This window comes from Halobaculum sp. D14, from assembly GCF_051195135.1.
Taxonomy (GTDB): domain Archaea; phylum Halobacteriota; class Halobacteria; order Halobacteriales; family Haloferacaceae; genus JBNTKA01.
Genome location: NZ_JBNTKA010000002.1, coordinates 441,673 through 550,576 on the forward strand (window position 1 = coordinate 441,673; position 108,904 = coordinate 550,576).

The window sequence follows — 108,904 nt, forward strand, 5'->3', positions numbered from 1 at the left end:
GCGCTCGAGACGGACTACTCGTTCCTCGGCCGCGCGCTCCGCCGCCGCAACGCCGACGCGTTCGTCCACGTCGGCGACCGCTTCGACGACGACATGCGCTATCTCACCCGGTTCGGCGGCCCGGACCGGCCGTACGCGTTCGTCTACTGCAACGGCACCGCGACGCTGTGCGCGCCGACGCTGTTCGACGACCAGGCGCGCCGCGAGTTCCCCGGCGACGACGTCCGCGTCGCGAACCAGGGCGACGCCGCGGGTCGGCGCGCCGCCGCCGTCCTCGACGACGCCGGGGCGTCCGGCACGGTTCTCGTGCCGCAGCACGTCCCGCACGACGCCGCCGTCTACCTGGAGAACGCCGGCTTCGAGGTGGCGTCGACCGCCGCCGTCGCCGACGCCCGCGCCGTCAAGACCGACGCGGAACTCGACCGGATTCGCCGGGTGCAGCGCGCCGCCGCCCGCGGCGTCGCCCGCGTCGAGGCGGTGCTGTACGACGCCGCCGTCGACGGCGACGAACTCGTCTGGCAGGGCGGGCCGCTGTCGACTGAGCGCATCCGCCGGCAGGTGAACGAAGTGCTCGCCGCCCACGGCGTCAGCGACACCGGGAACACGGTCGTCGGCGCCGGCGCGTCCGCCGCCGACCTCCACTTCACCGGCGTCGACGCGGTCCGCCCCGGCGAAACCGTGCTGGTGGACGTCTCGCCGCGCGGCCCGGACGGCTACTACGGCGACATGACGCGGACGTTCGCCGTCGACCCGGACGGCGGCTGGGAGCGCCGGGCGTACGTCGCCGTCGAGGCCGCGCGGGAGGCGGCGCTCGCCGAACTGGAAGCCGGCGTCGCGGCGTCGACGGTCCACGAGGAGGCGTCCGCGGAACTGGCCGCGTACGGCTTCCGCGTCGACGACGACGCCGTCGGCTTCACTCACTCCACCGGCCACGGCGTCGGCGTCTCGCTGCACGAGGCGCCGGCGCTCTCCGGCGACGACGAACTGGAATCCGGCACGGTCGTCACCGTCGAACCGGGCGTGTACGACCCCGACGAGGGCGGCGTCCGGCTCGAAGACCTCGTCGTCGTCACCGACGACGGCTACGAACTGCTCGGCGAGTACCCGTTCGGGCTGGTGCCGCGCAGCCGCGGCGACTGACCCGTCCCGGCGCTCTGGGACTCTCTCAGTTCGCGTCGTCGCCGGCCGCTTCGTCGACCGACTCCGCGGTGGAATCGCCGGTCGAGTCGCCGGCCGAGTCGTCGGGGGACTCGCCGTCCGGCTCCACCACCACGGAGTCGACCGCTTTCTCCGCGGCCTTCGCCGGCACGTCCGAGGGCGTCGTGAGCCGCTGGGGCAGCACCACCATCAGCACCGCGACGACGACGAACGCGCCCCCGACGACGGCGTCGCCGCCGACGGCGCGCTCGATTCCGTAGCCCGCGACCGGGAGCGCGAAAATCAACGACCCCGCGAGCCCGAGCTGCTCCATGATGCCGAGAGACACGACCGACGGTAGGCGGTCCGCGGAGAAAAGCGCTGTCGATACCGGCGACGCGGCCGCGGACGCCACTGCTACTCGGAGCCGGCGCGCGCGTGAGCGGCGGCGTCGTCGCCGGACGGCTGGTCGGGGAGCGCGGCGGCGGCGTCGTCGCCGGAGAGCCCGGTGGTGATGAGCAGCCGGAGGCCGCGCCGGACCGACACGTCGAGTTCGCGGACGTCGTCGTCCCGGACGAGCGCGAGCGCGCCGCCGGTCGGGTTCGGGCTGTTCGGGAAGAACACGCTGTAGAGCTCCTCGCCGGTCGCGTCGCGGGCGTACCGCGGCGCGCGGTCCGTCACGAACCCGATTCGGTAGCGGCCCGGCTGGGGGTACTCGACGAGCGCGACGCGGTCGTAGCCGGCTTCCGGCGACGCCAGCGACTCGCTGACCTGCCGGACGCCGAAGTAGACGGCGCGGACGACCGGCAGCAGTTTGACGCCGCGCTCGACGCCGCCGAACAGCCGCCGGCCGGCCTCGTGGGAGGCGACGAAGCCGACGGCGGTGAGTCCGACCGCGAGCAGCGCGACGGCGAGCACCTGCGCCGCCGGCTCGCTGCCGACGAGTTCGGCGAGCCCGGAGCCGCGGACGACCGGCGCGAGCAGCGCCGTGAGCCTGTCGACCGCGAAATCCAGGATGAACAGCGTGACCGCGAGCGGTGCGACGAGCAGCAGCCCCGCGAGAAAGCTCGACCGAATCCGTCCGATGACGTCCATGGCCCCGATGCGACCCCCGTGTGTAAAGGTGACACGGAGTCTCGTACCCGGAACGCTTTCCACTTCTGGGCCGGTACCGCCGGTATGTTCACGGGCATCGTCGAAGCCGCCGGCGAAGTCACCGCACGCGAAGCGACAGCGGACGGCCTCAGGCTCCGCGTCCGCGCCGACGGGCTCGACGACCTCCACGAAGGCCAGTCAATCTCGGTCAGCGGCGTCTGTCTCACCGTCGAGGAGTTCGGCCACGGCGACCCGGGCATCGGCGCCGACGGCGACGACCGCGACTGGTTCGAAGTGTTCCTCGCCGCCGAGACGGTCGCGAAGACCTACCTCGACGACCTCCGCGCCGGCGACGCGGTCAACGTCGAGCGCGCGATGCCCGCCGACGGCCGCTTCGACGGCCACCTCGTCCAGGGCCACGTCGACACGACGACCGAACTCACGGCGGTCGAACAGGTCGGCGAGGACTGGCGGTACACCTTCGCCATCCCCGACGGATTCGAGCGGTACGTCGTCGACAAGGGGTCGGTGACGCTCGACGGCATCTCGCTGACGGTCGCCGAGACGCGCGGCGACGAGTTCGACGTCGCCATCATCCCGACGACCCGCGACCGCACGAACCTCTCCGAGAAGGCCGCCGGTGACCCGGTCCACCTCGAAGTCGACGTCGTCGCCAAGTACGTCGAACGCATGCTCGACGACGCCGACGCGACCCCCGAACCGCGCCGGGTCGACTCGGAGTAGCCCCGCCCGGGCACGGCTCCGCCCGTTCGCGAATCGGTCTGTCCGCGAATCGGTCTGTCCGCGAATCGGTCTGTCCGCCGCTCGGCGAGGCGGCGACTCGAAACGAGGGACACGGCGCTCGGGAGAATCGAAGAGCGCCAGGACAGGGATTTGAACCCTGGATCCCGAAAGGGAACACGCTTTCCAGGCGTGCGCCTTACCACTCGGCCATCCTGGCTCGTATCCCGTGAATACCCCGTTGCGCTGTTTAAGTCCTTCCTTTCGTCGTGCGGTTTCGCGGACGGCCACAAGAACCACGGGCGCCGTGGCCGACGGTCCGACGATGTCGACGCTCACCGACGAGGACACCGGGAAGATTCTGGTGGACAGCGAAGGCGAGGAAATCGGCGTCGTCACCGACGTCGAGTCCGGCGCGGCGTACGTCGAACCGGAGCCGTCGATTCCGACGGCCGTCGAGGCGGCGTTCGGCTACTCCGAGCACGACGACGACGATTTAACCGTCCCGGGCGACGCCGTCGACACCGTCACGGACGAAGAGGTCAGGCTCGCCGGCGACGTCTGAGACGCGACGGGACGCTGCCGCCGGTCGAGCCGCGCCCGCGACCGCAACCGCGACTCGGCAGCGCGGGCGTCAGCGACGACGCTCGAAGCCGTAGCCGACCGCGGCGGTCACCGCGCCGACGCCGACCGCGACCGCGAGCGTTCCGGCGAATCCGACGGGGAGCGTGACGCCGAGCAGGACGGCGCCCTGCGCGAGCACGAGGAACGTGAGCGCACCGAGGACGCCCCACAGCGCCGCGAGCCGCGTCGCGCTGGGCGGCACCGCTACTCCAGCGCGACGACCGCCTCGATTTCGACGCCGACGCCCTTCGGCAGCGCGCCGGCCTGCACCGCCGACCGCGCCGGCGGCTCCTCGTCGAAGTAGTCGGCGTACGTCTCGTTCATCTCCTCGAAGTCGTCGATGTCCGCGAGGAACACCGTCGTCTTCAGGACGTCAGTGACGGACGCGCCCTCCTCGTTCAGGATCGCGACGACGTTATCGAGCGCCTGCGCGGTCTGGGTCGCGATGTCGGCGTCGTCGAGCAGTTCGCCGTCCGGCGTCAGCGGAATCTGGCCGGCCGTGAACATGACGTCGCCGTTCGTCGTCGCCTGACTGTACGCGCCGACCGCCGCCGGCGCCTCGTCGGTGGAAACCACGCGCTTCATGGCTGCTCCTCCGACCGCACACGCCTTAAATCGCCGGCACCTACGCCGACCCGTGTCACGACGTCGCCGCCGCCGTCGCCGCTGGATTCGTCGCCGCCGTCGGCTGCCCGGCGTCGCCGCCGCGGTCGTCGTCGCCGTCGCCGCCGGACTCGCCGCTGTCGTCGTCGGCTGGCTGCGCCGCGCCCGCCGCGCCGCCGCGGACGTCCCGCTGTCGCCGCTCAGCGCCGCCGGCCGCGTCGGCCCGGACTGGCCCGAACGCACCGGCGTCGCCACGGGGACCGAGCCGCCCGGCGAGATGGACGACTTCTCGGCGTTCGCCCGCCCCGGCTTCGACCCGGAGCGCGTCCCCGCCGAGGTCCGCGACTTCTACGAGCGGACCGCCGCCTACCGCATGACCTACCGGGTCCGCTGGCACGCGCCGTTCCGCCTCGGCGCCGCCGCCGTCGCGCCGCTCACCGGCGCGCTCGAACAGCTGAACCTCCCCGGCCGGTCGGGGCGCGGCGGCCGACTCCACAGCCGGTTCGTCGGCGTCAGCGACGACGCCGACCCGCGGGACGACGCCCGGGCGTGGGTCCGCACCGACGACGACGGCGACGCCGTGTTCGTCGCGGTGTACGCCAGCCACCGCCGCGGCGACGAGCGCTTCGTCAACATCGCGGTGCCGCTCCCCGGCGGGAACCTCTCGACGGTGCTGCGGATGGAGCACCTCGACGGCGACGATTCCGGTGTCGAGTCCCGCGACGACCCCGGCGGCGAGTCCGGCGGCGTGCTGCTGCACACCCGCGCCGCCGGCGACCCGGGGCTGTACCTCGTCACGCCGCTCGGGGCCGTCGCGCTGCCGATGAACCAGGAGTTCCGAGTTCGGCCTGACCGGAGCGGAGCCGAGTCGGGTATCGTCGCGACCCAGGAGATGTGGCTGTGCGGCAGGCAGTTCCTGACCGTCGAGTACCGCGCCGAGCGGACGGGGGAAGCGGCGCGGGGCTACGACAGCACGTCGACCTCGTAGCCGTACTCCTCGAGGGCGGCGACGATTTCGGCGGCGTGTTCGTCGTCGTGGGTTTCGAGGTCGATTTCGACCTCGGCGGCGTTGACCGCGATGTCGCGGCTGGTGCGGTCGTGCCGGATGGCGTAGATGTTCGCCTGCGACTCCGAGATGACCTCGACGAGCTGTTCGAGCGCCCCGGGCCGGTCTTTCAGTTCGGTCCGAATCTTCAGGTACCGCCCCATCTGGACGAGCCCCCGCATCACTACCGTCGTCAGCGTGTTCATGTCGACGTTCCCGCCGGACAGCACCGGGACGATGACCTCGCCGTCGTCGTAGTCGAACGCGCCGGTCAGCGTCGCCGCGAGCGGGACGGCGCCGGCGCCCTCCACCAGCGTCTTCGAGCGCTCCAGCAGCTTCGTGAGCGCCACCGCGATTTCCTCGTCGGACACCGTGACGACTTCGTCGACGCGTTCGCGAATCACCTCGAACGGCGTCTCGCCGACGCCGCGGACCGCGATGCCGTCCGCGATGGTGTCGACGCTCTCCAGCTCCATCGGCGCGCCCTTCTCCAGCGACTCGGCGGCCGAGGAGGCGCCTTCGGACTGCACGCCGACGACGCGAACGTCGTCGCCGAGTTCGCCGGTGACCGCCGTGGCGACCCCGGAGATGAGGCCGCCGCCGCCGATGGGGACGACGACGATGTCGACGTCGGGGCACTGCTCGGCGATTTCGAGGCCGATGGTCCCCTGGCCGGCCATAACGGCTTCGTCGTCGAAGGCGTGGACGTACGTGCGGTCCTCAACCGTCTCGATTTCGTGGGCGCGGGCCTGCGCCTCGTCGTAGTCGACGCCGTGCAGGACGACCTCGGCGCCGTACCGGCGCGTCGCCGCGACCTTGGAGAACGGCGCGTACTTCGGCATCACGATCTTGGCGTCGGCGCCGACGCGGCTCGCGGCGAGCGCGACGCCCTGCGCGTGGTTCCCGGCGGAGGCGGTGACGACGCCGCGGTCGCGGTCGGCCTGCGACATCGTCGCGATGCGGTTGGTGGCGCCGCGGATCTTGAACGAGCCGGTGCGCTGGAAATTCTCCTCTTTCAGGTGGACCTCGGCGCCGGTCATCGACGAGAACGAGTGCGAGTAGTCGAGCGGCGTGCGGCGAGCCACGTCGGCGACGCGGTCGCGGGCGGCGAGGACGTCCTCCAGCGAGAGCATACTGGAGGTACCGACGGCTCTCCGTTTAGTGGTTTGGAAGGGGAAAGAGGGGGAATGCACGCGTGTGACGTGCATCCGTATTCAGCACCTCCGGCTACATAAAGGTGTGTTACGCACGGTGAAAGTGAAATCGGGCGACTGCGCCGGGGTAAACCGGCCGTCAGACGCGTGTCGGCCGGTCGTCTCGCGCCCGTTCACTCCTCGTGAATCACCCTGACGTCAGCCCGGTCGACGTACCGCCGCACCCGCTGTTCGAACGGGCCGGCGCCGGGCCACGACGCGGCGGCGCCGAGGCGGTCCGGGTCGCCGACGTACACCGCCGCCTCACCGGCCTCGTCGCCGCCGTGGTTCCGGTCTCCGACCTCGTTGCTGTCGCCGTCCCCGTCGTTCTGTCCGCCGCCTTCGTCGCCGTTCGGTCCGCGGGCACCGTCCACGACCGGGACGGAGACGCGGACGTACAGGCCGTCGTCGACGCGCTCGTACCGGTTGAGCGCGGCCACCTCGTCGGTTCTGAGGAGCCGCCCCGCGACCGCGTCGTCGACGCCGACCGAATCCGCCCGAGCGCCCTCCGCACCGCTCCGGCCCGCACCGCCGCCGGCGACGTCGGCTCGGTTGTCGTCCGCCGTCGCGCCGGTCGGCGGGGCGAGCGTCGGGTACTCGCCGTCGACGACGCGAAGCCCGCGCAGCGTCGCCGGCCCGACGAACACGAACGAGTCCAGCAGTTCGGCGACCCGGTCCGGCGCCGTCAGCGTCCCGTACACGAACACGTCCACGTGCGGAAGTCGCACGGGCGGTTCTTGGAGATTTCGGCGCCGACGGACCGTGTCGCCCGGCGGCCCGTCGTTGCCGCCGCGGTCACGTCGACGCGGCGCCCCGTCTCCGTCCCCGAGCGAGGCCGGCGAGGACGACCAGAAGCGGGCCGAACACGCCGAACAGAACGGCCGGGACCGCGACCGCCAACTGGAGCGCCGAGTGGCCCGCGACGACCGGAGCGAACGTCGAGGCGAAGGCGTCGGCCCCGGCTCCGAACACGACGTAGCCGGCGGCAATCGCCCCGTCGACGGCGTACGCCTCGACGACGACGGCCGGGAACGAGAGGCCGACCAGCCCGGCAGCCACCGCGACCGCGACGGGCGTCACGAGCGAGAGCGTCCAGTGGACGCCCCCGGCGAACTCCGTGACCGCTCCCAGCACGGAGAGGTACGCGAAGCTCACGACCACGGGCAGCGCGACGTGTCGCCCGAGCGCGAACGGCAGCGACCGGCGTCCGTCGCGCCGACTGAACAGTTCGTCGACCCACCAGAACGGGTCCCGAGGAACGTCTCGTGACATTCGTCGCGTCGGTCTGCCTCGTACTCGCTGATAAACGTTGCTTCGGGAGCGCGGGTCGCGGTGGATCGCGGTCGACGCCGACGGACGTTCGGGGTGCGGCATCCGGTTTCGGCAGCGTCATTACGGAGACTGCGGCAACCGACGGCATGGACACGGACCGGTTGGTCGGCGTCTGGCGCCGCGTGCTGTCGCTCGCGTGGCCCGTGATGGCCGAGCAGACGTTCCGGACCGCGATGCGGACGACGGACGTCATCGTCACGGCGCAGTTCTCGCCGGCGGCCGTCGTCGCCATCGGCCTCGCGGACCTGTACGCCCGCTTCCCGCTCCGCATCGGCCTCGGTCTCGGCGGCGGCGCCATCGCGCTCTCCAGTCAGGACACCGGCGCCGGCGCGGACGCGAACCGCGACGAGGCCGTCACGCAGGCCGTCGTGATGGGCGCGCTCGCCGGCGTCCCGTTCGTGCTCGTCGGCCTGCTGTTCGGCGAGCGGGTCATCGCGCTGCTCGGCGCCGACCCGGCCACGGCGCGCTCATCGCCGGACGCAGCCTCCAGGGCACCGGCGACACCCGGACGCCGATGTACGTCAACGTCGTCGCGAACGCGCTCAACATCACCGGCTCCGTCGCGCTCGGCCTCGGCGTCCCGCTGCTCGGCGTGCCGCGGCTCGGCGTCGTCGGCGTCGGCCTCGCCACCGCCGCCGCGAACGTCTTCACGGCGTCGCTGCTGCTCGTCGCGATGGCGACGTCGTGGTCGCAGGCGTCGCTGGTGGCGCCGCGCGACACCGTCATCGCCCGGCAGCTCGTCCGCGTGTCGACGCCGCGAGTGGTCGAAGGGTTCGGCGCCGCAATCGCGGAGTTCCCGTTCAACGCGCTGCTGCTCGCCGTCGGGACGCCCGTGAACGCCGGCTTCCAGATCGGCCGCCGCATGTACCAGCAGGTGACCGGGCCGCTCTCGCGCGGCTACCACGTCGCCGCGTCGGTCGTCGTCGGCCAGCGCCTCGGCGACGGCGACGCCGCCGGCGCCCGCTACGAGGGGGCCGCCGTGACGGCGCTCGGCGTCCTCACCGTCGGCGCAATCGGCGCGGGCCTCGTCGTCGCCGCGCCCGCGTTCGTCTCGGTGTTCACCGAGCAGTCCGCCGCGGTGCCGTACGCCGTCGGGTTCGCCCGGGTGTACGGCGCGACCGCCGTGTTCCTCGTCGGCTACTCGGTGCTGTCCGGAGCGCTCCAGGGCGCCAGCGAGACGCGAATCCCGCTGGTCGCGCGGCTCACCGGGACGTTCGGCTTCCTCGTCGGCTTCAGCTACCTCGCCGTCGAACTGCTCGGCTGGGGCGTCACCGGCGCGTACGCCGGCGTCGCCCTCCAGTACGTCTGGATGACGCTCCTCGTCGCCGCCGGCTTCCGCTACACCGACTGGGCGTCGCGCGCCGCCGGCATGATGGCCGAACGCGGCAGTGGCGGCGCGGCGGAGTGAAAAAACCGAAACTCGAAAATCGAGGGGTCGTCGTCAGCGGCGGCGCAGCGCTTCGCGGGCGACGAGGCCGACGACGACGCCGGCGCCGAACGCGCGGACCGCGTCGCGGCGGCGGCGCGCGGCGTACTCCTCGGGGAAGTTCTCCGCGAGGAGGTCGAACAGCCGGTCGCCGACGTCGCTGCGGAGCGCGTCGCCGCGTTCGCCGGCTTCGGCGCGGGCGCGGAGGCCGCCGGAGCGGACTCGGTCGGCGTACGCGCGGCGCTGCTCGGGAGTGATTGTCAGGTCCATACCGACGAGAGGCGCCGCGAGGAGATAACCGTTGCCGGCGCCGTGACAGCACTGGTGACGCCACGTCGAGGACGGAGTCGGTGCGTCGGCGCCGCGGTCGCTTCCCTTACCGGTCTTCGATGGGGACCCAGTCGGCGTCCTCGTCGCCGACGTAGCGGGCGCGCGGCCGGATGAGGCGGTTGTCGTCGTACTGCTCCAGGACGTGCGCGGTCCAGCCGCCGACCCGGCTGATAGCGAAGATAGGCGTGTAGATGTCGATGGGGATGCCCATCTGGTAGTACGTCGACGCGGAGTAGAAGTCGACGTTGGGCGCGAGGCCCTTCTCGGATTTCATGTACTCCTCGATGGCGGTCGACATCTCGTACCACTTGGTGTCGCCGGCGGCCTCGCCGAGCGCCTCCGAGCGCTCGCTCAGGATTTTCGCGCGCGGGTCCTTGACGTTGTAGACGCGGTGGCCGAAGCCGGCGACTCGGCGGCCGTCGTCGAGCGCCTGCTTCACCCACTCGACCGGTTCGCTGTCGGACTCGTCGATCTCCTGGAGCATCCGCATCACGTTCGCGTTCGCGCCGCCGTGCAGGCTCCCCGAGAGCGTACCGACGGCGGACGTGACCGCCGAGTGCAGGTCGGCGAGCGTCGACGACGTCACCATCGCGGAGAACGTCGAGGCGTTCAGGCCGTGGTCGGCGTGCAGCACGAGCGCCTGGTCGAACACGTCGGCGAGCACGTCGTCGGGCTCCTCGCCGTTGAGCATGTAGAGGAAGTTCGCGGCGTGGCCGAGGTCGGTCCGCGGCTCGACCGGGTCGTCGCCGTGGCGGATGCGGCTGAACGCGGCGAGCGCCGTCGGCATCTTCGCGGTGACGCGGCGCGCCTTCCGGACGTTCGCCTCGCGGTCCGTCGGGTCGGCGTCGGCGTCCGGGTCGTTCGCCGACAGCGCGGACGTCGCGGTGCGCAGCGCCGCCATCGGCTCCTCGTCCGCCTCGGCGAGCCGGCGCACCGTGGCGAGCGTGTCGTCGGCGAGTTCGCGGTCCTCGGCCATCGCGGAGGCGAACTCGTCGAGTTCGGACTCCGTCGGCAGTTCGCCGTGCCACAGCAGATACAGCGTCTCCTCGTAGGAGGCGTGCTCGGCGAGGTCCTCGATGGAGTAGCCACGGTAGACGAGTTTCCCCTCGTCACCGTCGATGAAGCTCAGACCGGACTCCGCGACGAGGACGCCCTCCAGCCCTCGTTTGAGTTCGTCGGACATACTCCGACTGTTCGAGGGGTGGCCGAAAAGCGTTGTCGTTCGTGAGGGTCTCTGCCGGTCGAGCGCGCTGAGTACGGCGTCTGTCGGGGTGAGAATTCGTCAACCGTTGAACTCCGGGTCGAAACGAAGTGAACTCGCCGCGGCGGCCGTCACGGACTGTCGCGTCCGGCGACGGCGTCGTCGCCGCGAATCGCACCGCAGGTGGGCTGTGTCACGTCGGGCGTCGCGGCGCGTCGACGGGGTCCGTCCGACGGCGAAGCCGCTCACGGCTCGGCGGCTCCGCGGTTCGACGGTTCGACCGCGAGAGCCGCGGCTTCGCGTCTGTGGCGTTCCCGGCGTCGACGAGTCTCGGTAGTGTTCCCGGCGTCGACGAGCGTCGGCGCGTCACTCGGACGGAAAACGAGTCGTTAGGCGTCGGCGGCCGCGGAGCCGGCCGGCGACTGCGACTGCGTCCGTTCGGCGGCCTCGAGCAGCTCCTGGTAGCGGTTCCGGATGGTGACCTCGCTCATGTCGGTCACCTCGGAGACCTCGCCCTGCGTGAGCTTCTGGTTCGTCAGGATGCCGGCCGCGTAGATGGCGGCGGCCGCCAGGCCGACCGGCGACTTGCCCGAGTGGACGTTCGCCTCCTTCGCCGTCTCGAGCAGTTCGCGGGCGCGGCGCTCGGTCTCGTCGGAGACGTCCAGCTGGGAGGCGTACCGCGGGAGGTACTCCAGCGGGTCCGCCGGCTGGACTTCGAGGCTGAGCTCGCGGACGATGTAGCGGTACGCCCGCTTGAACGTCTCCTCGTCGACGCGGGAGACGCGCGCCATCTCGTCGATGCTGCGCGGAACGTTCGACATCCGCGCGGCCGCGTGGAGGCTCGCCGTCGCGACGCCCTCGATGCTGCGGCCCGGGAGCATGTCCTTGTTCAGCGCCTGCCGGTAGATGACGGAGGCGGTCTCGCGGACGTTCTCCGGGAGGCCGAGCGCCGACGACATCCGCTCGAGTTCGCCGAGCGCCTGCTTCAGGTTCCGGTCCTGGTGGTCGCGGGTCCGCATCCGCTCGTTCCAGGTGCGGAGCCGCTGCATCTTGCGGCGCTGGCTGCCCGACAGCTGGTTGCCGTAGGCGTCCTTGTTCTGCCAGCCGATGTTCGTCGACAGCCCCTTGTCGTGCATCATGTTCGTCGTCGGCGCGCCGACGCGGCTCTTGCTGTCCTTCTCGGAGGCGTCGAACGCCCGCCACTCGGGGCCGTGGTCGATGCCGTCGGAGTCGACGACGAGCCCGCAGTCCGCACAGACGGTTTCGGCGTGCTCGTCGTCGTTGACGAGCGCCCCGCCGCACTCGGGACACGTCTGCTGTTCGTCGGCCTGCTGTTCGTCGGTCCGCTCCGTTTCGTCGCTCTGTTTCCGCTCGGTTCGCCGCTCGTCCGTCTCGAAGTGTGTCGCGTGACTCATTGGAGGATATGGGTGCCGTCCGGGTCGGTGCCCACCACGCCCGGAACCGGCTTCACTCATAGTTAGGGCAGGTGATCATATAAATCTGTCGCTGTCTTTAAATACCTCGGCCGCACAGACCGGTAGATACTTATCCGAGAACGAGTGGGTCGTTCACACACCGCACTTCACCCCGCCGCTCGTACACTCCGGAGAATCGCCGCAGCCAGTTCAGTCGGCGGAAACCGTGCAGCCGCCGCTGTACTCGACGTCCCGAATCGAGTCGATGGGGTCGTCGCCGCACACCGGACAGTCCGCGTTCCGCCGGTACGGCACCGTCTCGAACGTCATGTCCATCGCGTCGTAAAAGAGCAGGCGGCCGTCGAGGACGTCGCCGGCGCCGAGCAGCAGTTTCACCGCCTCGGTCGCCTGGATGCAGCCGACGGTGCCGGGCAGCACGCCGAGCACGCCCGTCGTCGCGCAGTCCGGGACCTCGCCCGGTTCGGGCGCCTCCGGGAACAGACAGCGGTAGCACGGCCCGCCCGGGACGAGCGTCGTCGCCTGCCCCTCGAACTTGTAGATGGCGCCGTGCGCCACCGGGACGCCGGCGAGCCGGGTGGCGTCGTTCAGCAGGTACCGCGTCCGGAAGTTGTCCGAGGCGTCGACGACGACGTCGTAGTCGGCGACCAGCGACTCGGCGTTCTCCGGGCCGACGCGCTCGTGAATCTCCGCGACGTCGACGTCCGGGTTCAGGTCGCGGACGTAGTTCGCGGCCGACGACGCCTTCGGCTCGCCGACGTCGCTGTCCGCGTGGACGACCTGCCGCTGGAGGTTCGACCGCTCGACCACGTCGTCGTCGGCGATGCCGAGTCTGCCGACGCCCGCCGCCGCGAGATACTGCACCGCCGGCGCGCCGAGGCCGCCGGCGCCGACCACAAGCACCGACCCGTCGAGCAGCGCCTGCTGGCCCGCCGGCCCCACCTCGTCGAGGATGATGTGCCGCGAGTAGCGGTCCAACTGGGTGGAGTCGAGCGCGAGTCCGCTCATACAGACCGATTCCGCGTGCGTGGGCATAAGCGCACGGACGGAGACCACCACCTACCGAGTTCCGTCCGGGAACGCCACCGTGGACGGTGTCGCCACCAGGACTAAGCCCCGCTGCGGAAACTCGGCTGTATGGACCTCCGCCGCAAACTGTCCCTGTCCGGGCTGGTCGCCGCGTCCGCGGCGTACGTCTTCACGGCTGTCGCGTTCACGGGCTCGTTACACTTCGGTCGGTTGGCTGCCTTCACCGCAGTGTTCCTCGTCGTCTTCCTCGGCTTCGAGCGGTTCGTCGGCTGGGCGGAGACGCTGGAGTAGCGATCCGCGGCGACGCCGGAATCGCGGAGCGGCGAAGCCGGCCGACTCCCAAGGTGCCTTGGGCGTTCAGGGCGTCCGTTCGAGCGTGCCGACGAACCGACGCTACCACCTCGCGAAGCGGCCGGACGGACTGCCCGACGACGACACCTTCGACCTCCGCGAAACCGAGGTCCCGGAGCCGGGGCCCGGCGAGGCGCTGGTGCGCCTGCTCTACCTCTCGGTCGACCCGTACATGCGCGACCGGATGCGCGCCGGCGAGTCGTACGCGGAGCCGTGGGACGTCGGCGGACCGCTGTACGGCGGCGCCGTCGGCGAAGTCGTCGAGTCGAACGGCGCCGGCTTCGACGCCGGCGACACCGTCGTCGCGGAGTTCCCGTGGGCGGAGTACGCGACGAAGCGCGGCGCCGACCTGACGCCGGTCGACACCGGCGCGCTCCCCGTGTCGACGGCGCTCGGCGTGCTCGGGATGCCGGGCCGCACCGCCTACTTCGGCGTCCGCGACGTCATCGAGCCGAGCGGCGACGACACGATGGTCGTCTCCGGCGCGGCGGGCGCCGTCGGCTCCGTCGCCGGCCAGCTCGGCGAACTCCAGGGCGCGGACGTCATCGGCGTCGCCGGCAGCGACGAGAAGGTCGACTGGCTCACCGACGACCTCGGATTCACCGCCGGCATCAACTACCAGGAGGAGGACGTCGCCGACCGGCTCGCCGAACTCGCCGACGGCGTCGACGCCTACTACGACAACGTCGGCGGCCCCGTCACCGACGCCGTGTTCCCGCAGCTCAACGTCGACGCCAGCGTCGGCATCTGCGGCCAGATCGCGCTGTACAACGACGAGTCCGTGCCGACCGGGCCGCGCAAACTCCCCGGGCTGGTGCAGACCCGCGCCCGCGTCGAGGGCTTCCTCGTCGGCGACTTCGCCCCGCGGTTCGAGCAGGCCACCGCCCACCTCGGCGAACTCGTCGCCGGCGGCGACCTCCAGTACCGCGAAACCGTCACCGAGGGGCTGGAGAACGCCCCAGACGCCTTCCGCGGACTGTTCGCGGGCGAGAACGTCGGAAAACAGCTCGTCGAAATCGCGGCGCCCGCCGAGGAGTAACGCCGTCGACTCGGCGGGCCGCCGCCGACGCGCTGCCGGCGACGCGCTGCCGCCGCCGACGCGCTGCCGGCGACGCGCTGCCGCCGACACGCCGCCGGCTGACGGAGCCGCGCGGTGGCTACGTGAACCGGACGCCGAGGTCGTCGAGGTCGTCGTTGTGCATCGCGACGGTGACGAGCAGCGGCGTCACGGATTCGACCTCGGCGGCGTTGTCGAGGCTGCCGGCGTCGAGCGCGCGCAGCCCCTCGATCTCTTCTGCGAGCCGGCGGACCGTGGCTTTCGCGTCCGCGTCGTCGGCGAGCAGCAGCGTGTCGACGCCGAGGGCCGCGTCGAGGTCGGCGAGCCGGCCCGCGGCGAGGTTGTGGAACGCGCCGACGACCGGGACGCGCTCCGGGACGGACTCGCGGACGAGCGCCGTGACGCTGCCGGCGCTCGGCGGGTGGTAGTGGAAGCCGTCGTCGCCGCGTTTCATGCCGGCCGCCGGCGTCACCACGACGTCGTCTTCCTCCAGCACGTCGGCGACGGCGTCGACCGTGTCCGCGACGTGGTACGGCGGGACGGCGAGCACGACGATTTCGGCGCGGTCCGCCGCCATCCTGTTCTCGAAGCCCTTGACGTCGGCGTCGCCGCCGCGGTCGGCGACCGTCTCCGCGTACGACTCCGCGGCGTCGCGCGCCTTCGCCGGGTCGCGCGACCCGACGAGCAGTTCGTGGTTCGTGTCTCGGCCCCACCGGAGCACCAGCCCCTCGCCGATGTCGCCCGTGCCGCCGAGCACTGCGATTCGCATGACTGTCTCTCCGGGTGAGCGCGGCGTAAGGCTTGCGTGACCGGCGGCGCCTGCCGGTCACGACCCCGGCTCGCGGGTACAGCGCGCGGTGACGCCGCCGTCGGCGGTGGCGTCGTCGCCGCCGGCCGCGGTGGCGGCGGTGGCGTCGCTGCGTCGTCGGCGTCAGCCGCGGCGGTAGACGAGCCAGTAGGCGAGAATCGGCGCGACTACCAGCATCGGGCCGACGGCGAGCAGCTGCGTCACGGCGTCCGGCGGCGCGAACCGGGCGCCGACGAGCAGCGCCAGCACGTCGAGCAGCGCGACGAACGTCACGAACCGCAGCAGGCGACCGTACCGCGACCGCGACTGCGACGCGCCGGGCGACGACTCGGAGGGTTCGGGCGCCTCGGGCGACCGCGACTCGTCCGTCACGGCCGCTCCAGCAGGTCGGGGAGGTCGTTCACGTCGTCGACGACGGCGCTCGCGCCGGCCGCGGCGTACTTGTCGCGGCCCTCGCGTCCGCGGAGGCCGCCGGTGAGGACGCCGACGCCGTAGTAGATGCGCTCGGGGTCGGCGGCGTCGGCGTTCACCGCGGTCCGGACGTCGTCGAGGGTGTCGCCGGCGAACGCGACCCGTTCGGCGCCGACGCGCTCGGCGAGCGTCGTCAGCGCCCGCGGGTGCGGCTTCCCCTCGTCCCAGTCGTCCATCGTGAACCGGCGGTCGTCGGGGACGTCGAGGCCGACGCGGTCGAGCGCGATGTCGGCCTCCGCGGCCGGTCGGCCGGTGAGCACGCACACCGGGAAGCGCTCCGTCAGGTCGTCGAGCGCCGCCGGGTCGGCAAGCACCGGCTCGTCGTTGATGAAGCCGGGCGCGTCGAACGGCGGGTCGCCGCCTTCGAGTTCGCGGTAGCGGTCGGCGCCGAGGTACAGCGCCTGAAACACGTCGCGGAGGCGGTTCGGCTGCCACTCCGATTCGACTTCGTTGGCCGCGTCGTCGCCGAGGGCGTCGCGGATGGCGGCGCGGGCGCCGGCCAGCCCGGTTCCGTTCGCGGCGACCGCGTCCGTGAACTCGTCGACGTCGGCGTCGAGGCCGCGGCGCCGGGCGAGCACGTACAGCGCGACGGCGTCGGTGAGCTCCCAGTCGTTGTTGAAGCCGCCGGCGTCCTTGAACGGCTGGAGCGCGTCCCGCGGCACCGTCTCCCCGTACACCCGGTCGACGGACTCGACGACGGCGCGACGATACGACTCCGCGACGTCGACGAGCACGCCGTCGACGTCCAGCACGACCGCGTCCACTCGCATACCGGGACAGGGGCGCCGCCGGGCTATGGGCGTTCCGACTCGTCAGCGCCCCCGGCGGCGCGGCCGTCCGGGTCGCGGGCGACGTGGACGGTGTCGCCGGGGACCGTCACGGGCGTCGCCGGCACCGCCGCCGGGTCGCCGCCGAGCGTCGTGAACAGGCAGGCGGCGTCGACCGCGCGGGCGACGGCGAGCAGCGGCCGGTGGAGCTCCGGCGGACAGTTCAGCGCGTAGACGGCGTCGACCCGGTAGACGTCGCCGGGGTCGTCCCGCGCCGCCGCGTCGACGACGTCGTCGACGACGAACCGGACCGAGTCGGGGACGTCCCGCGGCGCAACGTCGGTCGCGCGCGCGTCGACGCCGCGGTCCGCGAGCGCGGCCGCGACGCCCGGCCGGCGGCCGACGCCGACCTCACAGACCGACCGGTAGCGCGCCAGGAACTCCACGACGGCAGGGCGACTCGCGTCGGACACGGGCGGGAAACTTATTGCGGCCCCTCCCATAAGTCGTCTCATGCTCGTCGACATCGTGCCTGTCGGGGACGTCTCCGCCCGAGTGAAGCGGGAGGCGTCTGCGGCACTCCGCTCCGTGTACGACTGCGAGGTGACCGTACACGACGAGCAGAGCATCCCCGACGGCGCGTACGACCGGAGCCGAAACCAATACCGCGCCGAGCAGTTCATCGAACTGGTCTCGCGGGAGGGCACCGGCGAGAAGAACATCGGCATCACGCCGCAGGACCTCTACTACCGCCGCCGGAACTACGTGTTCGGCCTCGCGTACCTCAACGGCAACGGCTCCGTCATCTCCACGTACCGCCTGCAGACCTCCTCCGACGGCGGCGTCTCCACGAAGCCGTCCACCGAAGTGTTCTCCGACCGCGTCCGCAAGGAAATCGTCCACGAAATCGGCCACACCCTCGGACTCGAACACTGCGACAACAACAAGTGCGTCATGAGCTTCTCCCCGACGGTCCGCGAAGTCGACGTCAAAGAGGAGCACCTCTGTGGCACCTGCTCCCGCGAGTTCCGCTGACCCGCCGACAGCCCCGACGCTCCCCGCCGCAGTCCGCCTTTCCGGCTCCTCTCCCCGCTCGTTCCGCGGCACCGTCTGACGGTTCGTTTCTCCGGGTTCGTCGGCCGCGGGAACCGGCGAGTACCTATTTATCGCGCGAGCCGAGACGTACTGTCGATGTCAAGCGACACGGTCATCGACCTACTGCGGACGGCGTACGCCGACGAGATGGAGACGGTGATGAACTACCAGACGAACGCCATCATCCTCGACGGCGTCCGCGCCGAGGAGATCAAAGAGAGCCTTCAGGCCGACATTCAAGAGGAGCTCGGGCACGCCGAGCAGCTCGGACAGCGGCTCAAACAGCTCGACGCGCGGCCGCCGAGCTCCGCGGAGTTCACCGCGACCCAGGACTCGCTTCAGCCGCCGGCCGACTCCACCGACGTCCTCTCGGTCATCGAAGGCGTCCTCGACGCCGAAGAGGACGCGATTTCGACGTACCGCGCCATCATCGACGCCGCCGAAGAAGCCGACGACCCCGTCACCGAAGACCTCGCCGTCACCATCCTCAGCGACGAAGAGGCCCACCGAACCGAGTTCAAGGGCTTCAAGAAGGAGTACCGGAGCGACTGACGCCGCCGCTCTGAGACTGCGGCCGACGGCGGCGTCGACGCCGCGGGACCGTTCTCGAAGAACTGCTCGCCGTCCGTCTCGGGATTCTCGGAGCGGTGGCGCCGGCAGCCCGACGGTACCGGGCGCGGTGAATCATGACGGGGCAGCGAGACGAGGCGAAGCAGGTCCGAGGAGTGAGACGCGGCGAGTCGGGCTACGCGGAGTAGTAGTACTCGCCTTCGCGTTTCTGCTGGCGGTCGAGCTGCGAGCCGGGCTTGTTGATGCGCGGCCGGCCGGTGCGCTCGTCGCGGCGGAACGTGATGTCGAGGTCCGCGAGGAACTCGTTCATGCCGTCGCGCATCGGCTGGGGCGGCGACGCGTGCCCGTGGACTGCGGGCTCGCCGTCGAACACCATCAGCCGGTCGGCGAGCAGGTCGATCATGTAGATGTCGTGGTCGATGACCATGACGGTCGCGTCGTGGTTCTCGGCGTACCGCCGAATCGCGGTCGTCGCCTGGACGCGCTGTTCGACGTCCAGGTGCGCGGACGGCTCGTCGAGCAGGTACAGGTCGGCGTCCTTCGACAGGCACGCCGCGATGGCGACGCGCTGGCGTTCGCCGCCGGAGAGGTCGGTGAGGTTCTGCTCCATGATGGGGTTGAGCTGGAGCGGCCGCGCGACCTCGGTGTCCCAGTACGACGACCCGAACTCGTCGGTGATAGAGGAGAGGAACGCGTCGACCCGAATCGGCTGGTCGATCTCGATGTACTGCGGCTTGTACGCGATGTCGAGGTCGACGTCGAGTTCGCCCTCGTCCGGTTCGAGCTGCCCGGCGAACAGCTTCGCCATCGTCGACTTCCCGATGCCGTTCGGGCCGACGATGCCGAGCACCTCCGACTCGTAGACGGTGCCGCCGTCGACGTCGAGGCTGAACTCGCCGTCGCCGTACGACTTGTGGATGTCCGGGTACTCGAACAGCGTCTGGCCTTTCACGGACTCCCGCGGCGCGTGCTCCTCGAACGTGATGGCGTTCGGCCGAATCCGCATGTTCTCGTTGTCGAGGTAGCCTTTCAGGTACTCGTTGATGCCGTTCCGGACCGACTTCGGGTCCGTGACGACGCCGTACGCGCCGGGTTCGCCGTACGTGACGTGGAGCGTGTCCGCGAGCAGGTCGAGGATGGCGAGGTCGTGTTCGACCACCATCATCGACCGGTCGCCGTCCTCCGCGAGTTCGCGGATGAGCCGCGCCGCGGTCATGCGCTGACCGATGTCGAGGTACGGCGTGATTTCGTCGAGGAAGTAGAAGTCGACGTCGCGGGCGAGCGTCGCGGCGAGCGCGACGCGCTGGAGTTCGCCGCCGGAGATGGAGTCGATGTCCTGGTCCATCACCGGACCGATGTTCAGCCGTTCGACGAGCGAGTCGAGCGCGCCGCGCTCGTCCGTCCGCTCCAGCAGGTCGCGGGTGTTGCCGTCGAACTGCTTCGGAATCTGGTCGACGTACTGCGGCTTCCGCGCGACCTCGACGTCGCCGTCGATGACGCGCTCGATGTAGTTCTGCAGTTCGGTGCCGCGGAACCGGTCGAGGACGGCGTCCCAGTCTGGCTCGTCGTCGTGCCGGCCGAGGTTCGGGGTCAGCTCCCCGGAGAGCATCTTGACGGCCGTGGACTTCCCGATGCCGTTCGGCCCGAGGATGCCGGTCACCTGCCCGGTCTCCGGCACCGGCAGGCCGTACAGCGCGAACGCGTTCTCGCCGTAGCGGTGGACCGGTTCGTCCTCCAGTTCGGACGGCAGATTGATGATTTCGATGGCGTCGAACGGACACTTCTCGACGCAGATGCCGCAGGACTCGCCGAGGCAGATGTCCTCGGAGATGCGAATCTGGTCGGGGGCGCCGTCGTACGGTTCGTCGTCGCCGTAGAAGTCGCCGCGTTCGACGATGCAGTCCTTCCCGGTGCGGTTCGGCGGGCAGAAGTTCGCACACTCGTAGTTACACCGGTCGGGCTGACACCTGTCGAGGTCGACGACCGCGATGCTGTCGTCCGCCATGGTTACGCGTTGAGCGAGGAGGACAGCAGCACTGCGTACGAGATGAACCAGAGCGCGAACGTCATGAAGGCGACGTAGAGGTTGTCCTTCATGCCGAACTCTTCGACGTCGACGCCGATGAGCTTCAGGACGGGGAGCTCGACGAGCAGCGCCCCGGCGAGCACCCCGAGGTTGAGCCGGTTCGCCGCGGCGTCCGCGCCGATGCCGAACACGGTCGCGGAGACGAGCGCCGCGGCGATCCCGGCGAGGCACGCGACGGTGGTCACCGTCACCCCGCGCGCGTGGTCCGAGAGCCCCGAAGCGGTTTCCGTAGCCATACGAACCGGTCCGAGAGCCGCGGACAAAAGGGGTTCGCTTGGGTGCTCCCCCGCGGAGCGCGTCCGGGGTGGGAAATCCGTCAAGCTTTAAGCCGTTCACCCTGTTTCGTTTCGTAACGATGGCCGAAACCGACGAGGAGAGCCTCGACGAGCTGCCCCCCAGCGCCAAACTCGTGTTCAAGGTGCTGGAGTACAACGGCCCGCTGACCCAGAAGGGCATCGTCGAGGAGTCGATGCTCTCCGCTCGGACAGTGCGGTACGCCCTCGAACGGCTGGAGAACATCGGAATCGTCGACGAAGACGTCTACTTCGCCGACGCCCGGCAGAACCTCTACCAGCTGAACGGCGCCCAACAGCAACAGCAGGCCGAGGCCGACGGCGGCAGCGGCTCCGCGCCGACCGGGAACTCGAAGAGTTCCGACGACGGCACCGGCGCCTGCTGCGCGGAGTAACGGCGGCGCACTTCACTTCTCTCGGCTCTCCTCACACCGAGCGGCGGCGCTCACCGGAGCGATTTCCGCGAGCGATTTCCGCTGGGGAACGGTGCTGTCCGCCGCGGCCGTGGGCCGCGTGGTGGTCGGCTTACGCCGGGACGACGGTGATCGACTGCTTCCGGTCGATGGCGTCTTCGAGCTCCTCGGCGATGGCGGAGCCGCGGGACACCTGGATGTCGCCGCCGCGGCCGACCGTCGCCGTGAACAGGTACTCGCCGTCGGCGCGCACCTCGACGGTCTCGCCGACGTGTTCGTCCATCCGGATGACGACGTGCCGGTTCGTGATTTCGGGCTGCACCGTCGTGCCCTGCGGCTTCGGCGTCGCCGCCGGCTCGCCGCCGGCGGAGCCGCCCGCCCCGCTCGCGCCGCCTCCGCCGCCCGCGCCGCCGTCGAAGCCTGACGGCTTCTCGGCGTGGGTGCGGACGTCGATGTCGATGCCGAGCCGGTTTTCGATGTCGGTGATGCGGCCGCCGCCCTTCCCGATGACGTAGCTGATGTCGTCCTCTTCGACGTAGACGACGGCGTCGTTCTGGCCCTGCAGTTCGACGTCGACGTGGCCGCGGGCGACCGACTGGATTTCGCGCTCGATCTCCTTTTTCGCGAGGCGGCCGACGCCCGACTCGGACGCCTCCGTCTCGTCGCCGAGCGGCACCGTGACGACCTGGTTGTTGAAGGTGTAGATTTCGAACTCCGGCGTCCCGGTCTCGAAGTCGACGACCTGGATGACTGGCCGGGAGAGGTCCTCCGCGGTCAGCCCCTCCGGCACCTTCACCTGCGTCGTCACGTCGTACACCGTGTCGACTTCGCCGGCCTCGATGAACACGACGGTGTCGACGACCTGCGGGATCATGCCGAGTTCGACGCGGCCGACGAGCCGCTGGAGCGCGTCGATGGCGCGGGTGGCGTGGGTGACGCCGACCATGCCGACGCCGGCGAGCCGCATGTCCGCGAACACCTCGAAGTCGTGGGTCTTCCGCACCTCGTCGTACACCGTGTAGTCGGGGCGGACGAGCAGCAGCGAGTCGGCGGTGTTCGCCATGTCGCCGCCGAGCGCCGTGTACTGCGTGATGTCGTCGGAGACCTGGAGGTCGCGCGGCTTCTCCATCGTCTTGACGGCGTAGTCGTTCTCGTTGAGGAACTCGGCGACGGCCTGCGCGAACGTCGACTTCCCGGCGCCGGGCGCCCCCGAGATGAGGACGCCGCGCTGGCGTTCGAGGAAGCGCTCGCGGAGCTCGTCGGCGAAGTCGTAGTCGTCGAGCGTCGTCTTGACGACCGGCCGGACCGCCGTGATTTCGATGGCGTCCGCGAACGGCGGCCGCGCCACGGCGATGCGGTAGTTCCGGTACTGGACGATGGTCATCCCGGGCTCGGACAGCTCGATGAACCCTTGCGAGGACGACCGCGCGGTCGCCTCGATGCCGTCGGCCCACTCCGCCATCTGCGCCTCGTCGGACACCTCGTCGGCGATGGCTTCGTACCGCATCTCGCCGATGTCGCCGCGTTTCGCCTTCGGGCGCGTCCCGGTTTTCAGGTGGACGGACATCGTGTCCTCGGTGAAGAACTCCTCGATGGCGAGCCCCTCGTCGGTGTCGCCGCGGGCGACCGGTTCGACGTACTCGACGGCGAGCCCCTTCGCTTTCGACGTCTCAGCCTGCACGAAGTCGGAGGTGAGAAGCGTCGCGTCGCGCTCGGCGGCGAGGTCGCGGATGAGCGCGTCGATGTCGCCCTCGCCGGCGCCCTCCTGCTCTGCGACGCTCGGCCGTCGGCCGACGAACTCGGCCGTGACGACCCCTTCGGCGTCGTACTCCGCGATTCGCTGCAGTTCTGCGAGGCCGTCCCAGCCGGTGTCTCTGCCCGCGTTCGCCTGTGCTTCCAGTTCGCTCACGACCGCCTCCGGGACGTACACCGTCGCGTCCTCGTAGGTACCCGCTTCGATCCGGTCGGAGACGCGGCCGTCGATGACCGCGCTCGTGTCCGGTACGACGTTCATACACCCAGTCGGGGGCGGAGCCGTTTAAGGGTACTTCCGTCCGGCCGCGAAAACCGTGAGACGAAACCGGGCTCGGCGGCCGCGGCAGTCACGTCGGCCGCGTCGACTGCGTCAGCCGCGCGGGCCGCACCGGCCGCGCCGGCTGTCGACACTCCGCGGGCGTCGACGCGGTCGGTGTCGCCGCCGACAGCCGAAGTTAAGCCGCCGGCGGCCCGCCGTTCACGCATGACAGACGCTGCGGACGACGCTGCCGACGCTGCCGACGTCGAGGACGCGGACGCCGACGCGGACCGGCGGGACGAGGTGACGGCGCTCACCCGTCGCCTCGTGGAGACGCCGAGCCACGAAGACGAGGCCGCCGCCGGCGACGAAATCGAGTCGTGGCTCCGCGAGCACACCGACGCCGACGTGACCCGCGACCGCCACGGCAACGTCGTCGCGCGGCGCGGCGACCCGGACGCGCAGTCGGTGGCGCTCGTCGGGCACCACGACGTCGTCCCGCCGGGCGACCCGCAGGTCACCGACGACGGCGAGTACGTCGTCGAGGAGCGCGACGGCCGGCTGTACGGCCGCGGCACCGCGGACATGAAAGGCGCCGTCGCCGCGTCGATGCTGGCGTTCCGCGACGCCGACCTTCCGGGCGGCGCCGGCGACCCGGCGGTCGAACTGGTGTTCGCGTCGTTCGTCGGCGAGGAGGTCGGCGGCGTCGGCGCCCGCGGCGCCATCGAGGACAGCTTCGCGCCCGAGTTCGCGGTCGTCGGCGAGGGGTCGACGAACTACTCGGCGGACGGCGTCACCGACGTCGTCGTCGCCCACAAGGGGCGGCGGGCGTCGACGCTCGTCGCTTCCGGGGCGAACGCGCACGCCAGCGAGCCGGAGAACGGCGTCAACGCCGTGTACCGCGCCTGCGACGCCGTCGACGTCGTCCGCGACCTCGCGTTCCCGGCGACGGACGTGTTCGGCGAGTCGCTGCGCGGCAGCGTCGCGGTCACCGAAATCGACGGCGGATCGGCGTGGAACGTCGTCCCCGACGAGTGCGAGGTGACGGTGGACGAGCGCACCGTTCCCGGCGAGCGCGCGGACCTCGGCCGCGTCGAGGACGTCGACGGCGTGGAGTGGCGCGTCGACCAGGACCTGCCGCCGATGGCGTGCGACGACGACGAGTTCGCGGAGGCGGTGCTCGCCGCGGCCCGCGACGCTCAGGCCGGCGACCCGGCGCACGTCGTGAAGCCGCACGCCACCGACGCCGGCTGGCTCGCGGACGCCGGGACGACCTGCGTCGTCTGCGGCGCCTCCGAGCCCGGCGAGGCACACACCGACACCGAGAGCGTCAGCATCGACGTGCTGGCGCGCTGTTACCGCATCTACCGCGGGGTCGCCGAGACCGCCACGGCGTTCCTCGACTGAGCCGCCCAGCGGTCAGCGCCGTAGCCGCCGCGTCGGCGTCGCTTCGAAGTGCTTAACAGCGCGCCGCCGGTACGGTCGACAACTCGCTGGTACGTGGGCCGCCAGTGGGCACCCGGTTCGTCCGGGACGAAATGTGGCCGGCCGGGGTTCCCGGCGCGGCTGAATCGCAAGCGCCCGCGGAGACAACCAATGGCACGAAGCTTCTACTCCCACATCAAGGAGGCTTGGCGGAACCCGGACGACGGGAAGCTCGCCGAGCTGCAGTGGCAGCGAAAACAGGAGTGGCGCGACGAGGGCGCCATCGTCCGCATCGACCGGCCGACGCGGCTGGACAAGGCGCGCGAACTCGGCTACAAGGCCAAGCAGGGCGTCGTTATGACGCGCGTGTCCGTCCGGAAGGGCGGGGCGCGCAAGCAGCGCTTCAAGGCCGGTCGCCGGTCGAAGCGCCAGGGCGTGAACCGGCTCGGCCGCCGGAAGTCCATCCAGCGCATCGGCGAGGAGCGCGTCTCGCGGAAGTACCCGAACCTCCGCGTGCTCGCCTCCTACCCGGTCGGGCAGGACGGCTCGCAGAAGTGGTTCGAAGTGGTGCTCATCGACCCCGAGCACCCCGCGATTCAGAGCGACGACGAGCTGAACTGGATCTGCGACGACAGCCAGAAGGGCCGCGCGTTCCGCGGCCTCACGAACGCCGGCTCGGACAACCGCGGCCTCAACAACCGCGGTAAGGGCGCCGAGAAGACGCGGCCGTCCGTGTCCGCCGGCGACCGCGGCGGCAAGTAGCCGCGCGGGAGCCGCCTTCGCGACCCCGTTTCTTTCGTTTTTTCACGCCGCCGGTCAGCGCCGGCTGTCTCCGGGTTCGACTCGCAGTGTCTCGTTTCGCCCCGCAGCGGTCCGGTTCGGTCCGCAGCAGCTTGGCTCGTCGGAACGCCTCACCCTCCCCAGCCGGTTCGCGCAGCGCTCGCGTCGCTCCCGCCGCGCTCACCCCTCGCGCGAGGCCGGCGCGGACGGAGCCGCGCCGGCGCGCGCCACCGACGTCGTCGAAGCTGACGCCAACAGCCGAACCGGTCAGTAGTCGCCGAGCCGGGACTGGCCGTCGCCGCCGTCGCCGGCGGGACCGACGCCGGCGAGCGCGGCGGCCTGCCGGATGGTCTCCTGGAACGTCTCCTCCTGGCTGCGGTCGTACAGCGTCGCCGCCGGGTGGACGCAGACCAGGAGCCGGTGGGTCGTGTCGCCGACGCGGGCGTCGAAGACGTCGCCGGCTTCGGAGGTGACGGCGACCGACCGGTCGAGCAGGTGCTCTGACGGGACTTTGCCGAGCGTCACCACCAGCTCCGGGTCGAGCCGGCGGAGCTCCTCGGCGAGGTAGCCGCGGCAGTTCGATAGCTCCTCGGTCGTCGGGTCGCGGTTCTCCGGCGGCCGGCACCGGACGCAGTTCGTGATGCGGACGTCGCGGCGGGCGAGGCCGGCGTCGCGGAGCGCGTCGTCGAGGACGGTGCCGGAGCGGCCGACGAACGGCTCCCCCTGTTCGTCCTCGTTCGCGCCCGGGGCTTCGCCGACGAACACGAGGTCGGCGTCGACCGGGCCGGTGCCGTTGACGATGCGGCTCCGCGAGTCGACGAGCGCCGGGCAGCGCTTGCAGTCGGCGACGCAGAGCTCCGCGTCGAGCGAATCGCTCATACCGGGGACGCGTCCCGGGGGGAGTTACCGCTTTCCGTCCCGGGCCGCCCGGCGGGTCGCCGTCGCCGCGGCTCAGCCGAGCAGGTCCCGGCCGCCGCGGGCGGCGAGTCGCGCGACGCGGAGCGGTTCGGGTCGGCGCTGCCCGGCCGGCGTCAGTTCGGCGACGACCCGCCGCGCCTCGTCGTCGCCGCAGCCGACGGCCCGCACCCACAGCGCGGCCGAGCCCTCGTCGCCGCCGTCGACGTCGTCATCGACGCTGACCCGGACGCGGGGCGGAAGCGCCTCGTACACCCCGAGCCGGCGGCGGAGCGCGTCGCCGGAGAAGTGCTCGCGGAGCGCGGGCGCGAGGCCGGCGCTCGCCTCGAACGACACCGACAGCACCGGCCGGTCGACGGCCTCGTGGACGGCGGCGAGGTCGACGACGTTGAACCACGCCGGCGCGACGCCGGCGACGAGCACGAACTGGACGTCTTCGCGGCCCAGCCGCTCGAAGCAGTCGACGACTGCGGCGGTGGCGTCGGTGCCGCCGACGGTGCAGCGAGAAAACGAGAGTCCGTCGAGCACGCGGTCGGCCCGGACGAGCGCGCCCGCGACCGCGGCGTCAGCGCCGGAGCCGTCGGCGTCCGCGGAGTCGGCGGTTTCGGCGGATTCGTCGGCGCCGCTCGGTGCGGAGACGGAGACACCGAGCGTCCGTGCGCCGGGTTTCACGTCAGCGCAGGGTCAGCGGTCGTCCGCGCCCTTGATGTCCTCTAGCTTGTCCAGGAGTTCGTCGTTCGACGCTCCGATTTCGAACTCGACGTCGCCGTCGTGTTCGGCTTCGCCGGCGTTCAGCGTGTCGCCGTCCTCCAGGTCCGAGTCGAGTTCTTGGTTCTCCTGCTCGGATTCATCGTAACTCCCAAAGCCCATACACGAGATACTTACCGGTTCCCACTGAAAAACCTGGGGGTGAATTTCGCCGGAACCTCCGCCGAATCAGCCGTAGACCCGGACCGCGTCCGGTGCCCCGCCGGAATCGGCGGCGCCCGCGCGGCCACCGGAGACTGCCGTCTGGGGCGGCTTTTTCCGCCCGCGGCCCGACCCGCCGCACATGGACTTCGTTACGGTCACAGCGGCCGCTGAGGAGTTCACCTGCAACGCCTACTTCGTGGACGGCGACAGCCCCGCGCTGGTCGACGCCGGCGCGATGCCGGGCGTCGAGGATGTCGTGGCGGAGCACACGTCGTCGCTCGACCGGGTCGCGCTCACCCATCAGCACCACGACCACGTCGACGAACTCGGCGCGGTGCTCGACGCCTTCGACGACCCGGAGCTCGCCGCATACGCCGAACACGCCCGCCGCGACCGCGCGCTGTCGGACGGCGACGAGGTCGTCCTCGGCGACGAGACCTTCGAGGTCGTGTACACGCCGGGCCACGCGACGGACCACGTCGCGTTCGTCGGCGACACCGTGCTGTTCTCGGGCGACGTCGTCGTCTACAACGACGGCGCGTTCGACGACGGCTCGTTCGGCCGCACCGACATGCCTGGGCAGAGCCGCGAACGGCTCACCGAGAGCCTCCGGACCCTGCTCGACCGACTCCCCGAGTCGGTGACGTCGATGTACGCCGGCCACGGCGACCCGTTCCACGCCACCGACGACGAGTCCGTCCACGACGTCGTCGAGCGCGCGCTCGAACGCGCCGAGCGGCGGGAACCGAAATACCCGGAGGAGTAGCCGGCGGCGTCGAGCGCGAATGCTCGCCGTGATGCAGAACGGACTGAGTTCGCGGCGCGCGAGACGGCGCCGCCGCTCTCCGGTCGTCGTCGACTGAAAAAGCGGGAGGCGTTATGCCGTCCGCGGTTCTTTCGCTTTCGGCCGGAGGTTCCCGTAGCCGCACTTCCGGCAGCGGTCGGCTCGCTGCGGGTTGCGGGCGTTACACCGCATGCAGATGAGCTTTTCCAGGTTGCGGCGTTCGGCCGCGTCGAAGCTTGCCATGTGTGGATACAGCGGACGGCCCCGTGTTAACGGTTGCGAGTCGCCGTCCCGGTTCCGCGACCGACGGTTCACCCGGAGGTGACGGTTCTACGGCCCGCAGAATCCGTGGTGTCGCGGCGGCCGTCAGTTCAGGCGCTGGCCTGCGCGAGCGCGTCCTCGATGTCGTCGCGCTGAGTCACGCCGACGAACCGCTCGACGACGCCGTCGTCGTTCTCGACGATGAGCGTCGGGAGCGAGCGGACGGAGTACTGGTTCGCGACGTCCTGGTTCTCCTCGACGTCGACCTTCTCGAAGCTGACGTCCGGGTAGTCGGCTTCGAGCTCCTCGAGGATCGGGTCCTGGGTCTTACACGGGCCGCACCAGTCCGCGTAGAAGTCTTTGAGTCGGACGGTCATTCCGACCGCGAATAGCCGCGGCCCGCGCATAAGGGTTACTCACTCGGCGCTCTCCGCCGCCGCTGCCCGGAGCGAAAGGCTTAGGCGGCCGACTCACGACGACACGGACATGAGCAGCGGCCAGAACAGCGGCGGGCTGATGTCCAGCGCGGGACTCGTCCGCTACTTCGACGCCGAGGACCGGAACGCCATCCGTATCGACCCGAAGACCGTCGTCACCGCCGGCGTCCTGTTCGGAATCCTCGTTCTCATCCTGAACTTCGCCATCTAACTCGGCCGGCGTGCCGGCTCGCAGTTCTCGCGGAACGACAGCTTTTCACGACAGCGACGCCCAAACCGGACCATGAAAGCCGGCGTTATCGCCGTGCAGGGCGACGTCTCCGAGCACGCCGACGCGATTCGACGCGCCGCGGCGAGCCACGGCGTCGACGCCGACGTCGTCGAGATACGCGACTCCGGCGTCGTCCCGGACTGCGACGCGCTGCTGCTGCCGGGCGGCGAGTCGACCACCATCTCGCGGCTGCTCCACGAGGAGGGGATCGACGAGGAAATCGTCGCGCACGTCCGTGACGGGAATCCGGTGCTTGCGACCTGCGCCGGGCTCATCGTCGCCTCCCGCGACGCGAAAGACGACCGCGTCAGAACGCTCGACCTCGTCGACGTCACCGTCGACCGGAACGCGTTCGGGCGGCAGGCGGACAGCTTCGAGGCGCCGCTCGACGTCGACGGGCTGGACGAGCCGTTCCCGGCGGTGTTCATCCGCGCGCCCGTCATCGACGACGTCGGCGCCGACGTCGACGTGCTCGCGACCTGGGACGACGACCCGGTCGCGGTGCGGCAGGGCCCGGTTGTCGCGACGTCGTTCCACCCGGAGCTCACCGACGACGACCGGATTCACGACCTCGCGTTCTTCCGGCAGGAGTACGCCGACGCGGACGCTGACACCGACGCCAACGTCGACGGCGTCGACGGGGAGGTGTCGGCGTGACCGACGACGACGCCGCCGCGACCGACCCGGAGCGGCTCGTCCCGGACGACGCCGTCCTCGACGAGCTGTTCGCGACCATCGAACAGCGGAAAGCCGACCTCCCGGACGACTCGTACACCGCGTCGCTGTTCACCCACGAGAAGGGCGAGGACGCCGCGCTCGAGAAGCTCGGCGAAGAGGCGACGGAGACGATTCTCGCCGCGAAGAACGGCGACTCAGACGCGCTCGCCGCGGAGTCCGCCGACCTCGTCTATCACCTGCTGGTCGTCCTCGCGATGAACGACATCGACGTCGCGGACCTCCGGGCGGAGCTGCGGTCGCGGTTCTGACCGACGGGCCGACGCCGGTGTACCCCGTTCGGAGCAGCCGGTAGTGCCGGAATGGACGCCTACTTACCGGGCCGCGGCCTACGGTGCAGTATGACAGAGGCGGACGTCGTCGTCGTGGACTACGGGCTCGGGAACCTCCGCAGCGTCACGCGCGGGCTCGAGCGCGCAGGCGCGAACACGACCATCACCGACGACCCGTCGGCGTTCGCGGCCGCCGACGGCGTCGTGCTCCCGGGCGTCGGGGCGTTTCGCGAAGGGATGGAGAACGCCGGCCCGTACCGCGACGCGCTCGTCGAACACGCCGAGGCGGGGCGGCCGCTGTTCGGCATCTGTCTCGGCATGCAGATGCTTCTCACGTCCAGCGAGGAGGCGACGCGCGCCGGTCAGGGCGACGTCGACGGCCTGGACCTCATCCCGGGGACGAACGTCCGGTTCACCGACGCGCCGAAGGTGCCGCACATGGGCTGGAACGAACTCGACGTCGAACGCGAGCACCCCCTCGTCGACGGCGTCGACGGCGAGTACGCCTACTTCGTCCACTCGTACTACGCGGTCCCGGACGACGACGACGCGGTGGTCGCGTCCACCGAGTACGGGGAACGGTTCCCGGCTATCGTCGCCAACGACGACGGGAACGTGTTCGGAACGCAGTTCCACCCCGAGAAGTCCGGCGAGACCGGGCTCCGAATCCTCCAGAACTTCGTCGACTACTGCGCCGACCGCTGAACGACCTGTTACACCCGAGGGCTTAACCGCGCCGGCGTCGCACCGCGGAGCATGCAGGCCGTCACACTCGGGCCCGCCGGAACGTATTCGCACCGCGCAGCCACGGCTGTCGCCGACGACGTTCAGTTCCGCGAGTCAGTCACGGCCATCGTCGACGCCGTCGCGGACGGCTCGTTCGCCCGCGGCGTCGTCCCGGTCGAAAACAGCATCGAGGGGAGCGTCACCGAGAGCCTCGACGCGCTGACGGACACGGACGTCGCGGTCGTCCGGGAGCTCGTGACGCCGATTCGGCACGCGCTGCTCGCGCAGTCACAGGACTTCTCCGTGGTCGCGTCGCACTCGCAGGCGCTGGCGCAGTGCCGCGAGTTCCTCGAACGGGAGTACCCGGACCTGCAGCGCGAGGCGGTCGCCTCGACGGCGCGCGGCGTCGAACGCGCCCGCGAGGACCCGTCGGTCGCCGGAATCGGCCACCCGGCGAACGCGGAACCGGTCACCGCGGGCGACGGCGAGCCCGCCGGAGCGGACGTGACGCTGCAAGTAATCGCCGAGGACATCCAGGCGCAGTCGTCGAACGCGACGCGGTTCCTCGTCGTCGCGCCGGTCGACGAGCGGTCCGAAAGCGGCGGGAAGACGTCGCTCGTCGTCTACCCGAGCGCGAACTACCCGGGGCTGCTGCTGGAGATTCTGGAGGCGTTCGCCGACCGCGACATCAACCTCACCCGGATCGAGTCGCGGCCGAGCGGCAACCGCCTCGGCGACTACCTGTTCCACCTCGACATCGAAGCGGGGCTGTTCGAAGACCGGACGAAGGCGGCCGTCGACGAGGTCGAACGGCTCGCCGACGACGGCTGGGTGAAGGTACTCGGGTCGTACGACACCGAACACGTCGTGAACTGAGGGCGAACAGGCGGCACGCCGAACGGCAGAATCTACCCCGTTCTTTCCGCTCCGCGGCGGCTGTGCCGCACAGCCGCTGACCGCCGCGGCCGACTCGTCACATGCGCCGTCTGGCCGCGGCTCCCTATTTGAACGTTCGCCGCGGAGAAACAGTCGTCTGCCCGGCGACAAGATTCATGCTGTTCGACGACGGACGTCCGGATATGCCGCGGAAGAACCCGTTCGAGGACCTCGACGAGATGTTCGACCGGATGAACAGTGAACTGCAGGAACTGGGTCGACAGTTCGACGGCGAGTTCGGCGCCGGCGTCGACGTCGACGTCGCGGAAACGGACGACGACGTCGTCGTCACCGCGGACCTCCCCGGGTTCGACGCCGACGACATCGAGGTGAGCGTCGCCGACCGCGAACTCAGTCTCTCGGCGGAACACGAACAGCGCCGCGAGGAAGAGCGCGACGAGGAGACGCACTACCACCTCCGGGAACGGTCGACACAGAGCGTCACGCGCCGCCTCCGGCTTCCCGCCGAGGTGAACGAGACGGAGGCGACCGCGGAGTTCGAAAACGGCGTGCTGACGGTCACGCTCCCGAAAGTCAGCGACGGCGCCGGCGGAACCAGCATCGACGTCGAGTAGCGACGTCCCGGACAGCGAACCGCCATTTATCAGAAAGTCGGTTATTTAGTATGCGCGGTAGTGCTTCTGAAATACCATCGAGCGTGCTATCGGCTACCAACTGTTCATCTATATTTAATATCTGAGGGCGCCTCTGTGGGTCTCGGTGATACTGATGACTCACATTACTCCCTTCGACGACGTGAACCGGATGCTCGACCGCATGTCCCGGCAGTTCGACGACATGGGCTGGGGCGACGGCTTCGAGTCGATGCGCCGCGGGCACGTCGACGTGGACGTCGCCGACTACGACGACGAACTCGTCGTCGTCGCGGACCTCCCCGGGTTCGACAAGTCCGACGTCGACCTGACGGTCCGCGAGGACGTCCTCACCATCCGGGCGGACCGGACGCTCGACCGCAGCAGCGGCACGTCCGAGGGGGACGACAGCGATGCGTACGTGCGCCGCGAGCGCCGCAGCGAGTCGCTCCGACGCAGCATCCGCCTCCCGGCGCCCATCGACGAGGACGCGACGACCGCGACGTACACGAACGGCGTGCTGACCGTCACGCTCCCCAAACGCGACGTCGACGGGGACGCCCACCACATCGACGTCAACTGAGACGGCCGCGACCGGCCCGGCGCGCGTGAGAACGCTCGTCTCGTCTCTCGCCTCGTCTCCGGTACCGTATCAGTGCACGGTGCGGTGCCGGTGAATCCGTATCGCTCGGCCGACCTGACGTGACCGCACGCTCTCGCTTCCGTCCCCCTCATTCCTCCGTCTCCTCCAACTCTCGTCTATTCCTGGCGGAGTGCGCTCCGACCCAGTCGGCGACCCCCGGCTAAATCGGTGCCTCGTGACCTACTCGGACGACACGATTGCGTCGACGACGCGGTCGACCGCCGCTCGCCACCCGTCGGGGAGCGCACCGCCGCGTTTCGGCGGGTCGACGTCGAGCGTCACGGCGTCGTACGTCACGGCCGGGAACGTCCGTGCGACGCGGTCTCCGACGAACGTCGCGTTCCGCCGCTTCGTGCTCACGCCGCCCCGCTGAAGGTCGTAGTACCGCGTGAACACCTGGACGATTCGGACATCGTCGCCGCCCCCGAGGTCGCCGTCGGCGAGGTTCCGGAACAGTTTCACCGTGTTGTTCGCCGGGTCGGCGCGCCGCCACTCCAGTTCGACGAGCACCAGCGACGAGTCCCCGCCTTCGTCCTCGTGCCCGTCTCCACCTCGATTCTCGTCTCCGTGGACGCCGGCGACGTCGACCGGGGTTCCGCCGACGTCGTACTCGGTCCGCCAGTCGACGGCGGGCCGCGCGTCTGCGAGTCGCTCGCGGATCCGCGTCTGCACGCGCACCGCGGCGTGGCCCATGAGCTGCGGCTCGCGGCCGACCCCGAAAAACGCGTCGCTCCCGGCGGTCGCGCCGCCGCCCGAACCGCGTGAGCGTCCGCGGCGGACGCGGCCGGCTTACTCCTCGATGTCGATGGCCGGCCGCCCCGGCTCCGCTTTTCGCGCGACGTCGTCGTCGGCGTTCTCGGCGCGGAGCACCCGGACCGGCGCGTCGAACTCGCGTTCGACCAGCCACGCGGCCTCCTCCAGCGCCTCGTGTTCGCGTTCGGGCGGCAGCGCCGGCTGCAGCGCCTCACGTTCCGCCTGCAGGTCCTGGCCGTAGGAGGCGGCGTCGTCGCCCTGTTCGCGGATTTCCGGCTCCTGCATCAGCTCGGAGATGAGGTTGTCGGCGTCGCTCTCCATCGCGAGCTCCAGCGCGCGGTGCTTCCACTCGGGCGCGACGACGACGTCGATGCGTTCGGGGTCGTCGATGCCGGCGACGTCGATGATCTGCCGGACGTCCTCGCGGGTGTTCTCGACGAGGCGGCGCCGCTCGTCCGCCCCGGAGACGTCGGTCTGCGGTTCGGGCCACGCCGCGTCGACGACGAGGCCGTCGCCGCCGAGTTCGTCGTACAGCTCCTCGGAGAGATGCGGCGTCACCGGCGCCAGCAGCTTCACGGCCGTCTCCAGGCCGCGCTGCATCGTTTCGGCGTGGACGCCGTCGGCTCCGTCCGCCTCGCCGCCGGCGTACTCGCGGTAGTTCCGGAGCGTGTTCACCAGCCCCTGCGCCTCCCGCAGCGCCGTGTTGAACGTCAGGTCGTCGTAGTGCGACGTGGCGACGTCGACCGCGGCGTCCGTCTCGCTGCTGACGTAGTCGGCGACCGCGTCGGCGTCGCCGTCGGCCGCGTCCGGGTCGAACGACTCCACGGTCTCTTTCAGCCGCGCGAGGAACCGGTTCGTCGACCGGACGCCCTCCTCGGACCAGTCGAACGCCCGCTCCGGCTGGGCGGCCTCCATGATGAACAGCCGCGCCGTGTCCGCGCCGTACTCCTCGACGATGCGCTGGGGGGAGACGACGTTCCCTTTCGACTTCGACATCTTCTCGCCCTCCAACTGCACCATCCCCTGCGCGAGCAGGTTCGTGAACGGCTCGCGGTGCTCGAGCATGTCCATGTCGGCGACGACCTTCGTGATGAACCGGCTGTACAGCAGGTGCATCACGGCGTGTTCGATGCCGCCGACGTACTGGTCGACCGGCATCCAGTCGTTCGCGCGCTCGACGTCGAACGGCGCGTCCGCCAGGTCCGGCGAGACGTACCGCAGGAAGTACCACGACGAGTCGACGAACGTGTCCATCGTGTCCGTGTCGCGGACCGCGTCGCCGCCGCAGTCCGGGCACGTCGTCTGCTTCCACTCCTCGGCGGCGTCCAGCGGGTTCCCGGTCGTGTTGATGAACTCCGGCAGCTCCACCGGCAGGTCCTCGTCGGGCACCATCACGGGGCCGCAGTCGTCACAGTGCACCACCGGAATCGGGGTGCCCCAGTAGCGCTGCCGCGAGATGCCCCAGTCGCGGAGCCGGTACTGCGTGTGGAACTCGGCGGAGTCGATGTCGGCGGTCAGCGCTTCGCGGGCCGCCGCGGAGTCGAGGCCGTCGTACTCGCCGCTGTTGACGAGGACGCCGTCCTCCGTGTACGCCGCATCGCTCACGTCCGGCGCCTCGGGTTCCTCGTCGCCGTCGGACGGTTCCGGCGCGACGACCGGCCGGATGTCGACGCCCATCTTCTCGGCGAAGTCGTGGTCGCGGGTGTCGTGTGCGGGGACGCCCATCAGCGCGCCCGTCCCGACGTCCGACAGCACGAAGTCCGCGACGAACACCGGGACCTCCTCGCCGGTCGCCGGGTTCGTCGCGGTCAGCCCCGTCTCGACGCCGTTCGGCTCGTCGCCGTCCGGATCCGCTTCCTCCTCGACGAACTCCCGCACCGCGTCGTCCTCGTCGGCGAGCTCCTGCGAGATGGGGTGGTCCGGCGCCAGCGCGAAGAACGTCGCGCCGTAGATGGTGTCGAGCCGCGTCGTGAACGCCGTCACCGACCCGTAGCTCCGCTGCTCCTCGCTCGCCCCCGAGGCGTCGGCCGCGTGGACCTCGAAGTCGACGTGCGACCCCTCCTGCCGGCCGATCCAGTTGCGCTGCATCTGCCGGACGCTGTCGGGCCAGCCGTCCAGGTCGTCGATGTCGTCGAGCAGCTCGTCGGCGTACTCCGTGATCTTCAGGAACCACTGCTCCAGTTCGCGCTCCTCGACGGGCGTGTCACACCGCCAGCACAGCTCGTCGTCGCCTTCGACCTGTTCGTCCGCCAGCACCGTCTCGCAGGAGGGACACCAGTTCACGTCGGCGGACTCGCGCTCCACCAGCCCCTCGTCGTGGAAGCGGCTGAACAGCCACTGGTTCCACCGGTAGTACTCCGGGGTGCAGGTGGTGACTTCGCGGTCCCAGTCGTAGCCGAACCCCATCGACTCCATCTGCCCGCGCATCGTGTCGATGCAGTCGAGCGTCCAGTCGCGCGGGTTCGTGTCGCGCTCCTTCGCGGCGTTCTCGGCGGGCAGGCCGAACGCGTCCCACCCCATCGGGTGGAGCACGTCGTCGCCGGCCATCCGGCGGAACCGGGCGTACGCGTCGGTGATGGTGTAGTTCCGGACGTGGCCCATGTGGAGCTGGCCGGACGGGTACGGGTACATCCCAAGGACGTACGTCGGGTCCGACACGTCGTCCGGCGTGCGGTACGCGTCCGCGTCGTCCCACGCGGCCTGCCAGCGTCGCTCGACCGCCGCGTGGTCGTATCCCTCCTCGGACATTCTCTTGTGGACACGTCGTCCGCTTCGGCCCATATCCCTTTCCATCCGACTGAGCCGCCGCGTGCGGCGAGCGGCCCGGCCGGCTCAGTCGTGGAGGCCCAGCAGGTCGAACTCGTAGCCGTTGCCGCGCTCGTCGGCGTGCTCGTAGACGACGTGGGCCGCGGCGACGTCCTGAATCGCGAGGCCGGTCGAGTCGAACACGGTGATGCCGTCGTCGCTGGTGCGGCCGACGCGGTCGCCGACCACGATTTCGCCGATGGCGCCGTGGATGTCGTCGTCGGTCAGGACGCCCTCGGCGTACGGGACGTTGATTTCGCCGCTGTGGGTGGTCTGCTCGTGGTCGTCGATGACGATTTTCGCGTCGAGCAGCACGTCGTTCGCGAGTTCGTGTTTCCCGGCGGCGTCGGCGCCCATCGCGTTGATGTGGGTGTGGTCGCCGACCATGTCGCGGAGCACGACCGGGTCTTCGACTGGCGTCACCGTCGACAGGACGTCACAGCCCGCTGCCTCCGCGACGCTCCCGGCGCGGACGTCGAAGCGGTCTTCGAACGCCTCGATGAAGTCGGCGACGCGCTCCTCGTCGAGGTCGGAGACGACGACCTGTTCGATGTCGCGGACGGTCGCGATGGCTTCCAGTTGCGTGTACGACTGGACGCCGGCGCCGACGATGCCGAGCGTGGAGGCGTCCTCGACGGCGAGGTGGTCGGTGGCGACGGCGGCGGCGGCGCCCGTCCGCTTCATCGTCAGTTCCGTCCCGTCGAGGATGGCGAGCGGGAACGCGTTCTCCGGCTCCGAGTAGATCATCGTCCCCATGACGGTCGGCAGGTCGAAGTCGCGCTTGTTGTCCGTGTGGACGTTCACCCACTTCACGCCCGCGGCGTCCCAGTCGCCGGCGTCGAGGTACGCCGGCATCGACCGGAAGTCGCCGTTGTACTGCGGCAGGTCGATGTAGCTCTTCGGCGGCATCTGGGCGTCGCCGCGTTCGTACGCCGCGAACGCCGCCTCGACGGCCGGCACGAGCTCGGACATCTCGGCGTTCTCGTGGACGTCCCCGCTGTTGAGCAGCAGCGTCTTCATGCTCGCAATTCTTGCGCGACGCGGTTAGAACCCTCCGATAGCGGGCCGGCCCGGACGCCGACTCCACGCCACCCGTCTCTCCCGGCACCCCCGGCTCGCCCCGATTAAGTCGGCTTAACGTCGCTTATCGCGGCCGAAAGCCGCCGAAATCCCGGTTCCACGTCTCCACCCCTCTTTGCCGCCGCGGTCCGACGGGGGGATGCAATGACGCCAACCAAGCTCGTCGTAGTCGCCCTCGCGGCGCTGCTCGTCAGCACAGGCGCGGCCGCCGCGCTGCCGGGGAACGCCCCGGCGGACGCCGGCCAGCACGGAACCGACGCCGACGGCGCGGCCGCACAGGGCCCGCCGAGCGACCTTCCCGGCCCCGTCCCCGACTTCGTCGGCGACATCCACGACGCCATCCGGTCGTTCCTCGACGGCGACCTCCCGTCGCTCGGTGACGCCGTCTCAGGCCTCGCGGGCGGCGACGCGAACGGTGACGCGAGCGGCGACGGTGCCGACGGATCCGCCGAGAGCGGGTCCGGCGACGCCGCGGGCAACGCGACCGCCTGAACCGCCCGGAACGCCGGTCCGATTCGGCTCGGGTGACGCCGGCCAGTGACTCGCAACCACCGGCGCCGCAGACGCCTCGTTTTCGCCGGCTTCGCAGACAGGAGCGACTGCTCGGAGAATCGGTGTTCGGCGTCGGTCGGCTGCGAGAAAAATCGGGTCGAGTCGCGGTCGGACGACGGTGCAGCGACGGAGCGGGAGTCCGGTGAGGTGGGCTGTGGCAGACGTGGTTACATCGCGCCGCCCATGCCACCCATACCGCCCATGCCGCCCATGCCGCCGCCGGGGGCGCCGCCTTCCTCGTCGTCGCCGGCCGTCGACAGATCGCCGGCGGAGATGATGTCGTCGATTTTGAGGACGAGGTTCGCGGCCTCGGTGGCGCTCGCGAGCGCCTGCTCTTTGGAGTGAGCCGGCTCGACGACGCCCGCCTCGAAGGTGTCCTCGACGTCGCCGCTGAACACGTTCAGGCCGGCGTTCGTCCGGCCGCTCTCGTGTGCGGCGCGCAGGTCGACGAGCGTGTCGATGGCGTCGAGCCCGGCGTTCTCGGCGAGCGTCCGGGGGACGACTTCCAGCGCGTCGGCGAACGCCTCGACGGCGAGCTGTTCGCGGCCGGTGACGGAGTCGGCGTAGCTGCGGAGCCGCGAGGCGAGTTCGACCTCGATGGCGCCGCCGCCGGGGACGACGCGGCCGTCCGAGACCGTGGTGGCGACGACGTCGAGCGCGTCGGTGACGCCGCGTTCGAGTTCGTCGACGACGTGCTCGGTGGAGCCGCGGAGCAGCAGCGTCACGCCGTGAGCCTCGTCGCCGCCTTCGACGTAGAACAGGTCGTCCTCGGAGTCACGGGAGACGGAGCCGTGTGCGAGGTCGGCGGCGGTCGCGGAGTCGAGGTCCGAGACGATGGAGCCGCCGAGGATGTTCTGGAGGAACTGGAGGTCGGACTTCTTGACGCGGCGGGCCGCCAGGATGCCTTCCTTCGCGAGGAAGTGCTGGGCCATGTCGTCGATGCCCTTCTGACAGAACACGACGTTCGCGCCGGTGTCTTTGATCTGCTGGACCTTCTGTTTCAGCTGCTCTTCCTCCTGGTCGAGGAACTGCTGGAGCTGGTCCGGCGAGTCGATGCTGACCTGCGCGTCGGCGTCCGTCTCCTCGACCTCGATGGGGTCGTTCAGCAGCAGGACGTTCGCGTCCTCGACGCTGGACGGCATGTCGTCGTGCAGCGGGTCCTTGTCGATGACGGCGCCCTGCAGCAGTTCGGACTCGCCGGCGGAGCGCCCGGTCTGCGTCTCGATTTTGACGTTCTCGAGGTCGACGACCGTGGAGCCGTCGTCGGCGTCGACGCTGACCTGCTTCACCGCGCGGTAGATGAGGTCGGCGAGGACGTCCTTTTCGAGTTCGGCGCCCTTCCCGGTCATGGAGGTCTCGGCGACCTTCTTCACGCGGGCTTCGTCGTTGGGGTCGACGCGCTCTGCGATGTCGTCGACCTCGGCGCGAGCCTCCTCGGAGGCCAGCCGGAAGCCCTTGATGACGGCCGACGGATGGATATCCTGTTCGAGGAGGTCCTCGGCGTTCTTCAGGAGTTCGCCGGCGATCGCGACGGCGGTCGTGGTGCCGTCGCCGGCCTCGTCCTCCTGGGTTTCCGCGACCTCGATGATCATCTCGGCCGTCGGGTTGTCGATGTCCATCGTCGTCAGGATGGTGACGCCGTCGTTCGTGATGGTGACGTCGCCCATCGTGTCGACGAGCATCTTGTCCATCCCTTTCGGTCCGAGCGTCGACCGGACCGCGTCAGCGACGGCGCGCGCGGCCGAGATGTTGTACTCCTGTGCGTCCTTGTCCTTTACGCGCTGGGCGTCTTCCCCCATGATGACCATGGGCTGGCCCTGCATCCGTCGTTGACTCATGCTCAACCGGGAGTGTGGTTGTGATTCTACATAAAGCCTCGGGTACCGGGCGCAGCGCCGACCGGCCGACCCGGACCCGGATACACCGGAAATAGCGGCGACAGCCTCCGCTCCCCGTGTTAACTGCTACCACACGGACGGCGGCTCTCACACCGACACGCTGCCCGCAGCTACGCTTTAAGTAGCCGCGTTCGTCGCTCGCCCCGCCCGAACCGTCTCTGTCGCCGCCTCGCGGCCACGGGCAGCGTCGCTCGCCGGCATCCGGTCAGCCACGGTTCGCTGGCGTCCGGTCGGCCACGAGACGGCCATCGCTCGTCGACGCAGCGTCACCGCGAAAAAGGGTTCGTCGGTCGTCGACGCCGGCGTTACTCGTCCAGCGTCGACGGCTCCGTCAGCAGCTCCGACTCCGCGTCCGCGGGCGGATACTCGGGCTCGTCCGACTCGTCGGCGTTCAGCTCTCGGCGTGCGAGGTGGTGTTCGAGCTGTTCCCGCTTCTTCGCGCCCTGCCGTTCGCGCCCGCGCTTCGTGTCTGGCATTGACAACCGTGACAACGCTACCCACGATTATGAACCTTTCCACGCCGTGCGACTCCGTCGAGGACCGGTCCCGGCGCGCCCGCGTCACACCGGCGTGCCGGCGCCTGCCCCGGGTTGTCAGCAGGCGCCCCGGCCGGACGGGCCCGTTAAGTGGCTCGACGCCGTGCGTACCCGTAATGACCGAACGGCCGTTCTGCGTCGAAGTCGGATGTGTCGAGCGACGGGGTGGCGCGTAGATGCCGAAGGAGTTCATCGAGGTACGCGGCGCCGAAGAGCACAACCTGAAGGACCTCGACGTCGACGTCCCGCGCGAGGAGTTCACCGTCGTCACCGGGCTGTCCGGCTCGGGGAAGTCGTCGCTGGCGTTCGAAACCATCTACGCGGAGGGGCAGCGCCGCTACATCGAGTCGCTGTCCGCGTACGCGCGGAACTTCCTCGGACAGATGGACAAGCCGCAGGTCGAGTCCGTCGAGGGGCTCTCCCCGGCCATCTCCATCGACCAGAAGAACGCCGCCAACAACCCCCGGTCGACGGTCGGCACCGTCACCGAACTGCACGACTACCTCCGCCTGCTGTACGCCCGCGTCGGCCACCCGCACTGCCCCGAGTGCGGCCGCGAAGTCGGCGAGCAGTCCGCCCAGCAGATGGTGCGCCGCGTCTTCGACCTTCCCGAAGGCACGAAGGCGATGATCGCCGCGCCGGTCGTCCGCGACCAGAAGGGCGCCTTCGAGGAGCTGTTCGAGCAGCTCCGCGCCGACGGCTACGGCCGCGTCGAAGTCGACGGCGAACAGCACGACCTCACCGCCGGCGTCCCCGACCTCGACGAGAACTACGACCACACCGTCGACGTCATCGTCGACCGCGTCGTCGTCCGCGAGGCGGACCGGTCGCGCATCACCGACTCCGTCGAGACCGCGCTCGACGAGGCCGACGGCGTCCTGAAACTCATCGTCCCAGACCCGCCCGAGGACGCCGACATCGGCACCGAGACGCGCTCCACCGGCGACCTCGCCGGCGCCGGCGACGACCGGCTCGTCGTGGAGTTCAGCGAGGAGCTCGCCTGCACGCACTGCGGCATCGACTTCTCCGAAATCGAGACGCGGAGCTTCTCGTTCAACTCCCCGCACGGCGCCTGCCCGGAGTGTGAAGGCATCGGGTCGACGAAGGAGGTCGACGAGGACCTCGTCGTCGTCGACGAGTCGAAGCCCATCAAGTCGGTGTTCGAGCCGTGGAGCTACAACCGGTCGTACTACCGGACCCGCCTCGACAACGTCGCCGAGCACTTCGGCGTCGACGTCGACACGCCGTTCGCGGAGCTCGAAGCGGACGTCCAGCGGCAGTTTCTCTACGGCACCGACGAGGACGTCGTGTTCGAACAGCAGACGAAAAACGGCGTCCGGCGCAAGACGCAGCCGTTCGAGGGCGTCATCCCGAACCTCGAACGCCGCCACGTCGAGACGGACTCCGACCGCACGCGCGAACACATCGAGGAGTACATGGCGGTCACGACCTGCCCGGCGTGCGACGGGACGCGGCTGAAGCCGCAGAGCCGCTCCGTGCTCGTCGACGGCACCGCCATCACCGACGTGAACCGGATGAGCATCGGCGACGCCCTCGACCACTTCGAGGGGCTGGAGTCGACGCTCACCGACCGCGAACGCACCATCGCCGAGGAGATCCTGAAGGAGATTCGCGCGCGACTCGGCTTCATGGAGGAGGTCGGGCTGGAGTACCTGACGCTCGACCGCGAAGCCTCGACGCTGTCGGGCGGCGAGAGCCAGCGAATCAGGCTCGCCACCCAGGTCGGCTCCGGCCTCGTCGGCGTCCTGTACGTGCTCGACGAGCCGTCCATCGGGCTGCACCAGCGCGACAACGACCGGCTGTTGAACACGCTCGAAGGGCTCCGCGACCTCGGGAACACGCTCATCGTCGTCGAGCACGACGAGGCGACGATGCGCCGCGCCGACAACATCATCGACATGGGGCCCGGCCCCGGCAAGCGCGGCGGCGAAGTGGTCGCGCAGGGCGACTTCGACGACATCGTCGCCAGCGACGACTCCGTCACCGGCGACTACCTCGCCGGCCGCAAACGGGTGCCGGTGCCGGACGAGCGCCGCGACCCCGACGGGAAACTCACCGTCCGCGGCGCCCGCCAGCACAACCTCAAAGACCTCGATGTGGACGTACCGCTCGGCACCTTCACCGCCATCACCGGCGTCTCCGGCTCCGGCAAGTCGACGCTGATGCACGACGTCCTCTACAAGGGGCTGGCGCGCCGCATGAACGACAACACCGAAGTCGACCCCGGCGACCACGACGACATCGAGGGCGTCGACGGCATCGAGGGCGTCCGGCTCATCGACCAGTCGCCCATCGGCCGGACGCCGCGGTCGAACCCGGCCACGTACACCAACGTCTTCGACCACGTCCGCGAACTGTTCGCGGAGACCAAACTGGCGAAACAGCGCGGCTACGAGAAGGGCCGGTTCTCGTTCAACGTCAAGGGCGGCCGCTGTGAGGAGTGCGGCGGCCAGGGCACCGTGAAAATCGAGATGAACTTCCTCTCGGACGTCCACGTCCCCTGCGAGGAGTGCGGCGGCGCCCGCTACAACGACGAGACGCTCGACGTCACCTACAAGGGCAAAACCATCGCGGACGTGCTCGACATGAGCGTCGAGGAGGCGTACGACTTCTTCGAGAGCCACTCCGGGCTGCGCCGACGGCTCGGCCTGCTGAAGGACGTCGGCCTCGACTACATGCAGCTCGGCCAGCCGTCCACGACGCTGTCCGGCGGCGAAGCCCAGCGCGTGAAGCTCGCCGAGGAACTCGGCAAGAAGGACGGCGGCGACACGCTGTACCTGCTCGACGAGCCGACGACCGGCCTCCACAAGGAGGACGAACGGAAGCTCATCGAGGTGCTCCACCGGCTCACCGACAAGGGGAACACCGTCGTCGTCATCGAACACGAACTCGACCTCGTGAAGAACGCCGACCGCGTCGTCGACCTCGGCCCGGAAGGCGGCGAGAACGGCGGCGAACTCGTCGCCGCAGGCACCCCCGAGGAGGTCGCCCGCGTCGACGACTCCTACACCGGGACCTACCTCCGCGACCACCTCCCGAAGGTCGACCTCGACGGGCCGCGCAGCGACCGGCGACTCCCCGCACGCGACTCCGGCGGCGACGAAGACGGCGCTGACGACCCCGAAGACGAAGCGGAGCCGGCACCGGCGTCCGACGACTGACCACTGGAAGCCGACGCCGACGAACGAAGCGGAGCCGGCGAACGTTTACATACGAATCCGCGGCCAGACGCGCCGATGACGTAGCGAGTCACCGGCCGAGGTGAAGCGGCTGTGCGGCACGGTCTCGGCCGCCGGTTCGGGTGTCGCCTGTTCGCCAATCACTGAACCACGAGACATATCTTCGCTCGCGTCCATCGTCCGGCAATGTACGACTTCGTCGTCGTCGGCGTCGGACCGGCCGGGGCTCGGTTCGCGCGCCGCGCCGCCGAGGCGCGGTACGACGTGCTCGCACTCGAGAAAGGCGAGGTCGGGACGCCGCTCGCGTGTTCCGGGCACGTCTCCACCGACGTCTGGGACTACGTGCCGGCCGACGCGAAAGAGCGGCTGCTGCAGAACCGCGTGTACGGCGCTGACTTCCACGTCGGCGGCCCCGACACCGACGGCTACCGGTTCTACAAGCGCGAGGAGGTGTCGAACGTCATCGACCGCGTCGAGCTCGACCGGACGCTCGCCGGCGCCGCGGTCGACGCCGGCGCCGACGTCCGCGAGGGTCACACCGTCACGGGCGTCGAAGAGCGCGCCGGCCACGTTCGCGTCACGGCCACCGTCGCCGGCGAGGAACGCGAGTTCGAGGGCCGGATGGTCGTCGGCGCGGACGGCCCGGTGTCGCGGGTCCGCCGCCAGCTCGACCTCCCGGAGCCGGACGAGAAACTGCACGGCGTGTTGGCGTTCGACGACACCGCCGACCACGGCGACCACGTCGACGTCCACATGACGGCGCCGCGGTTCTTCGCGTGGCGCATCCCGCGCGGTGACGCCGGCGTCGAGTACGGCCTCGCGGCGCCGCCCGGCCACGAGGTCCGCGACCTGTTCGACCGGCTCACCGACGCCTACGACGTCGACACCGACCGGTTCTGCTCCGGCGCGATTCCCATCGGGCCGCCGGCGGCGACGACCGCGACCCGCGGCTTCCTGCTCGGCGACGCCGCGGCGCAGACGAAGCCGTTCACCGGCGGCGGCATCCTCTACGGGATGCGCGCCGCGGACGTGGCCGCGGACGTCGTCGACCCCGAGGACCCGACGACGCTGCCGGCGTACGAGTCGGCGTGGCGCGACGAACTGGAACGCGAAATCCGGTTCGGCCACTGGATTCGACGCGCCTACTCGCTCCCCGAGCCGGTGCAGCGCGCCGGACTGTGGGCGCTCTCCGGCGAAATCGGGGTCCACATGGACGAGCCGAGCTCGTTCTTCTCCCGCGACCACCTGAAGAAACTGTTCTCGTAGCGCCTGGCAGCGCTCGGCCGGACGGCCAGCGGCGTGGCCGACACGCTGTTACTCGGGGTACGTCGGGAGCCGCGCGGAGCGCGCACTGCCGTCGACGAACGGGAGTTCGACGCGCTCGGCCGGGACGTCGTCGCCGTCGACGCGGACCGCGAGGTCGTCGCCGTCACAGCCGAAGTCGACGTACGCCAGCGCGACGGCTCCGTCGACCGTCGACGAGTCCACCGCGCGCGTCACGTCTCCGACAGCGGCGTCGCCGTCGAACACGGCCGCGCCGGCGTCGGGGCGCTCCTCCGGTCGAAGCCCGACGAGCCGCTGGCTCGGCCGTCCCTGGTTTTCGACCTTCGAGACGACTTCCTGCCCGACGAAACAGCCCTTCTCGAAGTCGACGGCGTTGCGGACGCCGGCGACGTTCGGGAGCCGGCCGCGGAGTTCGGTGTCGAACAGCGGCGTCCCGGCCTCCGCGGTGAGCGTCTCCCAGGTGTCGTAGCCGAACGGCGCGGCGTTCAGCCCGCGGGTGAGCAGGGTGTCGAAGACGCGTTCGGCTTCGTCGGCGGCGCAGATGACCTCGTACCCCTCCTCGCCGGTCGGCGCGTCGCTCGCGACGACGGTGACGCCGACGTCGTTCATGCGGCCGCGGACGAACGACAGCGCCGGCTCCGGCGACCCGGCGCCGTTCAGCACCGACGCGATCTTCTCGGTCGACGTCGGGCCGTGGACGCCGAACACGCCGAAGTCGGCGGATGCGTCGCGGAGTTCGACGTCGTCGATGAACACCTTCTCGGACCAGTCTTCGACGAGCGGCTCGACGCGGCTCGGCGGCGTGAACAGCAGCAGGCGCTCGCCGGCGTTGTAGACGTACATGTCGGTGTCGATGCCGCCCTGCGGGTCGAGCAGCAGCGCGTACGTCCCTTCGCCGTCGTCGGCCGGGACGCTGTTCGTCACCGCGTCGTCGACGAAGTCGACGCGGTCGGCGCCCTCGACGGCGACGACGCCGTACCCCATCTCGATGACGCCGACGCCGTTCCGGACCGCACGCGCGGCGCTGCCCGGGCGGCCGTAGTGCGAGACGACTTCTCGGCCGCCACGGTCCTCGAAGACGGCGCCGTGGTCCTCGTGCAGCCCAGCGACGAGACTCATACGTACTGATACGTTGCTGCCGGCAAAAGCGGTGCGTTCTCCGGCGGTCAGAGCCGCGGACTGCCGGTCGGGGGTCGGCTTACAGCCCGAGCCGCTCCCGGATGGCGTCGAGCAGCGACGGCTCTTCGTCCGGCGCCTCGCCGGGGGCCGGCACGACCCGGTCCGCCGGATAGATTCGGAGGCCGCCGTTGTCGGATTCGACGGTGATGAGCTGCTCCGACTTCAGCGTCGACAGCGCCGCCTCGATGTCGTCGATGCTGGCGTCGACGTGCGACCTAAGTTCGAGCACGGTGATTCCGTCCTCCGCTCTGCCGACGAGCGCGTCGAGGACCGCCACCTCGACGTCGTCCCTGTCGCGGAACTCCGCCCGCGCCTTCATACGTCGTCCGTTGGTCGGCGGCGGCTTACGTGTACCGGCGACCGACCGGGCGGAGCCGGCTTCGCCCGTCCGTCGAGCGTCAGACACGAACGAACCCTTTTAGGCGAGAAGGCGGTTTGAACGACCAATGGGTCTCAGGTGCCTGCTCGGTCACAACTTCACGGAGCCGCAGACCGAGCGTGAACGGGAGGAACGAGGGGACGAGGTCATCATCACCATCACGGAGGTGAAAGAGTGCAAGCGCTGCGGGGAGACGCGCGTCGTCTCCGAGAACAAGGAGGTGACGGCCGTCGAGGACCTCATCGACGGGCCGGCCGACCCGGCTTCGGACCGGCCCGCCGAGTCGACGACCGCGGAGTCGACGTCCGCGGAGTCGACGTCGCAGTCGGTGGACGCGGAGCCGGCGACCGGCGGTGACACGCCGTCGCCGAGCGCGTCGTCCCGGCCGACGGGAACCGGCGTCGGGGGCGACGCGGCCGGCGACGACGCGGAGTTCATCGACGCTGACGCCGGAGCCGGAACGCCGGACGACGGCTCGCCTCGACCGGTAGAAGGCTCGGCGGGCGACGACTCGGCCGCCGCCGGCGACGAGGACGCCGAAGCTGCCGCCGACCGGGACGACTCGGTCATCACCGACGCCGAGAGCGGCGACGAGTTCGACCACCCGGAAGTCGACGACGAGGCCGACGTCGACACCGACGTCGACGACGACGCCGAAATCCTCGACGGGGAGTCCGGCGCCGCGGACGCGGCGGCCGGCGGCGACCCCGACGCGGGTGCGGCGCCGGGGGAGCGACAGCACGGCGAGTGGCCGGACGCCGACGCGAACCGGAAGCAGGCCGCTGCGGAGGAGAGCGAGTCCGGGCCGCGCGCGTGGCCGGACGCGGACGCGACCCACCCCGCGGAGGCGGCAGAGGAGACCGACCAGCCCTCCGCGGGCGAATCGGCCGACGTGGAGTTCCTTGACGACGGCTCCGACGACGAGGACGACGCGGCGACGGAGGCGCGCTCGGGCGTCGTCTCGGGCGCGGACCACCCGGCGGACGGCGCCGAGGGCGTCGACGGCGAGGACGCGGAGTTCATCGACGCGGACGACGACTCGGCAGCCTGGCCGCAGCAGCGCGGCGAGGACGAAGGGTTCGACGCCGAGGTCAGCGACGGCAAGCCCGACGAGGGCGTTTCGGTCGACGGGAACCTGACGCCGCAGGTGGACTCGGACGTCGTCGACGACGAGGACGCGGAGTTCATCGAGGCCGGGCCGAGCGACGACGCGGCGACGGGCGCCGGCGCCACGGAGCCTGCGAGCTCTCAGCCCACTTCCGGCCCGTCCGGCTCGTCCGGCGCGGGAAGCGGGACGCAGCCGTCCGACTCGGGGCCGGCCGACGCTCCGAGCGACCCCGGCGCCGCGGGCGGAGCGACCGACCGAACCGACACCGACCCGGTTCGGAACGGCGCGTCCGCGTCGTCTTCGGCGTCGTCCGCCACGTCGGGGCCGCCGAACGTCGAACTGTCCACCACCGCCGGCGAACCGGACGTCGAGTACGTCTGCCCGGAGTGCGGCAAGACCGAGCCGGTCGGCGCCTCGTCGATGCGCGCCGGCGACATCTGCCCCGACTGCAAGCGCGGCTACATCCAGGAGCGCGAACTGTAGCGCGCCGACGCGAAACCGGGGTTCGCGGACTCGCGGTGCGGCACCACTCCGTCGCCGACGGCGACGGTCCTGTTCTCGGAGTCACTCGGTCGGTCGTTGGGTCCGTCCGGTCGTTTAGTCGTTCGGTCGCTCAGTCGCTTCGTTTGGCTCATCTGAGCGCGTCGACGGAATCGAGCGACGCGGACGAGGCGCAGACCCCCGCGGTTAAGTCGTCGCCGCCGGAACCGTGAGGCGATGACGGAGTTTCGGGTGGCGCTCGCCGGCGACGACGGGACGGTTCGCGCGGCGATCGAATCCGCCGGCGGCGCAGTCGTCGGCGACGCCGCTTCGGCGGACGCGCTGGTGACGTTCGGCGAGGAGGCGCTGGTGGAGGCGGCGCTGGCCGAGCCCGACGCGCCGGTGTTACCGGTGGTTGCCGGCGACGGCGCGCACTCGGTGTCGAAACTCGGCGTCGACTCGGCGCTCGCCGCGCTCGCCGCCGGCGAGGCGTGGACCGTCGACCACCCCGTCCTCGGCGTCGCCGTCGACGGCGACCGGTTCCGGGCCGTACTCGACGTGACCCTGCTCACTGCGGAGCCGGCGCGCATCTCCGAGTACGCCGTGGAGACGCGCGAGGAGCCGCTCGCGCAGTTCCGGTCGGACGGCGTCGTGGTGGCGACGCCGGCCGGGTCGAGCGGCTACGCGCGCGCCGCCGGCGGCCCCGTGTTGACGCCGGGAACCGGGCTGTCGGTGGTACCTATCGCGCCGTTCACGACGAAAACCGAGACGTGGGTGGTCGACGAGCCGCCGACGCTCACCGTCGAGCGCGACGAGGCCGCGGTGCAGCTGCTCGTCGACGACGACGCGGAACGCCGCGTTCCGGCGGGCGTCCCGGTCGAACTCCGCGTCGACGACGCCGTCGAACTCCTCCGGGTGCCCCGGCACCGGGAGGGGTAGCAGTCGCCCGCACGTCGCTCGGGATTGGAAACCTTCTAATGAGTCGTCGTCCGAGTACCCTGTATGCAACCGCTTCCGCTGGAGTTCCTCGTCCCGCTCGGGGCGCTGGAGTCCGTCGCGGACCTCATCCCGTTCGTCATCTTCGCGCTCGTGTTGGCGAACTTCGCGACGCGGTTCCTCGCACAGCGTAGCTACGAGCGGCTGGCCGCCGAAGGCGACGGAGACGACGCCATGTCGCGGTACCTGCCGCACGAGGCGACGAACGTCCTGCTGGTGCTGTCGTCGTTCGCGTACATGGTCGTCCACCCGCACGGCGGCATGGTGCTGTCGGTGCTCGTCGTCGGCCTGTTCATCTCGGACGTCTTCGAGTACGAGTCCCGCTGCGTCGAGGCGCGGAACGACCTCGAACTCGAAAAGCCGAAGGGCTCCATCGCCGCGTCCGCGCTGGTGTTCCTGTACGCCGGCTTCCAGGCGCTGTTCTTCGTCGTGCAGCCGCTCTGGAGCGCCGTCGTCTAACCGCGTCGTCTCCCCGGCTCCGCGGGCCGCGCTCGCCCGCCGACTTCGACGGTTCGTCGCACGAACCGGCAACGGCGCCGTGAACCGCCGGCTTTTCGACGGCGCCGCACCTCCGTGCCGCCATGACAGACTCGGCGCTCGTCGTCGGCGGCACCCGGTTCATCGGCCGCCACGTCGTCGACGACCTCCGCGAGAACGGCTACGACGTCTCCATTTTCAACCGCGGGAACCACGACAACCCGTTCGCCGACGCCGACGACGTGACCCACGTCGAAGGCGACCGCACCGACGACACCGACCTGCGGGCCGCGAAACTGGCGGTCGAACCGGACGTCGTCGTGGACTGCGTCGCGTACAAGCCGGGCGACGTCGAGGCCGCGGTCGACGTGTTCGCCGACGTCGAGGGCTACGTCTACATCTCCTCGGGGTCGGCGTACGGCGCCGAGGAAATCCCGAAGCGCGAGGGCGAAACGGCGCTGTGCGAGTGCACCCCCGAGCAGGCCACCGACGACTCCGGCGCGACGTACGGCCCGCGGAAAGCCGAAGGCGACCGGGTCGTCGCCGCGGCCGCCGAAGACGGCGTGAACGCCACGTCGGTCCGCCCCTGCATCGTCTACGGGCCGCACGACTACACCGAACGGCTCGACTACTGGATCGACCGGGTCCTGAACCACGACCGCGTCGTCGTCCCCGGTGACGGCCAGAACCTCTGGCACCGCGCGTACGTCGAAGACGTCGCCGCCGCGCTCCGCATCGTCGCCGAGCGCGGCGAGCCGGGCGAGGCGTACAACGTCGGCGATCGGACGCTGCTCACGCTCGAAGACACCGTCGACCGCATCGCCGACGTCGCCGACACGGACTGCGAGGTCGTCCACGCCTCCGACCGCGAACTCTCCGCCGCCGGCCTCGCCGCGGACGACTTCGTGCTCTACCGCGACTACCCGCACGTCCTCGACACCGACAAGCTCGCCGCGCTCGGCTGGGACTCCACGCCGCTCGACGACGCCATGCGGCGAACCGTCGACGAGCACCGAGCCTCGGACCGCGACGGCAGCGAACACGACCCCGGCCGCGACGCCGAAGAGCGCGTCCTCGGCGTGCTCGACACCGTCTGAACCGAACCTCGGGGCGGCACGGCGGGACCTCCGCGGCGGCGCGGCGGCGCGGCTCCGTCCGCGCCGGACGCGCGAGGGGCGAACGAGGAGCGAAGCGACGAGTGAGTCGGCTGGGGAGGGCGAGGCTGCGACTCCGCGCCCGACCGCCGCGTTCGCAGCCGCGGCTGCCGTCGCCGTCACAGCCACAGCCGCAGCCGCAACTGTTACAGCAGTAATAGCGACCGCCTCAGCAACGACTGTCGCAGTAGCAACTGCCTCAGCAGCAACTGCCACAGCTGCACGCCACAGCTGCAGCCGCCGGTCACGAACTCGTGGCGGCGGCAGTAGCGGCGAACAGCAGCGGCCGACTCACCGGGGACCACTGGGGCGGCGGCCTACACCGGGTCGAGGTCGTCCGGGTCGCAGTCCATCTCGGCGACCTCCGCCTCCAGCCACTCGCGGAACCACCGGACGCGCTTCAGCCGCTCGTGCGCGATGGACTCGGCGGTGTCCGACTCGATGCGGGCCGCGTGGTCCTTCCCGCGCTCCAGGACGCGCTGGACCATCTGCGCCGCGTCCATGTGCGTCCGCGCCTCGTACCCCATCCGGAGCAGCATCAGCGCCGTGCCGTTCGCGCCGATCTTGTCCAGCAGGTCCGCCTCGATGAGACACTGCGCCTCCAGCGACAGGTCCGTCAGCGACCCCTGATACGAGTGGTCCTCGACGACGCCGCACACCTCCTCGACGAACGACTCCGGGTAGTCGCCGTGCGTCGTCAGGTACTTCCGGGCGACGCGCGCGCCCTCCTCGGCGTGGACGTCCTGGTCGGCCTCCAGTTTCGCGACGTCGTGGAACACGGCGCCGACCCGGACGACGTCCGCGTCCGCGCCCTCCTTCGCCGCGATGCGGTCCGCGAGCCGAACGACGTTCAGGATGTGGTTGAAGCGGTACTCCGCCGAGTGCCACGGGTACCACCGCATCCGCCCGCCGTCCTCCTCGGACTCCACCGACGCCGCGAGGTACTCGCGGACGAAGTGTTTCATGTCCTCGAACGACTCGTCGTCCACCCGAGACCCCTTTATTTCGACGCCCACGGCCTCCACCTCCGTTGGCCGGCTCGAACAGGAGAGACGTAAGTTCTCATTACGGTACACGAGGCGGTTTTCGTTCTTAGTCGTTACGACAGCACAACTGGGCGTCCGTCGAGCGGCCGCCACGCACCGGAAATCACCCCGGAAACCGCCCGCGAACTGCTCGACTCCGGCGGCAACCGTCGCCGCCCGCGGCAGCGCTACTCGCTCAGGAGTTCGCTGACCGCGTCGCGGTCCGGCGACGTCATCGCGCCCTCCGCCGTGCAGGCGAGCGCGCCGGCGGCGACGGCCCGCTCGACGGCCCGCTCGTAGCCGGTCCCGGCGCCGAGCTCGGCGGCGAAGTAGCCCGCGAAGGCGTCGCCGGCGCCGGTGGTGTCGACGACGTCGACCGTCGGCGACGGGACGTGGAACGACGTACCGGGGAGCTCGACGGAGACGCCGTCCGCCCCCTCGGTTTTCACGACCGCGCCGTCGAAGTCGGCGAGCGCGTCCGCGAGCGCCGCGAACTCGGACTCGTTCGGCGTCACCGCGTCGACCGCGGGGTGGCTGACCAGCGGCGCGGCGCCCGCTGCCGGCGCCGGGTCGACGACGACGCACCGCTCGCCGCCGGCGGCGTCCAGCGCGTCCAGCAGCGCGACGGCGGCGTCCACGGGCACCTCGTTCTGGAGCAGCACCGCGTCCGCCGCGGCGACGCGGTCGACGTGGCTCGCGACATACGACTCGTCGAGGTCGTCGTTCGCGCCGGCGACGATGGCGATACGGTTCTCGCCGTCCGGCTCCACCCAGATGTAGGCCGCGCCGGTGACGTCGCCGCGCGTCTGGACGGCCGAGGCGTCGACGCCCTCGCCACGGAGCGTCTCGCGGACGCCGAACGCCGACGCGTCGGCGCCGACCGCGCCGAACATCGCGGTCTCCGCGCCGGCGTGCGCCGCGGCGACCACCTGATTCGCCCCCTTCCCGCCGAGCCGCGTCGTCTCCGCGTCGAAATCCGCCGGCGGCGACTCGACCGGCGTCGTCTCGCCGCGCTCCGGGAACCAGTCGTGTTCGTCGGCGAGCCGCTCGGCCTCCTCGCGGGAGACGCGCCGCATCCGGTCGACGTTGATGCTGCCGAAGACGGCGACGCTGGCGTCGCGCGAACCCGGCGAGGCGGCGCCGTCGCGGGTCATTCTTCGAGGTGGCGTTCGGCGGCGGCGCGCAGGTCGTCGCCGAGCGGCGTCGGGTCCCCGGCTTCGTCCAGCGCCACCTGCGTGGACTCGCCGGTCGCGACGCGCTCGCCGTCGACGCTGAGTTCGTACCGCAGCGACAGGCTAGTGGTGCCGACGTCGGTGACGTCGACGGCGACCGTCACCGGGTCGAGCCGCTGAACCGGCCGTTCGAAGTCGAGCGACAGCGACGCGAGCGCCGCGTTCGACGTCTCGATGCGCTCGCCGACCTCCTCGCGGAAGAAGTCGACGCGGGCGTGTTCGAGGTACGACGCGTAGACCGCGTTGTTGACGTGGCCCATCGGGTCGAGGTCGCGGTACCGGGTCTGCACGGTCGTCTCGAAGGTCATACCGGCCCATCGAAGGCCTCCGGCTTGTCGGTACTGCTTCCGGCACCACCCGGGCCGTCCCCTGCCTCGCGCCGCCTCCCTCACCTCGCGCCACCTCCGCCGCCTCCCGCCCCACGCCGACCAGCCTGGCGCGCTGTGCGCCGCGGCGGGAAGACGGCGCGAACCGGAGTTTTGAAGCGCGCGGCGTCCCGACCGTGACGTATGAGCCTGGAGATGACCCACGAGTGCCCGGAGTGCGGCGAGGAACAGGGGTTCTGGCGCGTCGCCGCGATGACGATGCACCTCGGCGAGAAGACCAAGTGGCGCTGCAACGAGTGCGACTACGGCTTCGTCCGCATCAACGAAGGCGCCGACATCGACTCCTCCCGCGCCGACCTCTGACGCCGGCCGCACCGCTCCGGCGACGCGTTTCTTCCGCCACCGACGACTGCTTTTCACTCACCGACGACTGCTTCTCACTCACTGACGACTGGCTCTCACGTCACGCGGTCGACCGCCAGCCGACCGGCGACCATCACCGCCACCGCGTACGCGACGTAGCCGGCCCACCACCACCGCGGCAGCGCCGCTGGCTGCCACGCGTACACGAGCACGACCAGCGGCGCGAACACGAGCGCCGCCACGGCGGCCAACGCGGCGAACCGGAGCCGTACCGCCTCGGCGTCGACGGCCATCGCTGCGTCTCCGTCCACGCACCCCACTCGGACGGGCTCGCCCGTGAGTATTCGGGTCGGAAGCCCGGTGAAGCCAAGCTACTTTGCCGGCCTGGCCGTACACGCCGGTATGGCAATCACGCTGTACGCGCTGGACGGCTGCCCGTGGTGCGAGAAGGTGCACGACGCGCTCGCGGACAACGACGTCGCGTACGACACCGTCTGGGTGGACGCGCTCCACTCCGACCGGAACGAGGTGAAGCGGGTGAGCGGACAGCGCGGCGTCCCGGTGCTGGTCGACGACGACCGCGGCGTCACGATGAACGAGTCCGCGAACATCCTCGAATACGTCGAGCGGACGCTCGCCTGAGATGACCGTTTACACCGGCCGCGGCGACGAAGGCCAGACGGACCTCCGCGACATGACGCGCGTCCCGAAGACGTCGCCGCGCATCGAAGCGTACGGAACCGTCGACGAGGCGAACGCGCTCATCGGCGCCATCCGGCCGTCCGGCTACGACGACGTGGACGACCGGCTCCGGGAGATACAGAACCACCTGCACGTGCTCCAGGCGGACTTCGCGAACCCGGAGCCGTCCGACGACGACCCGGTCGTCCGCCCGGAGCACACCGAGGCGCTCGAAGACTGGATCGACGAGATGGACGAGGAGCTCGACCCGCTCACGAACTTCGTCCTCCCGTCCGGCAGCGAGGCGGGCGCGAAACTCCACCACGCCCGCGCCGTCGTGCGGCGCGCGGAGCGACGCGCCGTCGCGCTCGCCGACCAGGAGGACGTGAACGGCGACGCCGTCGCGTACCTGAATCGGCTGTCGGACGCGCTGTTCACGGCCGGCCGCCTCGTCAACAAGCGCGACGGCGTCCCCGAGGACGAACCAACGTACTGACGCCACCGAACCGGTCACAAGGACTTTATCTGTCCTTCGCGTACCGACAGGTATGTCGAAGCACTTCGAGGACGCACGGTACTACCTCGGCCGAGCCGCAGACCACGCCAAGGAGGGCGTCAAAGAGGAGGTCCAGCCCATCGAAGAGCGCGTCCGCGAACTCGTCGGGAAGGAGAAGGAGCCGGAGCCCGACCGGCTCGAGAAGCTCCAGGCCGACCTGAAAGAGCTGTCAGAGCGCGCCGAAGGCGAGACGAAAGCGGCCGTTCAGGACGCCCGCGACCGCATCAAGGAGTACCGCGCGAAGAGGTAAGCCTTAAGCCCGGCACCCGGTTACGACGCACTGCCGGGTTGGTGGTCTAGTCCGGTTATGACGGCTCCTTCACACGGAGCAGGTCGGCGGTTCGAATCCGCCCCAACCCACTCTCCGATTCTCACATCGCCGAGCGGCGCACATGGGGCGCGGAGTATCGTCGAAAACAGCGCGTCGTCGGAAGCGCCGTCGGAGTTTTCGCGACGGTCGGTTGGGAGTCCGCGCTCCGGTTTCTTCTCGGCGTCGCGGGCGTTGTGAGTTCCGCGTTCTGCGGGCAAATTTCCGGCTTCGACCGCCGCGCAGCCTTGCGGTTATCGGCGCTGAAACTTTGACCCGGTGCGTTATGGTGGGCGCCGCGAACCGCCGGGTATGGAACGGCGCGAGGACTTTTCGAACGGGAGTGACGACCGAAACCGAACCGACGGCGGCGTCGAGGCTGCGAGCGGCAGCGCGCGAGGCGACGGGACGACGGACGACGCCGCGCAGGACGGCGTCATCACGGCCGACGTGCGGCGCGCGGTCGACGGGAGCGAACTGACCGACGCCATCGGCATCGACGAGTCGGAGATCGCGTGGCGGAAGAGCTTCGTCGGCTTCGACGACGCCGACGAGCGCCGGCTCGCCGACCTCTCGGACGTGTTCGACGACGTCGCGGACGAACTCGTCGACGACTTCTACGACACCATCGCGGCGCACGACGACGCGCAGTCGTTCATCGACGACGGCAGCGACAAGTCCGTCGCGGCGCTCGAACGGACGCAGGCGGAGTACCTCCGCGGGCTCGGCCGCGGCGACTACGGCCAGCAGTACTTCGACGGCCGGGCGCGCATCGGCAAGATTCACGACATGCTGGACCTCGGGCCGAAGTACTACATCGGCGCCTACGAGGTGTACTACCGCGGCCTGTTCGACGCGTTCGTCTCGGAGGCCACCGACGAGTTCGACCTCGACGCCGACGGCGACGGCGCGGCGGCGCTGGAGTCGGTGCGCGACCGGATGCTGTCGACGCTCCGGCTGTTGCTGCTCGACCAGGGCGTCGCGATGGACACGTACATCCAGTCGTACGCCGACCGGCTCGAAGCGGAGACGGAGCGCCGACGACGGCTCGCGGCCGAGGTTTCGACGGACGTCCAGCACCCGCTCTCGGAACTGGAGGACGCGGCCGACGAGGCGGCCGGCGCGGCGGAGGACATCACCGAGGCGGCCGACGAGCAGGCGACCCGGATGCACGAGGTGGAGTCGGAGGTGTCGTCGCTGTCGGCGAGCGTCGAGGAGGTGGCGGCGACCGCAGAGCAGGTCGCGGCGACCTCGGAGAACGCCGGCGACCTCGCTGACGACGGCGTCGACGCCGCCGGCGACGCGCTGTCGACGATGGACGACATCGAGTCCGCGACCGGCGAGGTCGCCGCGGACGTCCGCGGCCTGCGCGAACAGGTCGACGAGATCGACGAGGTCGTCACGGTCATCGACGAAATCGCGGACCAGACGAACCTGCTCGCGCTGAACGCGAACATCGAGGCGGCGCGGGCCGGCGAGGCGGGCGACGGCTTCGCGGTGGTCGCCGAGGAGGTGAAGCGGCTCGCCGAGGAGTCACAGGAGCGCGCCGCCGAAATCGAGGGGCTGGTGACGTCGATTCAGTCGCAGACCGGCGAGACCGTCGAGAGCCTGAACCGCACCGAACAGCGCATCGACGAGGGCGTGAGCCGCGTGGAGGCGGCGATGGAGAACCTCGACGACATCGCCGACGCGGTCCAGGAGTCCGTCGACGGGATTCAGGAGGTCGCCCGCGCCACCGAGTCGCAGGCCGGGTCGACCGAGGAGGTCGCGTCGCTCGTCGAGCAGGCGACCGAGGAGGCCGAGGCGGTCCGCGAGAGCGTCGCCGACATCGCCGCCGCCACCGAGCGGCAGACCGACCAGCTCGGCCAGGTGAACGAAACAGTCCGGCGGCTGACAGACTGACGCGTCTCGCCGGAGGAGCCAGCCAAAACCGTTGTGGCCGAGCCCCCGGAAAACCGGGCGTACGGTCAACTGAGGGCATTACAGGCGGAAGATATCACGCGTAGACGCGGCTCGGTGGCCGTTCGTCGGGCGGCTCGGCGTCCGGCTCGACGGAACCAACCTTCAAGACGCGGGGGGCTGTATCTCCACGACAGCGTTATGGATATCTCAAACATCGCCGTGCCGGAGTTCGTCGAGGTCGACGCGGATGAACGACTCGGGAAGGTCCGGTCGCTGTTCGACCGCGAGAACCCGAAGGGGATCATCGTGATGGAGGACGGCGAGTACGGCGGCGTCATCGGCGAGCGCGAACTCATCCGGTCGCGCGTCGAAGACGACACGAAGGCGGCGGCGCTGATGAAGCCGGCGCCGGAGGTGTCGCGGACGGAGGACGTCCGGGAGGTCGCGCGGGTCCTCGTCGAGGGCGGCGTGAAGGTCGCGCCGGTGTACGAGGGCGACCAGCTGTACGGCATCGTCACCGTCGACGCCATCCTCGAAGCGGTGCTCGACAGCCTCGACGCGCTCACGGTCGACGACATCTACACGGACGGCGTGGTTTCTATCGAGGAAGACGCCGGCGCGGGGCAGGCCATCAACCGCCTGCGCGAACACGGCATCTCCCGGCTCCCGGTGCTGAACGACGCCGGGAAGCTCGTCGGGATTCTGACGACGCACGACATCGTCGACTTCGTCGTCCGCGAGAGCGACCGGCAGGGCCGCGGCGACCGCCGCGGCGACATCGACCGGATGCTCGACCTCCCGGTGTACGACATGATGTCGAGCCCGGTCTACACGGCGACGCCGGACGAGTCCGTCGAGGACGCCGTCGCGCAGATGCTCGAACAGGACGTCAACGGCCTGGTCGTGACGCCCGCTGACGACGACAGCCACGCCGCCGGCGTCATCACGAAGACGGACGTGCTCCGCGCGCTCACCTACACCGAAGAGGAGTCGATGGACGTCCAGATTACGAACGTCGAACTGCTCGACACCATCTCCCGGCAGGACATCATGGAGTCCATCACGAAGGTCGCCGACAAGTACCAGGAGATGCAGGTGCTGCACGCGCACGTCCGGCTCCACGAGCACAAAGAGAAGCTCCGCGGCACCCCGCTCATCCAGTGTCAGATTCGGCTCCGGACGACCCACGGCCAGGTCGCCGGCTCCGGCGAGGGCTACGGCGCCGAACACGCCTTCCACGTCGCGCTCGACAAGCTCGAACGCAACGTCCTCGAAGTGAAAGGCGTCACCGCCGACGAGCGCTACCGCGGCCAGCTGCTCCGCAAACTCGGCGAACTGTAATCCGCGACGGCGTCGTCCCCGGTCTCCGTTTTTCTTCAGCCGCCGTCCGTCCGCGCCGGTTCTCCGTCGCCCGCGGCGGCCGCCGGTTCGGTCGCCGCCCGTTCGACGCGCCGAACGTCCTCCGCCGTCGGGTCCGGCGCCGGCAGCCGAAGCGGGTCGTCGCCGGCGCGGCCGACGACGACCTCGGTCGTCCGCGACCGCAGGTACAGCGCCAGCAGCGCCGCAGCGACGAGCAGACAGGCCGCGCCGGCGACGCGGAGCGCGTCGTCGAGCAGCGCCAGCAGGCCGACGACGCCGGACGCCGCGGACGCGAGCCCGCCGACGCCGGTGCTGGACGCGCCGGACGCCGCAGTCGACGTCGACGCCATCGAGTCGAGCGACACGACGGAGCCGAAGCCGACGAGAATCAGCCCGCAGAGCAGCGCGTACGTCGCCGGCCGGAGCAGCCAGCCGCGGCCGGCCGCCGACAGCGACACGTCCGTGACGTTCGCGCGGTGGAGCGCGCGGAGGTTCGGCGCGTCGTCGCCGCCGGGCGTGTACGCGAGCAGCCGGTGGCTCGTCGCGACGAGCGTCCCGCCGTCGAGCAGCAGCGACGCGCGCCGCGTCTCCCCGCCGTACAGCAGCGCGTCGACCGGGTCGTGGGCGGCGTCGCCGTCGGCCGAGTCGCCGCCGGCCGCGCCGGGAACGTCGGAGAACGGGTCGTCGGTCCGCGGACCGCCGGTGTCGACGCCGGCGCCGGCGTCGCCGCTAGCGCCCGTTCCGGTGTCGCTGAAAAAGCCGCCCGTTCCGTCGGCGTCGCGGTCCGTCGGTTCCGAGTCCGGCGCCGCCGATTTCGGCGGCGTCGACTCCCGGGGCGTCGCGGCTGGGGCGTCGCCGTCGGCGAACTGGTCGCCGCCGGCCGGGTCGCCGTCGTCACCCCGGGTCATCGGCTCAGTTCCCGGCGAGGCGCTCGGCGATGCGGTGGGCGCCTTCGGCGGCGGCGAGGTCCGGGTCGTCCGGCGTCGCGACCTCGACGTCGCGGTCGAGCTCCGCGCTGAGCCGGCGCTCGAACTCGTCGGCGAGCCCCGGGATGCAGGCCATGCCGCCGGTGAGCGCGATGCGGTGTTCGAGCGCGAGCTGGTACGGCTTCATGTAGTCGTTCGCGAGCTCCGGCAGGAACTCGTTCGCGACCTGGTCGACCGCGGCGTCGACGTACCAGTCGAGCGCGTCCATCACGGAGTCCTCGATGGTGAACTCGTGGCTGCCGCCGCCCGGCTGCTGGATGACGTCCGTGAACGGCTCGAACGCGTCGAAGTCGCCGTGCTGCTCTTTGTACTCGCGGGCCGTCGTGAGGTCGACGTGGACGCGGCCCTGCGTCTCCTCTTCGACGTTCGCGACGATGCGGCGGTCGACGTCGTTGCCGGTGACCGAGCCGGTCGAGAACGGGACGAGCTGGTCGCCGCGGCGGTACGCGCACGCCTCGAGGTTCGTCGAGCCCATGTTGACGGAGATGAACACCTCGTCGATGGCCTCGACGCCGTCGCCGAGCGCCGGGATGGCGCCGCAGAGCGACTCGGGGTACGACCGCATCTCGGCGGCGCCGATGCTGGACGACTCGATGACGTCCGTGAGGTTCTCCAGCCCGTCGTCGTTCTCCATCGTCGGGATGGCGTAGACGACGGCGGAGTCGTCGGGCACCGAGTTCGCCTCGATGAGTTCGGTGAAGAACCGGTCGGCGAGCTCGGCGCGGTCGTCGTCCTCGGGGAGGCCGGACCGCAGCATGTACTCGACGCGGTCGGGGTACTCCGCGGCGGCCTGCTCGCCGAACAGCGCCTTCTCGTCGCCGGTGATGGCGTCCTCGTAGGTGGCGAGGCAGGTGAGCGTCCGGACGGTCTCGACGTCGCCGTCGCGTTCGCCGGGGTAGCGCAGCACGGTCCGCGTGGAGCCGAGCTTCACGCCGACCGGAGTCGGTTCGTTCGCTTCGAAGTCGTCGCCTGAGTTAGATTCAGCTGCCATGGTTATCGGAGCGCGGCGAGGCGGGCGACGAACAGGAGGCTCGTCCGGTGGTGTCCGGCGCCGAGTCGTCCGTCGTCGGAGTCGTCGAACGCTTCGAGGTGCGCCGCGAGGGCGTCCTCGGCGTCGGCGCCGAGCCATTCGACTCGCCGGTACAGCGCGAGCGCGTCGCGGGCGCGTTCGCGCCCGCCGACGCCGACGAGGTAGTGCAGCCAGTCCAGCGCGAGCCGGGTCGCCGCCACGGAGTCCGGGAGACTCCGCAGGTACGGCCGATCCGCGCCGTCGGCTGCCGCCTGGAGGACGAACGCGTCCTCCACTTGCGCCGCCCGCACGCGCGCTTCCGCGCCGCCGAGGAAGTCGTGCGGGGTCGCCCACCGCTCGCCCTCCTCGGTCCCGTGCGTCGGCGCCGCCGCTCCCGCCAGCGCCCGCAACTCCTCCGGGTCGTAATCGCTCGGTTTGAGCATCGTGTTCGTCCGCACTCCCTGTGCCGCTGCTCTCCGGTATCCGTATCCAACATAAATCCCTTCGTGCCCGAGTATCACCGGTGAAAACCGCGGTGGCGACGGTGGCGGCGGCGACGATGGCGGCGACGACGGTGACGACGGCGACGCGTGTCGGTGACGCCCGGTCGGCAAGCCGGGTCAGCGACGCGGGTCAGCGTCTGCGGTTCGCTGCCGGTCAGTAGCCGCGGGGTCGTACCGGTCAGTCGTCGCGCAGCGTGAACGTCACGCGCTCCCTGTCGCTTCCCTGCGTGGTGCGGCCGGTGACGTCGACGCGGCCGAGTTCGGCGGTCGACGCGACGTGGGTGCCGGCGCAGGCGGTCCGGTCGAACGGGTCGGACTCGTCGCCGATTTCGACGATGCGGAGCTCCGTGATGGACTCGGGGAGCAGGTCGATTCGGGTGCGCTCGGTGTCGAGTTCCGCCTCGGCGGCGTCGCGGTCCATCGTGTAGTGCCGCACCGCCAGCGCGTCGTCGACGAGGTCGTTCATGCGGGCCTCGACGTCGTCGAGGTCGTCGGCCGAGAACTTCGGGTACTCGGCGTCCAGCCGGGCGCGGTCGTCGTACAGCTGGTTGCCGACGGTCGGCGCGTCGAACTCGTCGAGCAGCACCGCCGAGAGCAGGTGCTGGGCGGTGTGGTACCGCATGTGGGCGCGCCGCCGCTCCCAGTCCAGTTCCGCCTCGACGACGTCGCCCTCGGCGGGTACGTCGCCGTCGACGGTGTGGTATATCGTGTCCTTCTTCTGGACGTCCGTGACGGTCGCCTCGCCGCCGTCGAACCGGAGCGTCCCGGTGTCGTTCGGCTGGCCGCCGCCTGCCGGGTAGAAGTGGGTGCGGTCGAGGACGACGCGGTCGTCGAGGACGCGCTCGACGGTCGCCTCGAACGACGCGACGGAGCTGTCTGCGAGGTACAGCTGTTCGGTCATACGCGACGGAAGCCGGCCGCGGCGGATAACGGTTCGGCTCGCGGAGACTCGGGCCGGCGGCCGGCGGCAGCCGGCTCTTGCGGCGCCGGCTGCGACGTCAGCCGGGGAGGAGGTCGCCGAGCGCGGCGCCGACTGCCATCGGGACGAAGGCGGCGAGGACGCCGCCGGCGGCGAGCATCGGGTCGCTCCAGTCGACGCGGCCCCAGACGGTCATGCCGGCGAGCGCGGCGAGGAAGGCGACGCCGAGCACGCCGACGAGCCGCCGCGGGAGGACGCCGAACAGCGGGTCGTGGACGCGGACCTCCTGGATGTCGGCGACGTAGATGATGCCGACGACGAGCGCGACGGTGAACAGCGCGGTGCCGACGAACGCGAGCGGGTGGGCCGCGAGGAACTCGCCGACCTCCAGGGTGCCGCCTTCGACCAGCATCGGGATGCCGAAGACGACGCTGCCGAGCAGCGCCTCGGCCAGGTCGCCGCGGTCGAAGCCGTGAATCACCTTCCCGAAGACGCTCGGCGTCGACATGTCGCGGGCGGTCCGCATCGCGTCGCGGACCTGCACCCGCTCGTCGTGGTCGTCGACGACGGTTTCGAGCGCCTCCAGCTGCTCGATGAGGTCCTCGACGGTCGGCTCCTCGCCGCCCCCGTCGGCGCCGTCGTCGCTCCCGGAACTCATGGCCGTTCCTGCCCGCGGCGACGATAAAAGCGTTCGCGTCCGGCGGCCGGCCGACCGGAGCCCTCACCGGCGGCCGATTCTGTCGGCGACGAAACGGACAGAACGACCGGGGCAACAAGGGATTTAAACCGGGGAGGCGGTTATAGCGGCGAAATGAGTAGCGGGACGACCCGCCCGGGGACACCCCGGGGGCCGGGTCTGCGTCCGGCAGCCCGAGCAGGCCGCCGTTCGCGGTCGACGTTCACGAACCGTTCAGCGGCCGAGGGAAGCCGATGAGCAGCCCTCGCGACGCGGAGCCGATAGACATCCTGCTCGTCGAGGACAACCCCGGCGACGTCCGGCTGACGAAGGAGGCGTTCGCGGACGCCAAACTCGCGAACGACCTCCACGTCGTCACCGACGGCGAGGCCGCCCTGGAGTTCCTGTTCCAGCGCGGCGAGCACGCGGACGCGCCGCGGCCGAACCTGACGCTGCTCGACTTGAACCTCCCGAAGGTCGACGGACTGGACGTCCTCGAGGAGATGAACGACGACCCGGCGCTCCAGCGCATCCCGGTCGTCGTCCTCACCGGGTCGGAGGCCGAAGAGGACATCGTACAGAGCTACGAACACCACTCGAACGCCTACCTGACCAAGCCCATCGACCCGGACGAGTTCGTCGACCTCGTCAGGTCGTTCGAGGAGTTCTGGCTGACGCTCGTCGAACTCCCGCCCAGCCCGGACTGACATGCCCGACCAGACGCTCCCCCGAATCCTGCTCGTCGAGGACAACCCCGGCGACGCCCGGTACATCGAGGAGTTGCTGGCGGACGCCGCCGAGTTCACGGAGCGGCCGTTCGACCACGACGACCTGCTCGACGCCCGGCCGGACGGCGCCGGCGACGGCGAGATGTTCGTCCACGAGACGCGGCTCGAAGACGGCGTCGACCGCTTCCGGACCGAGCCGTTCGACGTCGTGCTGCTCGACTTGAACCTCCCGGACAGCACCGGCATCGAGACGCTGCGGACGCTGCACCGCCGGACCGGCCCGGTGCCGGTCGTCGTGCTCACCGGCGTCAGCGACCACGAGGTCGGCGTCGAGGCGCTCCGCGAGGGCGCCGAGGAGTACCTCGTGAAAGACGAAATCAACCCGAACCTCCTCGCGCGAACCGTCTACCACGCCATCGAGCGGAAGGCGCACGAGCGGACCCTGAAGCGGTACGAGACGCTCATCGAGGAGTCGACCGACGTCAACGCCGTCATCGACCTCGACGGCACGGTGAGCTACGTCACGCCGTCGGTCGAACACGTCCTCGGCTACCCGCAGGACGCCCTCGTCGGGGAGAACACGTTCGAGTACGTCCACCCCGACGACCGGGCGGCGCTGCGCGCGGAGTTCTCGTCGCTCACCGACGACAGCACGTACCGGGCCTCCGCGGAGTTCCGGTTCAGACACGCGGACGGCTCCTGGGTCGACCTGGAGGCGCGCGGCCGGAACCTCCTCGACGAGCCGGCAATCGGCGGGCTCGTCGTCTACACCCACGACGTCACCGAGCGGAAGGCGTACGAGCGCCGACTCGAACTCCAGCGCAAGCGGCTCGCCGCGCTGAACCAGCTGAACGGCGTCGTCCACGGCGTCACCGAGGCGGTCATCGACCGGTCGACGAGACAGGAGATCGAACAGATCGTCTGTGAGCGGCTCGCCGAGTCGGCCTCCTACGAGTTCGCCTGGATCGCCGAGCACGACCGGACGACGCGGTCGGTGACGGTGCGCGCCGAAGCCGGCACCGGCGACTACCTCGACGAGGTCTCGCTGTCGATGGACCCGGACGACGAGACGGGGCAGGGGCCGACGCCCCGGGCGCTGCGGACCGGCGAGCCGCAGACGGTCCGCGACGTCGCAAGCGAGGAGTCGTACGCGCCGTGGCGCGAGGCCGCAGACGAGTACGGCTTCCGGTCGTCCGCCGCGATTCCCATCAGCCACGAGGACACCGTCTACGGCGTCCTGAACGTGTACGCCGACCGGGAGGACGCGTTCCGCGACGAGGAGCGGACCGTCCTCGGACACCTCGGCGAAATCGTCGGGCACGCCATCGCCGCCGCCGAGCGGAAGCAGGCGCTGATGAGCGACAGCACCGTCGAACTCGAGGTCCGGGTCCCCGACGTGTTCGACGCGCTCGGCGTCGAGGCGTCGTCGGCGGAGACGCTGACGTTCGAGCGGGCGGTCCCGGTCGACGACGACGAGTTCCTCATCTACGGCGTCGCCCCGGAGCACGCGACGTCGGTGCTCGAATCGCTCACCGAGCAGTCGGCGTACTGGACCGACTTCGACGTGGTGAGCGAGACGCTCGACGACGTCCGGTTCGAGCTCCGAACCGCCGACGAACCGGTGATGGCGCGGGTCGCCGAACACGGCGGCTCCGTCGAGCAGATGGTCATCGAAGACGGGACGCTCCGGATGGTCGTCCACCTCCCGCCCGACGTCGCCGTCCGCGCGGTCATCGAGACGATTCGGGACCGGTACCCGGAGGCGGAGCCGGTGGCGCGCCGACAGCTCACCGACCGGTCAGGCGAGAACCAGCAGCTGAAGGAGGCGTGGTCGGAGGAGCTGACCGACCGGCAGCGCACCGTCCTGGAGACCGCGTACTTCGCGGGCTACTTCGAGTGGCCGCGGCAGGCGAACGGCGAGGAGGTCGCGGAGTCGCTCGGCATCTCGTCGGCGACGTTCTCACAGCACCTCCGCGCGGCGGAGAACACGATTTTCGGCGGGCTGCTCTCCGACGGAGACGACCGGAACGACCGGAACGGACGGAACGCCCAGAACGGGTAGCGTCGCCGCCTTCCCACGGCGGCGACCTCGTCCCAACACCACTCGTGCGCTCTCGACGACCCACCCCGGCTCGTCCTCGCCCGTTTCGTCCGGTCCCCACCCGCGTCCACGGTGGTCGTCGTGCACGGTCGCCACGGCGACCCGGCTGTGCGCCCGGTCCGGGCCGCCGTCGGCGCGCCGCGTGGAGCGTCGGCCGGCCGGCGTGCATCCACAGCGTGCGTTCGGCCGGCGCGTCGGTTCGCTCGAGTCCGCGTCCCAACCGAACTCAAGCGACCTGTATCGATGCGGCGGCGCCACGTCCCGGTTGTCCCTAACAGGTTTGGTCGCCCCTGCGTCAGCGTCGTTCCGCCACCGAAACACCTGTTGGGCGGGCGGGCGACGCGGCCAGTGTGACTCGACGCGTCCTGGTTCCCATCGACAGCTCCGAACAGTCCACCGCCGCCCTCGAACACGCGCTCGACGTCCACGGCGACGCCGAGTACGTCCTGGTGCACGTCGTCGACCCGAACCGCTGGATTTCCACGGGCGACGCCGAAGGCGACGTCTACTACTCGAAGGAGCTCGAAGAGACCGCGAAGAACGCCGCGAAGGAACTCCTCGCGGACGCGGAAGCCGTGGTCCGAGAGCGCGGCGCGGCCGCCGAAACCGAGACGCTGTACGGCCCGCCCGCCCGGACCATCGTCGACTACATCGAAGCGCACGACCTCGACGCCGTCGTCATGGGGAGCCACGGCCGCACCGGCATCGACCGGCTCCTGCTCGGCAGCGTCGCCGAGAAAGTCGTCCGCCGCTCGCCCGTCCCCGTCACCATCGTCCACTGAGCCGCGCAGTTCTTCCAGCCGCTCAGCGGCCGCGTTCGTCGTCCGTCGCCGCCCGCAGCAGCAGCGTGATTCCGTCGGGGTCGTCGACCGCGACCGCGTCGCCGCGTTCCCGGACCGCGGCGACGTCCGCGGCTTCGAACCGATTGCGCGCCGCCACCACGGCGTCGCCGTCGGGGAGCACGAACTCGAACCAGTCGAGCCCGCGGCCCGTCGCCGGCGCCGTCCGGCCGTTCCACGTGTTCAGGCCGACGTGGTGGTGGTAGCCGTCCGCCGCGAGAAACAGCGCCGACGGCCCGAACGCCTGCCGCACCCGGAGGCCGAGCGCGTCGGCGTAGAACGCACGGGAGGCGTCGATTGACGACACTTCGAGGTGGACGTGGCCGACCGTCGTTCCGGGCGGCGCGGCCGACTCGCCCGCCGCGTCGGTGCGGAGCGAATCGAGGTCGAGCGGCAGCGTGTCCATCTCGACGCGGCCGTCGTCGGTCTCGGGCCACTCGCGGCGCGGCCGGTCGCGGTACAGTTCGACGCCGTTCCCCTCCGGGTCGCGGAGGTACAGCGCCTCGCTCACGCGGTGGTCGGAGGCGCCGGTGAGTTCCCACTCCGCCTCGACGCGGCCGAGCGCGTCGGCGAGCGCGCCCCGCGACGGGAACAGGAACGCGGCGTGAAACAGCCCGGTTTCGTCGCGGCCGCGCTCCGGCGCGTCGGGCGCCGCGGTCAGGACGACAAGCGGGTCGCCGCCGGCGCCGAGCACCGCGCGGTCGTCGCGGCGCTCCAGCACCGCGAGGCCGACGACGGACTCGTAAAACGACACCTGCCGGTCGAGGTTCTCGACGCGGAGCGCGACGCGGCCGACGCGGGCCGCGTCCGGAACGGCCGCCGTGGACGATTCGGTCACGTCGACCCCTTCGCGCGGCGACCCAAAAGCGGTGGCGCTGGCGGCCGGCGGAACCGGGAGTTACCGGTGCTCGTCGGCGTCGGCGGTGCCGTCGGCCGCGTCGTCGACGCCGGCGCCGAGCGCGTGCCAGCTCAGCCGCGGGTTCCGGGCGGCGCTCGCCTGGTCGATGCGGCGCGCGGCGGTGTGGGTCGGCGCGGACTGCAGCGTCTCGTCGCTGTCGGCGACGGCGCCGTTGAACGCGGCGGCGAGGTCGTCGAGCGACTCGCGGCTCTCGATTTCGGTCGGCTCGGTCAGCATCGCCTCCGGCACCATCTCCGGCCACTTCGTCGTCGGCGGGTGGACGCCGTAGTCCAGCATTCCCTTCGCGACGTCGGCGGCGTCGCGGTCGCCGGCCGTCGCGGCGAACTCGTGGTGGAACGGGCCGTACGGGACGTCGAGGTCGACCTGCTCGGCGAGGTAGTTCGCGTTCAGCACCGCCTTCGCGGAGGCGTCGAGCAGCCCCTCGTCGCCGAGCCGGTGGATGTAGGCGTACGCCTTCACCAGCACCAGCCAGTTCCCGCCGAATCCGTGGACCTTCCCGACGCTGTGCTCCGGCTCGAACAGTTCGAACGCTGGATTCCCGTCGTCGCCGTCGCGGTCGCCGCCGGCCGCGTCGCTGCTGCCGCCGGATTCGGTGTCGTCGGCCGCGTCGCTGTCGCGGTCGCCGTCGACGCGGCGGACCTGCGGCCGCGGGAGGAACGGGGCGAGGTCGTCGGTGACGCCGACCGGGCCGGCGCCGGGGCCGCCGCCGCCGTGCGGCGTCGCGAACGTCTTGTGGACGTTGTAGTGCATGATGTCGAAGCCCATGTCGCCGGGGCGGGCGCGGCCGAGCAGCGCGTTCAGGTTCGCGCCGTCGTAGTACAGCAGGCCGCCGGCGTCGTGGACGAGGTCCGCGATGGTCTCGATGTCGCGCTCGAACAGCCCGACCGTGTTCGGATTCGTCAGCATCAGCGCCGCGGTGTCCTCGGAGACGGCGGCCTCCAGCGCCTCGACGTCGACGCGGCCGTCGTCGTCCGAGGGCAGTTCGACGACGTCGTAGCCGGCGAGCGCGGCCGTCGCGAAGTTGGTGCCGTGCGCCGACGACGGGATGATGACCTCGCTGCGGTCGTCGCCGCGGTGTTCGTGGTACGCCTTCGCGACGGCGATGCCGGTGAACTCGCCGGCGGCGCCCGCGGGCGGCTGGAGGGTCACGGCGTCCATCCCGCCGATGTCGGCGAGGTACTCCTGCAGCCCGTACAGCAGTTCGAGGTTCCCCTGCACCGACTCGGGGTCGCGGTCCGGGTGGACCGCCGCGTTCGGGTCCGCGGCGACGTCCTCCGTGAACGACGGATTGTACTTCATCGTGCAGGAGCCGAGCGGGTACGGCCCGGACTCGACGCCCCAGTTCATCTGCGAGAGCCGCGTGTAGTGCCGCGCGAGCTCCGGCTCGGACAGCGACGGCATCGTCAGCGAGTCGCGCGTCAGGTCGTCCGGCAGCACCGACTCCGCGCCCGGGTCGACCGCCGTGGCGTCCTTCTCCGCGAGCAGCGGCTCGTTCCGGTCGTCGCTGCCGTAGCGCGCCTGGTCGTGCTGCATCAGGCGACCACCTCGGCGAACGCGGCGACCAGCCCGTCCGTCTCGTCGGCGGTGAGGTCCGTGACGCACACCTGCAGCGTCTCCTCGTCGAGCGTGTGCACCGCGTAGCCGCGGTCGCGGAGGCCGTCCGCGGCCGTCGGCGCGTCGACCGGCGCGTCCGCGACGCCGACGGCGAACTCGCGGAAGTGGTGGCGGTCGTGCAGCGGCGCGGTGACGCCGTCGACGCCGTCGAGGTCGGCCGCGAGCGACGACGCGTCGCGGACGCAGTCCTCGGCGAGGCCGGCGAGGCCGTCGGCGCCGAGCATCGCGGCGTGCATCGCGGTGCGGAGCGCGACCCACGCCTGGTTCGTGCAGATGTTGGAGGTGGCGCGCTCCTTCCGGATGTGCTGTTCGCGGGTCTGCAGCGTCAGCGTGTACGCGCGGCGGCCGGCGGCGTCCTCGCTGGCGCCGACGAGCCGCCCCGGCACCTGCCGGAGGTAGTCCTCGCGGCACGCGAACAGGCCCAGCCCCATCCCGTAGCTCGCCGGGAGGCCGAGCGCGCCAGCCTCGCCGACGACGACGTCGGCGCCGACCGCCGCCGGCTCCCGGAGCAGGCCGAGCGCGACGACGTCGGTGCCGACGCAGAACAGCGCGTCGCTGTCGGCGGCGACGTCGCCGACGGCTTCGAGTTCCGGCTCGATGGCGCCGGTGACCGTCGGGTTCTCGGCGTAGACGAACGCGGTGTCGTCGTCGACGCGGTCGCCGAGCGCGTCGAGGTCGGCGGTGCCGTCTCGGTACGGGTAGGTCTCGACTGCGAGGTCCGCGCCGTCGACGTAGTTGTCGAGCGTCGCGCGCTTGCCGTCGCGGAGCGCCTCCGGGACGAGCACGGTGTCGCCGGTGGCGTCGCGGACGCGGTCCGAAAGCAGCGCCGCCTCGGCGAGCGCCGACGCGGCGTCGTACATCGAGCAGTTCGCGACCGACAGCCCGGTGAGCTCCACCAGCATCGACTGGTACTCGAACAGCGCCTGCAGGAACCCCTGCGTGATTTCGGGCTGGTACTGCGTGTAGCTCGTCAGGAACTCCGAGCGCGCCGAGAGGTCGTCGACCAGCGACGGCACGTAGTGGCTGTAGTGGCCGCGGCCGAGGAACTCCGTGAGGTCGTCGTTGCGGGCGAACGTCTCGCGCAGGTCGGCGCGGACCTCGCGCTCGCCGCGCCGCGGAATCCCGAACTCGCCGTCGAACGCCACCGACTCGGGGATGTCGAACAGGTCCGCCTCGCTGTCGGCGCCGACCGCTTCGAGCATCGCCGCGGTGTCGGCCGGCGAGTGCGGCGCGTACGGCGACCCCGCGTCGCGTCCGCTCATCGGCGCACCGCTCCTCCGCGCACGTCACGTCCGTGTCGTCCGAGGACCGAAACCCGTCCACGTCTGTTCATAGGTGTGGCTACGACGCGGGAACCAAGAGTCGTTCGTTCCCGGTTCAGCCGGCCGGCACCGGCCGTCTCGCGGCGGGACGAGTCGTCAGCGCGCCGACTGCCGACGGCTCCGGCGGGCGGGCGGGCCGCCTCACTCGATCTGGCCGCGGTAGTCGTCGGCGCCGAGCAGGTCGTCGAACTCCGCCTCGTCGCTCGGGTCGACTTCGAGCAGCCAGCCGTCGCCGAACGGCGCCTCGTTCACCAGTTCGGGCGCGTCGAACAGCTCGTCGTTGACGGCGACGACCTCGCCGGACACCGGCGCGTACAGGTCCGAGACTGCCTTGATGGACTCGACGACGCCGAACTCCTCTCCGGCCTCGATTTCGTCGCCCTCCGCGGGCAGCTCGACGAACACGACGTCGCCGAGTTCGTCCTGCGCGAAGTCCGTGATGCCGACGCGGTGGGGCGGCTCGGTGCTGACCCACTCGTGCGATTCGCGGTACCGGTTGCCGTCGGGAACGTCGAAACTCATCGGCGTGGGAGGTGGGTACTCCGGTTCGGTGCTAAAGTCCTGCCCTTCGCGTCGGCGGTGCGGTGGCGGTGGCGTCGGCAGTGCGGTGGCGTCGGCGGTGCGTCAGTTGAACGGCGGCTGAACGACCTTCGCGCGCTTCTCCTTGCCGCGGACGACGACGTTGACGGTCGTCCCGGGGTCGGTGAAGTCGACGGGGAGGTAGCCGAGCGCGATGGGGCGGTCGAGCGACGGGCTCATCGTACCGCTGGTGACGACGCCGACGACGTGGCCGTCCTCGTCCGTGACGTCGTAGCCGTGCCGCGGGACGCCGCGGTCGAGCAGTTCGATGCCGACGAACCGCTCTTCGACGCCGGCGGCCCGCTGTTCGGCGAGCGCGTCGCGGCCGACGAACGACGTGTCGAGGTCGACCGCGAACCCGATGCCGGCCTCGAACGGCGTCCGCGGCTCTTCCGCCGGGTCGAAGTCCTGCCCGGACAGCAGGAACCCCTGCTCGATGCGGAGCGTGTCGCGCGCGCCGAGCCCGCACGGCGTGCACTCGTCGACGAACGCGCTCCACACCGCCTCCGCGTCGCCCCACGGCGCCAGCACCTCGAAGCCGTCCTCGCCGGTGTAGCCGGTTCGGGACACCCAGCAGTCGGCGCCCGCCACCGTCGCCTCGGTCGCCTCGAACGAGTCGAGCGACAGCACGTCCGCGTCCGCCTCGTCGTCGACGACGCCGGGCGCGTCGGGCCCCTGCACCGCGAACATCGCCCAGTCCTCCGTGACGTTCCGGACCTCCGCGTCGAGGCCGTCGGCGTCGCGGGCGTCGACCCAGCGCTCGTGCATCTGCTCGTCGTGGCCGGCGTTCGGAATGAACAGGTACGCCGCGGCGTCGGCGTTCGCGTCGCCTGCGTCGTCTGCGTCGGCCGCGACGTCGCCCGCGTCCCGCGCTCCGCCGGCGTCGTCGGGCACGCGGTCGTCCGGCAGCCGGTAGACGACGGTGTCGTCGAGCAGCACGCCGTCCTCCCGGCAGATGCCGGCGTACTGGGCGTCGCCGGGGTCGAGTTCGGCGACGTCGTTCGTCGTGAGCCGCTGCAGCAGCGCGGTCGCGTCCGGGCCGACGACCTCGATTTCGCCCATGTGGGAGACGTCGAAGACGCCGGCCGCCTCGCGGACCGCGGCGTGTTCGGTCCTGATGGAGTCGAACTCCACCGGCATGTCCCACCCGCCGAACTCGGTGAACTTCGCACCGCGGTCGGCGTGGACATCGCGCAGCGGCGGCTTCCGTAAGGCCATGTCGGACGGTCAGACGGCGGGGAGTAATGTCTTGTTATCCCGACGGACCGGCGTGCGGACGCCGCGTCCGCCGGCGCCGCCGGCCTCGGCCCGGGTCAGTCGTTGAGCAGCGTCCGCTCGAACCGGTCGGCGGGCAGCCGCAGGTCGTCCAGCCCCGGGAGGTGCTTGACGTTGTAGACGACCTTCAGTTCGTCCGTCAGCGGCGCGCCGATGCAGGACAGCCGGAAGCCGCGGTCGAGCATCTCCTCGGAGAGGACGTGGTTCGCCGGCATGTCCAGTTCGCCCTCCACCACCGCCACGGCGCAGTTCGCGCAGGCGCCGCCGCGGCAGGCGTACGGCCACGCGAACCCGCGGTTCTCGGCGGCCTCCAGCAGCGACTCGTGCGGCTCCACGAGGAACTGGCCGTAGTCGTCCGGGTCGAGGTCGGCGTCCGCGGCGGCGTCGAACAGGTCGTCGTCGTCGAGGCTCCAGCCGCGGTCCGCGACCACGTCGTAGTTCAGGTACTCGACGCGCGCCGTCGTCTGCCGAGACGGCGCCCCCTCGTCCCCCGACCCGCTCCCCGACCCGCTGCCGGACTGCTGCCGGGCGGCGCCGGGTGACCGACCGTTCTCTCCGCCGCTAGCCTCGTCGCCGTCGGCGTCGCCGTCGGCGCCGCGGCTGCTCGGCCGCACGTCGACGTCCGCCCAGTCGCCCGACTGGAGCTCCTCGTACGCCGCCCGGACCGCCTGGAACTCCTCGGCCGACCCGCCGTGGTCCGGATGCGTCTCGAGCACCCGACGCCGATACGCGCGCTCGATTTCCTCGTCGTCGGCGTCCGCGTCGAGCCCGAGCACCTCGAACGGAGAATCCACGATGTGGCGACAGTAGGTGTTCGCCGGAGTAAACGCTGTCGCGTCTCGCCGTTTCCGCGTCGAGGCCGCGCTCGAAGCGAGCCGAAAAACCGGGTCGGCGGAAATCAGGTCTGCGGGAACCGAGTCGGCGGAAAATCGGGTCGGCCGTGGCGTCTGTCGGTCTGCGGCCGGGTCAGTTGTCGTCGACGTAGGCCGCCACGTCGAGCATCCGGTTCGAGAAGCCGTACTCGTTGTCGTACCACGTCAGAATCTTCGCGAGGCCGTCCTCGCCGACCGTGTTCGTGGAGTTCAGGTCGACGTACGACGAGAACGGCAGGCCGTTGATGTCGCGGGAGACGACCTCGTCGTCGGTGTATCCGAGGACGCCGGCGAGCGGGCCGTCGTCGGCGGCGTCGCGGAACGCGGCGTTGATCTCCTCGGCGGACGGCGACGATTCGAGGTCGACGACCAGTTCGGTGATGGAGCCGTTCGGCACCGGGACGCGCATCGCCATCCCGTCGAGTTTGCCCTGCAGCTGCGGCAGAATCTCGGTGGCGGCCTGCGCGGCGCCGGTGGACGTCGGCACGATGTTCTCGGCGGCGGCGCGGCCGCGGCGCGTCTTCCCCTTCGGGCCGTCGACGAGGTTCTGCGACCCGGTGTAGGCGTGCACCGTCGTGAGGAGGCCGTGCCGGATACCGAACTCCTCGTCGAGCACCTTCGCGATGGGCGTCACGGAGTTCGTGGTGCAGGAGGCGTTCGAGACGACGCCTTCGCCGTCGTACTCGTCGTGGTTGACCCCGTAGACGAGCTGTTTCACGTCCTTCTCTCCTTTCGGCGGCGCGGAGATGACGACGGTGTCGGCGCCGGCGTCGAGGTGCCGGGAGGCGTCGTCGTGGGTGCGGAACACGCCGGTGCATTCGAGCGCGACCTCGACGTCCAGGTCGTCCCACGGCAGGTCCGCCGGGTCCTGCTCGTCGAGGACGGGGACGGCGGTGCCGCCGATGGAGAGTTCGGCGGCGTCGGCGTCGTACGTCAAGCCGTCGAGCCGACCCATCACGGAGTCGTAGCTGGCGAGGTAGCGCATGTCCTCGCCCTCCATCACGTCGTTGATGCCGACGAGTTCGATTCGCGGGTCTTCGAGCACCGCGCGGAAGACGTTCCGGCCGATGCGGCCGAAGCCGTTCAGGCCCACTCGGACCGGGCTGTCGACGTCGTCGCCGGCGGCGAGGTAGGATTTACTCATAACCGAATGACTGCTGCGGCCGGACTTAACTCTTGTAGGTCTCGCGGAGGCGCAGCGCCGGGACGACCGCGCGATGCCGCGGGGAGAAGGCTTATCGGTGCGAGCGGGATACGTCGAGGTATGCGGGACGACCCCAACGACCCGTTCGGCGATATCTTCGACGAAATCGAACGGATGATGAACGAGATGGCCGGCGGCACCGGCCCGAACAGCAGCCGAGGCGACGCCGGCTTCGGCGAGGAGACGCACGTCTCCGTCTACGAGGACGACGGGGTCGTCCGACTCGTCGCCGACCTCCCCGGCGTCGACAAAGACGGCATCGACCTGCAGTGCGACGGCACGACGCTCACCATCTCCGCTCACGGCGACACCCGGCGGTTCGACGAGCGGATTCAACTGCCGGTCCGCGTCGACGAACACTCCGCGTCCGCGTCGTTCAACAACGGCGTCCTCGAAGTGACGTTCGACGCCGACGAGCAGTCCGCCGACATCGACGTCGAATAAGCCGAACCGTCCGACCGCCGCCCCGTTCCCCCGGTGAGCGACTGGCCGCCGCCGGTGAACTGCGCCCGCTACCCCTCCGACGGGCGGTGCGGTCGTCCGCGCCGCGGGGACAGAGCCTTTATTCGTCCACTCACGAAGGGACGACCGTGCCGAAAGTCGAAGTCACGCTGCCCGACCAGATCGAGGGAGAAATCAACCGGCTCGTCGAACAGGGCGAGTTCCTCAACCGCGACCAGGCGCTCGAAGACCTGCTGACCCGCGGGGTGTCCGCCTACCAGACCACCGACGACTCCACCCAGGAGATGGACGAAACCATGTTCAACCAGATGACCGAAGACCAGCAGGACCCCGCGATGCAGGAGGACGACCAGTCCGACGACTACACCTTCTAACTCCGGAACCGACGACTTCCGCGTTTTCTCCGCCTCGCAGCCCGAGGCTCAGCTGTCCGTCGCGGTGCCGTTACCGCCGCGGTCGACGACGCTGTCGCCGCCTGCGGCGTTCGACGCGGCTCGCTTGACCAGCGCGGCGACGCGGCCGTCGAAGCCGTCCTCGTACTTCGCCGCGTCGTCGACGGTCGGCCGCGCGTTCGTCTCCGAAACGACGAGCCTGCCGTCGGTTTCGAGCAGGTCCACGCCGAGCAGGTCGCCGCCGACCGCCGCCGCCGCGCGTTCGGCGAGCGCCCGGTGGCGGTCCGGCAGGTCGGCGGCGACGGCTTCGGCGCCGCGGTGAACGTTGTGCTTCCAGCGGCCCGTCGCGAGCGCGTCGTCGGGGAGTCGGCGTTCGACCGCGCCGACGCAGCGGCCGTCGACGACCATGGCGCGGTAGTCGCGCGCGCCCGGCAGGTACTCCTGGAGCAGGTACGACTTGTCGCCGGTCGCGCGGTAGTCGTGCACCAGGTCGAGGTAGTCGGTGACGCCGAGCAGCGAGTCCGGGTCCGCGACTTTCGCGATGCCGGTGCCGCGCGTCGCCGAGTTCGGCTTCACGACGAGCGGGTAGCCGACGCGCTCCGCCGCGGCGAGCACGTCGTCTTCGTCAGCCGGATTCGACACCAGCGCGGTGTCGGGCGTGTCGACGCCGGCGGCCGACAGCGTCGCCAACACGCCGGCTTTGTTGCGGGAGGCGACGACGACGTCGCGGCCGTTCACCCACGGCACGTCGAGGTGCGCGTCCAGCACCGCTCCCTCCATCAGCCGCGACGGGTACACCCAGCCGACGTCGACCGGCGGGAACGGCGAGTCGTCCGCGTCGACCGGTACGACCCGCGCCGTCGGGTCGACGTGGACGACGTCGATGTCGTGCGGTGCGAGCCGCGCCGTCAGCCGGTCGAACGTCTCCGAACTGGTCGTGACGGCCAGCCGAAGCCGCGGCGGGTCTGCGCGCGTCATCGGTTCTCGTCGTCGCTGACGGGCGGCCGCGGCATAACCGCGGTGGTCGGCGGTCGCCGCGCCGGCGACGTCTCCGGGCCGGCTGGTTCGCGGGCGGCTCTCCGCCGTGGCTCCTCCACGGGCGGTCGTGTCTGCGACGGGAGCCACGGAAACGAGAGGTTTTACGGCGTGACCCGCTACAGCGGGTATGAGCGACGCAGCGCCCGAGCAGGGTGCGCGCATCCCGGTCGACTGTCCGGGCTGCGGCACCGAGACAGTTCACGAGGTACTGAAGCCCGGTGGTCACGCGACGGTGCAGTGTACGGAGTGCGGCCACACGCACAAGGTGACGGTTGAGAAGGCGCCGACCACCGACGTCGACGTCGTCGTCTCCCAGGACGGCGAGTCGTACCCGACGTCGCTGAGCGGCGACCCCGAAGAGCACGTCGAGGTCGGCGACGAGTTCATCGTCGACACCGACGAGGCCATCCAGCAGGTCCGCGTCACTGCCGTCGAACTCGGCGGCGACCAGCGCGTCGAGGAGTCGACGCTCGAAGACGCCGAGACCGTCTGGACCCGCGTCGTCGACAACGTCGGCGTGAACGTCACGGTCCACCCGAAAGACGGCCGCCACGACGACAGCGAGAGCCGCAAACTGTACGTCCCCGGGGACTTCGAGTTCGTCGTCGGAGAAACCGAGTCGTTCGGCGACGACGAGTTCGAAATCGAGGGCATCCAGGTCCGCGACGACGCCGAGGGCTACCGCCGCGAGAAGTTCGACCACGAGGGCGACATGGTGTTCGCGAAGGACGTCAAGCGCGTCTACGCCCGCGACGAAACCACGACCGCCTGGTCAGCCTGGTAACCACGACCCACGCGGCCCTCCGCGTTCTCCCGTACTTTTCACCGCGTCCTTGGCTCCCACTACGACGGCTCTGTTGAAATCCTCAACCCGTGACAGAGTGGGGGCTGATCGGTGAGTACAGCGGAGCGGTGTGTCGGTCGGCTGTGACATGGAAGAATCGATTCTATTGGAGAGTTGAACGTGGGCTAGTACCGTCTGACGAGGAGTATGATGAGCGGTGTGCCGATCACCGTCGGCCACAACCAGCGGGCAACCGGTGGCAGAAAGACGAAATTCACGGACGAGAAGGCAGTAACCGTCGCAATGTACCCCGCTCCCATTCGGGACAGATGTTCGTAGAGCCACGCCCGTGACTCTGGCTGACCGTCTCGAAACAGGCGAATATCGCGGACGCCGAATCCAACGCTGATGCCACCGAAGACCGCCATCACCGTGCCGAACGACTCTCCCTCCACGAGTCGTAGTCCACCGAGCGTGAGGAGGCCGATGCCGACGGCAACGAGTGTGATGGACGCTCCCCAGTCGAGACCAGTTGGTGCGTCAGCTGGTCGCTTCCGCGAGAGGACGCGGTAGCCCGAGAAGACGAAGTAGAAGCTGAACACGGCGACGAGCGCGAGAAACTGCCGTGTCGGCGTGGCGTCGTAGACGAAGAGGGCGAGAGCGGACGCCGCCACGAACGCCATCGAATACACGTATGCGCGACCGAAGCGACGATGCGTGAGACCGCCTTTCTTCGTGAGAAACGCTCCCGCCCCACCGAACAATGCGACGAACCCGGCTAGAATGTGGAGGCTGAGCGTCAGTGAGTCGAGCGTCTCGATGGCAGTCACGAATTACTCCCTCGCTAACAGGGCGTACCCGATAGTCACTGGGAGCGCGTAGACGATGTGGCCGCCGACACTCCATGCCTTCTCGGGCATCGTCAGGTCGGGAAACGTTGGCGCGTGCGGATAGCCGACGGCTTGGAGCCACAGGGGCATCAGCAGGACCGAAAGCAGTGCGGTGGTCACGATGCCGACGAGAACGGCCCATCCGAGTGCGCCACGAACTGTCGTCGCTCGTGACCGGATCGGCGACCACTGAACGGCTGCAACGACTAGGACTGCAAGGGCAACCCCGTGGAATTGATGAATGACCCACCCGAGCAGGAGGTTCGGCCCAGCCAAGCCGTACATATTTGGAAGCGCAAGCTCAATGAGGGGTTCTGGATTGCCGTACTGCATCATCAGACCAAGGGGGATACTGCCGAAAAACCCGGTGAGAATGGCAGCGATCCATTGTTTCGGCGGAACACCTCGGATACGTGTGGTAAAGCCCTTTCCTCGTGTTGGGGGCTCCCCGCCACCTGTCCGTGGAGAGGGCTGGGTTGACATCTACGGTACCGATAGCATATCTTGTATAAAGCTCTGTGGGGGTACTAGCCACAATCCGTTCTAGCCCGCGTTCTAACTGCGGTCGACCGCAATCCTCCATACCAGCTATTTCACAGCCGATCGTATCGAACTAATAGGGTTTCAACAGAGCCATGACAACCCCACCGAACCTCCGCATGCAGATCACCCTGCGGGTCAGACGGCTCCATTGCCGGCCACAGCGACTTTTCCGCGGCGGTCCGTAGCCGCGGTGAGCCGATGGATTTCGCCGAGGCGCGCGAAAACATGGTCGACAGGCTGGCGCGCGGGAGCAGCGTGGACGACGACGTCGCCGAGGCGCTGCGGACGGTACCGCACCACGAGTTCGTCCCGGACGACCGCCGCGAGGACGCCTACAAGGACCGGCCGCTCCCCATCGGAGGCGGACAGACGGTGAGCGCGCCGCACATGGTCGCCGAGATGTGCGCCGTGCTCGACCCCGAAGCGGGCGACGAGGTGCTGGAGGTCGGCACCGGGTCGGGCTATCACGCCGCCATCACCGCCGAACTGGTTGGCGACGACGGCGCCGTGTACACCGTGGAGTACGACGAAGCGCTCGCGGCGGACGCCCGGGAGACGCTGGACCGGCTCGGCTACGACGACGTCGCGGTGCGCTGCGGCGACGGCCGGGACGGCTGGCCCGAGAAGGCGCCGTTCGACCGTGCGTACCTCACCTGCGCCGTCCCGGAGTTCCCGCCGCCGATTCTCGACCAGCTCCGGACCGGTGGAGTCGCGCTCGCGCCGGTGGGGACGCTGCGGCAACAACTGGTTTTCGCCCGCGTCGACGACACCGGCGAAATCGCCGACTGCGAACACCACGGACCGGTCCAGTTCGTCCGCGTCCGCGGCGCCGACGGAGCCGACGAAGACGACGGGGCCGGCTGACTGAGCCAGCGACCGAACACCGGAATCGGCCGTGGGGTTGTGGTTCCGGTGACGCGGCCGCGGAGGCAGACGTTTTTAGCCGCCGCCTCGGTAGGCCGAGTCGATGCCGATGCGAGACCGGACCGGCCTCGACACCGAGGCGCTGCTGCTCCTGTGGGCGGCCCGGGAGACGGGCGTCCTGGACGCGCTGCTGTCGAGCGCCGGGACCGCAGCGGAGGTCGCCGCGGAGACAGACGTGACTCGTGAGGCGGCCGAGACCGCCGTGCAGGCGCTCGCGGATCTCGGATTCGTCGAACGAGTCCGCGACGGATACGAGCCGACGAACCGCGCAATCGGGCTGCTGGCGAAGCGGGACGTCCGCTCCGTCGGCGCGCTTCCGCACGCGCTCGACGAACTCGACCTGCTCGTCGACCTGCCCGAGACGATGGAGACCGGCGTCCCGCCGGAGCCCCCCGACGACTGGAGCGTGAACCGGCTCGGCGCGCACGCCGCCACCGACGACGCCGCGGTGCGGTCGGCGGTCACCGCCGCGGTCCACGCCGCCCCGGAGGCCGACCGGGTGCTCGACGTCTGCGGCGGCTCCGGCGTGTACGCGGCGGAGTTCGCCGACCGCGGCTACGACGTGACGATGCTCGACGACGCCGAAACCGTCGACCGGGTGGAGCCGATGCTTCGCAGCCGCGGCGTCCGGCTGCACCCGGGCCACCCGGCCGACCTCGACGGGCCGTACGGGCTCGCGTTCGCCGGCGGCATGCTCTCCCGCGTCGACCCCGCGGAAGCCAGGTCGGTCCTGTCCGGCGTCGCGGACGCGCTCGTGGACGACGGAACCGTCGTCCTCGTCGACACCGTCGCCGACGGCTCGGACGCGGCGGTCGCGGCGTCGGTCTGCGGACTCGCGGCCGGCCACGGCGGCGCCTCCGACTCCGACGAAATCCGGTCGTGGCTCCGCGACGCCGGATTCGCGGACGTCAGCGTCGACGCGGTACCGGGGACGGAGCGCCACGCCGCGGTCGGCCACAAACGCACGGTTGATTAGCGCGTAGCCCGGAGCCGACGTATGGACAGTCCCGACCCGGACGCGCTCCGGGAGGACATGCTCGACGCCGTCGAGCACTCGCTGGGCCGCGAACCGACCGACCGCGTCCGCGACGCGATGGCCGCCGTGCCGCGCGAGGCGTTCGTCGCGGAGACGCCGTACGTCAACAGCAGCGGCGAACAGCAGGGAACCCGGGTGCTCGCTCCGGAGACGGTCGTCCGGCTGTTCGAGGCGCTCGACGCCCGCGACGGCGACGACGCGCTGCTCGTCGGCGCCGGCGTCGGCTACACCGCGGCGCTGCTCGCCGAACTCGTCGGCGCCGAACACGTCCACGCCGTCGACATCTCGCGGGAACTCGTCTACGAGGCGCGCGAGAACCTCGGCGCCGCCGGCTACGACGCCGTCCTCGTCGACTGCCGCGACGGCGCCGACGGACTCCCCGCGTACGCGCCGTTCGACCGCGTCCTCGTCGAGGCCGCCGTCGTCGACCCGCCGCGGAGACTCCTCGGCCAGCTCGCCGACGGCGGCCGGCTCGTCGCCGCCCGCGGCCGCGGCGCCGAACAGGTCGTCACGGCGTTCGAACCGAGCGGAGACGGCGGCGCAGACGCCGTCTACGAGGGCGACGCCGTGTCGCTCCGCCCGCTGCTCGTCCCGGGCGAGGAGGTCGGCGCCGGCGTCCGAAACCGGACCGCCCGCGAGGACGCCGAGTTCGCACAGCAGGGCTACTTCGCGAAGACCGGCTGGGAGCACGAGTGGATCGACTGGGACGACCGGCTCACCGGCACCGACCGCTGACCGCGACGCGCGGACTCAGCCGGCGTCGTCGGCGACCACCAGGATTCGCGTGTTGCCGCGGCGGTCCGCGTACTGGCTCCCCGCGGGCGGCTTGATGCCGACCGCGAGCGTTCCTTCCTCCTGATTCGGGCCGAGCGTCGGCGCCACCTCCACGGTCGCCTCTCCGGCCGCGCCGGTCGTCGCGGTGGCGACGCCGTCGATGTCGGCGGTGCCGTCGCGAACGACGACCGTCGCCCCCTCGACCGGGTCGCCGTCGCTGCCGACGACGGTCAACGTCACCGACTGCTGGCCCGGCGTCGTGACGTCCGGCGACGGCCGCGCGTCCAGTTCGACGACGGCGAGCCCCTGAATCCCGGACACCATGTTCAGCATGACGCTCAGGCTCGCGACGCCGACGACCAGCGCGATGACCAGCCGCACCGGCAACCCCTCGATAGCGCGTTCGTCGCCGCGAAGCGATTCGAGCCACGTTGAGTCGAGCATGGCCCTGCTGGCCGCGGCTCCGCATTTGAACCTTCGCGCGAACGTTCAAGGCAGAAGCCGCGGGCACGGCCGCCGTGGACGTCATCGGACGAACCAGCCGGCGGGACGCACCGACCGCCAGCGGCGACGAACGCAGCGGCGGCGCCGCGGACGCCGTCTCCGGCCGCGACGAGCACGCGGGGCGGCTCGGCAGGCACGTGGCGCGCGACGGCAGCACCGGCGGCCGCGTCGGCATCGACCTCGACCGGACGCACGCCGCGCTCGTCGTCGGGAAACGCGGCGCCGGGAAGTCGTACACGCTCGGCGTCATCGCGGAGGAGGCCGCCGCCGCCCCCGGCGTCGCCCCGGTCGTCGTCGACCCGATGGGCGTGTTCGCCGGCCTCGCAGCCTGCGGCGGCGTCGTTCACCGGTCCCCGCGCGTCCGCGCCGACTCGGTGCCGCCGGCGTCGTGGCCGGAACTACTCGGATTCGATCCGAGCCAGCCCGCGGGCAGCCTGGTCTGGCGGGCGTTCACCGAGGCGTCGACCGTGGCGTCGGCGCGGTCGTTCGTCGCGGACGCGGACGCGACACGTCCGACGCGGCGCGCGGCCGGGAACGCGCTCGAACTCGCGGCGTCGTGGGGCGCGTTCTCCCCGGACGGCCTCACGGCGAGCGACCTCGCGACCGGCGGCCCAACGGTGCTGGACTGCTCGGCGCTGCCGGCGGCGGCCGCGAACGCGGTGTGCCGCGGGGTCGCAGCGGGGCTGTACGAGGCGCGGGTGCGCGGCGCAGTCGACAGGCTTCCGTGGCTGTTCGTCGACGAGGCGCACGGCTTCTTCGACGCGGCCGCGGGGCCGGCGCTCCGGACGCTACTGACGCGCGGCCGCGCCCCCGGCGTGTCACTGGTGTGCGCGACCCAGCGCCCCGCGGCGCTCCCGGACGTCGCCGTCTCGCAGGCCGACCTGGTGTTCGCCCACCGGCTCACCTCGGCGGCCGACGTCGACGCCCTCGCCGCGGCGCGTCCGACGTACCTCGGCGGCGACGTCGCCGACCGACTCCCGCGCGGCGTCGGCGACGCGCTCGTCGTCGACGACGCCGACGAGTCCACCGCAGTCGTCCGGATTCGGGAGCGCCACACGCCCCACGGCGGCGCCGACGCGAGCGCGCGGACGGCGGCGGCGACGCTCCGCGAACGCACCGAGTCGCCGGCGACCGAAACCGAAACGGAGGAGTGGCCGCGCTCGGAGCGGTGAGTCATGGACGACCGCGTCACCGGCATCGGGCTCGTCGCGGCGGGCGGCGCCGTCGGCGCGGCGCTCCGATACGGCGTCGGCCTCGCGGTCGCCGGCCCGGCCGGAACGCTCCTCGTGAACGTCGCCGGCAGCCTCCTGCTCGGCGTGCTCGTCTCGCGGACGCTCCCGAAGCGCGTCCAGCTGTTCGCGGCGACCGGGCTCTGCTCGTCGTTCACGACGTACAGCACGTTCGCCGTCGACGCCGTGTCGTTCGGCAGCGCCCCGGAGGCGGCGGCCTACGTGGCGGCGACGTACGTGTTCGGCGTCGCGGCCGCGACGGCGGGGCTCGCCGTCGGAGGCGGACGATGACGGTGGCGCCCGGCGGCGTCGCGGCGGCGCTCCTGGTTGCGGTCGGCGGCGCGGTCGGCGCGGCCGCCCGTCACCTCGTCGGTCTCGCGGTTCCGGGACGCCGAGCGACCGCCGCGGTCAACGTCGCCGGGAGCGCCCTCCTCGGCGCCGTCGGCGGCGCCGTCGCGGGCGGCGCGTCGCCGACGCTGTCGCTGCTCGTCGGAGCCGGGTTCTGCGGCGCCTTCACGACGTACTCGTCGTTCGCCGTGGAGCTTCAGCGCCTGCTCGCGGAGCGAAACTGGCGGAGCGCGGCCGCGTTCGGCGTCGGCGTCCTGGTCGCCGCCCTCCTCGGCGCAGCTGCCGGATACGCCGCGGTTTCCTGAGCCGGACCGCCGGATGGAAGAAGGCGAAATCGACAGCCTCGACCGCCGCGGTTCGGAGCGCGAGAATCGGCGGGGAACGCTTAATAGCAGTCGATATTGCCGGGACCGTATGAACGACGACGTCACGCGCTGGCCGACCGCGCTGCTCGCGGAGGTGTACGCCGAACTGACCGGCGCGACCGTCGAGGTGGACGACAGTGAAGCCGACGGCGTCATCCCGACCATCACGGGGGTCGACGACCGCGGCCAGTACGTGCTCGTCAAATTCCGGGTACCGCAGTCGCTTTCGACCGCCGACACGGACTCCGCGATGGTGCAGCGCACCGACCTCGTCAACGAGACCCGCGACCGTGCCCGCGTCCACATCGACGAGTCGTGAACCGACGGCCGCGACGAACGCCCGGCGCTGGCTATCGGCGACCGCTACTCCAAGTGGGCATCCAGCGACTCGTCCGACTCGTCTGAATCGTCCGGCTCGACCGAGTCGTCAGCCGGTTCGGGGCCGCGCGCCACCCACGCCTTCTCCAGCAGCGACTCCGCGTCCGCGTCGGCGTGCGGCAGGTACAGGACGCCGGTGAACTCGGCCGAGTCGACCGGGGCGCCCGTCTCGGCGTGGACGTGCCGGACCGCGTCGGCGCGGACGCTCAGCGTCGCCGCGGAGTAGGCGTCGTCGCCGGGGTGCGGATACGCGACCAGCCACTCACCGTCGGTCGGTCGCGCGAGCGCGCGGAACGACTCCGTTTCCCCGTCGGTCCACGTGACCCTGACTTCGTGTTCTGTCATGTCCCTGTGGACGCCGCCGCTGGCCGAAAACACCGTTGGTCGACGCCGCTGTCCACGAACCACCGGTCGTGGACGGCGGTCAAAATCAGCGTCACCACTGGGGAACGTTGGTCCGTGAGAAAGTCTCTGACCGGAGACACAGGTCGCTACGCTCTCTGACAGCGAGGTCCGTGAGAAAGCGCCCGGAGCGGGATTTGAACCCGCGTCACGACCGTGACAGGGTCGTATGATGGGCCACTACACCATCCGGGCTCCGTCTTGCTGCACTCATTCGTACTGGAGGGTCGTAATTAAGGCTTGTTATCCATCCCGCCCGTGTCCCGCGATACCGTGCGGCCAGTGGCTGAGAAATTGGCCGGAAGTGAACCGGCGGGGCGCTGCGGAGACAGTCGTTCAACTTCGCGGCTACGCCCTCGGCTCTCGACGACGAACGGATTGGGTCACTCAGCGGGTCAGTGGAGCGGGAAACGCGGCTCTGCGGCGTTCAGCCGATAGACCCGGCCGTTCGTGCGCCCGTAACATTGAAGCGGACCGGCTGAGTATGCACGGTTGTCTCACTCGTGGGGATGACTAGCCATGTCTCTCCGGCCCGCTTAACAAGGGTTAAGTGTCGGGGTCAGGTATAGCGCCGTAGTATCTCGTGAAGACTTCTCTCCAGCGGCCACGGCCGAACGACAGCACTACTCAGCCATGGTAAACGTAAGTGAACACGACCTTGTTCCGGACCACACGCTCCTCGACGACCCGTCGGACGTCGAGGAGGTGCTCGAGGAGTACAACGTCAAGAAAACGGACCTCCCGAAGATCAAGCGGAAGGACCCCGCGCTCCCGAAGGAGGCGGAACCGGGCGACGTCGTCCGAATCGAGCGTGACTCGCGCACCACCGACCGAGCGACCGTGTATCGGCTGGTGGTAGAATGAATCGGGAACGACGCCGCTCCGTCTCGCGGGAGTACTTCTCGGAGGAACGGCTCGCAGAACACCACTTCCGGTCGTTCAACAACTTCCTCGACCGGGGGATGCAGCAGGTCGTCGACGAGAAGGAGCGCATCGAGACCGACATCGGCGACAAGGAGGGCCAGGAGCCGGTGTACGTCGAACTCGGCGACGTCCGCATTACGACGCCGCGCGTCCGCGAGGCGGACGGCTCCGAGGAGCTGCTGTACCCGCAGGAGGCGCGGCTCCGCAACATCACGTACGCCGCTCCGGTCTTCATGGAGATGAAGATCATCCGCGGCGGCGAGGAGGAGCCCGAAACGGTCGTCGACCAGACCGAGACGAAGGTCGGCCGGATGCCGATCATGGTCGGCTCGAACCGCTGTAACATCTCGGAGTTCTCCGACGAGGACCTCGTCGAAATCGGTGAGGACCCGGTCGACCCCGGCGGCTACTTCATCGTCAACGGCTCCGAGCGCGTCCTGATGACCTCGGAGGACCTGGCGCCGAACAAGATTCTCGCCGAGTACGACTCGAAGTACGGCGACGAGATCCAGGTCGCCAAGACGTTCAGTCAGCGCCGCGGCTACCGCGCGCTCGTGCTGTGTGAACGGAACCGCGAGGGGCTGCTGGAAGTGAGCTTCCCGTCCGTCTCCGGCTCCGTGAACTTCGTGACGCTCGTCCGCGCGCTCGGCCTCGAATCCGACGAGGAGATCGTCCACCGCGTCTCCGACGACCCGGAGATCGTGAAGTTCATGCTCGAAAACCTGGAGGAGGCCGACGTCCAGACCGAAGAGGAGGCCATCGAGACGCTCGGCGAGCGCGTCGCCTCCGGGCAGGGGAAGAACTACCAGCTGAAGCGGGCGAACTACGTCATCGATCGGTACCTGCTGCCGCACCTCCACGAGGAGGGCGTCGAAGACGAGGAGACCCGCATCAACAAGGCGTACTACCTCTGCCGGATGGCGGAGGCGTGTTTCGAACTCGCGCTCGGGCGGCGCGACTCCGACGACAAGGACCACTACGCCAACAAGCGCCTGAAGGTGTCCGGCGACCTCATGAAGGACCTGTTCCGGACGGCGCTCAACAAGCTGTCGCGCGACGTGAAGTACCAGCTCGAACGCGCGAACATGCGGAACCGGCAGCTCACCGTCAGCACCGTCGTCCGCTCGGACGTGCTGACCGAGCGGCTCGAACACCCCATCGCCACCGGGAACTGGGTCGGCGGCCGCTCGGGCGTCTCCCAGCTCGTCGACCGGACGGACTACATGGGCGTGCTGTCGCACCTGCGGCGGCTCCGGTCGCCGCTCAGCCGGTCGCAGCCGCACTTCGAGGCGCGTGACCTACACGCGACCCAGTGGGGCCGCATCTGCCCGTCCGAGACGCCGGAGGGGCCGAACTGCGGGCTCGTGAAGAACTTCGCGCAGGCGATGGAGCTGTCGCAGAACGTCGAGGACGAACAGGGACTGAAACGAGAACTCGCGTCCATGGGTGTCGAGGGCATCCCCGGCATCGAGGGCGTAGACCGCGCATCCGCGGACGACTGACATGGCAAGCCAACAGCGAGAAGCGAAAGTGTACGTCAACGGGAGCCTGGTCGGGACCCACCCGGACCCGAACCAGCTCGCAGCACAGATTCGGGAGGCGCGCCGCCGCGGCGACGTCTCCGACATGGTGAACGTCTCGGTGAAAGAGCGCACCGGCGAAGTCATCGTGAACGCCGACGCCGGCCGCGCGCGCCGGCCGCTCATCGTGGTCGAGGACGGCGAGCCGCTGCTCGACGACGAGACCATCGACGCGCTCGAACGCGACGAAATCGAGTTCGAGGACCTCGTCGACCACGGCCTCGTGGAGTTCATCGACGCCGAAGAGGAGGAGGACATCCTCGTCGCGACCGACGAGGAGGACATCACGGAGAACACGACCCACCTCGAAATCGACCCGCAGCTCATCTTCGGCATCGGCGCCGGGATGATTCCGTACCCGGAGCACAACGCGTCGCCGCGGATTACGATGGGTGCGGGGATGATGAAGCAGTCGCTCGGGCTGCCGGCGGCGAACTACCGGATTCGGCCGGACACCCGCCAGCACCTGATGCACTACCCGCAGCTGTCGATGGTGAAAACCCAGACGACCGAGCAGATCGGGTTCGACGAGCGGCCGGCGGCGCAGAACTTCGTCGTCGCCGTCATGTCCTACGAGGGGTTCAACATCGAGGACGCGCTCGTCATGAACGAGGGCAGCGTCGACCGCGCGATGGCGCGCTCGCACTTCTTCCGGACGTACGAGGGCGAAGAGCGGCGCTACCCCGGCGGCCAGGAGGACCGGTTCGAGACGCCGAGCCAGGACGTCCGGGGCGCCCGCGGCGAGGACGCGTACACGCACCTCGACGAGGACGGTCTCGTGAACCCGGAGACGCAGGTCGACGAGAACTCGGTGCTGCTCGGGAAGACCAGTCCGCCGCGGTTCCTCGAAGAGCAGGACGACATGGGCGGGCTGTCCCCGCAGAAGCGCCGTGAGACGTCCGTGACGATGCGGTCCGGCGAGGACGGCGTCGTCGACACCGTGACGCTGATGGAGGGCGAGGACGGCTCGAAGCTCTCGAAGGTGTCCGTGCGCGACGAACGCATCCCGGAGCTCGGCGACAAGTTCGCGTCGCGGCACGGCCAGAAGGGCGTCGTCGGCCACCTCGCGCCGCAGGAGGACATGCCGTTCACGGAGGACGGCGTCGTCCCCGACCTGGTCATCAATCCGCACGCGCTGCCGTCGCGGATGACGGTCGGCCACGTCCTGGAGATGCTCGGCGGCAAGGTCGGCTCGCTGGAGGGCCGCCGCGTCGACGGCACCGCGTTCCAGGGCGAAGACGAAGAGGAGCTCCGGTCGTCGCTGGAGGAGCACGGCTACAAGTCCTCCGGGAAGGAGGTCATGTACTCCGGCGTCACCGGCGAACGCATCGAGGCGGAGATCTTCGTCGGCACCATCTTCTACCACAAGCTGTACCACATGGTGTCGAACAAGCTCCACGCCCGCTCGCGCGGCCCCGTGCAGGTGCTGACGCGGCAGCCGACCGAGGGGCGCGCCCGTGAGGGCGGCCTGCGCGTCGGCGAGATGGAGCGCGAAGTGCTCATCGGACACGGCGCCGCGATGGCGCTGAAAGAACGGCTGCTCGACAGCTCCGACAAGGAGAGCGTCTACATCTCGGAGGACACCGGGATGGTCGCCGTCGAGGACGTCGAGCAGCGCCGCGTCTACGACCCCATCACCGGGGACGAGGACAACATCCACGAGATCGAGATCAGTTACGCCTTCAAGCTCCTGCTGGACGAGATGAAGGCGCTCGGGATTCGACCCACGCTCCAGCTGGAGGACGCAGTCTAACAATGTCAGGTTCACCGAAGGAGATCGGCGGCATCAGTTTCGGGCTGATGGACCCGGAGACGTACCGCGACATGTCCGCGACGAAAGTCATCACGGCGGACACGTACGACGACGACGGCTACCCGATAGACATGGGGCTGATGGACCCGCGGCTCGGGGTCATCGACCCGGGACTGGAGTGTCGCACCTGCGGCAAACACTCCGGGTCGTGTAACGGCCACTTCGGCCACATCGAGCTCGCGGCGCCCGTCATCCACGTCGGCTTCACGAAGCTCATCCGGCGGCTGCTCCGGTCGACGTGCCGAGAGTGCGGCCGGCTCGCGCTCACCGACGAGGAGAAAGACGAGTACCGCGAGAAGATGCAGCGCACCAAGGACCTCGGCGGCGACCCGACCGACGTCCTGAAAGCCGCCGTCCGGGAGGCCCGGAAGGCGTCGACGTGCCCGTACTGCGGCGAGCCGCAGGCGGACATCAAACACGAGAAGCCGACGACGTACTACGAGGTCCAGGACGTCCTGTCGGGCGACTACTCCGAACGCATCGCGTCGGCGATGCAGCCCGACGAGGACGAGGAGGACGACGAGGGCATGTCGCCGCAGGAGCTCGCCGACGAGACCGGCATCGAGCTGTCGCGCATCAACAACATCCTCTCCGGCGAGTTCCGGCCGCGCAAGGAGAGCCGGAAGGCGCTCGAGAAGGCGCTCGGCGTCGACCTCACCGAGGAGGACATGAACAAGCTGATGCCGTCGGACATCCGCGACTGGTTCGAGGACATCCCGGACGAGGACCTCGACGCGCTCGGCATCGACCCGGAGGGGTCGCGGCCCGAGTGGATGATTCTGACCGTGCTGCCGGTGCCGCCGGTGACGACGCGGCCGTCGATCACGCTCGACAACGGTCAGCGCAGCGAGGACGACCTGACGCACAAGCTGGTCGACATCATCCGCATCAACCAGCGGTTCATGGAGAACCGCGAGGCCGGCGCGCCGCAGCTCATCATCGAGGACCTGTGGGAGCTGCTGCAGTACCACGTCACGACGTTCGTCGACAACGAGATCTCCGGGACGCCGCCGGCGCGCCACCGCTCCGGCCGGCCGCTCAAGACGCTCAGCCAGCGCCTGAAAGGCAAGGAGGGGCGGTTCCGCGGCTCGCTGTCCGGGAAGCGCGTGAACTTCTCCGCGCGGACCGTCATCAGCCCGGACCCGACGCTGTCGCTCAACGAGGTCGGCGTCCCCGACCGGGTCGCAAAGGAGATGACGCAGACGATGAACGTCTCCGAGCGCAACCTGGACGAGGCGCGGCGGTACGTCTCGAACGGCCCCGAGGGCCACCCGGGCGCGAACTACGTGAAGCGACCCGACGGTCGCCGCCTGAAGGTCACCGAGAAGAACTGCGAGGAGCTCGCCGAGAAAGTCGAGGCCGGCTGGGAAGTGAACCGCCACCTCGTCGACGGCGACATCGTGATCTTCAACCGGCAGCCGTCGCTCCACCGGATGTCCATCATGGCCCACGAAGTGGTCGTGATGCCGTACAAGACGTTCCGGCTGAACACCGTCGTCTGCCCACCGTACAACGCCGACTTCGACGGCGACGAGATGAACATGCACGCGCTGCAGAACGAGGAGGCCCGCGCGGAAGCGCGCGTCCTCATGCGCGTCCAAGAGCAGATTCTCAGCCCGCGGTTCGGCGAGAACATCATCGGCGCGATCCAAGACCACATCTCCGGGACGTACCTGCTCACCCACCAGAACCCCGAGTTCACGGAGACGCAGGCGCTCGACCTGCTGCGCGCGACGTCCGTCGACGAGCTTCCGGAGCCGGACGGCACCAACGAGGCCGGCGACGAGGTCTGGACGGGCCGCACAGTGTTCTCCGAGCTGCTGCCGGACGACCTGAGCCTCGAGTTCACGTCGTCTACCGGCGACGAAGTCGTCATCGAGGAGGGGCAGCTCGTCGAGGGGACGGTCGACGAGGACGCCGTCGGCGCGTTCGGCGGCGAGGTCGTCGACACGCTGACGAAGGTGTACTCGGAGACCCGCGCCCGCGTGTTCATCAACGAGGTGGCGTCGCTGGCGATGCGCGCCATCATGCACTTCGGGTTCAGCCTCGGCATCGACGACGAGTCGATTCCGCCGGAGGCGAACGAGCAGGTGGACGAGGCCATCGGCTCCGCGTACGAGCGCGTCCAGGAGCTCATCGAGACGTACGAGGCCGGCGACCTGGAGTCGCTGCCGGGCCGCACCGTCGACGAGACCCTGGAGATGAAGATCATGCAGACGCTCGGGAAGGCGCGTGACTCCGCCGGCGAAATCGCGGAGGACCACTTCGCCGACGACAACCCGGCGGTCATCATGGCGCGTTCGGGCGCCCGCGGCTCGATGCTGAACCTCACGCAGATGGCCGGCTGCGTCGGTCAGCAGGCGGTTCGGGGCGAACGCATCAACCGCGGCTACGAGGACCGGACGCTCGCGCACTACGAGCCCGACGACCTCTCCGCGGAGGCGCACGGCTTCGTCGAGAACTCCTACCGGAGCGGCCTGACGCCCGAGGAGTTCTTCTTCCACGCGATGGGCGGCCGCGAAGGCCTGGTCGACACTGCGGTCCGGACGTCGAAGTCCGGCTACCTGCAGCGCCGTCTCATCAACGCGCTCTCCGAACTGGAAGCGCAGTACGACGGCACCGTCCGGGACACCTCCGGCAACATCGTCCAGTTCGAGTTCGGTGAGGACGGCACGTCGCCCGTGAAGGTATCCTCCACGGAGGACGACCCCATCGACGTCGAACAGATCACCGACCGCATCGTCGAGTCCGAGTTCGGCTCCGAGGAGGAGAAACAGCGGTTCCTCGGCCGGAAGGAGCCGCCGACGAACCTCTCGGAGTACGCCGGGCCGGGGCTCGACAAGGCCGGCGGCGTGGGGGTGGAGTCCGATGACTGACTCCGTCGACGAGTTCGTCGAGTCGCACACGCACGTCACCGAAGACATCGCGCTGGTCGTCGAGGACACGGAGCTGCCGCGGCGACTGAAAGACCGCGTGTACGACACCATCGACGAGCGCGGCGGCGTGACCGCCGAGCAGGCGAACGAGATCGCGCAGGCGGTCGAGTCGCGCTACCTCGACACCCGCGTCGACCCGCTGGAGCCGGTCGGAACCGTCTCCGCACAGAGCATCGGTGAGCCGGGGACGCAGATGACGATGAACACGTTCCACTACGCGGGCGTCGCGGAGATGGACGTGACCCAGGGGCTGCCGCGGCTCATCGAGCTCGTGGACGCCCGGAAGACGCCGGACACCCCGATCATGATCGTCCGGCTGGACGACGAGTACGCGACCGACCGCGAGAAGGCCCACCAGGTCGTCTGGAAGCTGGAGGCGACGAAGATTCTGGCGCTCGGCGACGTGTCGACGAACGTCGCCGACATGGTGGTCTCCGTCGACCTGAACGAGGAGACGCTGCTGGAGCGGTGGCCGACGCACGACAGCGCCACCGAGGTCGCCGGCATCGTCGCCGACACTATCGAGGACGCCCTCGGCGTCAAGACGCGGCAGTCCGGCACCGACATCGAGTTCGGGCCGGAGGAGCCGAGCTACCGCGAGCTGCTCCAGCTCGTCGAGCAGCTCCGCGAAATCGTGTTCAAGGGCATCGAGGAGGTCACGCGCGTCGTCATCCGGAAGGAGGAGGTCGACGGCGGCGACGAGGAGTTCGTCCTGTACACCGAAGGGTCGGCGTTCTCCGACGCGCTCGAAATCGAGGGCGTCGACGCCTCCCGGACGACGTGTAACAACATCCACGAGATTCACCGGACGCTCGGCATCGAGGCCGCCCGGGAAACCATCATCAACGAGACGATGGAGACGCTCGAAGAGCAGGGGCTCGACGACGTCAACATTCGGCACCTGATGCTGGTGTCGGACATCATGACGAACCGCGGCACCGTCGAGTCCATCGGTCGGCACGGCATCTCCGGGTCGAAGGAGTCCGTGCTGGCGCGCGCCGCCTTCGAGGTGACGGTGAACCACCTGCTCGACGCCGCCATCCACGGCGAGGAGGACGACCTGAACGGGGTCATCGAGAACGTCATCGTCGGGAAGCCCGTCTCCATCGGGACCGGCGACGTCAACCTCCGGATGGGGTCGAAACCCGACTCCTCGAAGCCGGCCGACGACTAGATGCGCGTCGAGATCTCCGACGAGGCGCGCCGCTACATCGGCGTCTTCGACGAACTGACGGACGTGACGCCGCTGGACTGTCTCGTCCAGGACGACCACGACCGCGTCGTCTTCCTCGTCCCGGCGGGCGAGATGAGCGACGCGGTCGGCCCCGGCGGCCGAACGGTGGACCGCGTCGAGTCGGAGCTCGGCGTCGACGTCGACCTGGTGGAGGACGCGCCGACGCCGGAGGCGTTCGTCGCGAACGCGCTGTCGCCCGCGGCGGTCCGCGGCGTCACGATATCGGAGCAGAACGACACCGTGGCGTACGTCGAGGTCGCCGAGGCCGACCGCGGCGTCGCCATCGGGACCGGCGGCCGCAACATCGAGGCGGCGCGCGAACTGGCGCGGCGGCACTTCGACATCGACGACGTCCAGCTCGCCTGAGCCGCGACGCGGCCATCGATTCCGGTTCCGCCGGCGTCCCGGCGCTCGGGGCACGGACGCTTCTCCGCCGCTCTCTGATTCTCCGCCGAACAGCCGCGTTTGCGGCGCCGACGGCTCCGCCGGCAACGACGGCTTCTGCGCGCCGCATTCGGACCGAAACCGGTTCTGCCGCCGTGACTCGAACCGCGAGACGCGACGAGAACGCGGTAGAGCCACCGCTAACCGAATCTGAGCGCGTCTCGCCGTGAGCGAAAGGGAACCCTTACGTACCTCCGTCGTGAACGTCGGTTCACTATGGCGAACGGCAAGTACGCCGCGCGGAAGCTCAAGAAGGACCGCCAGAAACGCCGGTGGTCCGACTCGGAGTACGCGCGACGCGAACGCGGTCTCGGCGAGAAGTCCGACCCGCTCGAGGGCGCCCCGCAGGGGCGCGGCATCGTCCTCGAGAAGGTCGGTATCGAAGCGAAGCAGCCGAACTCGGCGATTCGGAAGTGCGTCCGGGTTCAGCTCATCAAGAACGGGAAGCAGGTCACGGCGTTCTGTCCCGGTGACGGCGCCATCTCGTTCATCGACGAACACGACGAGGTCACCATCGCCGGTATCGGCGGCGCGAAGGGCCGCGCGATGGGCGACCTGTCCGGCGTGAACTACAAGGTCGAGAAGGTGAACGGCGTCTCGATGATCGAACTCGTCCGCGGGAACGCGGAGAAACCCGTCCGATAATGAGCGAGGAAGACGCACCCGAGCCTGACGCGCCCGCCGACTCCGAGCAGGCCGAGGACAACGCCCAGCTGTTCGGGACGTGGGACGTCACGGACATCGAGTACGACGACCCGTCGACGCGCCGCTACATGAACGTGACACCCATCGCGCACACGATGGGTCGGCACGCATCCAAGCAGTTCAAGAAGTCCGAAATCTCGCTCGTCGAGCGGCTCATCAACCGCCTGATGCAGACCGACGAGAACACCGGGAAGAAACAGCAGGCGACCCGCATCGTCCGGGACGCCCTCGACATCATCCACGAACGCACCGACGAGAACCCGGTGCAGACGCTCGTGACCGCCGTCGAGAACGCGGCGCCGCGCGAGGAGACCGTCCGCCTGAAGTACGGCGGCATCTCGGTCCCGAAGGCGGTCGACGTCGCGCCCCAGCGCCGCGTCGACCAGGGCCTGAAGTTCATCGCCGACGGCGTGCAGGGCGCCACGTACAAGACGAAGAACGCGGCCGCCGACGCGCTCGCCGACCAGCTCATCGGCGCCGCCAACTACGACGTCCAGACGTACGCCATCTCCCAGAAAGAGGAGAAGGAGCGCGTCGCCGCCGCGGCCCGCTAACGCCGCGAACCAGCCGCTCTGCGGTTCTCCCACTTCTCGTTTTCTCTCCGTTCCACGGCTCGCGAGCCGCGGCTACAGCCGTCAGCGAGGACCGCTCGAAAGTACCGTCGTCCTCGCTGTCGGCGTCCTCCCGGGCACCGTGCGGTGACGAGTCCTGCTCACCGTAGATATTTGCCGGTTCGAAAGAACGGTCCGTTCGATGCCCTCCAGATTCGAAGACGCCCTGTGGAGCGAGCCGTCCGGTCGGCTCCACGGACTGGTACTGTTCGCTGGCTCGGCCGTCTTCACGAGCATCTACGTGTACTACGACGTGCTTCACGGCGTTCCGTCCGGTAGCTCGCTCGTGATGGCTATCGGGTTCGCGCTGTCCGGGACCGCCGAGTCACTCCAGGTAGCGGACCGACGCGTCACGGTCGGACTGCGTCTCGCTGCGATGCTGGTGGTGCTCGGGCTGCTCGCCGTGAGCGCCTTCGCTCCCGAGGCCGTTCTCGGCGCTCGGTAGCGTCGCGTCTGACCCGCGCGGCTGCTCGCCGGCGGTTTCAGGTCGACAGCGCCGAGAAAACGGGGCCCCGAACGGAGACGGACGCACGTGGGTCCCGGAAAACACTTACCGCGACGACGCACAGCGAACCGCGTGCACACCCGCGCCCTCCTCGCGCTCTGCGCGCTCGCCCTCCTCGTCTCGCTCGGCGGCTGTTCGGCGGCCGGGTCGCTGGACATGACCGCCGTGAACGACACGCAGTTGGCCGAGCAGGCCAGCCGCGACCTGCCGCGCGTCGACGACGAATCCGGCGAAGACCCCGGCGCCGACTACCGCGCCGTCGTGCAGGGAGCCGTCAGGAACGGCTCCGCCACCCAGAACGGGACGTCCCCGATGGTCGACACCGAGGGGCTGCCGTTCGCCGTCGACGGCGCGTACTACGACCTCTCCGTGGAGCCGGTCGGGAACCACTCCGAGCTGCTGGTGGACGTGAAAATCGACTACAACGGCACGACCGACGGCCCCGCGGTCGCCTACGAGGACCTGTCGCCGGCGGACAAGGCGCTGCTGGACACGCTGTTGCAAGCGGAGCACGAAGACCAGGGCGAGGGGTACGACTTCGGCGCCGGCGCGCGCTACACCGACGCCGAGGCGAACGCGTCCGTGCTGCTCGCCGGCGACTACGCGGCGGTCCGCTACCGCGGCGAACGCTACCCCATCGCGGTCGACTCCCGGCCGGTGACGGTGACGACGTACCGCTACACCGCCGAGCAGGTCGCGCCGAACGCCGAGGCGTACGCCCAGTCGCTCCGGGAGACCTACCAGTTCACGCTCTCCGGACTCTCTACCGAGGAGCGGAAGGTCGTCGACGAGGCGATACGAGGCACGTACTACGCGGAGTCGACCGACGACTCGGCGTTCCGGTCGGTGCTCCAGCGGTTCCGGAGCCACGACGCCGTCCGGAGCGACGAGTACAGCGGCTCGTGGGTGGTGCGGTACGACGGCGACCTGTACTGGGCGGAGCTGCACTACGGCGGCTTCACGCAGACCTGACGGGGACGAACGGTTCGGCCCGGAATGCGGACCGGGTCGATGCCGGCCGTGCGGGCCGGGATGGACCGATGCGGACCGGCTCGGCTCTTACTGCCCGTACCCTTCGAACTGCTCGATGGCCGTTTCCAGTTCCTCGTCCGGGAGTTCGACCGGGTCGCCGCCGGCGGCCTTCGACTGCAGGTAGAGCTGCGCGAGGCTCTCGACGTGCTCGGTGTGTTCCACCGCGGTTTCGACGTCGTCGGCGACGACGACGAGCCCGTGGTTCTCGATGAAACACGCCGTCGCGTCGGCCGCCTCCATCGCGGCGACGACGTTCGCGGCGAGCTCCTCGGTGCCGTACGGCGCGTACTCGGCGACCGGGACGCGCTTGCCGACGGCGACGATCATGTAGTGAATCGGCGGCAGCGGCTCGTGCAGCACCGCCATCGTCGTCGACCACTGCGAGTGGGTGTGGACGATTGCGCCGGGGTCGTCGGCGTGGCCGCGGTAGATGTGGCGGTGCATCGGCACCTCGCTGGACGGCTTCATGCGCCCGGCGACGCGCTCGCCGTCGAGGTCGACGACCGGGACGTCCTCGGCGTCGAAGGCGTCGTAGGCGACGCCGGTCGGCGTCACGGTGAACCGGTCGCCGCGACGGATGCTGAGGTTCCCGGTGCGGCCGGGCGTGAGGCCGGCGAGTTCTGGGGCGTGCGCGACCACCGCGTCGCGTTCGGCGTCGAGTGTCACAGTACCAGCTCCGTTAGCTCCCCGAACCCCTGAATGATGTGGTCCGGCCGCTCGCGCCCGGTCAGGTCGGCGGCGTCGTCCGGGCCGTTGAACAGCGCCGTCGTCAGTCCGACCGCGTTGCCGCCGACGACGTCGGACTCGACGGAGTCGCCGACCATTAGCGTCTCGCTGGCGCGCCGGTCGAGCCGCGCGAGCGGCAGCGTGAACATCACCGAACTCGGCTTCTCCCGCCCGGTCTCCTCGGACGTGAGCAGCAGGTCGACGTGTGCTTCGATGCCGAGCCGGTGGAGCTTCTTCAGCTGGATGCGGGTCGTGAGGTTGCTGACGACGGCGACGTCGACGCCGGCGTCAGAGAGCGCGGCGAGCGCGTCGACGACGCCGTCGAACAGCGTCATCTCGTCGACGTACGCCTCCCAGTACGCCTCGCCGAGTTCGAGGGCGTGCTTCGACCGGTGAGTGCCGGCGTGGATGTCGATGGCGCGCTTGAAGTAGAGGAACCGCTCGTGGGCGGACGCGGTGCCGGCGAGCTCCCGCTTCACTTCGCTGCGCCCCTCCTGGTACAGCGACTCGAACTCGTCGCGGGTCAGGTCGTACCCCTGTTCGCGAATTGTCTCGAAGGCCGCCTCCTTCCCCGCCGCGTTGCACGGGGCGTACGGGTAGAGCGTGTCGTCGAGGTCGACGAACACGGCGTCGAACGTCATGGGCGTCGTATCCCGCCGCCCCGGTAAACCGCTGTCGGCGTCGCGGCACTGAAACCAGTTTCAGGGAACGCCTTTCCGGCAGTCGACTCCACGGCCACCATGGTCGAGGACGGCGACGGCGACGGCGACGGGGACAGCGGCGGCGGCGCGGCAGGCCGACGGCTCGTCCGGCGGTTCTACCTGTTTCAGGCGACCCGGTCGGTCGGCTTTGTCTCGCCGGTGTTCGCGCTGTTCGTGCTGCGCGACCTCACGTTCGTCCAGTACGGCGCGCTGTCGTCGCTGTACGCCGCGCTCGTCGTGGCGAGCGAGGTGCCGACGGGCTACGTCGGGGACCGCTGGGGGCGACGCGCGAGCATGGCCGGCGGCGTCGGCTGCACCGCGCTGTCGCTCGCCGGGTTCGTCGTCGCCGACTCGTTCGCGGGCTACGCCGCGCTGTACGCCGTCTGGGCGTTCGCGGCGACGTTCAACTCCGGGAGCAGCGACGCGTGGCTGTACGAGACGCTCGACGAGCACCTCGACGGCTCAGAGTTCACCCGGGTTCGCGGCCGCGCCGGCGCCGTGGAGCGCTGGACGTCGGTGGCGACGATGCTCGTCGGCGGCGTCCTGTACGGCGTCGACCCGCGGCTCCCGTTCGCGGCGTCCGTCGCGCTGTCGCTGCCCGGGTTCGCCGTGCTGTGGACGCTTCCCGACAGCCGCGGCGATGCGGCGGCCGCGTCGGGCGACCGTCCGTCCGCGTTGGAGGCGCTCGGCGTCGCCCGGCGGTCGTTCGCTGAACCGGGGCTGCGCGGCGCCGTGCCGTACGTCGCGCTGCTGCTCGCCGCTGTCGCCGCCGCCGGGAGCTACGTGCAGCCCATCGGCGTCGACCTGTTCCGCGAACTGCTGCCGGCGTCGCTGTCGGCGGTGCCGGAGCCGTCGCTGCTCGGCGCCATGTACGCAGCGTTCACCGGCGTCGCGGCCGTCGCCGCCGGGTCCGCCGGCGCCATCGAGCGTCGACTCGGGGTGCGCGGCGCCCTGCTCGTCGTCCCCGCCGTGCCGGCCGTCCTGATGCTGCTGCCGCCTGTCGCGCTCGCCGCGGCGCTCCCGATGTTCGTCGCGCGGACCGCCGCCAGCCCGGTCGTCGTCCCCATCGCGTACGGCTACGTGAACGACCGGGTCGCCGCCGCCGACGCTCCCGACGGCGACAGCACCGGGTCGGCCGGCGCCGACGCGGCGCGGGCGACGACGCTGTCGGCCGTGTCGATGGTGCAGGGCGCGGTGCGGACGCCGCTCGCGTTCGTCGCCGGCGTCGCCGCGGGCGCGTACGGGCCGACGGCGGCCCCGGCGCTGCTCGGCGGCGTGGTGCTCGTCGCCGTCGCGGCCGCCGCCGTGTGGAACCCTGTCGCCGGCGACGGGGCCGCGTCGTAGCGACTGATAATCGGAGGCGAGCCACTAAGAGGGTACGCCGGCCGGAGTCGGCTATCATGAACTCGGTCACGGGCCTGCTCGGTCTCGTCGTCGCGGTCGCGGCGCTCGGCGCGCCGTTCCTCAGAACCGACGCCGGCCGCCGGGCGTTCGGACTGCTCGCCGGCACCGTCGACGCCGCCGAGGACCGCGACGTCCACCCGGACCGCGCGATGGTCGCAGCGACGTACGCCGGATTCACGGCGGGCTACGTCGGCCTCGTCGTGCTCGCGAGCGACCTCGCCGGCGACTCCGGGCTGTACGGCCGGACGCTGATGCTGCTGTTGCCGTTCGCGTTCTGCGTCGCCGCGGCGACGACCTGGCTGCCCTCCCTCGGCGTCGACTGGCGACCCGTCGGGCGACGCACCGAGGCGACGGTCGCGTGGACCGGGTTCGTCGCCGTCGTCACGGTCGCCACCACCGGCGGCTGGCTGCTCGTCGGCTGAACCGGCTGTCGGCGACGCTTCGTCGATGAATATCACGGTCAGCGAGTCCCCGACAGCCACGCGTTCTGCTGGCGACGGTGTGCCGCCTAGTCCGCCGCGGGCGCGCTTCCCGAGTCGACGGCGTACAGCCGCGTCACGTCGACGAGCGCCTTCCGGTAGTCGGACTCCGACGGGTCGGCGGCGAGCGACCGGAACTGCCGTTTGAACGCGGCGAGGTCGACCGCGGGGGCGTCGTCTGCGGCGGCGTGTGCGAGGTCGTACAGCCGGTGGTCGCGGCCGACGAGGTCGTGCCGTTCACACATCGCGAGCGCGAACGCCGCGTTCACGGCCGTGATGTCCGGGTCGGCGGCGCCGGTGAGCAGCCGCGACTCCGGGTGCGGGTGGTCGCGCGGCCGGTCGGCGACGGCGGCGGCGAGCTGCGACTCGAAGAACGTCACGAGCTTCTCCGCGGGCGCGACCGAGAGCGTGATGTCGTCGGCGTAGATGTCCTTGCAGTGGTTCGCGATCTGGTAGCACTGCGCGATTTTCCGGCGCTCCACCGACGTCCCCGAGAGCGCGAGGAACAGCGCCTCCTCCGTCGGCTGGGTGTGTGACGGGTGGGACTCCTCGTGGCGCGCCATGTGCGCGAGTTCGTGCAGCGCGAGTTCGCGCGCCATCGCCGACGTGGCGGCCTTCCGGGAGATGTTGAGGACGTGCCGGTCGTCGTAGTGGCCCGCCCAGGTCCGCTCGTCGGGGTCGTCGCGCACGCGGACGGTGACGGGTCGAGAGAGGTCGTACTCCGTTTCCAGCAGCGACGCCGCCCCGAGGAACGGGTCCGGGGGGACGCCGCCGCGAACGCGGACATCCATGCGTACCGTTACCACAGCGTCGGCGGGCTTGACTCTTGTGCCGAAGTGGCACGCGTGGGTCGGTGTCACAGTGTTCGAACTCCGCGAATCCGGCGCTTTCGGCGGCGGCAAAGCACTACCCTTTTGACCGGTCGTCCAGTAGCGGCCGGTAATGGGTCGACGCAAGAAAATCGTACAGGAATGTGAGAAGCTGATGGACAATCCGGAGCAGATCCGGAACATCGCCATCGCGGCTCACGTGGACCACGGGAAGACGACGCTGTCCGACAACCTGCTCGCAGGCGCCGGCATGATCTCCGAGGAGACCGCCGGGGAGCAGCTCGCCATGGACACCGAAGAAGACGAGCAGGAGCGCGGGATCACCATCGACGCGGCGAACGTGTCGATGACTCACGAGTACGAGGACACCAACCACCTCATTAACCTCATCGACACGCCGGGCCACGTCGACTTCGGCGGCGACGTGACGCGGGCGATGCGCGCCGTCGACGGTGCGCTCGTCGTCGTCGACGCCGTCGAGGGCGCGATGCCGCAGACGGAGACGGTGCTCCGGCAGGCGCTCCGCGAGGGCGTGAAGCCGGCGCTGTTCATCAACAAGGTCGACCGGCTCATCAACGAGCTGCAGGAAGGCCCCCAGGAGATGCAGCAGCGGCTCATGGACGTCATCGGCGACGTCAACGAGCTCATCCGCGGGATGACCGAGGAGATGGAGGACATCGACGAGGACTGGACGGTGTCCGTCGAGGACGGCACCGTCGCGTTCGGCTCCGCGCTGTACAAGTGGGGCGTCTCGATGCCGTCGATGGAGGCCACCGGCATCTCCTTCGGCGACATCATCGACATGGAGCAGAACGACGAGCGGCAGGAGCTCCACGAGCGGACGCCGCTGTCGGACGTCGTGCTCGACATGGTCGCCGAGCACTTCCCGAACCCGCTGAAGGCGCAGCCGTTCCGCGTCCCGCGCATCTGGCGCGGCGACGACGAATCCGAGGTCGCAGAGGACATGCGGACCGTCAACCGCGAGGGCGACGTCGTCTTCATGTGCACCGACATCGGGATGGACCCGCACGCCGGCGAAATCGCGACCGGCCGCGTCTTCTCCGGCACCCTCGAGAAGGGCCAGGAGCTGTACGTCTCCGGCACCGCCGGCAAGAACCGGCTGCAGTCCGTCGGGATCTTCATGGGCGGCGAACGCGAGGAGGTGGACCGCGGCGTCCCCGCCGGCAACATCGCCGCCGTCACCGGCCTGAAGGACGCCATCGCCGGCTCCACGGTCTCCGACGTCGAGATGACGCCGTTCGAGTCCATCGAGCACATCTCCGAGCCGGTCATCACGAAGTCCGTCGAGGCGCAGAACATGGACGACCTGCCGAAGCTCATCCAGACGCTCCAGCAGGTCGCCAAGGAGGACCCGACGATCCGCGTCGAGATTAACGAGGACACCGGCGAGCACCTCATCTCCGGGCAGGGCGAACTGCACCTCGAAGTCATCACGCAGCGCATCCAGAAGAACCAGGGCATCCCGGTCAACACCGGTGAGCCCATCGTCGTGTTCCGCGAGCAGCCCCAGGAGTCCAGCCGCGAGGTCGAAGGGGTCTCGCCGAACCGCCACAACAAGTTCTACATCACCGTCGAGCCGCTCGCGCAGGACATCGTCGACGACATCCAGCTCGGCGAAATCTCGATGGACATGCCCGAACTGGAGCGCCGCGAGGCGCTGCAGGACGCCGGCATGGACAAGGACACCTCCCAGAACGTCGAGCACATCCACGGCACCAACATCCTCATCGACGACACGAAGGGGATTCAGCACCTGAACGAGACGATGGAGCTCGTCATCGAGGGGCTGGACGAGGCGCTCGACGACGGCCCGCTCGCCGCCGAGCCCGTGCAGGGCGCGCTGCTTCGCCTGCACGACGCGCGGCTGCACGAGGACACCATCCACCGCGGCCCGGCGCAGGTCATCCCCGCCGTCCGCGACGCGGTCCACCGCGCGCTCATCGACGGGAAGGTGCGGCTGCTCGAACCGATTCAGAACGTCCGCATCGACGTCCCGAACGAGTACATGGGCGACGCCTCCGGCGAGATTCAGGGCCGCCGCGGCCGCGTCGACGACATGTACCAGGAGGGCGACCTCATGGTCATCGAGGGCATCGCGCCCGTCGAGGAGATGATCGGCTTCTCCAGCGACATCCGCTCGGCCACCGAGGGCCGCGCCTCCTGGAACACGGAGAACGCCGGCTTCCGCGTCATGGCCGACAACCTCCAGCGCGAGCAGATCATGGAGATCCGCGAGCGGAAAGGAATGAAGCTCGAACTCCCGCAGTCCATCGACTACATCTAAACGCTCGCCGCTGCCGCCCGACACGGCCGTCGCGTCGGGCGACGCCGCGTCGTCGCTCTCTTCTTCTTCTTCTTTCCTTATTCCCGGTTCGACCGCACCAGTCACCGGTCGACAGCCCGGCCGCCGGCTCTCCGTGGCGGACGGAACCGCCCGGCTGCCCGCGGTCGCACGCCGCCGAGTATCGGCAATCGTCGCCATGGTGGAAGGCTTATCACGCCCCCCGACCCACTGAGGAGACATGCCAGGTGGCACGACTTTCGGTCGACGCGACGGCTGCGAACGACGGCGTCAGCCCCGCTCGTCGACAACAGCGACACTGTCGGCCACCACGACGCGCGGACCGCCGACTCGGTCGGAGACCGACGCCCCGTCAACTGCGGCGGCAACCGAGGTGAGCCGGTAGATGCCGTCGGAGTCCGGGGACGCCGGCGAGGACCGGCAGGACGCGCCGACGGAGGCGGCGGTTACCGAGTCTGCTGCGGCTGAGTCGGAGGCGCAGACCGACGGCGGCGCGACGACGCAGACGCACACGATTCGGCTGGAACTGGTCGACGAGCCGGGCGAGTTGCTGGCGGCGCTCCAGCCTATCGCGGAGAACGGCGGGAATCTGCTGTCGGTGTTCCACGAACGCGGCAACCTGACGCCGCGCGGCCACATCCCGGTGGAGGTGGACCTGAAGTGTCCGCCGGAGCAGTTCGAGTCGATTCTGGCGGGGCTCCGCGACCGCGGCGTCAACGTCACCCGCGCGGGCGCCGAGGAGTACGGCGCGGAGGTGACGGTGGTGCTCGTCGGCCACCTCATCGACACGGACCTGTCCGACACGCTCCAGCGGCTCACGGACTGCACGGACGCGACCGTGGCTGACCTCGAACTGTCAGCGCCCGCGGGCGCGAACTCGGAGGAGCCGTCGAGCGCGCTCATCCGGCTGCGCGCCCGCGAGAACCGGACCGCTGAGGTGCTCGAATCCGTCCGGTCGGTCGCCGACGACAAGGCGCTGAACGTCATCGAGCCGATGGAGGGGGAAGCGTGAAACTCTCGATTCTCGGCGCCGGCGCGGTCGGTCGGTCGGTCGCCGACCTCGCGTCGTCGTACGGCCACGAGGTGACGGCGCTCGCGGACTCGTCGGCGGCGGCGGTCGACGCCGCCGGCGTCGACGTCGACGCGGCGCTCACCCGGAAACGGGACGGCGACGCGCTCGGCGACGCCGACCCGGCCGACGCGCTCACCGCCGACTACGACGTGCTCGTGGAGGCGACGCCGACGACGCTCGGCGACGCCGAACCGGGCTTTTCGCACCTCCGGACGGCGCTCGAACGGGACCGCGACGTCGTGCTCGCGAACAAGGGGCCGGTCGCCGAGCGGTACGCCGACGTCCGGGCACTCGAAGCCGACTCGGCCGGCGACGTCCTGTTCGAGGCGACGGTCGGCGGCGCCATCCCGGTGTGCGCGACCGTCTCCGACCTCGGGCCGTCGCGGGTGTCCGCGGTCCGCGGCGTCCTCAACGGCACCGCGAACTTCGTGCTCTCGCGGATGGCGGCCGAAGGGCTCGACTACGACCACGTGCTCGCGGAGGCGCAGGACCTCGGCGTCGCCGAGGCGGACCCGTCGTTCGACGTCGAGGGCACCGACGCCGCGCTGAAGTGCGTCATCCTCGCGAACGTCCTCCGGGAGGCGGACTGCGGAACCGTCGACGAACTCCGCGACCGGGCGGTGTCGCTCGCGGACGCCGAGGTCCGCGGCATCCGCGACATCCCGGGGACGGCGCTCGACCTCGCGGCCGACGACGGCCGGACGGTCCGGCTCATCGGCGAAGCCACCCGCGACGGCGTCCGCGTCGGCCCGCGGCTCGTTCCGGAGAACGGGACGCTCGCGGTGTCCGGCACCCGGAACATCGTGGAGGTCGAGTCGGAGCACGCCGGCAAACTGGCGATTTCGGGCCGCGGCGCCGGCGGCGAGGAGACGGCGAGCGCCGTGCTGGCGGACGTCGGCCGACTCGAATAGGTCGGCGGGGGCCACGGGAAGGGCGTGACGGCGGCGGTGCGACCCCGGCGTGCCACTCCGAATCACGTGACGGTGACGCACGAAAACCGCCGTACGAGGCCGTGGGGCCCGTACAGCGTATCGAAATGGTTTTAGGGCGTTCGGACGAAACAATCCTCACAGAGCGCCTCAGCGCGTGATTCCACAATGAGCGACAAACCCCACCAGAACCTGGCCATCATCGGCCACGTCGACCACGGGAAATCCACGCTCGTGGGCCGCCTCCTCTTCGAGACAGGGAGCGTCCCCGAGCACGTAATCGAGCAGTACCGAGAGGAAGCCGAAGAGAAGGGCAAGGGCGGCTTCGAGTTCGCCTACGTCATGGACAATCTCGCCGAGGAGCGCGAGCGCGGCGTCACCATCGACATCGCCCACCAGGAGTTCGACACCGACGACTACTACTTCACCATCGTCGACTGCCCGGGCCACCGTGACTTCGTGAAGAACATGATCACGGGCGCCTCGCAGGCCGACAACGCGGTGCTCGTCGTCGCGGCAGACGACGGCGTCGCGCCGCAGACCCGCGAGCACGTGTTCCTCGCGCGGACGCTGGGCATCAACGAGCTCATCGTCGCCATCAACAAGATGGACGTCGTCGACTACTCGGAGGACACCTACAAGGAGGTCGTCTCCGAGGTCAAAGACCTGCTCAAGCAGGTCCGCTTCGGGACCGAGGACGCCTCGTTCATCCCGATTTCCGCCTTCGAGGGCGACAACATCGCCGAGCGCTCGGACAACACGTCCTGGTACGACGGCGACATCCTCCTCGATGCGCTGAACAACCTGCCGGAGTCGGAGCCGCCGACGGACGCGCCGCTGCGACTCCCGATTCAGGACGTCTACACCATCTCGGGCATCGGGACCGTCCCGGTCGGCCGCATCGAGACCGGCGAGATGTCCCCCGGTGACAACGTCTCCTTCCAGCCGTCCGACGTCGGCGGCGAAGTGAAGACCATCGAGATGCACCACGAGGAAGTCGACTACGCGGGCCCCGGCGACAACGTCGGGTTCAACGTCCGCGGCGTCGGCAAAGACGACATCCGCCGCGGCGACGTCTGCGGCCCGGCCGACGACCCGCCGACGGTCGCCGAGACGTTCCAGGCGCAGGTCGTCGTCATGCAGCACCCGTCGGTCATCACGGCCGGCTACACCCCGGTGTTCCACGCGCACACGGCGCAGGTCGCGTGTACCATCGAGTCCCTCGACCAGAAACTCGACCCGTCCTCGGGCGAGGTCGACGAGGAGAACCCGGACTTCATCAAGTCCGGCGACGCCGCCATCGTGACGGTGCGGCCGCAGAAGCCGCTCAGCATCGAGCCGTCCAGCGAAATCCCGGAACTCGGCTCCTTCGCCATCCGCGACATGGGTCAGACCATCGCCGCCGGCAAGGTGCTGTCCGTGGACGAACGGTAAATGCCCGGGCAGCAAGCGCGCGTCCGACTCGCGGGCACGAGCCCCGACGACCTGGACGACATCTGCGACGACGTCCGCGAAATCGCGGACAAGACCGGCGTCGCGCTGTCGGGTCCGATTCCGCTCCCCACGAAGACGCTGGAAGTCCCGGCCCGAAAGTCGCCTGACGGCGAAGGGACGGCGACCTGGGAGCACTGGGAGATGCGCGTCCACAAGCGGCTCATCGACATCGACGCCGACGAACGCGCGCTCCGCCAGCTCATGCGCATCCAGGTGCCGAACGACGTCAGCATCGAAATCGTCCTCGAGGACTGAGGCGCTGCGGCGCACCTCGCGCCACACACCGTTTTCTCCTATCTTCACGCCGCCCAGCGACCGCGCCAAACCGTGCGACGGAGTCCCGACCGACGCGGCGAAACGGAACCCTCAAGTGTCGCCCCCGGCTTCTCAACGACGCGGGCTCGTAGATCAGCGGTAGATCGCTTCCTTCGCAAGGAAGAGGCCCTGGGTTCAAATCCCAGCGAGTCCACTCCGATTCTTCGTCCTTCCGAAGGAACAAAACCAGGCTTGGCTCTGTCTGCCTGAGCCGTCACTAGCGGGCTGATTTTCGAGCCGACCCCGGTTCAGGCGTCGCCGTTCCGGGGTATGTTTTCTGTTGACAGAGTCTTTGCCGGCACCGTCCGCACCCCGCGAGATTTTTCGCTGCGGATGCCGTTCGGGAGCTGTCTCGTCCATCCACGGGTTCCGAGAATGGCGACACCACCGAAGGATTAGCCGGTGGTATACCCTAGTTATTAGTCGCTGGCTCGGTCAGTGTCCTCCGGACATGCCGTTCAGCGACCACCTGCTCGACACCGCCGAGGACTGCTGGGACGCACAGAAACGCCACCCGTTCGTCCGGGAACTCGCGGACGGCAGCCTCGACGAGGCGGCGTTCCGGACGTGGCTCGAACAGGACTACCGCTACCTCCTCGATTACGCCCGGACGTTCGGCGTGCTGGGCGCGAAGGCGGACGACGAGGAGACGATGGCGCACTGCTTCGACGTGGCGCGGTCCATCGTCGAGGAGGAACTGGACCTGCACCGGTCGTTCGCCGCGGAGTTCGGGCTCACCGAGGCGGACCTCGCGGCGGTGGAGAAGTCGCCGACGTGCGTCGCCTACACGAACTTCCTGCTCCGCACGGCGCGGGAGCGCCCGCTCGCCGTCGGCGCCGCCGCAATCTACCCGTGCGGGCAGGGGTATCTCGACGTCGCCGAACACATGGCGGAACTGGCCGGGGGCGACGTCGACAGCGCGGTCGGCGCCGGAGACGTCGACCACCGGTACGCGCCGTTCATCGAGAAGTACACGAGCGACGAGTTCCGCGACGCCGTCGCGTGGATGCGCGAGCTCGTCGACCGGTGCGCCGAGGACGCGCCGGGGCTGCGCGACGAGATGGAGGCGGCGTTCCGGCGGAGCGCCCGGCTCGAACACGCCTTCTGGGAGATGGCGTACGCGTCGGAGTCGTGGCCCGTCGACGAGGCGGTCGGCGGCGCGGACGAGGCGGCGACCGAGGTGGCCTGAATGGTCGGGGGCGCGCTCGCGCTCGGCGTCACTGTGCTGACGCTCGCTGCGGTCACCGCGGCCGGTCTGCTGTACTCGCGCGGCCGAATCGGGTCGGTCGAGGACTACGTGTCCGCGCGGAACTCCGCCGGAGCGGGATCGACGGCGGCGACGCTCGTCGCCTCCGGAATGGGTGCGTGGATCCTGTTCAGCCCAGCCGAGGCGGGCGCGGCGTTCGGCGGACTGGCCGCCGTCGTCGGCTACGCCGTCGGCAGCGCCGTCCCGTTGCTGCTGTTCGTCTCCGTCGGCCCGCGGCTCCGTGAACACCTGCCCGGCGGACACTCGCTCACCGAGTACGTCTACGCGCGCTACGGCGCACGGATGTACGGATACGTCCTCGTGATTACCGCGTTCTACCTGTTCGTGTTCCTCGCCGCCGAGATGACCGCGGTGGTGAACGCGCTCTCGGTGGTCGCCGACGTGCCAGCCTGGCTCACCGCCGGCATCGTCGGCGCGTTCGTCCTGGTGTACACGGGCTACGGGGGGCTCGTCGCCAGCATCTTCACCGACACCCTCCAGACGCTCGTCGTCCTGCCGCTGCTCGCGGTGAGCGTCGCGGCGGTCGTCGTCGGTCTGGGTGGCGCCACCGGCCTTCACGGCGCCGTCGTCGCGACGAACCCGGACCTGCTCGACCCGACGTTCCTGCCGGGTGTCGCCTTCGGCGCGTACGTCGTCATCGCGGTCGCTGGCGCGAACGTGTTCAATCAGGGGCAGTGGCAACGCGTGTTCGCCGCCGAGAGCGACGCGGCGGTCCGCCGCGGATTCGTGCTCGCCGCCGTCGCCGTGGTGCCGATGGTGCTGCTCGCCGGCCTGTTCGGCGTCGTGGCCGCCGGCCTCGGCCTGCTGGACGCTGCCGCCCCGAGCGTCGCGTTCTTCGTCGTCGTCGCCGCCGCACTCCCCGAGTGGGCTACGCTCGGCGTCGTGGTGCTGGTCGTGCTGCTCGTCACCAGCACCGCGGACACGCTGTGTAACGCGCTCGCCAGCGTCGTCACCGTCGACCTCTCGCGGCTGCTCGACGACCCGAGCGCCGGGACGCTCCAGCGCGCCGCGCGCGGCCTCACCGTCGTCGTCGCGGTCGGCGCGGTTGCGGTTAGTGCGCGCGGCTACAGCGTCCTCGAACTGTTCCTCCTCGCCGACCTGCTCGGCGCCGCGACGTTCATTCCGTTCCTCCACGGGCTCTACTCGGGGCGCGCCACCGAGTCCGGGGCGCTGTCCGGCAGCGTCGCCGGCCTCGCCGTCGGCCTGGCGTACTTCCCGACGCTCCACGGCGTCGCGACCTCGGTTCCGGTCGTCGGCCCGCTGCTCCCCGGCGCCTCGTTCGTCCACGCCTTCGGCGGCGCCGCCGGGGTTTCCGCCGCCGTATCGCTGGTAGCCGCGCTGACCGCCGACGACCGCTTCGACCTCGAAACGCTCGAGGCCGACGTCCGGTCCCTCGACGATCCGGTCACCGACGGCGGGTCGGTCCGCGTCGCAGCCGGCGACCCTGGCCGTCGAGCGGACGGCGGTTCGGAGGTGGACCGATGACCCTCGGCGCTGCGGCGTTCGCGCTGCTCGTCTGGGGGAGCCTC

Annotated in this window: 119 protein-coding genes, 4 tRNA genes and 1 pseudogene (2 of these 124 running past the window's edge); 68 read left to right on the forward strand and 56 right to left on the reverse strand. The window is 70.2% G+C overall.

All coding sequences use genetic code 11. From position 1 onward, the window contains the following. On the forward strand, positions 1-1,140 hold the 3' portion of the coding sequence (locus ACQUST_RS07985) for a M24 family metallopeptidase (protein WP_435127109.1). Its footprint begins 45 nt before the window's first position; 1,140 of the gene's 1,185 nt are visible here — the last part of the coding sequence; the start codon falls outside the window, past its left edge; the stop codon is at positions 1,138-1,140. 25 nt (positions 1,141-1,165) lie between these two features. On the opposite strand, the gene ACQUST_RS07990 is transcribed toward ACQUST_RS07985, so the two are convergent. Together ACQUST_RS07990 and ACQUST_RS07995 are read right to left on the reverse strand one after the other, a co-directional pair. Further along, the gene (locus ACQUST_RS07990; protein WP_435127111.1) at positions 1,166-1,486 is read right to left on the reverse strand and encodes a DUF7533 family protein; all 321 of its coding nucleotides are present in this window, start codon (positions 1,484-1,486) and stop codon (positions 1,166-1,168) included. A 68-nt stretch (positions 1,487-1,554) separates the two neighbouring features. Beyond that, positions 1,555-2,232 (reverse strand): DUF502 domain-containing protein, encoded by a 678-nt coding sequence (locus tag ACQUST_RS07995; protein WP_435127113.1) that lies wholly within the window; start codon positions 2,230-2,232, stop codon positions 1,555-1,557. Between the two features lie 84 nt (positions 2,233-2,316). Here ACQUST_RS07995 and ACQUST_RS08000 point away from each other — a divergent pair, with 84 nt between their 5' ends. After that, positions 2,317-2,976 carry a riboflavin synthase gene (locus ACQUST_RS08000; protein WP_435127115.1) on the forward strand — a complete coding sequence of 220 codons (660 nt, stop codon included), beginning with the start codon at positions 2,317-2,319 and terminating at the stop codon, positions 2,974-2,976. Between the two features lie 135 nt (positions 2,977-3,111). Here the strand turns inward: ACQUST_RS08000 and ACQUST_RS08005 are convergent. Beyond that, positions 3,112-3,193: transfer RNA gene (locus tag ACQUST_RS08005), tRNA-Ser, on the reverse strand. Positions 3,194-3,280: 87 nt separating this feature from the next. On the opposite strand from ACQUST_RS08005, the gene ACQUST_RS08010 reads away from it, so the two are divergent. Then, positions 3,281-3,538: a hypothetical protein gene (locus ACQUST_RS08010; protein WP_435127117.1), complete on the forward strand. Its 258-nt coding sequence runs from the start codon at positions 3,281-3,283 to the stop codon at positions 3,536-3,538. Positions 3,539-3,607: 69 nt separating this feature from the next. Here ACQUST_RS08010 and ACQUST_RS08015 read toward each other — a convergent pair whose 3' ends face one another. Continuing rightward, positions 3,608-3,799 (reverse strand): hypothetical protein, encoded by a 192-nt coding sequence (locus ACQUST_RS08015; protein ID WP_435127119.1) that lies wholly within the window; start codon positions 3,797-3,799, stop codon positions 3,608-3,610. 2 nt (positions 3,800-3,801) lie between these two features. Then, positions 3,802-4,182 (reverse strand): Rid family detoxifying hydrolase, encoded by a 381-nt coding sequence (locus tag ACQUST_RS08020; protein ID WP_435127121.1) that lies wholly within the window; start codon positions 4,180-4,182, stop codon positions 3,802-3,804. A gap of 52 nt (positions 4,183-4,234) precedes the next feature. Here ACQUST_RS08020 and ACQUST_RS08025 point away from each other — a divergent pair, with 52 nt between their 5' ends. Continuing rightward, entirely contained in the window at positions 4,235-5,188 is a 954-nt protein-coding gene (locus tag ACQUST_RS08025; protein WP_435127123.1) for a hypothetical protein, read from the forward strand. Here ACQUST_RS08025 and ilvA read toward each other — a convergent pair. From ilvA to ACQUST_RS08040, 3 genes are all read right to left on the reverse strand, one after another. Beyond that, positions 5,164-6,378 (reverse strand): threonine ammonia-lyase, encoded by a 1,215-nt coding sequence (gene ilvA / locus ACQUST_RS08030; protein ID WP_435127125.1) that lies wholly within the window; start codon positions 6,376-6,378, stop codon positions 5,164-5,166. The two genes, ACQUST_RS08025 and ilvA, sit on opposite strands and share 25 nt — an antisense overlap. Before the next feature lie 194 nt (positions 6,379-6,572). Beyond that, positions 6,573-7,151 carry a gamma-glutamylcyclotransferase gene (locus ACQUST_RS08035; protein WP_435127127.1) on the reverse strand — a complete coding sequence of 193 codons (579 nt, stop codon included), beginning with the start codon at positions 7,149-7,151 and terminating at the stop codon, positions 6,573-6,575. Positions 7,152-7,233: 82 nt separating this feature from the next. Continuing rightward, positions 7,234-7,710, reverse strand: a complete 477-nt coding sequence (locus ACQUST_RS08040; RefSeq protein ID WP_435127129.1) for a hypothetical protein — start codon at positions 7,708-7,710, stop codon at positions 7,234-7,236. A 146-nt stretch (positions 7,711-7,856) separates the two neighbouring features. On the opposite strand from ACQUST_RS08040, the pseudogene ACQUST_RS08045 reads away from it, so the two are divergent. Then, positions 7,857-9,178, forward strand: a pseudogene (locus ACQUST_RS08045) (MATE family efflux transporter). Between the two features lie 33 nt (positions 9,179-9,211). Here the strand turns inward: ACQUST_RS08045 and ACQUST_RS08050 are convergent. From ACQUST_RS08050 to ubaA, 4 genes are all read right to left on the reverse strand, one after another. After that, entirely contained in the window at positions 9,212-9,466 is a 255-nt protein-coding gene (locus ACQUST_RS08050; RefSeq protein ID WP_435127131.1) for a hypothetical protein, read from the reverse strand. 106 nt (positions 9,467-9,572) lie between these two features. Continuing rightward, a complete protein-coding gene (gene citZ / locus ACQUST_RS08055) occupies positions 9,573-10,709 on the reverse strand; it encodes a citrate synthase (RefSeq protein ID WP_435127133.1) in 1,137 nt (378 codons plus the stop codon). 407 nt (positions 10,710-11,116) lie between these two features. After that, positions 11,117-12,142 carry a transcription initiation factor IIB gene (locus tag ACQUST_RS08060; protein WP_435127135.1) on the reverse strand — a complete coding sequence of 342 codons (1,026 nt, stop codon included), beginning with the start codon at positions 12,140-12,142 and terminating at the stop codon, positions 11,117-11,119. A 210-nt stretch (positions 12,143-12,352) separates the two neighbouring features. Further along, a complete protein-coding gene (gene ubaA / locus ACQUST_RS08065) occupies positions 12,353-13,168 on the reverse strand; it encodes an SAMP-activating enzyme E1 (protein WP_435127137.1) in 816 nt (271 codons plus the stop codon). Between the two features lie 129 nt (positions 13,169-13,297). On the opposite strand from ubaA, the gene ACQUST_RS08070 reads away from it, so the two are divergent. Further along, a complete protein-coding gene (locus tag ACQUST_RS08070; protein ID WP_435127139.1) occupies positions 13,298-13,480 on the forward strand; it encodes a hypothetical protein in 183 nt (60 codons plus the stop codon). Positions 13,481-13,565: 85 nt separating this feature from the next. Next, the gene (locus ACQUST_RS08075) at positions 13,566-14,579 is read left to right on the forward strand and encodes an NADP-dependent oxidoreductase (RefSeq protein ID WP_435127141.1); all 1,014 of its coding nucleotides are present in this window, start codon (positions 13,566-13,568) and stop codon (positions 14,577-14,579) included. A gap of 118 nt (positions 14,580-14,697) precedes the next feature. Here the strand turns inward: ACQUST_RS08075 and npdG are convergent, their stop codons facing one another. The 4 genes from npdG to ACQUST_RS08095 form a co-directional block, all read right to left on the reverse strand. Further along, on the reverse strand, positions 14,698-15,366 hold the full coding sequence (npdG, locus tag ACQUST_RS08080) for an NADPH-dependent F420 reductase (protein WP_435127143.1): 669 nt from the start codon (positions 15,364-15,366) through the stop codon (positions 14,698-14,700). Between the two features lie 162 nt (positions 15,367-15,528). Then, a complete protein-coding gene (locus tag ACQUST_RS08085) occupies positions 15,529-15,777 on the reverse strand; it encodes a DUF7534 family protein (RefSeq protein ID WP_435127145.1) in 249 nt (82 codons plus the stop codon). Then, complete coding sequence (locus ACQUST_RS08090; protein WP_435127147.1) at positions 15,774-16,646, reverse strand: TIGR01548 family HAD-type hydrolase; 873 nt, start codon at positions 16,644-16,646, stop codon at positions 15,774-15,776. Before ACQUST_RS08090 ends, ACQUST_RS08085 begins: the two co-directional genes overlap by 4 nt. 23 nt (positions 16,647-16,669) lie before the next feature. Further along, positions 16,670-17,116 carry a UPF0146 family protein gene (locus tag ACQUST_RS08095; RefSeq protein WP_435127149.1) on the reverse strand — a complete coding sequence of 149 codons (447 nt, stop codon included), beginning with the start codon at positions 17,114-17,116 and terminating at the stop codon, positions 16,670-16,672. Positions 17,117-17,156: 40 nt separating this feature from the next. On the opposite strand from ACQUST_RS08095, the gene ACQUST_RS08100 reads away from it, so the two are divergent. Both ACQUST_RS08100 and ACQUST_RS08105 read left to right on the forward strand, forming a co-directional pair. Beyond that, the gene (locus ACQUST_RS08100) at positions 17,157-17,678 is read left to right on the forward strand and encodes an archaemetzincin family Zn-dependent metalloprotease (protein WP_435127151.1); all 522 of its coding nucleotides are present in this window, start codon (positions 17,157-17,159) and stop codon (positions 17,676-17,678) included. A gap of 156 nt (positions 17,679-17,834) precedes the next feature. Continuing rightward, complete coding sequence (locus tag ACQUST_RS08105) at positions 17,835-18,290, forward strand: ferritin-like domain-containing protein (RefSeq protein ID WP_435127153.1); 456 nt, start codon at positions 17,835-17,837, stop codon at positions 18,288-18,290. Between the two features lie 193 nt (positions 18,291-18,483). Here ACQUST_RS08105 and ACQUST_RS08110 read toward each other — a convergent pair whose 3' ends face one another. Then, positions 18,484-20,313, reverse strand: coding sequence for a ribosome biogenesis/translation initiation ATPase RLI (locus ACQUST_RS08110; protein WP_435127155.1), 1,830 nt, complete (start codon positions 20,311-20,313; stop codon positions 18,484-18,486). Between the two features lie 2 nt (positions 20,314-20,315). Further along, complete coding sequence (locus ACQUST_RS08115) at positions 20,316-20,630, reverse strand: hypothetical protein (RefSeq protein WP_435127157.1); 315 nt, start codon at positions 20,628-20,630, stop codon at positions 20,316-20,318. A 119-nt stretch (positions 20,631-20,749) separates the two neighbouring features. On the opposite strand from ACQUST_RS08115, the gene ACQUST_RS08120 reads away from it, so the two are divergent. Beyond that, positions 20,750-21,082, forward strand: coding sequence for a winged helix-turn-helix transcriptional regulator (locus ACQUST_RS08120; protein WP_435127159.1), 333 nt, complete (start codon positions 20,750-20,752; stop codon positions 21,080-21,082). 130 nt (positions 21,083-21,212) lie between these two features. On the opposite strand, the gene ACQUST_RS08125 is transcribed toward ACQUST_RS08120, so the two are convergent. Then, positions 21,213-23,114 (reverse strand): PINc/VapC family ATPase, encoded by a 1,902-nt coding sequence (locus ACQUST_RS08125; RefSeq protein ID WP_435127161.1) that lies wholly within the window; start codon positions 23,112-23,114, stop codon positions 21,213-21,215. Between the two features lie 225 nt (positions 23,115-23,339). On the opposite strand from ACQUST_RS08125, the gene ACQUST_RS08130 reads away from it, so the two are divergent. Together ACQUST_RS08130 and ACQUST_RS08135 are read left to right on the forward strand one after the other, a co-directional pair. After that, a complete protein-coding gene (locus tag ACQUST_RS08130; RefSeq protein WP_435127163.1) occupies positions 23,340-24,521 on the forward strand; it encodes a M20 family metallopeptidase in 1,182 nt (393 codons plus the stop codon). Positions 24,522-24,710: 189 nt separating this feature from the next. Continuing rightward, entirely contained in the window at positions 24,711-25,301 is a 591-nt protein-coding gene (locus ACQUST_RS08135) for a 50S ribosomal protein L15e (protein ID WP_435127165.1), read from the forward strand. Between the two features lie 285 nt (positions 25,302-25,586). On the opposite strand, the gene ACQUST_RS08140 is transcribed toward ACQUST_RS08135, so the two are convergent. The 3 genes from ACQUST_RS08140 to ACQUST_RS08150 form a co-directional block, all read right to left on the reverse strand. Continuing rightward, positions 25,587-26,198 (reverse strand): uracil-DNA glycosylase, encoded by a 612-nt coding sequence (locus ACQUST_RS08140; protein WP_435127167.1) that lies wholly within the window; start codon positions 26,196-26,198, stop codon positions 25,587-25,589. 72 nt (positions 26,199-26,270) lie between these two features. Further along, positions 26,271-26,906, reverse strand: coding sequence for a DUF99 family protein (locus tag ACQUST_RS08145; protein ID WP_435127169.1), 636 nt, complete (start codon positions 26,904-26,906; stop codon positions 26,271-26,273). Between the two features lie 12 nt (positions 26,907-26,918). Continuing rightward, positions 26,919-27,104: a DUF5786 family protein gene (locus ACQUST_RS08150; protein WP_435127171.1), complete on the reverse strand. Its 186-nt coding sequence runs from the start codon at positions 27,102-27,104 to the stop codon at positions 26,919-26,921. Positions 27,105-27,285: 181 nt separating this feature from the next. Between ACQUST_RS08150 and ACQUST_RS08155 the strand changes: the two genes are divergently transcribed. Further along, positions 27,286-27,912: an MBL fold metallo-hydrolase gene (locus tag ACQUST_RS08155; RefSeq protein ID WP_435127173.1), complete on the forward strand. Its 627-nt coding sequence runs from the start codon at positions 27,286-27,288 to the stop codon at positions 27,910-27,912. Positions 27,913-28,023: 111 nt separating this feature from the next. On the opposite strand, the gene ACQUST_RS08160 is transcribed toward ACQUST_RS08155, so the two are convergent. Then, positions 28,024-28,173: a 50S ribosomal protein L40e gene (locus tag ACQUST_RS08160; protein WP_435127175.1), complete on the reverse strand. Its 150-nt coding sequence runs from the start codon at positions 28,171-28,173 to the stop codon at positions 28,024-28,026. A 128-nt stretch (positions 28,174-28,301) separates the two neighbouring features. Beyond that, positions 28,302-28,568 carry a thioredoxin family protein gene (locus ACQUST_RS08165; RefSeq protein WP_435127177.1) on the reverse strand — a complete coding sequence of 89 codons (267 nt, stop codon included), beginning with the start codon at positions 28,566-28,568 and terminating at the stop codon, positions 28,302-28,304. 109 nt (positions 28,569-28,677) lie between these two features. On the opposite strand from ACQUST_RS08165, the gene ACQUST_RS08170 reads away from it, so the two are divergent. The 7 genes from ACQUST_RS08170 to ACQUST_RS08200 all read left to right on the forward strand — a co-directional run bounded on the left by ACQUST_RS08170 (position 28,678) and on the right by ACQUST_RS08200 (position 32,744). Next, positions 28,678-28,839 (forward strand): preprotein translocase subunit Sec61beta, encoded by a 162-nt coding sequence (locus tag ACQUST_RS08170; RefSeq protein WP_435127179.1) that lies wholly within the window; start codon positions 28,678-28,680, stop codon positions 28,837-28,839. A gap of 72 nt (positions 28,840-28,911) precedes the next feature. After that, positions 28,912-29,556, forward strand: a complete 645-nt coding sequence (gene pdxT / locus ACQUST_RS08175; protein ID WP_435127181.1) for a pyridoxal 5'-phosphate synthase glutaminase subunit PdxT — start codon at positions 28,912-28,914, stop codon at positions 29,554-29,556. Continuing rightward, the gene (gene hisE / locus ACQUST_RS08180) at positions 29,553-29,885 is read left to right on the forward strand and encodes a phosphoribosyl-ATP diphosphatase (protein ID WP_435127183.1); all 333 of its coding nucleotides are present in this window, start codon (positions 29,553-29,555) and stop codon (positions 29,883-29,885) included. Before pdxT ends, hisE begins: the two co-directional genes overlap by 4 nt. 90 nt (positions 29,886-29,975) lie before the next feature. Further along, positions 29,976-30,611 carry an imidazole glycerol phosphate synthase subunit HisH gene (gene hisH, locus ACQUST_RS08185; protein WP_435127185.1) on the forward strand — a complete coding sequence of 212 codons (636 nt, stop codon included), beginning with the start codon at positions 29,976-29,978 and terminating at the stop codon, positions 30,609-30,611. 51 nt (positions 30,612-30,662) lie between these two features. Further along, positions 30,663-31,508 carry a prephenate dehydratase gene (gene pheA / locus ACQUST_RS08190; protein WP_435127187.1) on the forward strand — a complete coding sequence of 282 codons (846 nt, stop codon included), beginning with the start codon at positions 30,663-30,665 and terminating at the stop codon, positions 31,506-31,508. Positions 31,509-31,711: 203 nt separating this feature from the next. Then, positions 31,712-32,143 (forward strand): Hsp20/alpha crystallin family protein, encoded by a 432-nt coding sequence (locus ACQUST_RS08195; protein WP_435127189.1) that lies wholly within the window; start codon positions 31,712-31,714, stop codon positions 32,141-32,143. A gap of 151 nt (positions 32,144-32,294) precedes the next feature. Then, entirely contained in the window at positions 32,295-32,744 is a 450-nt protein-coding gene (locus ACQUST_RS08200; protein WP_435128153.1) for an Hsp20/alpha crystallin family protein, read from the forward strand. Between the two features lie 240 nt (positions 32,745-32,984). Here the strand turns inward: ACQUST_RS08200 and ACQUST_RS08205 are convergent, their stop codons facing one another. The 3 genes from ACQUST_RS08205 to ACQUST_RS08215 all read right to left on the reverse strand — a co-directional run bounded on the left by ACQUST_RS08205 (position 32,985) and on the right by ACQUST_RS08215 (position 37,382). After that, a complete protein-coding gene (locus ACQUST_RS08205) occupies positions 32,985-33,497 on the reverse strand; it encodes a hypothetical protein (RefSeq protein ID WP_435127191.1) in 513 nt (170 codons plus the stop codon). Positions 33,498-33,593: 96 nt separating this feature from the next. After that, a complete protein-coding gene (gene leuS / locus ACQUST_RS08210; protein WP_435127193.1) occupies positions 33,594-36,305 on the reverse strand; it encodes a leucine--tRNA ligase in 2,712 nt (903 codons plus the stop codon). Positions 36,306-36,389: 84 nt separating this feature from the next. After that, positions 36,390-37,382 (reverse strand): ornithine cyclodeaminase family protein, encoded by a 993-nt coding sequence (locus ACQUST_RS08215; RefSeq protein ID WP_435127195.1) that lies wholly within the window; start codon positions 37,380-37,382, stop codon positions 36,390-36,392. A gap of 204 nt (positions 37,383-37,586) precedes the next feature. Here ACQUST_RS08215 and ACQUST_RS08220 point away from each other — a divergent pair, with 204 nt between their 5' ends. Beyond that, positions 37,587-37,934 (forward strand): hypothetical protein, encoded by a 348-nt coding sequence (locus ACQUST_RS08220; protein WP_435127197.1) that lies wholly within the window; start codon positions 37,587-37,589, stop codon positions 37,932-37,934. A gap of 227 nt (positions 37,935-38,161) precedes the next feature. On the opposite strand, the gene thsB is transcribed toward ACQUST_RS08220, so the two are convergent. After that, positions 38,162-39,802: a thermosome subunit beta gene (gene thsB / locus ACQUST_RS08225; RefSeq protein ID WP_435128155.1), complete on the reverse strand. Its 1,641-nt coding sequence runs from the start codon at positions 39,800-39,802 to the stop codon at positions 38,162-38,164. 395 nt (positions 39,803-40,197) lie between these two features. Further along, positions 40,198-40,368, reverse strand: a complete 171-nt coding sequence (locus ACQUST_RS08230; protein ID WP_435127199.1) for a hypothetical protein — start codon at positions 40,366-40,368, stop codon at positions 40,198-40,200. Between the two features lie 236 nt (positions 40,369-40,604). Here ACQUST_RS08230 and uvrA point away from each other — a divergent pair, with 236 nt between their 5' ends. Next, complete coding sequence (uvrA, locus tag ACQUST_RS08235) at positions 40,605-43,610, forward strand: excinuclease ABC subunit UvrA (RefSeq protein ID WP_435127201.1); 3,006 nt, start codon at positions 40,605-40,607, stop codon at positions 43,608-43,610. Positions 43,611-43,814: 204 nt separating this feature from the next. Continuing rightward, positions 43,815-44,894: a geranylgeranyl reductase family protein gene (locus tag ACQUST_RS08240; protein WP_435127203.1), complete on the forward strand. Its 1,080-nt coding sequence runs from the start codon at positions 43,815-43,817 to the stop codon at positions 44,892-44,894. A gap of 48 nt (positions 44,895-44,942) precedes the next feature. On the opposite strand, the gene ACQUST_RS08245 is transcribed toward ACQUST_RS08240, so the two are convergent. After that, positions 44,943-46,031 (reverse strand): aminomethyltransferase family protein, encoded by a 1,089-nt coding sequence (locus ACQUST_RS08245; protein WP_435127205.1) that lies wholly within the window; start codon positions 46,029-46,031, stop codon positions 44,943-44,945. A 79-nt stretch (positions 46,032-46,110) separates the two neighbouring features. Beyond that, positions 46,111-46,410, reverse strand: a complete 300-nt coding sequence (locus tag ACQUST_RS08250; protein ID WP_435127207.1) for a DUF6432 family protein — start codon at positions 46,408-46,410, stop codon at positions 46,111-46,113. Between the two features lie 127 nt (positions 46,411-46,537). Here ACQUST_RS08250 and ACQUST_RS08255 point away from each other — a divergent pair, with 127 nt between their 5' ends. The 4 genes from ACQUST_RS08255 (at position 46,538) to ACQUST_RS08270 (ending at position 50,628) form a co-directional block, all read left to right on the forward strand. Continuing rightward, positions 46,538-48,061 (forward strand): DUF7093 family protein, encoded by a 1,524-nt coding sequence (locus tag ACQUST_RS08255; RefSeq protein WP_435127208.1) that lies wholly within the window; start codon positions 46,538-46,540, stop codon positions 48,059-48,061. Positions 48,062-48,295: 234 nt separating this feature from the next. Next, entirely contained in the window at positions 48,296-48,997 is a 702-nt protein-coding gene (locus tag ACQUST_RS08260; protein ID WP_435127210.1) for an NAD(+)/NADH kinase, read from the forward strand. A gap of 63 nt (positions 48,998-49,060) precedes the next feature. Further along, on the forward strand, positions 49,061-49,513 hold the full coding sequence (locus ACQUST_RS08265; protein ID WP_435127212.1) for a DUF7313 family protein: 453 nt from the start codon (positions 49,061-49,063) through the stop codon (positions 49,511-49,513). A 122-nt stretch (positions 49,514-49,635) separates the two neighbouring features. After that, positions 49,636-50,628 (forward strand): NAD-dependent epimerase/dehydratase family protein, encoded by a 993-nt coding sequence (locus ACQUST_RS08270; protein WP_435127214.1) that lies wholly within the window; start codon positions 49,636-49,638, stop codon positions 50,626-50,628. Between the two features lie 374 nt (positions 50,629-51,002). Here ACQUST_RS08270 and ACQUST_RS08275 read toward each other — a convergent pair whose 3' ends face one another. The 3 genes from ACQUST_RS08275 to ACQUST_RS08285 all read right to left on the reverse strand — a co-directional run bounded on the left by ACQUST_RS08275 (position 51,003) and on the right by ACQUST_RS08285 (position 53,250). Then, positions 51,003-51,701: an HD domain-containing protein gene (locus ACQUST_RS08275; RefSeq protein WP_435127216.1), complete on the reverse strand. Its 699-nt coding sequence runs from the start codon at positions 51,699-51,701 to the stop codon at positions 51,003-51,005. A 197-nt stretch (positions 51,702-51,898) separates the two neighbouring features. Continuing rightward, positions 51,899-52,864 carry a PfkB family carbohydrate kinase gene (locus ACQUST_RS08280; RefSeq protein ID WP_435127218.1) on the reverse strand — a complete coding sequence of 322 codons (966 nt, stop codon included), beginning with the start codon at positions 52,862-52,864 and terminating at the stop codon, positions 51,899-51,901. Further along, on the reverse strand, positions 52,861-53,250 hold the full coding sequence (locus ACQUST_RS08285; RefSeq protein WP_435127220.1) for an acyl-CoA thioesterase: 390 nt from the start codon (positions 53,248-53,250) through the stop codon (positions 52,861-52,863). The genes ACQUST_RS08280 and ACQUST_RS08285 overlap by 4 nt, the downstream gene beginning before the upstream one ends. Before the next feature lie 201 nt (positions 53,251-53,451). On the opposite strand from ACQUST_RS08285, the gene ACQUST_RS08290 reads away from it, so the two are divergent. Beyond that, positions 53,452-53,631, forward strand: a complete 180-nt coding sequence (locus ACQUST_RS08290; protein WP_435127221.1) for a hypothetical protein — start codon at positions 53,452-53,454, stop codon at positions 53,629-53,631. Between the two features lie 95 nt (positions 53,632-53,726). Here the strand turns inward: ACQUST_RS08290 and ACQUST_RS08295 are convergent, their stop codons facing one another. Next, positions 53,727-53,942 (reverse strand): hypothetical protein, encoded by a 216-nt coding sequence (locus ACQUST_RS08295; protein ID WP_435127223.1) that lies wholly within the window; start codon positions 53,940-53,942, stop codon positions 53,727-53,729. A gap of 91 nt (positions 53,943-54,033) precedes the next feature. Between ACQUST_RS08295 and ACQUST_RS08300 the strand changes: the two genes are divergently transcribed. The 6 genes from ACQUST_RS08300 to ACQUST_RS08325 all read left to right on the forward strand — a co-directional run bounded on the left by ACQUST_RS08300 (position 54,034) and on the right by ACQUST_RS08325 (position 58,418). Next, positions 54,034-54,273: a glutaredoxin family protein gene (locus tag ACQUST_RS08300; protein ID WP_435127225.1), complete on the forward strand. Its 240-nt coding sequence runs from the start codon at positions 54,034-54,036 to the stop codon at positions 54,271-54,273. A 1-nt stretch (position 54,274) separates the two neighbouring features. Next, positions 54,275-54,808 (forward strand): cob(I)yrinic acid a,c-diamide adenosyltransferase, encoded by a 534-nt coding sequence (locus ACQUST_RS08305; RefSeq protein ID WP_435127227.1) that lies wholly within the window; start codon positions 54,275-54,277, stop codon positions 54,806-54,808. Positions 54,809-54,860: 52 nt separating this feature from the next. Beyond that, the gene (locus ACQUST_RS08310; protein ID WP_435127229.1) at positions 54,861-55,118 is read left to right on the forward strand and encodes a DUF7553 family protein; all 258 of its coding nucleotides are present in this window, start codon (positions 54,861-54,863) and stop codon (positions 55,116-55,118) included. Positions 55,119-55,153: 35 nt separating this feature from the next. Continuing rightward, a tRNA-Val gene (locus tag ACQUST_RS08315) sits at positions 55,154-55,228 on the forward strand. Between the two features lie 259 nt (positions 55,229-55,487). After that, positions 55,488-57,077, forward strand: coding sequence for a globin-coupled sensor protein (locus ACQUST_RS08320; protein WP_435127231.1), 1,590 nt, complete (start codon positions 55,488-55,490; stop codon positions 57,075-57,077). 198 nt (positions 57,078-57,275) lie between these two features. Then, on the forward strand, positions 57,276-58,418 hold the full coding sequence (locus tag ACQUST_RS08325) for a CBS domain-containing protein (RefSeq protein WP_435127233.1): 1,143 nt from the start codon (positions 57,276-57,278) through the stop codon (positions 58,416-58,418). Positions 58,419-58,453: 35 nt separating this feature from the next. On the opposite strand, the gene ACQUST_RS08330 is transcribed toward ACQUST_RS08325, so the two are convergent. From ACQUST_RS08330 to ACQUST_RS08350, 5 genes are all read right to left on the reverse strand, one after another. Continuing rightward, a complete protein-coding gene (locus tag ACQUST_RS08330; protein ID WP_435127235.1) occupies positions 58,454-59,344 on the reverse strand; it encodes a hypothetical protein in 891 nt (296 codons plus the stop codon). Positions 59,345-59,348: 4 nt separating this feature from the next. Continuing rightward, positions 59,349-60,413, reverse strand: a complete 1,065-nt coding sequence (locus ACQUST_RS08335; protein ID WP_435127237.1) for a hypothetical protein — start codon at positions 60,411-60,413, stop codon at positions 59,349-59,351. 2 nt (positions 60,414-60,415) lie between these two features. Then, the gene (locus ACQUST_RS08340; protein WP_435127239.1) at positions 60,416-60,874 is read right to left on the reverse strand and encodes a FlaD/FlaE family flagellar protein; all 459 of its coding nucleotides are present in this window, start codon (positions 60,872-60,874) and stop codon (positions 60,416-60,418) included. 238 nt (positions 60,875-61,112) lie between these two features. Continuing rightward, a complete protein-coding gene (locus tag ACQUST_RS08345; RefSeq protein WP_435127241.1) occupies positions 61,113-61,835 on the reverse strand; it encodes an alanyl-tRNA editing protein in 723 nt (240 codons plus the stop codon). A 97-nt stretch (positions 61,836-61,932) separates the two neighbouring features. Further along, positions 61,933-62,511 carry a DUF2391 domain-containing protein gene (locus ACQUST_RS08350; protein WP_435127243.1) on the reverse strand — a complete coding sequence of 193 codons (579 nt, stop codon included), beginning with the start codon at positions 62,509-62,511 and terminating at the stop codon, positions 61,933-61,935. 272 nt (positions 62,512-62,783) lie between these two features. On the opposite strand from ACQUST_RS08350, the gene ACQUST_RS08355 reads away from it, so the two are divergent. From ACQUST_RS08355 to ACQUST_RS08365, 3 genes are all read left to right on the forward strand, one after another. Then, positions 62,784-63,236, forward strand: coding sequence for a response regulator (locus ACQUST_RS08355; RefSeq protein WP_435127245.1), 453 nt, complete (start codon positions 62,784-62,786; stop codon positions 63,234-63,236). Position 63,237: 1 nt separating this feature from the next. Beyond that, the gene (locus ACQUST_RS08360) at positions 63,238-65,319 is read left to right on the forward strand and encodes a bacterio-opsin activator domain-containing protein (protein WP_435127247.1); all 2,082 of its coding nucleotides are present in this window, start codon (positions 63,238-63,240) and stop codon (positions 65,317-65,319) included. A 389-nt stretch (positions 65,320-65,708) separates the two neighbouring features. Then, positions 65,709-66,140 (forward strand): universal stress protein, encoded by a 432-nt coding sequence (locus tag ACQUST_RS08365; protein ID WP_435127249.1) that lies wholly within the window; start codon positions 65,709-65,711, stop codon positions 66,138-66,140. Positions 66,141-66,162: 22 nt separating this feature from the next. On the opposite strand, the gene ACQUST_RS08370 is transcribed toward ACQUST_RS08365, so the two are convergent. The 7 genes from ACQUST_RS08370 to gap all read right to left on the reverse strand — a co-directional run bounded on the left by ACQUST_RS08370 (position 66,163) and on the right by gap (position 73,922). Next, complete coding sequence (locus ACQUST_RS08370; protein WP_435127251.1) at positions 66,163-67,035, reverse strand: VOC family protein; 873 nt, start codon at positions 67,033-67,035, stop codon at positions 66,163-66,165. A gap of 60 nt (positions 67,036-67,095) precedes the next feature. Next, positions 67,096-68,649, reverse strand: coding sequence for an aminomethyl-transferring glycine dehydrogenase subunit GcvPB (gene gcvPB / locus ACQUST_RS08375; RefSeq protein WP_435127253.1), 1,554 nt, complete (start codon positions 68,647-68,649; stop codon positions 67,096-67,098). After that, positions 68,649-69,992 carry an aminomethyl-transferring glycine dehydrogenase subunit GcvPA gene (gene gcvPA / locus ACQUST_RS08380; RefSeq protein WP_435127255.1) on the reverse strand — a complete coding sequence of 448 codons (1,344 nt, stop codon included), beginning with the start codon at positions 69,990-69,992 and terminating at the stop codon, positions 68,649-68,651. Before gcvPA ends, gcvPB begins: the two co-directional genes overlap by 1 nt. Before the next feature lie 201 nt (positions 69,993-70,193). Further along, the gene (gene gcvH / locus ACQUST_RS08385) at positions 70,194-70,574 is read right to left on the reverse strand and encodes a glycine cleavage system protein GcvH (protein WP_435127257.1); all 381 of its coding nucleotides are present in this window, start codon (positions 70,572-70,574) and stop codon (positions 70,194-70,196) included. A 102-nt stretch (positions 70,575-70,676) separates the two neighbouring features. Next, a complete protein-coding gene (gene gcvT, locus ACQUST_RS08390; RefSeq protein WP_435127259.1) occupies positions 70,677-71,849 on the reverse strand; it encodes a glycine cleavage system aminomethyltransferase GcvT in 1,173 nt (390 codons plus the stop codon). Between the two features lie 95 nt (positions 71,850-71,944). Further along, positions 71,945-72,700 (reverse strand): ferredoxin Fer, encoded by a 756-nt coding sequence (gene fer / locus ACQUST_RS08395; protein WP_435127261.1) that lies wholly within the window; start codon positions 72,698-72,700, stop codon positions 71,945-71,947. Between the two features lie 172 nt (positions 72,701-72,872). Beyond that, the gene (gap, locus tag ACQUST_RS08400; RefSeq protein WP_435127263.1) at positions 72,873-73,922 is read right to left on the reverse strand and encodes a type I glyceraldehyde-3-phosphate dehydrogenase; all 1,050 of its coding nucleotides are present in this window, start codon (positions 73,920-73,922) and stop codon (positions 72,873-72,875) included. Positions 73,923-74,042: 120 nt separating this feature from the next. On the opposite strand from gap, the gene ACQUST_RS08405 reads away from it, so the two are divergent. Further along, a complete protein-coding gene (locus ACQUST_RS08405) occupies positions 74,043-74,426 on the forward strand; it encodes an Hsp20/alpha crystallin family protein (protein WP_435127265.1) in 384 nt (127 codons plus the stop codon). Between the two features lie 146 nt (positions 74,427-74,572). Then, positions 74,573-74,818: a DUF7120 family protein gene (locus ACQUST_RS08410; protein ID WP_435127267.1), complete on the forward strand. Its 246-nt coding sequence runs from the start codon at positions 74,573-74,575 to the stop codon at positions 74,816-74,818. Between the two features lie 48 nt (positions 74,819-74,866). Here ACQUST_RS08410 and ACQUST_RS08415 read toward each other — a convergent pair whose 3' ends face one another. Beyond that, the gene (locus ACQUST_RS08415) at positions 74,867-75,814 is read right to left on the reverse strand and encodes an ATP-grasp domain-containing protein (RefSeq protein WP_435127269.1); all 948 of its coding nucleotides are present in this window, start codon (positions 75,812-75,814) and stop codon (positions 74,867-74,869) included. A 187-nt stretch (positions 75,815-76,001) separates the two neighbouring features. Here ACQUST_RS08415 and ACQUST_RS08420 point away from each other — a divergent pair, with 187 nt between their 5' ends. Further along, the gene (locus ACQUST_RS08420; RefSeq protein WP_435127271.1) at positions 76,002-76,658 is read left to right on the forward strand and encodes an HVO_0476 family zinc finger protein; all 657 of its coding nucleotides are present in this window, start codon (positions 76,002-76,004) and stop codon (positions 76,656-76,658) included. A 185-nt stretch (positions 76,659-76,843) separates the two neighbouring features. Here the strand turns inward: ACQUST_RS08420 and ACQUST_RS08425 are convergent, their stop codons facing one another. Next, on the reverse strand, positions 76,844-77,479 hold the full coding sequence (locus tag ACQUST_RS08425) for a DUF2306 domain-containing protein (RefSeq protein WP_435128157.1): 636 nt from the start codon (positions 77,477-77,479) through the stop codon (positions 76,844-76,846). Between the two features lie 12 nt (positions 77,480-77,491). Then, the gene (locus ACQUST_RS08430) at positions 77,492-77,881 is read right to left on the reverse strand and encodes a hypothetical protein (RefSeq protein WP_435127273.1); all 390 of its coding nucleotides are present in this window, start codon (positions 77,879-77,881) and stop codon (positions 77,492-77,494) included. A 408-nt stretch (positions 77,882-78,289) separates the two neighbouring features. Between ACQUST_RS08430 and ACQUST_RS08435 the strand changes: the two genes are divergently transcribed. From ACQUST_RS08435 to ACQUST_RS08445, 3 genes are all read left to right on the forward strand, one after another. Continuing rightward, positions 78,290-78,955, forward strand: a complete 666-nt coding sequence (locus ACQUST_RS08435) for a protein-L-isoaspartate(D-aspartate) O-methyltransferase (RefSeq protein WP_435127275.1) — start codon at positions 78,290-78,292, stop codon at positions 78,953-78,955. A 103-nt stretch (positions 78,956-79,058) separates the two neighbouring features. After that, positions 79,059-79,991 carry a methyltransferase domain-containing protein gene (locus ACQUST_RS08440; protein WP_435127277.1) on the forward strand — a complete coding sequence of 311 codons (933 nt, stop codon included), beginning with the start codon at positions 79,059-79,061 and terminating at the stop codon, positions 79,989-79,991. 21 nt (positions 79,992-80,012) lie between these two features. Next, a complete protein-coding gene (locus ACQUST_RS08445; RefSeq protein ID WP_435127279.1) occupies positions 80,013-80,786 on the forward strand; it encodes a protein-L-isoaspartate O-methyltransferase family protein in 774 nt (257 codons plus the stop codon). Between the two features lie 15 nt (positions 80,787-80,801). On the opposite strand, the gene ACQUST_RS08450 is transcribed toward ACQUST_RS08445, so the two are convergent. Then, positions 80,802-81,269 carry a DUF7382 domain-containing protein gene (locus tag ACQUST_RS08450; protein WP_435127281.1) on the reverse strand — a complete coding sequence of 156 codons (468 nt, stop codon included), beginning with the start codon at positions 81,267-81,269 and terminating at the stop codon, positions 80,802-80,804. A gap of 74 nt (positions 81,270-81,343) precedes the next feature. On the opposite strand from ACQUST_RS08450, the gene ACQUST_RS08455 reads away from it, so the two are divergent. The 4 genes from ACQUST_RS08455 to ACQUST_RS08470 all read left to right on the forward strand — a co-directional run bounded on the left by ACQUST_RS08455 (position 81,344) and on the right by ACQUST_RS08470 (position 83,590). Beyond that, positions 81,344-82,501, forward strand: coding sequence for an ATP-binding protein (locus tag ACQUST_RS08455; RefSeq protein ID WP_435127283.1), 1,158 nt, complete (start codon positions 81,344-81,346; stop codon positions 82,499-82,501). Positions 82,502-82,504: 3 nt separating this feature from the next. Further along, entirely contained in the window at positions 82,505-82,849 is a 345-nt protein-coding gene (locus ACQUST_RS08460) for a fluoride efflux transporter FluC (RefSeq protein ID WP_435127285.1), read from the forward strand. Beyond that, complete coding sequence (locus ACQUST_RS08465; protein ID WP_435127287.1) at positions 82,846-83,211, forward strand: fluoride efflux transporter FluC; 366 nt, start codon at positions 82,846-82,848, stop codon at positions 83,209-83,211. The genes ACQUST_RS08460 and ACQUST_RS08465 overlap by 4 nt, the downstream gene beginning before the upstream one ends. Positions 83,212-83,320: 109 nt before the next feature. Continuing rightward, positions 83,321-83,590, forward strand: a complete 270-nt coding sequence (locus tag ACQUST_RS08470; protein ID WP_435127289.1) for a hypothetical protein — start codon at positions 83,321-83,323, stop codon at positions 83,588-83,590. A 44-nt stretch (positions 83,591-83,634) separates the two neighbouring features. On the opposite strand, the gene ACQUST_RS08475 is transcribed toward ACQUST_RS08470, so the two are convergent. Both ACQUST_RS08475 and ACQUST_RS08480 read right to left on the reverse strand, forming a co-directional pair. Next, on the reverse strand, positions 83,635-83,994 hold the full coding sequence (locus tag ACQUST_RS08475; protein WP_435127291.1) for a hypothetical protein: 360 nt from the start codon (positions 83,992-83,994) through the stop codon (positions 83,635-83,637). Positions 83,995-84,173: 179 nt separating this feature from the next. Continuing rightward, positions 84,174-84,246, reverse strand: a tRNA-Asp gene (locus tag ACQUST_RS08480). Positions 84,247-84,684: 438 nt separating this feature from the next. Between ACQUST_RS08480 and ACQUST_RS08485 the strand changes: the two genes are divergently transcribed. The 10 genes from ACQUST_RS08485 to ACQUST_RS08530 all read left to right on the forward strand — a co-directional run bounded on the left by ACQUST_RS08485 (position 84,685) and on the right by ACQUST_RS08530 (position 95,775). Continuing rightward, the gene (locus ACQUST_RS08485) at positions 84,685-84,915 is read left to right on the forward strand and encodes a DNA-directed RNA polymerase subunit H (protein ID WP_435127293.1); all 231 of its coding nucleotides are present in this window, start codon (positions 84,685-84,687) and stop codon (positions 84,913-84,915) included. Further along, the gene (locus ACQUST_RS08490; RefSeq protein ID WP_435127295.1) at positions 84,912-86,477 is read left to right on the forward strand and encodes a DNA-directed RNA polymerase subunit B''; all 1,566 of its coding nucleotides are present in this window, start codon (positions 84,912-84,914) and stop codon (positions 86,475-86,477) included. Before ACQUST_RS08485 ends, ACQUST_RS08490 begins: the two co-directional genes overlap by 4 nt. Position 86,478: 1 nt before the next feature. Beyond that, complete coding sequence (gene rpoB / locus ACQUST_RS08495) at positions 86,479-88,308, forward strand: DNA-directed RNA polymerase subunit B (RefSeq protein WP_435127297.1); 1,830 nt, start codon at positions 86,479-86,481, stop codon at positions 88,306-88,308. A 2-nt stretch (positions 88,309-88,310) separates the two neighbouring features. Beyond that, positions 88,311-91,244 (forward strand): DNA-directed RNA polymerase subunit A', encoded by a 2,934-nt coding sequence (locus tag ACQUST_RS08500; protein ID WP_435127299.1) that lies wholly within the window; start codon positions 88,311-88,313, stop codon positions 91,242-91,244. After that, entirely contained in the window at positions 91,237-92,478 is a 1,242-nt protein-coding gene (gene rpoA2 / locus ACQUST_RS08505; RefSeq protein WP_435127301.1) for a DNA-directed RNA polymerase subunit A'', read from the forward strand. Before ACQUST_RS08500 ends, rpoA2 begins: the two co-directional genes overlap by 8 nt. Continuing rightward, positions 92,479-92,904 carry a NusA-like transcription termination signal-binding factor gene (locus tag ACQUST_RS08510; protein ID WP_435127303.1) on the forward strand — a complete coding sequence of 142 codons (426 nt, stop codon included), beginning with the start codon at positions 92,479-92,481 and terminating at the stop codon, positions 92,902-92,904. It abuts the gene before it with no gap. A 294-nt stretch (positions 92,905-93,198) separates the two neighbouring features. Beyond that, entirely contained in the window at positions 93,199-93,627 is a 429-nt protein-coding gene (locus tag ACQUST_RS08515) for a 30S ribosomal protein S12 (RefSeq protein WP_159898793.1), read from the forward strand. Beyond that, positions 93,627-94,241 carry a 30S ribosomal protein S7 gene (locus tag ACQUST_RS08520; RefSeq protein ID WP_435127305.1) on the forward strand — a complete coding sequence of 205 codons (615 nt, stop codon included), beginning with the start codon at positions 93,627-93,629 and terminating at the stop codon, positions 94,239-94,241. Before ACQUST_RS08515 ends, ACQUST_RS08520 begins: the two co-directional genes overlap by 1 nt. A gap of 199 nt (positions 94,242-94,440) precedes the next feature. Next, positions 94,441-94,743 carry a hypothetical protein gene (locus ACQUST_RS08525; RefSeq protein ID WP_435127307.1) on the forward strand — a complete coding sequence of 101 codons (303 nt, stop codon included), beginning with the start codon at positions 94,441-94,443 and terminating at the stop codon, positions 94,741-94,743. A gap of 132 nt (positions 94,744-94,875) precedes the next feature. Further along, a complete protein-coding gene (locus tag ACQUST_RS08530) occupies positions 94,876-95,775 on the forward strand; it encodes a hypothetical protein (RefSeq protein ID WP_435127309.1) in 900 nt (299 codons plus the stop codon). An 87-nt stretch (positions 95,776-95,862) separates the two neighbouring features. On the opposite strand, the gene ACQUST_RS08535 is transcribed toward ACQUST_RS08530, so the two are convergent. Both ACQUST_RS08535 and ACQUST_RS08540 read right to left on the reverse strand, forming a co-directional pair. Beyond that, entirely contained in the window at positions 95,863-96,501 is a 639-nt protein-coding gene (locus tag ACQUST_RS08535) for a class II aldolase/adducin family protein (RefSeq protein ID WP_435127311.1), read from the reverse strand. Then, positions 96,498-97,202, reverse strand: a complete 705-nt coding sequence (locus tag ACQUST_RS08540) for an HAD family hydrolase (protein WP_435127313.1) — start codon at positions 97,200-97,202, stop codon at positions 96,498-96,500. Before ACQUST_RS08540 ends, ACQUST_RS08535 begins: the two co-directional genes overlap by 4 nt. A gap of 99 nt (positions 97,203-97,301) precedes the next feature. On the opposite strand from ACQUST_RS08540, the gene ACQUST_RS08545 reads away from it, so the two are divergent. Continuing rightward, positions 97,302-98,606: an MFS transporter gene (locus ACQUST_RS08545; protein ID WP_435127315.1), complete on the forward strand. Its 1,305-nt coding sequence runs from the start codon at positions 97,302-97,304 to the stop codon at positions 98,604-98,606. Positions 98,607-98,662: 56 nt separating this feature from the next. Further along, positions 98,663-99,088, forward strand: coding sequence for a hypothetical protein (locus ACQUST_RS08550; protein ID WP_435127317.1), 426 nt, complete (start codon positions 98,663-98,665; stop codon positions 99,086-99,088). A gap of 86 nt (positions 99,089-99,174) precedes the next feature. On the opposite strand, the gene ACQUST_RS08555 is transcribed toward ACQUST_RS08550, so the two are convergent. Beyond that, complete coding sequence (locus tag ACQUST_RS08555) at positions 99,175-99,936, reverse strand: DUF5781 family protein (protein WP_435127319.1); 762 nt, start codon at positions 99,934-99,936, stop codon at positions 99,175-99,177. Positions 99,937-100,087: 151 nt separating this feature from the next. On the opposite strand from ACQUST_RS08555, the gene ACQUST_RS08560 reads away from it, so the two are divergent. The 9 genes from ACQUST_RS08560 to ACQUST_RS08600 all read left to right on the forward strand — a co-directional run. After that, positions 100,088-102,280: an elongation factor EF-2 gene (locus ACQUST_RS08560; protein WP_435127321.1), complete on the forward strand. Its 2,193-nt coding sequence runs from the start codon at positions 100,088-100,090 to the stop codon at positions 102,278-102,280. Between the two features lie 403 nt (positions 102,281-102,683). Continuing rightward, positions 102,684-103,310, forward strand: coding sequence for an amino acid-binding protein (locus ACQUST_RS08565; RefSeq protein ID WP_435127323.1), 627 nt, complete (start codon positions 102,684-102,686; stop codon positions 103,308-103,310). Next, entirely contained in the window at positions 103,307-104,281 is a 975-nt protein-coding gene (locus ACQUST_RS08570; RefSeq protein ID WP_435127325.1) for a homoserine dehydrogenase, read from the forward strand. The genes ACQUST_RS08565 and ACQUST_RS08570 overlap by 4 nt, the downstream gene beginning before the upstream one ends. Positions 104,282-104,467: 186 nt before the next feature. Further along, complete coding sequence (gene tuf, locus ACQUST_RS08575; RefSeq protein ID WP_435127327.1) at positions 104,468-105,733, forward strand: translation elongation factor EF-1 subunit alpha; 1,266 nt, start codon at positions 104,468-104,470, stop codon at positions 105,731-105,733. Continuing rightward, complete coding sequence (gene rpsJ, locus ACQUST_RS08580; protein WP_435127329.1) at positions 105,734-106,048, forward strand: 30S ribosomal protein S10; 315 nt, start codon at positions 105,734-105,736, stop codon at positions 106,046-106,048. A gap of 142 nt (positions 106,049-106,190) precedes the next feature. Beyond that, positions 106,191-106,262, forward strand: a tRNA-Ala gene (locus tag ACQUST_RS08585). 297 nt (positions 106,263-106,559) lie between these two features. Further along, positions 106,560-107,297 carry a thiaminase II gene (gene tenA, locus ACQUST_RS08590; RefSeq protein ID WP_435127331.1) on the forward strand — a complete coding sequence of 246 codons (738 nt, stop codon included), beginning with the start codon at positions 106,560-106,562 and terminating at the stop codon, positions 107,295-107,297. Further along, entirely contained in the window at positions 107,298-108,860 is a 1,563-nt protein-coding gene (locus tag ACQUST_RS08595; RefSeq protein WP_435127333.1) for a sodium:solute symporter family transporter, read from the forward strand. It begins immediately after the preceding gene. Further along, positions 108,857-108,904, forward strand: the 5' portion of a protein-coding gene (locus ACQUST_RS08600) for a hypothetical protein (RefSeq protein ID WP_435127335.1). Its footprint extends 129 nt past the window's final position; 48 of the gene's 177 nt are visible here — the first part of the coding sequence; the start codon lies at positions 108,857-108,859; the stop codon falls past the right edge of the window. The genes ACQUST_RS08595 and ACQUST_RS08600 overlap by 4 nt, the downstream gene beginning before the upstream one ends.

Coding starts and splice junctions, on each gene's coding strand:
- ACQUST_RS08290 (WP_435127221.1), top strand. CDS start 53,452: ATGAGCCTGGAGATGACCCACGAGTGCCCGGAGTGCGGCGAGGAACAG.
- ACQUST_RS08490 (WP_435127295.1), top strand. CDS start 84,912: ATGAATCGGGAACGACGCCGCTCCGTCTCGCGGGAGTACTTCTCGGAG.
- ACQUST_RS08320 (WP_435127231.1), top strand. CDS start 55,488: ATGGAACGGCGCGAGGACTTTTCGAACGGGAGTGACGACCGAAACCGA.
- ACQUST_RS08595 (WP_435127333.1), top strand. CDS start 107,298: ATGGTCGGGGGCGCGCTCGCGCTCGGCGTCACTGTGCTGACGCTCGCT.
- ACQUST_RS08240 (WP_435127203.1), top strand. CDS start 43,815: ATGTACGACTTCGTCGTCGTCGGCGTCGGACCGGCCGGGGCTCGGTTC.
- ACQUST_RS08100 (WP_435127151.1), top strand. CDS start 17,157: ATGCTCGTCGACATCGTGCCTGTCGGGGACGTCTCCGCCCGAGTGAAG.
- rpoB (WP_435127297.1), top strand. CDS start 86,479: ATGGCAAGCCAACAGCGAGAAGCGAAAGTGTACGTCAACGGGAGCCTG.
- ACQUST_RS08360 (WP_435127247.1), top strand. CDS start 63,238: ATGCCCGACCAGACGCTCCCCCGAATCCTGCTCGTCGAGGACAACCCC.
- npdG (WP_435127143.1), bottom strand. CDS start 15,366: ATGCGAATCGCAGTGCTCGGCGGCACGGGCGACATCGGCGAGGGGCTG.
- ACQUST_RS08555 (WP_435127319.1), bottom strand. CDS start 99,936: ATGGATGTCCGCGTTCGCGGCGGCGTCCCCCCGGACCCGTTCCTCGGG.
- ACQUST_RS08195 (WP_435127189.1), top strand. CDS start 31,712: ATGCCGCGGAAGAACCCGTTCGAGGACCTCGACGAGATGTTCGACCGG.
- ACQUST_RS08245 (WP_435127205.1), bottom strand. CDS start 46,031: ATGAGTCTCGTCGCTGGGCTGCACGAGGACCACGGCGCCGTCTTCGAG.
- ACQUST_RS07995 (WP_435127113.1), bottom strand. CDS start 2,232: ATGGACGTCATCGGACGGATTCGGTCGAGCTTTCTCGCGGGGCTGCTG.
- ACQUST_RS08285 (WP_435127220.1), bottom strand. CDS start 53,250: ATGACCTTCGAGACGACCGTGCAGACCCGGTACCGCGACCTCGACCCG.
- ACQUST_RS08500 (WP_435127299.1), top strand. CDS start 88,311: ATGTCAGGTTCACCGAAGGAGATCGGCGGCATCAGTTTCGGGCTGATG.
- gcvT (WP_435127259.1), bottom strand. CDS start 71,849: ATGGCCTTACGGAAGCCGCCGCTGCGCGATGTCCACGCCGACCGCGGT.
- tenA (WP_435127331.1), top strand. CDS start 106,560: ATGCCGTTCAGCGACCACCTGCTCGACACCGCCGAGGACTGCTGGGAC.
- ACQUST_RS08525 (WP_435127307.1), top strand. CDS start 94,441: ATGCCCTCCAGATTCGAAGACGCCCTGTGGAGCGAGCCGTCCGGTCGG.
- ACQUST_RS08130 (WP_435127163.1), top strand. CDS start 23,340: ATGACAGACGCTGCGGACGACGCTGCCGACGCTGCCGACGTCGAGGAC.
- gcvPB (WP_435127253.1), bottom strand. CDS start 68,649: ATGCAGCACGACCAGGCGCGCTACGGCAGCGACGACCGGAACGAGCCG.
- pdxT (WP_435127181.1), top strand. CDS start 28,912: ATGAAAGCCGGCGTTATCGCCGTGCAGGGCGACGTCTCCGAGCACGCC.
- ACQUST_RS08230 (WP_435127199.1), bottom strand. CDS start 40,368: ATGCCAGACACGAAGCGCGGGCGCGAACGGCAGGGCGCGAAGAAGCGG.
- ACQUST_RS08105 (WP_435127153.1), top strand. CDS start 17,835: ATGTCAAGCGACACGGTCATCGACCTACTGCGGACGGCGTACGCCGAC.
- ACQUST_RS08060 (WP_435127135.1), bottom strand. CDS start 12,142: ATGAGTCACGCGACACACTTCGAGACGGACGAGCGGCGAACCGAGCGG.
- ACQUST_RS08090 (WP_435127147.1), bottom strand. CDS start 16,646: ATGCGAGTGGACGCGGTCGTGCTGGACGTCGACGGCGTGCTCGTCGAC.
- ACQUST_RS08565 (WP_435127323.1), top strand. CDS start 102,684: ATGCCGTCGGAGTCCGGGGACGCCGGCGAGGACCGGCAGGACGCGCCG.
- ACQUST_RS08300 (WP_435127225.1), top strand. CDS start 54,034: ATGGCAATCACGCTGTACGCGCTGGACGGCTGCCCGTGGTGCGAGAAG.
- hisH (WP_435127185.1), top strand. CDS start 29,976: ATGACAGAGGCGGACGTCGTCGTCGTGGACTACGGGCTCGGGAACCTC.
- uvrA (WP_435127201.1), top strand. CDS start 40,605: ATGCCGAAGGAGTTCATCGAGGTACGCGGCGCCGAAGAGCACAACCTG.
- ACQUST_RS08140 (WP_435127167.1), bottom strand. CDS start 26,198: ATGAGCGATTCGCTCGACGCGGAGCTCTGCGTCGCCGACTGCAAGCGC.
- ubaA (WP_435127137.1), bottom strand. CDS start 13,168: ATGAGCGGACTCGCGCTCGACTCCACCCAGTTGGACCGCTACTCGCGG.
- ACQUST_RS08550 (WP_435127317.1), top strand. CDS start 98,663: ATGAACTCGGTCACGGGCCTGCTCGGTCTCGTCGTCGCGGTCGCGGCG.
- ACQUST_RS08260 (WP_435127210.1), top strand. CDS start 48,296: ATGACGGAGTTTCGGGTGGCGCTCGCCGGCGACGACGGGACGGTTCGC.
- ACQUST_RS08215 (WP_435127195.1), bottom strand. CDS start 37,382: ATGAAGACGCTGCTGCTCAACAGCGGGGACGTCCACGAGAACGCCGAG.
- ACQUST_RS08110 (WP_435127155.1), bottom strand. CDS start 20,313: ATGGCGGACGACAGCATCGCGGTCGTCGACCTCGACAGGTGTCAGCCC.
- ACQUST_RS08335 (WP_435127237.1), bottom strand. CDS start 60,413: ATGGCAGCTGAATCTAACTCAGGCGACGACTTCGAAGCGAACGAACCG.
- ACQUST_RS08125 (WP_435127161.1), bottom strand. CDS start 23,114: ATGAACGTCGTACCGGACACGAGCGCGGTCATCGACGGCCGCGTCTCC.
- ACQUST_RS08250 (WP_435127207.1), bottom strand. CDS start 46,410: ATGAAGGCGCGGGCGGAGTTCCGCGACAGGGACGACGTCGAGGTGGCG.
- ACQUST_RS08545 (WP_435127315.1), top strand. CDS start 97,302: ATGGTCGAGGACGGCGACGGCGACGGCGACGGGGACAGCGGCGGCGGC.
- ACQUST_RS08540 (WP_435127313.1), bottom strand. CDS start 97,202: ATGACGTTCGACGCCGTGTTCGTCGACCTCGACGACACGCTCTACCCG.
- ACQUST_RS08460 (WP_435127285.1), top strand. CDS start 82,505: ATGGACGACCGCGTCACCGGCATCGGGCTCGTCGCGGCGGGCGGCGCC.
- ilvA (WP_435127125.1), bottom strand. CDS start 6,378: ATGCTCTCGCTGGAGGACGTCCTCGCCGCCCGCGACCGCGTCGCCGAC.
- ACQUST_RS08255 (WP_435127208.1), top strand. CDS start 46,538: ATGGGTCTCAGGTGCCTGCTCGGTCACAACTTCACGGAGCCGCAGACC.
- ACQUST_RS08000 (WP_435127115.1), top strand. CDS start 2,317: ATGTTCACGGGCATCGTCGAAGCCGCCGGCGAAGTCACCGCACGCGAA.
- ACQUST_RS08115 (WP_435127157.1), bottom strand. CDS start 20,630: ATGGCTACGGAAACCGCTTCGGGGCTCTCGGACCACGCGCGCGGGGTG.
- ACQUST_RS08050 (WP_435127131.1), bottom strand. CDS start 9,466: ATGGACCTGACAATCACTCCCGAGCAGCGCCGCGCGTACGCCGACCGA.
- ACQUST_RS08350 (WP_435127243.1), bottom strand. CDS start 62,511: ATGAGTTCCGGGAGCGACGACGGCGCCGACGGGGGCGGCGAGGAGCCG.
- ACQUST_RS08345 (WP_435127241.1), bottom strand. CDS start 61,835: ATGACCGAACAGCTGTACCTCGCAGACAGCTCCGTCGCGTCGTTCGAG.
- ACQUST_RS08325 (WP_435127233.1), top strand. CDS start 57,276: ATGGATATCTCAAACATCGCCGTGCCGGAGTTCGTCGAGGTCGACGCG.
- ACQUST_RS08485 (WP_435127293.1), top strand. CDS start 84,685: ATGGTAAACGTAAGTGAACACGACCTTGTTCCGGACCACACGCTCCTC.
- ACQUST_RS08435 (WP_435127275.1), top strand. CDS start 78,290: ATGGATTTCGCCGAGGCGCGCGAAAACATGGTCGACAGGCTGGCGCGC.
- tuf (WP_435127327.1), top strand. CDS start 104,468: ATGAGCGACAAACCCCACCAGAACCTGGCCATCATCGGCCACGTCGAC.
- ACQUST_RS08265 (WP_435127212.1), top strand. CDS start 49,061: ATGCAACCGCTTCCGCTGGAGTTCCTCGTCCCGCTCGGGGCGCTGGAG.
- ACQUST_RS08160 (WP_435127175.1), bottom strand. CDS start 28,173: ATGGCAAGCTTCGACGCGGCCGAACGCCGCAACCTGGAAAAGCTCATC.
- ACQUST_RS08165 (WP_435127177.1), bottom strand. CDS start 28,568: ATGACCGTCCGACTCAAAGACTTCTACGCGGACTGGTGCGGCCCGTGT.
- ACQUST_RS08150 (WP_435127171.1), bottom strand. CDS start 27,104: ATGGGCTTTGGGAGTTACGATGAATCCGAGCAGGAGAACCAAGAACTC.
- ACQUST_RS08515 (WP_159898793.1), top strand. CDS start 93,199: ATGGCGAACGGCAAGTACGCCGCGCGGAAGCTCAAGAAGGACCGCCAG.
- ACQUST_RS08155 (WP_435127173.1), top strand. CDS start 27,286: ATGGACTTCGTTACGGTCACAGCGGCCGCTGAGGAGTTCACCTGCAAC.
- ACQUST_RS08440 (WP_435127277.1), top strand. CDS start 79,059: ATGCCGATGCGAGACCGGACCGGCCTCGACACCGAGGCGCTGCTGCTC.
- ACQUST_RS08465 (WP_435127287.1), top strand. CDS start 82,846: ATGACGGTGGCGCCCGGCGGCGTCGCGGCGGCGCTCCTGGTTGCGGTC.
- ACQUST_RS08020 (WP_435127121.1), bottom strand. CDS start 4,182: ATGAAGCGCGTGGTTTCCACCGACGAGGCGCCGGCGGCGGTCGGCGCG.
- ACQUST_RS08330 (WP_435127235.1), bottom strand. CDS start 59,344: ATGACCCGGGGTGACGACGGCGACCCGGCCGGCGGCGACCAGTTCGCC.
- ACQUST_RS08355 (WP_435127245.1), top strand. CDS start 62,784: ATGAGCAGCCCTCGCGACGCGGAGCCGATAGACATCCTGCTCGTCGAG.
- rpoA2 (WP_435127301.1), top strand. CDS start 91,237: ATGACTGACTCCGTCGACGAGTTCGTCGAGTCGCACACGCACGTCACC.
- ACQUST_RS08420 (WP_435127271.1), top strand. CDS start 76,002: ATGAGCGACGCAGCGCCCGAGCAGGGTGCGCGCATCCCGGTCGACTGT.
- ACQUST_RS08475 (WP_435127291.1), bottom strand. CDS start 83,994: ATGACAGAACACGAAGTCAGGGTCACGTGGACCGACGGGGAAACGGAG.
- ACQUST_RS08120 (WP_435127159.1), top strand. CDS start 20,750: ATGGCCGAAACCGACGAGGAGAGCCTCGACGAGCTGCCCCCCAGCGCC.
- ACQUST_RS08270 (WP_435127214.1), top strand. CDS start 49,636: ATGACAGACTCGGCGCTCGTCGTCGGCGGCACCCGGTTCATCGGCCGC.
- ACQUST_RS08445 (WP_435127279.1), top strand. CDS start 80,013: ATGGACAGTCCCGACCCGGACGCGCTCCGGGAGGACATGCTCGACGCC.
- ACQUST_RS08340 (WP_435127239.1), bottom strand. CDS start 60,874: ATGCTCAAACCGAGCGATTACGACCCGGAGGAGTTGCGGGCGCTGGCG.
- leuS (WP_435127193.1), bottom strand. CDS start 36,305: ATGTCCGAGGAGGGATACGACCACGCGGCGGTCGAGCGACGCTGGCAG.
- ACQUST_RS08135 (WP_435127165.1), top strand. CDS start 24,711: ATGGCACGAAGCTTCTACTCCCACATCAAGGAGGCTTGGCGGAACCCG.
- citZ (WP_435127133.1), bottom strand. CDS start 10,709: ATGTCCGACGAACTCAAACGAGGGCTGGAGGGCGTCCTCGTCGCGGAG.
- ACQUST_RS08470 (WP_435127289.1), top strand. CDS start 83,321: ATGAACGACGACGTCACGCGCTGGCCGACCGCGCTGCTCGCGGAGGTG.
- ACQUST_RS08305 (WP_435127227.1), top strand. CDS start 54,275: ATGACCGTTTACACCGGCCGCGGCGACGAAGGCCAGACGGACCTCCGC.
- gcvH (WP_435127257.1), bottom strand. CDS start 70,574: ATGAGTTTCGACGTTCCCGACGGCAACCGGTACCGCGAATCGCACGAG.
- pheA (WP_435127187.1), top strand. CDS start 30,663: ATGCAGGCCGTCACACTCGGGCCCGCCGGAACGTATTCGCACCGCGCA.
- thsB (WP_435128155.1), bottom strand. CDS start 39,802: ATGGTCATCATGGGGGAAGACGCCCAGCGCGTAAAGGACAAGGACGCA.
- ACQUST_RS08040 (WP_435127129.1), bottom strand. CDS start 7,710: ATGTCACGAGACGTTCCTCGGGACCCGTTCTGGTGGGTCGACGAACTG.
- rpsJ (WP_435127329.1), top strand. CDS start 105,734: ATGCCCGGGCAGCAAGCGCGCGTCCGACTCGCGGGCACGAGCCCCGAC.
- ACQUST_RS08205 (WP_435127191.1), bottom strand. CDS start 33,497: ATGGGCCACGCCGCGGTGCGCGTGCAGACGCGGATCCGCGAGCGACTC.
- ACQUST_RS08430 (WP_435127273.1), bottom strand. CDS start 77,881: ATGCAGTACGGCAATCCAGAACCCCTCATTGAGCTTGCGCTTCCAAAT.
- ACQUST_RS08450 (WP_435127281.1), bottom strand. CDS start 81,269: ATGCTCGACTCAACGTGGCTCGAATCGCTTCGCGGCGACGAACGCGCT.
- ACQUST_RS08220 (WP_435127197.1), top strand. CDS start 37,587: ATGACGCCAACCAAGCTCGTCGTAGTCGCCCTCGCGGCGCTGCTCGTC.
- ACQUST_RS08405 (WP_435127265.1), top strand. CDS start 74,043: ATGCGGGACGACCCCAACGACCCGTTCGGCGATATCTTCGACGAAATC.
- ACQUST_RS08510 (WP_435127303.1), top strand. CDS start 92,479: ATGCGCGTCGAGATCTCCGACGAGGCGCGCCGCTACATCGGCGTCTTC.
- gcvPA (WP_435127255.1), bottom strand. CDS start 69,992: ATGAGCGGACGCGACGCGGGGTCGCCGTACGCGCCGCACTCGCCGGCC.
- ACQUST_RS08520 (WP_435127305.1), top strand. CDS start 93,627: ATGAGCGAGGAAGACGCACCCGAGCCTGACGCGCCCGCCGACTCCGAG.
- ACQUST_RS08170 (WP_435127179.1), top strand. CDS start 28,678: ATGAGCAGCGGCCAGAACAGCGGCGGGCTGATGTCCAGCGCGGGACTC.
- ACQUST_RS08415 (WP_435127269.1), bottom strand. CDS start 75,814: ATGACGCGCGCAGACCCGCCGCGGCTTCGGCTGGCCGTCACGACCAGT.
- ACQUST_RS08560 (WP_435127321.1), top strand. CDS start 100,088: ATGGGTCGACGCAAGAAAATCGTACAGGAATGTGAGAAGCTGATGGAC.
- ACQUST_RS08070 (WP_435127139.1), top strand. CDS start 13,298: ATGGACCTCCGCCGCAAACTGTCCCTGTCCGGGCTGGTCGCCGCGTCC.
- ACQUST_RS08310 (WP_435127229.1), top strand. CDS start 54,861: ATGTCGAAGCACTTCGAGGACGCACGGTACTACCTCGGCCGAGCCGCA.
- ACQUST_RS08280 (WP_435127218.1), bottom strand. CDS start 52,864: ATGACCCGCGACGGCGCCGCCTCGCCGGGTTCGCGCGACGCCAGCGTC.
- gap (WP_435127263.1), bottom strand. CDS start 73,922: ATGAGTAAATCCTACCTCGCCGCCGGCGACGACGTCGACAGCCCGGTC.